90 protein-coding genes, 1 tRNA gene and 2 pseudogenes (1 of these 93 running past the window's edge) are annotated in these 99774 nt (G+C 67.6%); 55 read left to right on the forward strand and 38 right to left on the reverse strand.

All coding sequences use genetic code 11. The annotated features are described in order from the left end of the window. Both phaZ and HWX62_RS21930 read right to left on the reverse strand, forming a co-directional pair. Positions 1-126: the 5' portion of a polyhydroxyalkanoate depolymerase gene (gene phaZ, locus HWX62_RS21925; RefSeq protein ID WP_175930599.1), read on the reverse strand. 1365 nt of this gene lie to the left of the window's left edge; the window shows 126 of its 1491 coding nt (coding positions 1-126); the start codon lies at positions 124-126; its stop codon lies beyond the left edge, outside the window. A 212-nt stretch (positions 127-338) separates the two neighbouring features. Further along, entirely contained in the window at positions 339-2168 is a 1830-nt protein-coding gene (locus HWX62_RS21930) for a glycoside hydrolase family 15 protein (protein ID WP_175930600.1), read from the reverse strand. Positions 2169-2406: 238 nt separating this feature from the next. On the opposite strand from HWX62_RS21930, the pseudogene HWX62_RS21935 reads away from it, so the two are divergent. Beyond that, positions 2407-3578, forward strand: a pseudogene (locus HWX62_RS21935) (lactonase family protein). 93 nt (positions 3579-3671) lie between these two features. Here HWX62_RS21935 and HWX62_RS33130 read toward each other — a convergent pair. Next, positions 3672-7901: a DNA translocase FtsK gene (locus HWX62_RS33130; protein WP_244136078.1), complete on the reverse strand. Its 4230-nt coding sequence runs from the start codon at positions 7899-7901 to the stop codon at positions 3672-3674. Positions 7902-8077: 176 nt separating this feature from the next. Then, positions 8078-8623, reverse strand: coding sequence for an META domain-containing protein (locus HWX62_RS21945; RefSeq protein ID WP_175930602.1), 546 nt, complete (start codon positions 8621-8623; stop codon positions 8078-8080). A 216-nt stretch (positions 8624-8839) separates the two neighbouring features. On the opposite strand from HWX62_RS21945, the gene purT reads away from it, so the two are divergent. The 4 genes from purT to HWX62_RS21965 all read left to right on the forward strand — a co-directional run bounded on the left by purT (position 8840) and on the right by HWX62_RS21965 (position 12662). Next, positions 8840-10054, forward strand: a complete 1215-nt coding sequence (purT, locus tag HWX62_RS21950) for a formate-dependent phosphoribosylglycinamide formyltransferase (protein ID WP_175930603.1) — start codon at positions 8840-8842, stop codon at positions 10052-10054. Between the two features lie 18 nt (positions 10055-10072). Further along, positions 10073-10258 carry a DUF6726 family protein gene (locus HWX62_RS21955; RefSeq protein WP_175930604.1) on the forward strand — a complete coding sequence of 62 codons (186 nt, stop codon included), beginning with the start codon at positions 10073-10075 and terminating at the stop codon, positions 10256-10258. Positions 10259-10351: 93 nt separating this feature from the next. Continuing rightward, positions 10352-10732 carry an MliC family protein gene (locus HWX62_RS21960; RefSeq protein ID WP_175930605.1) on the forward strand — a complete coding sequence of 127 codons (381 nt, stop codon included), beginning with the start codon at positions 10352-10354 and terminating at the stop codon, positions 10730-10732. A gap of 382 nt (positions 10733-11114) precedes the next feature. After that, complete coding sequence (locus HWX62_RS21965; RefSeq protein ID WP_175930606.1) at positions 11115-12662, forward strand: DEAD/DEAH box helicase; 1548 nt, start codon at positions 11115-11117, stop codon at positions 12660-12662. A 222-nt stretch (positions 12663-12884) separates the two neighbouring features. Here HWX62_RS21965 and gluQRS read toward each other — a convergent pair whose 3' ends face one another. Continuing rightward, on the reverse strand, positions 12885-13781 hold the full coding sequence (gene gluQRS / locus HWX62_RS21970; protein ID WP_175930607.1) for a tRNA glutamyl-Q(34) synthetase GluQRS: 897 nt from the start codon (positions 13779-13781) through the stop codon (positions 12885-12887). Positions 13782-13806: 25 nt separating this feature from the next. Then, entirely contained in the window at positions 13807-14661 is an 855-nt protein-coding gene (locus HWX62_RS21975; RefSeq protein WP_175930608.1) for a sulfurtransferase, read from the reverse strand. A 216-nt stretch (positions 14662-14877) separates the two neighbouring features. Between HWX62_RS21975 and dnaE the strand changes: the two genes are divergently transcribed. The 3 genes from dnaE to HWX62_RS21990 all read left to right on the forward strand — a co-directional run bounded on the left by dnaE (position 14878) and on the right by HWX62_RS21990 (position 21140). Beyond that, a complete protein-coding gene (dnaE, locus tag HWX62_RS21980; RefSeq protein WP_175930609.1) occupies positions 14878-18411 on the forward strand; it encodes a DNA polymerase III subunit alpha in 3534 nt (1177 codons plus the stop codon). A 307-nt stretch (positions 18412-18718) separates the two neighbouring features. Then, positions 18719-19810 (forward strand): glycosyltransferase family 9 protein, encoded by a 1092-nt coding sequence (locus tag HWX62_RS21985; protein ID WP_175930610.1) that lies wholly within the window; start codon positions 18719-18721, stop codon positions 19808-19810. A gap of 151 nt (positions 19811-19961) precedes the next feature. After that, entirely contained in the window at positions 19962-21140 is a 1179-nt protein-coding gene (locus HWX62_RS21990) for a glycosyltransferase family 9 protein (RefSeq protein ID WP_175930611.1), read from the forward strand. 127 nt (positions 21141-21267) lie between these two features. Here the strand turns inward: HWX62_RS21990 and HWX62_RS21995 are convergent, their stop codons facing one another. The 3 genes from HWX62_RS21995 to HWX62_RS22005 form a co-directional block, all read right to left on the reverse strand. After that, positions 21268-22548, reverse strand: coding sequence for an O-antigen ligase family protein (locus HWX62_RS21995; RefSeq protein ID WP_175930612.1), 1281 nt, complete (start codon positions 22546-22548; stop codon positions 21268-21270). 131 nt (positions 22549-22679) lie between these two features. Continuing rightward, the gene (locus tag HWX62_RS22000) at positions 22680-23522 is read right to left on the reverse strand and encodes a glycosyltransferase (protein ID WP_175930613.1); all 843 of its coding nucleotides are present in this window, start codon (positions 23520-23522) and stop codon (positions 22680-22682) included. Positions 23523-23661: 139 nt separating this feature from the next. Then, positions 23662-24414, reverse strand: coding sequence for a glycosyltransferase family 2 protein (locus tag HWX62_RS22005; RefSeq protein WP_175930614.1), 753 nt, complete (start codon positions 24412-24414; stop codon positions 23662-23664). Positions 24415-24637: 223 nt separating this feature from the next. On the opposite strand from HWX62_RS22005, the gene msbA reads away from it, so the two are divergent. Together msbA and HWX62_RS22015 are read left to right on the forward strand one after the other, a co-directional pair. After that, positions 24638-26389 (forward strand): lipid A export permease/ATP-binding protein MsbA, encoded by a 1752-nt coding sequence (gene msbA, locus HWX62_RS22010; protein ID WP_244136079.1) that lies wholly within the window; start codon positions 24638-24640, stop codon positions 26387-26389. 92 nt (positions 26390-26481) lie between these two features. Then, entirely contained in the window at positions 26482-26871 is a 390-nt protein-coding gene (locus HWX62_RS22015) for an RcnB family protein (protein ID WP_175930616.1), read from the forward strand. A 58-nt stretch (positions 26872-26929) separates the two neighbouring features. Here HWX62_RS22015 and HWX62_RS22020 read toward each other — a convergent pair whose 3' ends face one another. The 4 genes from HWX62_RS22020 to HWX62_RS22035 form a co-directional block, all read right to left on the reverse strand. Next, a complete protein-coding gene (locus HWX62_RS22020) occupies positions 26930-27496 on the reverse strand; it encodes an FUSC family protein (protein WP_175930617.1) in 567 nt (188 codons plus the stop codon). Between the two features lie 41 nt (positions 27497-27537). Beyond that, a complete protein-coding gene (locus tag HWX62_RS22025; RefSeq protein WP_175930618.1) occupies positions 27538-28797 on the reverse strand; it encodes an MFS transporter in 1260 nt (419 codons plus the stop codon). Then, a complete protein-coding gene (locus HWX62_RS22030; RefSeq protein ID WP_175930619.1) occupies positions 28794-29759 on the reverse strand; it encodes a PRC-barrel domain-containing protein in 966 nt (321 codons plus the stop codon). Before HWX62_RS22030 ends, HWX62_RS22025 begins: the two co-directional genes overlap by 4 nt. 377 nt (positions 29760-30136) lie before the next feature. After that, positions 30137-30472 carry a 50S ribosome-binding protein YggL gene (locus HWX62_RS22035; RefSeq protein WP_175930620.1) on the reverse strand — a complete coding sequence of 112 codons (336 nt, stop codon included), beginning with the start codon at positions 30470-30472 and terminating at the stop codon, positions 30137-30139. Positions 30473-30809: 337 nt separating this feature from the next. On the opposite strand from HWX62_RS22035, the pseudogene HWX62_RS22040 reads away from it, so the two are divergent. Together HWX62_RS22040 and HWX62_RS22045 are read left to right on the forward strand one after the other, a co-directional pair. Continuing rightward, positions 30810-30956: pseudogene (locus HWX62_RS22040) on the forward strand (STM2901 family protein); the annotation flags it as partial. Between the two features lie 2 nt (positions 30957-30958). After that, positions 30959-31339, forward strand: coding sequence for a DUF1493 family protein (locus HWX62_RS22045; RefSeq protein WP_175930621.1), 381 nt, complete (start codon positions 30959-30961; stop codon positions 31337-31339). Between the two features lie 80 nt (positions 31340-31419). Here HWX62_RS22045 and rng read toward each other — a convergent pair whose 3' ends face one another. The 9 genes from rng to upp form a co-directional block, all read right to left on the reverse strand. Next, on the reverse strand, positions 31420-32889 hold the full coding sequence (rng, locus tag HWX62_RS22050; protein ID WP_175930622.1) for a ribonuclease G: 1470 nt from the start codon (positions 32887-32889) through the stop codon (positions 31420-31422). A gap of 8 nt (positions 32890-32897) precedes the next feature. After that, entirely contained in the window at positions 32898-33545 is a 648-nt protein-coding gene (locus HWX62_RS22055; RefSeq protein ID WP_175930623.1) for a Maf family protein, read from the reverse strand. Positions 33546-33596: 51 nt separating this feature from the next. Then, complete coding sequence (gene rlmH / locus HWX62_RS22060) at positions 33597-34067, reverse strand: 23S rRNA (pseudouridine(1915)-N(3))-methyltransferase RlmH (RefSeq protein ID WP_175930624.1); 471 nt, start codon at positions 34065-34067, stop codon at positions 33597-33599. A 19-nt stretch (positions 34068-34086) separates the two neighbouring features. Beyond that, positions 34087-34530: a ribosome silencing factor gene (gene rsfS, locus HWX62_RS22065; RefSeq protein ID WP_006484266.1), complete on the reverse strand. Its 444-nt coding sequence runs from the start codon at positions 34528-34530 to the stop codon at positions 34087-34089. Positions 34531-34534: 4 nt separating this feature from the next. Next, entirely contained in the window at positions 34535-35260 is a 726-nt protein-coding gene (locus tag HWX62_RS22070) for a nicotinate-nucleotide adenylyltransferase (RefSeq protein WP_175930674.1), read from the reverse strand. Positions 35261-35274: 14 nt separating this feature from the next. After that, on the reverse strand, positions 35275-36198 hold the full coding sequence (gene hemF, locus HWX62_RS22075; RefSeq protein ID WP_175930625.1) for an oxygen-dependent coproporphyrinogen oxidase: 924 nt from the start codon (positions 36196-36198) through the stop codon (positions 35275-35277). Positions 36199-36316: 118 nt separating this feature from the next. Further along, on the reverse strand, positions 36317-37597 hold the full coding sequence (gene purD / locus HWX62_RS22080) for a phosphoribosylamine--glycine ligase (RefSeq protein WP_175930626.1): 1281 nt from the start codon (positions 37595-37597) through the stop codon (positions 36317-36319). Between the two features lie 105 nt (positions 37598-37702). After that, the gene (locus HWX62_RS22085; protein ID WP_175930627.1) at positions 37703-38431 is read right to left on the reverse strand and encodes a YebC/PmpR family DNA-binding transcriptional regulator; all 729 of its coding nucleotides are present in this window, start codon (positions 38429-38431) and stop codon (positions 37703-37705) included. Positions 38432-38627: 196 nt separating this feature from the next. Next, positions 38628-39278: a uracil phosphoribosyltransferase gene (gene upp, locus HWX62_RS22090; protein WP_006478229.1), complete on the reverse strand. Its 651-nt coding sequence runs from the start codon at positions 39276-39278 to the stop codon at positions 38628-38630. A gap of 208 nt (positions 39279-39486) precedes the next feature. On the opposite strand from upp, the gene HWX62_RS22095 reads away from it, so the two are divergent. Continuing rightward, positions 39487-40266 carry an SDR family oxidoreductase gene (locus HWX62_RS22095; RefSeq protein ID WP_175930628.1) on the forward strand — a complete coding sequence of 260 codons (780 nt, stop codon included), beginning with the start codon at positions 39487-39489 and terminating at the stop codon, positions 40264-40266. Between the two features lie 65 nt (positions 40267-40331). Further along, positions 40332-40724: a methylglyoxal synthase gene (locus HWX62_RS22100; RefSeq protein ID WP_006478230.1), complete on the forward strand. Its 393-nt coding sequence runs from the start codon at positions 40332-40334 to the stop codon at positions 40722-40724. A gap of 119 nt (positions 40725-40843) precedes the next feature. On the opposite strand, the gene HWX62_RS22105 is transcribed toward HWX62_RS22100, so the two are convergent. Continuing rightward, positions 40844-41311: a T6SS effector amidase Tae4 family protein gene (locus HWX62_RS22105; protein ID WP_175930629.1), complete on the reverse strand. Its 468-nt coding sequence runs from the start codon at positions 41309-41311 to the stop codon at positions 40844-40846. A 14-nt stretch (positions 41312-41325) separates the two neighbouring features. Further along, a complete protein-coding gene (locus HWX62_RS22110) occupies positions 41326-41679 on the reverse strand; it encodes a Rap1a/Tai family immunity protein (RefSeq protein WP_175930630.1) in 354 nt (117 codons plus the stop codon). Positions 41680-42198: 519 nt separating this feature from the next. Between HWX62_RS22110 and HWX62_RS22115 the strand changes: the two genes are divergently transcribed. The 14 genes from HWX62_RS22115 (at position 42199) to HWX62_RS22180 (ending at position 58061) form a co-directional block, all read left to right on the forward strand. Further along, on the forward strand, positions 42199-43173 hold the full coding sequence (locus HWX62_RS22115; protein WP_175930631.1) for a quinone oxidoreductase: 975 nt from the start codon (positions 42199-42201) through the stop codon (positions 43171-43173). A gap of 306 nt (positions 43174-43479) precedes the next feature. Further along, a complete protein-coding gene (gene kdpF, locus HWX62_RS22120; RefSeq protein ID WP_006752209.1) occupies positions 43480-43572 on the forward strand; it encodes a K(+)-transporting ATPase subunit F in 93 nt (30 codons plus the stop codon). Further along, entirely contained in the window at positions 43569-45374 is a 1806-nt protein-coding gene (kdpA, locus tag HWX62_RS22125; RefSeq protein ID WP_175930632.1) for a potassium-transporting ATPase subunit KdpA, read from the forward strand. Before kdpF ends, kdpA begins: the two co-directional genes overlap by 4 nt. 52 nt (positions 45375-45426) lie before the next feature. Next, positions 45427-47511: a potassium-transporting ATPase subunit KdpB gene (gene kdpB, locus HWX62_RS22130; RefSeq protein WP_175930633.1), complete on the forward strand. Its 2085-nt coding sequence runs from the start codon at positions 45427-45429 to the stop codon at positions 47509-47511. A 25-nt stretch (positions 47512-47536) separates the two neighbouring features. Continuing rightward, the gene (gene kdpC / locus HWX62_RS22135) at positions 47537-48118 is read left to right on the forward strand and encodes a potassium-transporting ATPase subunit KdpC (RefSeq protein WP_175930634.1); all 582 of its coding nucleotides are present in this window, start codon (positions 47537-47539) and stop codon (positions 48116-48118) included. 150 nt (positions 48119-48268) lie between these two features. Beyond that, positions 48269-51112: a sensor histidine kinase KdpD gene (locus HWX62_RS22140; RefSeq protein ID WP_175930635.1), complete on the forward strand. Its 2844-nt coding sequence runs from the start codon at positions 48269-48271 to the stop codon at positions 51110-51112. Then, entirely contained in the window at positions 51105-51803 is a 699-nt protein-coding gene (gene kdpE / locus HWX62_RS22145) for a two-component system response regulator KdpE (RefSeq protein WP_175930636.1), read from the forward strand. Before HWX62_RS22140 ends, kdpE begins: the two co-directional genes overlap by 8 nt. Before the next feature lie 152 nt (positions 51804-51955). Further along, positions 51956-52237 carry a DUF333 domain-containing protein gene (locus HWX62_RS22150; protein ID WP_175930637.1) on the forward strand — a complete coding sequence of 94 codons (282 nt, stop codon included), beginning with the start codon at positions 51956-51958 and terminating at the stop codon, positions 52235-52237. Between the two features lie 152 nt (positions 52238-52389). Beyond that, complete coding sequence (gene sugE / locus HWX62_RS22155) at positions 52390-52710, forward strand: quaternary ammonium compound efflux SMR transporter SugE (protein WP_175930638.1); 321 nt, start codon at positions 52390-52392, stop codon at positions 52708-52710. Positions 52711-52928: 218 nt separating this feature from the next. Then, the gene (locus HWX62_RS22160) at positions 52929-53546 is read left to right on the forward strand and encodes a DUF4126 domain-containing protein (protein WP_175930639.1); all 618 of its coding nucleotides are present in this window, start codon (positions 52929-52931) and stop codon (positions 53544-53546) included. Continuing rightward, positions 53543-56158, forward strand: a complete 2616-nt coding sequence (locus HWX62_RS22165; RefSeq protein ID WP_175930640.1) for an FtsX-like permease family protein — start codon at positions 53543-53545, stop codon at positions 56156-56158. The genes HWX62_RS22160 and HWX62_RS22165 overlap by 4 nt, the downstream gene beginning before the upstream one ends. 43 nt (positions 56159-56201) lie before the next feature. Then, on the forward strand, positions 56202-56612 hold the full coding sequence (locus tag HWX62_RS22170; protein WP_175930641.1) for a group II truncated hemoglobin: 411 nt from the start codon (positions 56202-56204) through the stop codon (positions 56610-56612). Positions 56613-56715: 103 nt separating this feature from the next. Beyond that, complete coding sequence (locus tag HWX62_RS22175) at positions 56716-57447, forward strand: alanyl-tRNA editing protein (RefSeq protein ID WP_175930642.1); 732 nt, start codon at positions 56716-56718, stop codon at positions 57445-57447. Beyond that, positions 57444-58061, forward strand: a complete 618-nt coding sequence (locus HWX62_RS22180) for a DUF924 family protein (RefSeq protein ID WP_175930643.1) — start codon at positions 57444-57446, stop codon at positions 58059-58061. Before HWX62_RS22175 ends, HWX62_RS22180 begins: the two co-directional genes overlap by 4 nt. 172 nt (positions 58062-58233) lie before the next feature. Here HWX62_RS22180 and HWX62_RS22185 read toward each other — a convergent pair whose 3' ends face one another. From HWX62_RS22185 to HWX62_RS22235, 11 genes are all read right to left on the reverse strand, one after another. Further along, positions 58234-60126, reverse strand: a complete 1893-nt coding sequence (locus tag HWX62_RS22185) for a glycosyl transferase (RefSeq protein ID WP_175930644.1) — start codon at positions 60124-60126, stop codon at positions 58234-58236. A 230-nt stretch (positions 60127-60356) separates the two neighbouring features. Then, the gene (locus HWX62_RS22190; protein ID WP_175930645.1) at positions 60357-61118 is read right to left on the reverse strand and encodes an SDR family oxidoreductase; all 762 of its coding nucleotides are present in this window, start codon (positions 61116-61118) and stop codon (positions 60357-60359) included. Positions 61119-61140: 22 nt separating this feature from the next. Further along, positions 61141-61722, reverse strand: coding sequence for a TIGR00730 family Rossman fold protein (locus HWX62_RS22195; RefSeq protein WP_175930646.1), 582 nt, complete (start codon positions 61720-61722; stop codon positions 61141-61143). Next, positions 61719-62477 (reverse strand): TetR/AcrR family transcriptional regulator, encoded by a 759-nt coding sequence (locus HWX62_RS22200; protein WP_175930647.1) that lies wholly within the window; start codon positions 62475-62477, stop codon positions 61719-61721. Before HWX62_RS22200 ends, HWX62_RS22195 begins: the two co-directional genes overlap by 4 nt. A 190-nt stretch (positions 62478-62667) precedes the next feature. Beyond that, positions 62668-63201 (reverse strand): diacylglycerol kinase, encoded by a 534-nt coding sequence (locus tag HWX62_RS22205; protein ID WP_175930648.1) that lies wholly within the window; start codon positions 63199-63201, stop codon positions 62668-62670. Continuing rightward, entirely contained in the window at positions 63198-64232 is a 1035-nt protein-coding gene (locus HWX62_RS22210) for a glycosyltransferase family 1 protein (protein WP_175930649.1), read from the reverse strand. Before HWX62_RS22210 ends, HWX62_RS22205 begins: the two co-directional genes overlap by 4 nt. 31 nt (positions 64233-64263) lie before the next feature. After that, entirely contained in the window at positions 64264-65202 is a 939-nt protein-coding gene (locus HWX62_RS22215) for a UDP-2,3-diacylglucosamine diphosphatase (protein WP_175930650.1), read from the reverse strand. Between the two features lie 225 nt (positions 65203-65427). Next, positions 65428-65934, reverse strand: a complete 507-nt coding sequence (locus HWX62_RS22220) for an RDD family protein (RefSeq protein ID WP_175930651.1) — start codon at positions 65932-65934, stop codon at positions 65428-65430. 6 nt (positions 65935-65940) lie between these two features. Next, the gene (locus HWX62_RS22225; protein WP_175930652.1) at positions 65941-66708 is read right to left on the reverse strand and encodes a DUF3106 domain-containing protein; all 768 of its coding nucleotides are present in this window, start codon (positions 66706-66708) and stop codon (positions 65941-65943) included. A 26-nt stretch (positions 66709-66734) separates the two neighbouring features. Then, a complete protein-coding gene (locus HWX62_RS22230) occupies positions 66735-67154 on the reverse strand; it encodes a DUF3619 family protein (RefSeq protein WP_175930653.1) in 420 nt (139 codons plus the stop codon). Next, the gene (locus HWX62_RS22235) at positions 67151-67714 is read right to left on the reverse strand and encodes an RNA polymerase sigma factor (RefSeq protein WP_175930654.1); all 564 of its coding nucleotides are present in this window, start codon (positions 67712-67714) and stop codon (positions 67151-67153) included. Before HWX62_RS22235 ends, HWX62_RS22230 begins: the two co-directional genes overlap by 4 nt. A gap of 355 nt (positions 67715-68069) precedes the next feature. Between HWX62_RS22235 and HWX62_RS22240 the strand changes: the two genes are divergently transcribed. From HWX62_RS22240 to HWX62_RS22265, 6 genes are all read left to right on the forward strand, one after another. Continuing rightward, on the forward strand, positions 68070-69833 hold the full coding sequence (locus tag HWX62_RS22240; RefSeq protein ID WP_175930655.1) for an acetolactate synthase 3 catalytic subunit: 1764 nt from the start codon (positions 68070-68072) through the stop codon (positions 69831-69833). A 111-nt stretch (positions 69834-69944) separates the two neighbouring features. Next, positions 69945-70436, forward strand: a complete 492-nt coding sequence (gene ilvN, locus HWX62_RS22245; RefSeq protein ID WP_006398781.1) for an acetolactate synthase small subunit — start codon at positions 69945-69947, stop codon at positions 70434-70436. A 105-nt stretch (positions 70437-70541) separates the two neighbouring features. Beyond that, entirely contained in the window at positions 70542-71558 is a 1017-nt protein-coding gene (ilvC, locus tag HWX62_RS22250; protein WP_006478252.1) for a ketol-acid reductoisomerase, read from the forward strand. Positions 71559-71685: 127 nt separating this feature from the next. Then, positions 71686-72330 carry a phosphatidylserine decarboxylase gene (locus tag HWX62_RS22255; RefSeq protein WP_006491035.1) on the forward strand — a complete coding sequence of 215 codons (645 nt, stop codon included), beginning with the start codon at positions 71686-71688 and terminating at the stop codon, positions 72328-72330. Positions 72331-72345: 15 nt separating this feature from the next. Beyond that, positions 72346-73218: a CDP-diacylglycerol--serine O-phosphatidyltransferase gene (gene pssA / locus HWX62_RS22260; RefSeq protein WP_175930656.1), complete on the forward strand. Its 873-nt coding sequence runs from the start codon at positions 72346-72348 to the stop codon at positions 73216-73218. Between the two features lie 320 nt (positions 73219-73538). Continuing rightward, positions 73539-75083 carry a 2-isopropylmalate synthase gene (locus HWX62_RS22265; RefSeq protein WP_175930657.1) on the forward strand — a complete coding sequence of 515 codons (1545 nt, stop codon included), beginning with the start codon at positions 73539-73541 and terminating at the stop codon, positions 75081-75083. A 68-nt stretch (positions 75084-75151) separates the two neighbouring features. On the opposite strand, the gene HWX62_RS22270 is transcribed toward HWX62_RS22265, so the two are convergent. From HWX62_RS22270 to HWX62_RS22280, 3 genes are all read right to left on the reverse strand, one after another. Continuing rightward, positions 75152-76702: a SulP family inorganic anion transporter gene (locus HWX62_RS22270; protein WP_175930658.1), complete on the reverse strand. Its 1551-nt coding sequence runs from the start codon at positions 76700-76702 to the stop codon at positions 75152-75154. Positions 76703-76748: 46 nt separating this feature from the next. Next, on the reverse strand, positions 76749-77396 hold the full coding sequence (locus HWX62_RS22275; protein ID WP_175930659.1) for a carbonic anhydrase: 648 nt from the start codon (positions 77394-77396) through the stop codon (positions 76749-76751). A gap of 383 nt (positions 77397-77779) precedes the next feature. Beyond that, positions 77780-78292: a hypothetical protein gene (locus HWX62_RS22280; protein ID WP_175930660.1), complete on the reverse strand. Its 513-nt coding sequence runs from the start codon at positions 78290-78292 to the stop codon at positions 77780-77782. Positions 78293-78458: 166 nt separating this feature from the next. On the opposite strand from HWX62_RS22280, the gene HWX62_RS22285 reads away from it, so the two are divergent. The 21 genes from HWX62_RS22285 to HWX62_RS22385 form a co-directional block, all read left to right on the forward strand. Next, positions 78459-79718: a branched-chain amino acid ABC transporter substrate-binding protein gene (locus HWX62_RS22285; protein WP_175930661.1), complete on the forward strand. Its 1260-nt coding sequence runs from the start codon at positions 78459-78461 to the stop codon at positions 79716-79718. A gap of 107 nt (positions 79719-79825) precedes the next feature. Next, positions 79826-80095: a 30S ribosomal protein S15 gene (gene rpsO, locus HWX62_RS22290; RefSeq protein ID WP_006398792.1), complete on the forward strand. Its 270-nt coding sequence runs from the start codon at positions 79826-79828 to the stop codon at positions 80093-80095. A gap of 291 nt (positions 80096-80386) precedes the next feature. Continuing rightward, entirely contained in the window at positions 80387-82534 is a 2148-nt protein-coding gene (pnp, locus tag HWX62_RS22295; protein WP_175930662.1) for a polyribonucleotide nucleotidyltransferase, read from the forward strand. A 148-nt stretch (positions 82535-82682) separates the two neighbouring features. Next, entirely contained in the window at positions 82683-83702 is a 1020-nt protein-coding gene (locus HWX62_RS22300) for an NAD(P)H-quinone oxidoreductase (RefSeq protein ID WP_175930663.1), read from the forward strand. 142 nt (positions 83703-83844) lie between these two features. Further along, the gene (gene tpiA / locus HWX62_RS22305; RefSeq protein ID WP_175930664.1) at positions 83845-84600 is read left to right on the forward strand and encodes a triose-phosphate isomerase; all 756 of its coding nucleotides are present in this window, start codon (positions 83845-83847) and stop codon (positions 84598-84600) included. 72 nt (positions 84601-84672) lie between these two features. Beyond that, the gene (gene secG / locus HWX62_RS22310; protein WP_034201508.1) at positions 84673-85050 is read left to right on the forward strand and encodes a preprotein translocase subunit SecG; all 378 of its coding nucleotides are present in this window, start codon (positions 84673-84675) and stop codon (positions 85048-85050) included. Between the two features lie 111 nt (positions 85051-85161). Beyond that, positions 85162-85246: transfer RNA gene (locus HWX62_RS22315), tRNA-Leu, on the forward strand. A 153-nt stretch (positions 85247-85399) separates the two neighbouring features. Then, positions 85400-85759, forward strand: a complete 360-nt coding sequence (locus tag HWX62_RS22320; RefSeq protein ID WP_006398798.1) for an NADH-quinone oxidoreductase subunit A — start codon at positions 85400-85402, stop codon at positions 85757-85759. A 62-nt stretch (positions 85760-85821) separates the two neighbouring features. After that, entirely contained in the window at positions 85822-86301 is a 480-nt protein-coding gene (locus tag HWX62_RS22325; RefSeq protein WP_006398799.1) for an NADH-quinone oxidoreductase subunit B, read from the forward strand. A gap of 21 nt (positions 86302-86322) precedes the next feature. After that, positions 86323-86925 (forward strand): NADH-quinone oxidoreductase subunit C, encoded by a 603-nt coding sequence (locus tag HWX62_RS22330; protein WP_006478264.1) that lies wholly within the window; start codon positions 86323-86325, stop codon positions 86923-86925. Between the two features lie 9 nt (positions 86926-86934). Continuing rightward, positions 86935-88188: an NADH-quinone oxidoreductase subunit D gene (locus tag HWX62_RS22335; RefSeq protein ID WP_175930665.1), complete on the forward strand. Its 1254-nt coding sequence runs from the start codon at positions 86935-86937 to the stop codon at positions 88186-88188. A 186-nt stretch (positions 88189-88374) separates the two neighbouring features. Then, complete coding sequence (gene nuoE, locus HWX62_RS22340) at positions 88375-88860, forward strand: NADH-quinone oxidoreductase subunit NuoE (RefSeq protein WP_027784983.1); 486 nt, start codon at positions 88375-88377, stop codon at positions 88858-88860. Next, positions 88857-90179 carry an NADH-quinone oxidoreductase subunit NuoF gene (gene nuoF / locus HWX62_RS22345; RefSeq protein WP_124512299.1) on the forward strand — a complete coding sequence of 441 codons (1323 nt, stop codon included), beginning with the start codon at positions 88857-88859 and terminating at the stop codon, positions 90177-90179. The genes nuoE and nuoF overlap by 4 nt, the downstream gene beginning before the upstream one ends. Before the next feature lie 85 nt (positions 90180-90264). Next, positions 90265-92595 (forward strand): NADH-quinone oxidoreductase subunit NuoG, encoded by a 2331-nt coding sequence (gene nuoG / locus HWX62_RS22350; protein WP_175930666.1) that lies wholly within the window; start codon positions 90265-90267, stop codon positions 92593-92595. Then, positions 92596-93663 (forward strand): NADH-quinone oxidoreductase subunit NuoH, encoded by a 1068-nt coding sequence (gene nuoH / locus HWX62_RS22355; RefSeq protein ID WP_175930667.1) that lies wholly within the window; start codon positions 92596-92598, stop codon positions 93661-93663. It begins immediately after the preceding gene. A gap of 15 nt (positions 93664-93678) precedes the next feature. Next, positions 93679-94167, forward strand: a complete 489-nt coding sequence (nuoI, locus tag HWX62_RS22360) for an NADH-quinone oxidoreductase subunit NuoI (protein ID WP_006478270.1) — start codon at positions 93679-93681, stop codon at positions 94165-94167. Between the two features lie 111 nt (positions 94168-94278). Further along, positions 94279-94929 (forward strand): NADH-quinone oxidoreductase subunit J, encoded by a 651-nt coding sequence (locus HWX62_RS22365; protein ID WP_175930668.1) that lies wholly within the window; start codon positions 94279-94281, stop codon positions 94927-94929. A gap of 18 nt (positions 94930-94947) precedes the next feature. Beyond that, positions 94948-95253 carry an NADH-quinone oxidoreductase subunit NuoK gene (gene nuoK / locus HWX62_RS22370; protein WP_006478272.1) on the forward strand — a complete coding sequence of 102 codons (306 nt, stop codon included), beginning with the start codon at positions 94948-94950 and terminating at the stop codon, positions 95251-95253. Positions 95254-95270: 17 nt separating this feature from the next. After that, a complete protein-coding gene (gene nuoL / locus HWX62_RS22375; RefSeq protein WP_175930669.1) occupies positions 95271-97325 on the forward strand; it encodes an NADH-quinone oxidoreductase subunit L in 2055 nt (684 codons plus the stop codon). A 16-nt stretch (positions 97326-97341) separates the two neighbouring features. Beyond that, positions 97342-98832, forward strand: coding sequence for an NADH-quinone oxidoreductase subunit M (locus tag HWX62_RS22380; protein ID WP_175930670.1), 1491 nt, complete (start codon positions 97342-97344; stop codon positions 98830-98832). A gap of 36 nt (positions 98833-98868) precedes the next feature. After that, on the forward strand, positions 98869-99774 hold a 906-nt coding region (locus HWX62_RS22385), incomplete at its 3' end, for an NADH-quinone oxidoreductase subunit N (protein WP_175985236.1).

Below are 99774 nucleotides of genomic sequence, written 5' to 3' on the forward strand. Positions count from 1 at the left end.
CCGCGGGGCGCCGGGTATCAGCGAGAACGGGCTGGACGGATTCGCGAACGACTTGGAGGCGGCCTGGGCCCAGGCCGTCAGCGGGCTCAGCATGGCTCGCTGGAATTCGTGCAGTTGGTAAAGCATGCAGGCTACTCCCGCGTGGGGGACGGTGCGCAAGGGCGGCGTGGGGCGTCGCGGCGTGCCGTGTGGGTCAGCGACCGGCCATGTTGCATTGCAGCCGGACAATCTCGTCGATCATATCGGACAACGATCGGTGGTGCAATGCAACATTTCCCCGGGTTTTCATCAAAGTGTTGCGATTTGACGTTCTCTGAACAAGGCCGCCGCGCGCCCGTTCAACGGCCGGTGGCGACGGCCGGCGCGGGCTGGCCGGCCGCGCGCGCCATCGCGTCTTCGTGGTGCATCAGGTTCATCGCGGTGTGCACGAGCGCCACGTGCGAGAACGCCTGCGGGAAGTTGCCGACGAGCCGCCCGGCGACCGGGTCGTATTCCTCCGCGAGCAGCCCGAGGTCGTTCGACAGCGCGAGCAGCCGGCTGAAGAGCCGATGCGCGTCGTCGATCCGGCCGAGCAGCGCATAGCTGTCGACCAGCCAGAAGCTGCACGCGAGAAACGTGCCTTCGCCCGGCGGCAGGCCGTCGTCGTATTCGGTCGTGCGGTAGCGCAGCACGAGCCCGTCGTGCAGCAATTCGCGTTCGATCGCGTCGACCGTGCCGACGATGCGCGGGTCTTCCGGCGGCAGGAAGCCGAGCTGCGGCAGCAGCAGCACGCTCGCGTCGAGCTCGTCGCTGCCGTAGCTCTGCGCGAACGCCTGCTTGCCTTCGTGCCACGCGTTCGCGCAGACGTCCGCATGGATCCGCTCGCGCAGCGCGCGCCAGCGGTCGAGCGAGCCGGGCAGCCGGAACATTTCCGCCGACTTGATCGCGCGGTCGAACGCGACCCACGCCATCACCTTCGAGAACGTGAAATGGCGGCGGCCGCCGCGCGTTTCCCAGATGCCTTCGTCGGGTTCCTGCCAGATCTTCTCGAGATGGTCGAGCAGCGCGCACTGCACGGACCAGACCGTGTCGTCGGCCTGCAGGCCGCCCACGCGCGCGAGGTGCAGCGCGGCCATCACCTCGCCGAACACGTCGAGCTGGAGCTGGTTCGCGGCGCCGTTGCCGACGCGTACCGGCAGCGAGTCCTGGTAGCCCGGCAGCCAGTCGAGTTCCATCTCCGGCAGCCGGCGCTCGCCGGCGATCCCGTACATGATCTGGATCTGCTCGGGCGAGCCGGCCATCACGCGGCCGAGCCACGTGCGCCAGGCGCGCGCCTCGTCGTAGTAGCCGCCGCGCATCAGCGCGAGCAGCGTGATCGTCGCGTCGCGCAGCCAGCAGTAGCGGTAGTCCCAGTTACGGTTGCCGCCGATCTTCTCGGGCAGCGACGTGGTCGGCGCGGCGACGATGCCGCCGGTCGGCTCGTACGCGAGCGCCTTCAGCGTGATCAGCGAGCGGCGCACGGCAGCCGCGTAGCGGCCCTGCACCTGGCAGCGGCCCGACCATTCGAGCCAGTAGTTCTCGGTGCGCGCGAGCATCGACAGCGGGTCGCGCGCGGGCGGCAGCCGCATGTGCGACGCCGCGTAGCCGAGCGAGAACGGCACGCGCTCGTCGGCGCTGACCGTGAATTCCGCGAGCGTATGGAGGTTCTTGCCGGTGAGCGGCACCGGCGTGCGCAGCACGACGGTATCGGGCCCCGCGATGGCCTTCATGCCGTCCTCGCGGGTCAGTTGCGTGACCCACGGAATCGAGAAACCGTAGTCGAAGCGCAGCACGAGCTCCATGCGCATCTTCATCGTGCCGTGGCGGCCGACGACGATCCGCACCAGTTCGGACCAGCCGTTGCCGGGCGGCATGAAGTCGATCACGGTGACGGCGCCGTCGGCGCTTTCGTAATCGGTTTCGAGAATCAGCGTGTCGCCGCGATAGCGGCGTGTCGTATGCGTGATCGCGGCGTCGGCGGCCGGAGCCAGCAGCCAGCGGCCGTGCTCCGGCGTGCCGAGCAGCGCCGCGAAGCAGGCGCCCGAATCGAAGCGGGGCCAGCACAGCCAGTCGACGGAGCCGTCTTTTGCGATCAGCGCGGCCGTGTGGCCGTCGCCGACGAGGGCGTAGTCTTCGATCAGGGCGGGCATGGGCAGGCGATCCTTGGGTATTCGAGTTCACAATCCGGACGTCGGCGGCCTGGACTTCACGCCCGGGCGCCGCGCCCCGTATACTCGGCCGGGCGGCGGAGCGCATGAACGGCCGGCGTTTCGTCCTATCTCAACACTTGAAGCGACTCGATGCAAGGAGGATTCAATGCCCAACCGTTTACGCGAGCGTGACGCACGCGCTTCGACACGAGGGTTCCCGCTTAGGTTCGCTCACTGGATGAAAGGTTTCGCGATCGTGCTTTCCCTGTCCGCGACCCACGCATTCGCGCAGCAATCGTCCGCCCCGGCCGACGGCGTCTACAACCTGCTCGTCGGCACCTATACGGGCGGCGGCAGCGACGGGATCTACGTTTACCGCTTCGATACCAAGACCGGCAGCGTCGCGCCCGTGTCGTCGGCGAAGACCGAGAATCCGTCGTATCTGTTGCCGAGCCGCGACGGTCGCACCGTCTACGCGGTCAACGAGCTGCCCGGCGACAATGGGCCCGCGACGCAGCGCGGCGGCGTGAGCGCGTTCCGCTTCGATGCGAAGACGGGCGCGCTGAGCTTCATCGACCGCGTATCGTCGGAAGGGAACGATCCTTGCTATCTCGCGCTGTCGCCGGACGGCAAGTACCTCGTGACGGCCAACTACTCGGTCGCGGCCGATCCGGGCGGCAGCTTCGCGGTGTTTCCGCTGCGCGACGACGGCGCGGTGGGCCAGGCCGTGTGAGCGTCCACCACGAAGGCACCGGGCCCGTGAAGGGCCGCCAGGACGGCGCGCACGTGCATTCGACGGTGTTTTCGCCGGACGGCCGCTACCTGTTCGTGCAGGATCTCGGCGCGGACAAGATCTACGGCTACCGCTACACGGTGGACGGCAGCCGCGGGCTGATCAGCCCGACCGACACGCGCTACACGCCGGTGAAGGCCGGCTCGGGCCCGCGTCACCTGGTGTTCAGCGCCGACGGCCGGTTCGCGTACGTGACGAGCGAGCTCAACGCGTCGGTCGAGGTGTTCGGCTATCACGACGGCAAGCTGACGCCGATCGAGACGGTGCCGATGACGGCGCCGGGCTTCAAGGGCAAGGTGGGCGGCGGCGCGATCCACCTGTCGCCGGACGGCCGCTTCCTGTACGTGAGCAACCGCGGCGACGCGAACGACCTGGTGATCTACGCGGTGAACCGTGCCGATGGCCGCTTGAAGCACGTCGGCCGCCAGTCGAGCCTCGGCAAGACGCCGCGCGAGTTCCTGATCGATCCGACCGGCAAGTGGCTGATCGTCGGCAACCAGGACAGCGACACGTTCTACGTGTTCAGTCGCGATGTCGAAACGGGGCAGCTCGGCGCGAATCCGCAGAAGGTCGCGGTCGGCAAGCCGGTCGACTTCAAGCTGGTGCCGGTGCAGTAAACGGAAAAGGCGCTGCCGATGCAGCGCCTTTTTTGCGGGCGCCGGTTTCACGACGCGCCCGTTTCGGCGAATCGCGGCCGGCGGCCGCCGGCGTCAGTCGGCCGCGGCCGGCACGAGCACCTCGCGACTGCCGTTGATGCCCATCGCCGACACGAGGCCGGCCGCTTCCATCTGCTCGACGAGCCGCGCCGCGCGGTTGTAGCCGATGCGCAACTGCCGCTGCACCGACGAGATCGACGCGCGCCGCGTGCGCACGACGAACGCGACGGCTTCGTCGTACAGCGGATCGGCTTCCGCGTCCGGCGCGTCGCCGAACAGGTCCTGCGTCGCGCCGTCGGCGGCCGGGCCGTCGAGGATGCCTTCCTCGTACTGCGGCTCGCCGAACTGCTTCAGGTACTCGACGATCCGGTGCACTTCCTCGTCAGCGACGAACGCGCCGTGCACGCGCTGCGGATACCCGGTGCCCGGCGGCAGGAACAGCATGTCGCCCATCCCGAGCAGCGACTCGGCGCCCATCTGGTCGAGAATCGTGCGCGAGTCGATCTTCGACGACACCTGGAACGCGACGCGCGTCGGGATGTTCGCCTTGATGAGGCCCGTGATCACGTCGACGGACGGCCGCTGGGTCGCGAGGATCAGGTGGATGCCGGCCGCGCGCGCCTTCTGCGCGAGGCGGGCGATCAGTTCCTCGATCTTCTTGCCCGCGACCATCATCAGGTCGGCCAGCTCGTCGATCACGACGACGATCAGCGGCAGCGTCGACAGCGGCTCCGGATCGTCGGGCGTCAGCGAGAACGGGTTGCCGATCTTCTTTTCCTTCGCTTGCGCGTCGCGGATCTTCTGGTTGAAGCCCGCGAGGTTGCGCACGCCGACGGCCGACATCAGCCGGTAGCGCTTCTCCATTTCGCCGACGCACCAGTTCAGCGCGTTCGCGGCGAGCTTCATGTCGGTGACGACCGGCGCGAGCAGGTGCGGGATGCCTTCGTAGACCGACAGCTCCAGCATCTTCGGGTCGATCATGATGAGCCGCACGTCTTCCGGCGTCGCCTTGTACAGCAGCGACAGGATCATCGCGTTGATCGCGACCGACTTGCCCGAACCCGTCGTGCCGGCCACGAGCATGTGCGGCGCCTTCGCGAGATCGGTGACGACCGGATGGCCGGTGATGTCCTTGCCCATCGCGATCGTCAGCTGCGACGGCGAGTGCTGGTACTGGCGCGATTCGAGGATCTCCGACAGGCGGATCATCTGGCGCTTCGCGTTCGGCAACTCGAGGCCCATGCAGGTCTTGCCGGGGATCGTCTCGACGACGCGGATCGACGTGAGGCCGAGGCCGCGCGACAGGTCCTTCATCAGGCCGACGATCTGGCTGCCGCGCACGCCGAGCGCCGGTTCGATCTCGAAGCGCGTGATCACGGGGCCGGCCGACGCGCCGACCACCGTCACCGGCACCTTGAATTCCTGCAAGCGCTGTTCGATCACCTGCGCGGTTTGCGCGAGGTGTTCGTCGGTGATCGTTTCGACGTCGCCGGAGGCGGGCTCGAGCAGGTCGAGCGTCGGCAATTCGACGCTGAACGACGCGGGCGCGTGGAATTCGAACGCGTTCGGGCGCGGCTGACGGACGGGGGCGTCGGCCGGCGCCGGCTCGGTGGCCGCGGTTGCATGGGCGGCCGGTGCGCCGATCGGCGCGATAACCGGCGGTGTCGGCGCGGAAACGGCGGCGGCCGGCGTGGGCGGCGGGTTCGCGCCGGGGAGGGCCGTTGCCGGCGGTGCCGTGATCGGCGTTGCGCTCACGTCATGCGACATGATCCAGCCCGACGACGAGACGGCGGGGGCGGCCGGTGTCGTGAACGTCTGGGTGGCGACTCCGGCTGGGACGGACGCGATCGACGGCGCCTGCGTCGCGGCGGTCGCACCGATCGACGTCAGCGATCCGGCCGCAGCGGCAGGCGAGCCTGCGATCGGGTGCGCCGGCGCGGCGGTGGCCGTGGTCGTCGGCGCGATCGTGCTGAAGGATGTCGACGTCGTGGCGGACGCCGTCGGCGACACGGGCAGGCCGACGGCCGGCTGCGGGGGGACTGCGCCGGATGAGCCGGATGGAGCGAACGTCGTCGCACCGGTCGGCGCGGTCGACGCGGTCGTCGTGTCGGCCGGATGTGTCGATGCCGGCGCGGGAGACGGTGCAACGGCCGGCGCGGACGTGAAAGTCGCGGGCATCGCGGAAGCGGGTGCCGCATGCGCGGTCGAACCGGACGTCGAAGCCGATGCGCCGGTCGTCGACGGCGTCGCCGCGGGCGGCATCGTCGGTGCTGTCCAATGCGTGGCGGCGAGCGTCGTGCCTCGAGCAACGGCCGGCAGCGGAGCTGCGGATGCCGCGTCGACCGGCTTGCCGGTGTCCGGTGCCGGCTGCGATACGGCCGGTGCGGACGTTGCCGCAACCGGCGTGGTCTCGGCAAGTGCGCGCGCCGACGTTCCGACGATCGACGACGGGGGCAGGGCAGCGAACGGAACGTTGCGGTCGGCGGACTTCACGTCGGCGTGCGCCTCGGCCGCCCGTTGAGGCGCGTGGGCTGGCGCAGCGCGATCGATCGCGGGCGCCGGTTGCGCGTCGTCCGTGTCGTCGATATCGACGGACCCTGCCGGCTGGCTGGTGCCGAGGTCGCGAACCGCTGCATCGCTTGCTTGCGCGAAGGCTGGATCGGCGGATTCCGAGCCTGTCGTGTCCGCCCGCGAGTCGGCGCTCGGAGTCCCGGTCGACACGTTGGGCGCGGAAGCGCGCGGTTTGACAGCGTCTTCCCAAGGGGCGAAATCGATGGGGGCGCCGAACGACGGCGCGGCCGCGGTCCCGAATGCCGGTGCGGCGGGCGCTGCGTCGACGTGACGGATTTCATCGGCGGCGTGATGCGACAACGCGCGATCGTCGATGCCGGTATCCGGCAGCGCGTGCGATGTAGCGTCATCGAGGGCAGTGGTGGGCGAATCGCCAACCGGAGCGGGCGTGACGCTCGATTTTGCCGGCATGAAGGCGTCGAGCACGATCGGTGCGCCGTCGTCGCGAGCCGGCGCGGCATCGGGTTCGGCCGGAACATTGGCGTCCTGGGTCGCGATGCCGTGCGTCGTGGAGACGAACGCGTTCGACACGGCTGCCGGTGCCGATGTCGATGTCGATGCGGCGGCGCTGCCTGCTGCCGCGGCTACACCGGCCACGGCAGCGGCCGTGGTCGCCGCGTGCTGCGCATCGGTCGACTGTGCGCCGCCCAGCGCCGCCCATTGCGCGGTACTGGCCTCGATCGAGCGCAGCGTGTCGTGAACGCTCGGCGCCGGCGTAATCGGCGTGGCTGGTTTTTCCGTCCACGCATAGAGCGGCGCGCGTGCCGGCGTGGGCGGCGCCGGGCGGCGTCGTGCCGCATCCGGCGACAGGCCGGTGGCCGCCGTGCCCGCAACCGGGCGTATCGGCTGCGGTTGGGTGACGGCCGGTCGCGGCGCGACCGTGGCGCGCGGCGCCGTCTGCGTCAGCGCAGCCGTGGCCGGCCGCGCGGCGGTCGGACGCGGCCGGACCGGTTCGAATCCGGCCGGAAGCGGGGCGGGCGCGGGGCGCGGCACTTGCGCGTTCGCGGCGGCGCGCGCGAGGCTGGCGGTGCTGCCGGTGGTCGGCGGCGGCATCGCGCCGGCCGGGAGCGGCGCGGGCGGTGCCGGCGTGCGCTGCGGCGCGGCCGGTTTCAGCCAGCCCGACGGCGCGACGGGTTCCGCAAGGGGGCGCGGCGGCGTCTTCGCGCGCGGCTTCGGCCGTGCGTGCGGATCGGGTTTCCATACTGTCGGGCGTGCATACCGGCCGTTCTGGCGCGGCGCCATCGCGTTGACGGTGTGCGCGGTGGTCGGCTGCACGACGTCGTCGTCGCGATGCAGCGCGCTGCGCGGCAGGTCGGCGATTCCGCGCGCGTCGTCGTCGCCGCCGTCGCGCGACAGCTTGACGCCGAACGACGTGTCGACCCACGCCGCGAACTGCCGCCAGCCGATGCCGGTCAGCCACGGCAAGCCGGCGAAGAACAGCACGACCATCGCGACCGGCGTGCCGATCGCGCCGAGCACGTGGCCGAAGCCGGCCGAGAACGCATGGCCGAGCGCGTTCGTGTCGGGGCCCGACAGCGGGCTCGTCAGCGTGCAGCTTGCGACGAATACCGCGGCGAAGCCGAGCCACAGGCGGATCGAACCGCGGCCGGCGAGCCCGCCGCCGCCGGGCAGCATCGCCTGCACGAGACGCCAGAAGAGAAGGAGGAACCAGACGGCGGAAATGCCGAACCAGCCGAAGACAACCGTGTGCATGCTTTGAAACAGGAGTGGGGCGGGGCGCGCCGGGCGCGACCCGCCGAGTTTAACCGGCCGGCGAACAAGACTCTAACGCGGCGTGCTTGCGTTCACGCCGCGCGACGCACGTGGGTCGCACATGCGGGGGGCGCGCCACGCGAAGGCGGTCGGTCGGCCTTCGCGCGCGCCGTACATCATGGGCTCCGGTGCGTGAACGTCAGCGTTGCGCCGGCCTGGGTCACGATCTGCAATTGCTGCGGCGCGCGCATCTGCACGCCGGTCTTCTCGATGTGGGCGAGCGCGTCGAGGTAGGCGGATTCGAGCTGGCCGCCGAGCGTGTTCGGGCAGGCCATCCGCGTGCCGGCGAGCGGGCCGAAGCTCAGCAGGCCGTTCTTGATCGCGTAGGTGCCCATGTAACGGTTGCAGCCCGAGAACCCGCTCGCGCGCCGGATGCCCGAATCGGTCGACAGCGCGAGCTTGATCGGCTCGCCGTTGTCGCCGTGCGGAATCGCGCGTGGCGTGCCGTCGGCGTTCACCCAGCTGGTGAGTTCCCAGCTCGTGTCGTCGAGCAGCTGGACGGCGGCCGGGTTGTACGGGTCGGGCGCGGGGGCGGCGGAATCGGGATGGGTCGGCATCGCGCAGGCGGCGAGAAGCGTGGCAAGCGTCAACGCGCAGAGCGGCGCGCGCAACGGGCGAAGCAGGCCGGTGCGTGCGCGTGCGGCCGCGGACAGGTGGGACATGAGCCTCGTTCCTCTTCGGATTCTGATCAAGGCGTAAGAGTAACGCACCCGCCCCGCGGCAGGCGAGCCGACACTTCGCGCGCGAAAACGTTCGCGGCCCGCCCGCGGGCTTCGCGCGCCACGGTGCGAGGGCGGCCAAACCGCCCAAACCGGCCCGAACGCCCGTGTTAACATCGAAGCCGTTTTCGTCCTCCAACAGAACCAGCGGGAATTCACATGCAGATCGGTCAGCGGCTCGGTACGCCGCTTTCACCCTCGGCCACGCGCGTCATGCTGCTCGGCGCGGGCGAACTCGGCAAGGAAGTCATCATCGCGTTGCAGCGTCTCGGCGTCGAAGTCGTCGCGGTCGATCGTTATCGGGACGCGCCGGGCCACCAGGTCGCGCATCGCGCGCACGTGATCGACATGACGGACCCGGCCGCGCTGCGGGCGATCGTCGAGGCCGAGCGCCCGCACCTGATCGTCCCCGAGATCGAGGCGATCGCCACCGACGCGCTCGCGGCGATCGAGGCGGCCGGGCTCGCCGAGGTGATCCCGACCGCGCGCGCGACGCAGCTCACGATGAATCGCGAAGGGATCTGCCGGCTCGCGGCCGAGGCGCTCGGCCTGCCGACGTCGCCGTATGCGTTCGCGGATTCGTTCGAGGCCTTCAGCGCGGCCGTCGCGAAGATCGGCATGCCGTGCGTCGTGAAGCCCGTGATGTCGTCGTCGGGCAAGGGGCAGTCGGTCGTGAAGACCGACGCCGACGTGAAGCCCGCGTGGGACTACGCGATGGCGGGCGGGCGCGTGAACCATGGCCGCGTGATCGTCGAGGGCTTCGTCGATTTCGACTACGAGATCACGCAACTGACCGTGCGCGCGATCGACCCCGCCACGCTCGGCACGCGGACCTATTTCTGCGAGCCGGTCGGCCACGTGCAAGTGGCGGGCGACTATGTCGAATCGTGGCAGCCGCAGCCGATGAGCACGACGGCGCTCGAGAAATCGCGCGAGATCGCGCACAAGGTGACCGAGGCGCTCGGCGGGCGCGGCCTGTTCGGCGTCGAGCTGTTCGTGCGCGGCGACGACGTATGGTTCTCCGAGGTGAGCCCGCGGCCGCACGATACGGGCCTCGTCACGCTAGCCTCGCAGCGTCAGTCGGAATTCGAGCTGCACGCGCGGGCGATTCTCGGGCTGCCGGTCGACCCGGCGCTTGGCACGCCGGCCGCATCGGCGGTGATCTACGGCGGGCTCGACGAGCGCGGGATCGCGTTCGAAGGCGTGCGCGACGCGCTGGCGGTGCCGGGCGCGGATCTTCGCCTGTTCGGCAAGCCGGAAAGTTTTGCGAAGCGGCGCATGGGCGTCGCGCTCGCGACCGGCGCGAGCGTCGACGAAGCCCGCGAACGTGCGAAGCGCGCGGCCGCCGCCGTCCGGCCCGTGTCGGCGCGCTGACGGAACGAGGAGAGGACGATGGCGTCGAGAGGGTTGCGTATCGCAAGGCTGGGCGTCGCGCTGGCGCTCGTCGCGAGTCTCGCGGGCTGCGGCCTGGCGGCGGCGCCGTGCCGCGTGGCATCGGCCGGGCTCAAGATCGTGCCGCTCGTCGGCCACGTCGCCGCGGCGCCGACCGATGCGTGCGCGGACGTGATCGATCCCTGATTCCGGCAAGCGGCGCGATTCCCCGCTCACCGTATAAACAATGACCGCGCGCTCGGAGAGGCGCGCTTCCACCCGTCTCGTGAGAGGACCTGCATGATTCGCCAAACCCTCGCCGCGCTTGCGCTCGCCGGCACCGCCGTTTCCGTCGCGCATGCCGCGCAACTGACCGTCGAGGAGATCGACGCCGACGCGCGCCAGCAAACCGTCTACCAGTGCGCGAACCAGAAGCAGCCCGTGCGTGTGTCGTACTGGCTCGCCGGCAACGGCCAGAGCTTCGCGCTCGTGCCGGTCGACGGCAAGCGGATGCTGTTCGTCGACACGGTGTCGGCATCGGGCGCGCGCTACCAGGCCGGCCGCTATACGTGGTGGACGAAGGGCAAGGAAGCGACGTTGCGCGACGAAATCGCCGACCCGAAGGCGCCGCCGCTGCTGGGCGACTGCGTGCAGGTCGAGAAGAAAAAGAAGAAGGGCTGAGCGGCGGGTGCGATCGCGGCGCCTGTTCGCCCGTGTTGACCGGCGCTCGGGCTGAAGGGCTCGGTGCGCCCGGTGGCGGCATGCGGGCGGGAAATTTCACGATCGAACCCTAATAATTTCCATCGGCCGATACGGATACTCCGATCGGTCGACCGCTCGCCCGCACCGGCCCGGGAAGGGCGCTTCGCGAACCGCCGTCGCAGCCGTTCGCGGCGTTGTCACGGACAGATGCCCGCACGGTGCTACAATACGGCCCTTTCCGCCGGCATTCGCGCCGAACGGAGTTCGCACGGCCTGGCGTCCAGCGTTCGCATTGAACCGGTCCCAAGCGCCAGAGCGGCGCCGCGCGGCGCGCCGCGGCTCCGTCTATTTCCGAATTGTGATGAGCGCAGGCCCGGCCGGCCTGACGCACGATGTCCCCGCCGCGCCTTTTGAGCGAAACGCCACCATGTCCGATTCTGTCGCCAAGCCCGTCGACGCAACCTTCGATCAATTCGGCCTTGCCGCCGATATCCTGAAAGCCATTGCGGAGCAGGGTTATACGACGCCGACGCCGATCCAGGCGCAGGCCATTCCGGTCGTGCTCGCCGGCCGCGACGTCATGGGCGCCGCGCAAACGGGCACCGGCAAGACCGCGAGCTTCTCGCTGCCGATCATCCAGCGCCTGCTGCCGCAGGCGAACACGAGCGCATCACCGGCGCGCCACCCCGTGCGCGCGCTGATCCTCACGCCGACCCGCGAGCTCGCCGACCAGGTCGCCGCGAACGTGCACGCGTATGCGAAGCACACGCCGCTGCGCAGCGCGGTGGTGTTCGGCGGCGTCGACATGAACCCGCAATCGGCCGAACTGCGCCGCGGCGTCGAGATCCTGATCGCGACGCCGGGCCGCCTGCTCGATCACGTGCAGCAGAAGACGGCGAACCTCGGCCAGGTGCAGATCCTCGTGCTCGACGAAGCCGACCGGATGCTCGACATGGGCTTTTTGCCCGATCTGCAGCGCATCCTGAACCTGCTGCCGAAGGAACGTCAGACGCTGCTGTTCTCCGCCACCTTCTCGGGCGAAATCAAGAAGCTCGCATCGACCTACCTGCGCAACCCGCAGACCATCGAGGTCGCGCGCAGCAACTCGACGAACGCGAACGTCACGCAGATCGTCTACGACGTCGCCGAAGGCGACAAGCAGGCGGCGGTCGTGCAACTGCTGCGCGATCGTGGTCTCAAGCAGGTGATCGTGTTCTGCAACAGCAAGATCGGCGCGAGCCGCCTCGCGCGCAATCTCGAGCGCGACGGCGTGGTCGCGTCGGCGATTCACGGCGACAAGACGCAGATCGAGCGGATGCAGGCGCTCGATGCGTTCAAGCGCGGCGAGATCGAGGCGCTGGTCGCGACCGACGTGGCCGCGCGCGGCCTCGACATCGCCGAGCTGCCGGCCGTGATCAACTTCGACCTGCCGTTCAGCGCGGAAGACTACGTGCACCGGATCGGCCGTACCGGCCGCGCGGGTGCGACGGGCGACGCGCTGTCGCTGTGCAGCCCGAACGAGCGTAAGCAGCTCGCCGACATCGAGAAGCTGATCAAGCGTCCGCTCGAGATGCAGACACTCAAGCTCGACAAGCCGGCGCGTCATCGTCACGACGAGCGCGGTGGCGAGCGTGGCGGCGAGCGCGGGGGTGAACGCGGCGGCCGGCGCGATCGCGACGAGCATCGCGGTGCATCGGCTCGCCGGTCGGGCAGCGCCGAGCGCGGCGGCCATCATCGCCGCCACGAAGCGCCGGTCGACGATTTTTTCCTGAAGCCGTACGAGCCGTCGGCACCGGCGAAGCAGCCGGACGACGCGCAGCCAGCGCAGCAGCCCGAGAAGAAAGGGCCGAAGCGCCAGGTCGCCGCGTTGCTCGGCGGGTTCGGGATGCCGCGCAAGCCGTCGGCGTAAGCCCGGTGTAGCGGCAGGGCGGCGCGCGAGCGCTGCCGGACAAGCGGGTACATGCGACGGCGCATGTGCCCGTTTTTCATTGGACGACGCGATCGGGACGGGGCGGGGCGCGAGGAGAGGCTATCGCTTGCCGCGCGGGCTTCCGTCACGCTTCATGCGAGCGGGTTCGTCGCAGACGGTGCGGGAAGCGCGATCGGCACGGATCGGCGTCCTGCAAGCGATTCAACCGGTGCGTGGCCCGAAGCGACGTGCCCACGCTTGCGTTGCTGCCGCATGGAAGGCGTCGATCGTCTGGCCCGGGAGATCGCCGTCGTCGGCCAGGCCGAGATGCGCGGCCGCGGCCCGCAGCGCGGGTAGCGGATCGCTGCGTTCGAGCGCCGTCGCGCCCGTCTGCTTGCTGAGCTTTTCGCCGTTCGCATCGACGACGACCGGCACGTGCAGGTACGAGGGAGTCGGCACGCCGAGGCAGCGTTGCAGGTAGATCTGGCGCGCGGTCGAATCGAGCAGGTCGGCGCCGCGCACGACGTGCGTGATGCCGGCGTCGGCATCGTCGACGACGACCGCGAGCTGATACGCCCATTGGCCGTCCGCGCGCTTGAGCACGAAATCCCCGACGTCGGTCGCGAGGTTCTGCGATTGCGTGTGCTGCCAGCGGTCGTCGAACGCGACGAGCGCGTCGTCGCCGTCCGGTACGCGCAGCCGCCAGGCGCGCGCGGGCTTGCCGTGCAGGCCGGTGCGGCAGGTGCCCGGATACGCGAGCGTCGTGTGGCGTTCGTGGGCGGCGCGCAGCGAATCGGCGATTTCCTTGCGCGTGCAGCCGCACGGATAGACGAGCCCTGCCGCGGCGAGCCGCGCGAGCGCGGCCGCGTAGGCCGCGTCGCGCGTGCTCTGCCGGACGGGCGGCGCGTCGGGCGTCATGCCGAAATGCGCGAGCGTCGCGAGGATGTCGTCGGCCGCGCCGGGGACGGTGCGCGGGCCGTCGAGATCCTCGATGCGCACGAGCCAGGTGCCGCCGTGCGCGCGCGCGTCGAGCCAGCTCGCGAGCGCGCCGACCAGCGAGCCGAAGTGCAGCGGGCCGGTAGGCGACGGCGCGAAGCGGCCGCGATAGCCGTGAATCATCGGCGGAGCGCGATGCGACGCGCCGTTACGCGGCGCTGGCCGCCTGCGCGCACGCCGGGCACGACTTGCCGGGCACGTAGCTCGGCGATTGTTGCGCTTCCGGCGTGACGACCGCGCGGCACGCGAAGCACGTGACGTTCGCGGTGGGCTGGAGCTGCGGGTTCAGCGCGGTGCGGTAGTCGAACACGAAGCAGTCGCCGTGATAGTGCGCGCCGCCGACTTCCTCGAAGTACTTCAGGATCCCGCCTTCGAGCTGGTACACGTTGTCGATGCCGATTTCCTTCATGTGGATCGCGGCCTTCTCGCAGCGGATGCCGCCGGTGCAGAACGACACGACCGTCTTGCCCTCGAGGTCGGCGCGGTTCGCGTCGATCACGTCCGGGAATTCGCTGAACTTGTCGATCCGGTAGTCGAGCGCGTTGTCGAACGTGCCGACGTCGACCTCGAACGCGTTGCGCGTGTCGAGCATCACGACCGGGCGGCCCGCATCGTCGTGGCCGCGGTCGAGCCACGTCTTCAGCGTGCGCGCGTCGACGAACGGCGCGCGGCCGAGTTCCGGCTTGATCGCGGGCTTCTTCATCGTGATGATCTCGCGCTTCAGGCGCACGAGCATGCGGCGGAACGGCTGCGAGTCGGACAGGCTTTCCTTGAACTGCAGCGTCGCGAACTTGCCTTCGAACAGCGGATCGTGGCGGATGTACGCGATGAACGCGTCGGTGGCTTCGCGGGTGCCGGCGATGAACAGGTTGATGCCTTCCGGCGCGAGCAGGATCGTGCCGCGCAGGCCGAGTTCGTTGCAGCGGGCGGTGACGAGCGGGCGCCATTGCTCGTTCGCGTCGAGCGATACGAAGTGGTAGGCGGCGAGGTTGACGATGGTCATGATGGTCCGACGGGGAAACGGCCGCACGGCGGCCCGCAAAAAAGGGTGCGAAGCCGGGGCGTTGATTCGAAAAACCGTATTATCCCGCAAACGGCGCGGGCATCGGTACCCGGCCGGTCGGCCAACCGCCCGACGCGTCGCCGCGTGCATCGGCCGAACGGCCAAAGCGGGCATTTTTTGGGCAGCCCGTGCGGCGGGGCGGCTACAATAGCGCCCATGTCAGATCCTCGCTTCGTCCATCTTCGCGTTCACTCCGAATTCTCGATTGCCGACGGCATCGTGCGCCTTGACGACATCGTCAAGGCGGCGGCCGCGGACGGTCAGGGCGCGCTCGCGCTCACCGATCTCGGCAACGCATTCGGCCTCGTCCGTTTCTACCAGGAAGCCCGCGGCAAGGGCATCAAGCCGATCGCCGGCTGCGACGTCTGGATCGCCAATCCGGACGACCGCGACAAGCCGTCGCGGCTGCTGCTGCTGGTCAAGGACAAGGTCGGTTACCTGAATCTCTGCGAGCTGCTGTCGAAGGCGTGGCTCACGAACCAGTACCGCGGCCGTGCGGAACTCGACGCGAGCTGGCTCGACGGCGAGCTCGCGCAGGGGCTGCTCGCGCTGTCGGGCGCGCAACAGGGCGATATCGGGCTCGCGCTGGCCGCGGGCAACGAGGAAGCCGCGCGCCGTCACGCCGAGCGCTGGGCGAGGGTGTTCCCCGGCGGCTTCTACATCGAGCTCCAGCGTTACGGCCAGCCGGGCGCCGAGGCGTACATCCAGCAGGCCGCGACGCTCGCCGCGTCGCTGAAGCTGCCGGTCGTCGCGACGCACCCGACGCAGTTCATGACCGGCGACGATTTCACCGCGCACGAGGCGCGCGTGTGCATCTCGGAAGGCGACATCCTCGCGAACCCGCGGCGCCAGAAGCGTTTCACGACCGACCAGTATTTCCGCACGCAGGACGAGATGGTCGCGCTGTTCGCCGACCTGCCGTCGGCGATCGCGAACACGGTCGAGATCGCCAAGCGCTGCAACCTGAAGCTCGAGCTCGGCAAGCCGAAACTGCCGCTGTTCCCGACGCCGGACGGCATGTCGCTCGACGACTACCTGGTCCAGTTGTCGAAGGAAGGGCTCGAGACCCGGCTCGCGCAGTTGTATCCGGTCGAAGCCGAGCGCGACGCGCAGCGCGACACGTACTACAAGCGCCTCGAATTCGAGTGCGGGACCATCACGAAGATGGGCTTTCCCGGCTACTTCCTGATCGTCGCGGACTTCATCAACTGGGCGAAGAACAACGGCGTGCCGGTCGGCCCGGGCCGCGGCTCCGGTGCCGGTTCGCTGGTCGCGTACGCGCTCGGCATCACCGACCTCGATCCGCTGCGCTACAACCTGCTGTTCGAGCGCTTCCTGAACCCGGAACGCGTGTCGATGCCCGACTTCGACATCGACTTCTGCCAGCACGGCCGCGATCGCGTGATCCAGTACGTGAAGGAGAAATACGGCGCGGACGCCGTGTCGCAGATCGCCACGTTCGGCACGATGGCCGCGAAGGCGGCCGTGCGCGACATCGGCCGCGTGCTCGACCTCGGCTACATGTTCACCGACGGCGTCGCGAAGCTGATCCCGTTCAAGCCCGGCAAGCACGTGACGATTGCCGACGCGATGAAGGAAGAGCCGCAGCTGCAGGAGCGCTACGACCACGAGGATGAAGTCCACCAGCTGCTCGATCTCGCGCAGCGCGTCGAGGGCCTCACGCGTAACGTCGGGATGCACGCGGGCGGCGTGCTGATCGCGCCGGGCAAGCTGACCGATTTCTGCCCGCTGTACACGCAGGGCGACGACGGCGGCGTGGTCAGCCAGTACGACAAGGACGACGTCGAAGCCGTCGGCCTCGTGAAGTTCGACTTTCTGGGGCTCACGACGCTGACGATCCTCGACTGGGCCGAGCGCTACATCCGCCGTCTCGATCCGTCGAAGGCCGACTGGTCGCTCGCGCAGGTGCCGCTCGACGATCCGGCATCGTTCCAGATCCTGAAGAAGGCCAACACGGTCGCGGTGTTCCAGCTGGAAAGCCGCGGGATGCAGGGCATGCTGAAGGATGCGCAGCCCGACCGCTTCGAGGACATCATCGCGCTCGTGTCGCTGTACCGTCCGGGCCCGATGGATCTGATCCCGAGCTTCTGCGCGCGCAAGCACGGCCGCGAGAAGGTCGAATACCCGGATCCGCGCGTCGAACCCGTCCTGAAAGAGACCTACGGCATCATGGTCTATCAGGAGCAGGTGATGCAGATGGCGCAGATCATCGGCGGCTACTCGCTCGGCGGCGCGGACTTGCTGCGTCGCGCGATGGGCAAGAAGAAGCCCGAGGAGATGGTCAAGCATCGCGAGATCTTCGCGGAGGGCGCGGCGAAGAACGGCCTCACGCGCGAGAAGTCCGACGAGATCTTCGACTTGATGGAGAAGTTCGCCGGCTACGGCTTCAACAAGTCGCACGCGGCCGCGTATGCGCTGCTCGCGTATTACACCGCGTGGCTGAAAGCGCACCATCCGGCCGAATTCATGGCGGCCAACATGACGCTCGCGATGGACGACACCGACAAGGTGAAGATCCTGTTCGACGACTGCGTGATGAACAATCTCGTCGTGCTGCCGCCGGACATCAACCAGTCGCATTACCGGTTCGAGCCGGTCGCCGAAGCCGACGGCAAGCGCTCGCGCACGATCCGCTACGGCCTCGGCGCGGTGAAGGGCAGCGGCCAGAACGCGATCGAGGAAATCCTGCGTGCGCGCGAGGAAAAGGCGTTCACCGACCTGTTCGACTTCTGTGAGCGGATCGACCGGCGCGTCGTGAACCGCCGCACGATCGAGGCGCTGATCCGCGCCGGCGCGTTCGATTCGCTGAATCCGAACCGCGCGCAGTTGATCGCGTCGGTGCCGCTCGCGATGGAAGCGGCCGACCAGGCCGAAGCGAACGCGATGCAGGCCGGCCTGTTCGACATGGGCGCCGAGTCGCCGCATGCGCACGCGCTCGTCGACGAACCCGCGTGGGACGACAAGCGCCGTCTGCAGGAAGAAAAGGCCGCGCTCGGCTTCTACCTGTCCGGCCATCTGTTCGACGCGTATCGCGACGAAGTGCGTCGGTTCGTGCGGCAGAAGGTCGGCGACCTGAAGGAAGGGCGCGACAAGCTCGTCGCCGGCATCATCGCGTCGCTGCGCACGCAGATGACCCAGCGCGGCAAGATGCTGATCGCGCTGCTCGACGACGGCTCGGGCCAGTGCGAGATCACGATCTTCAACGAACAGTTCGAGGCGAACAAGGCGCTGTTCAAGGAGGACGAGCTGCTGATCGTGCAGGGGCAGGCGCGCAACGACGCGTTCACCGGCGGCATTCGCTTCACGGCCGATACCGTGATGGATCTCGAACGCGCGCGCAGCCGCTACGCGCAGGCCGTGCGGCTGACGATGAACGGCAACGCCGATGCGCTCGCGCTGCGCCGGGTGCTCGAGCCTCACGTATCGAAGGACGATCCGGCCGCCGCGAACGCGGTCGAAGCGCCCGCGCCGCGCGGCGGCGGGCGCGATGGCGGCCGCCGCCCGCAGGCGCCGCTGCCGAACGGGCTGGCGGTCCAGATCCACTACAGCAATGCACGCGCGCAAGGCGAGATGCGTCTGGGCGACGCGTGGCGCGTGAAGCCGAGCGACGCGTTGCTGGCGGAGCTGCGTTCGGCGTTCGACGGCAGCGTCGTCGAAATCACGTACTGATCGCTACCCGCTTCGAGCGCTGTCGTGTACAGGCGGCCCGTCGCATCGCCATCATGTGCGGCGGCGGGCCGTTTTTACGTGCGCGGGCAACAGGGCCTTCGATTGTCCATCCGGACGCTATACAATCCCGCGCTGACCGTACCAACCCGGCGCTTGCCGCAGGTTTGAACGGGGAGTAGAGCCGGCAGCATGCACGCAAACGGGGACGGATTCATGCGGCATGCGGCAATGCGCGACAGGGCCACGCTGGAGCAGGGGGCCGTGGAGCGGCTCGTCGCGACGATAAAAACGGATTGTTTACACGACCATGGCCAATGGGAAGCCGACGCAGCGGATCCTCGTGATCCGGATAGATTTTCTGGGCGACATGCTGTGCACGACTGCGTTTCTCGGCGCGCTGAAGGCGCGCTGGCCCGACGCGGAATTGCATGTGGTCGCGAACCGCTACAACGCGGCCGCGCTGGCCGGCAACCCGAACGTGCACACGATCCATACCTACGTGTATAGCCGTCAGTGCGAGCGCAACGACCGTCCCGGACGGATGCGCGCGTTCTTCGACCGGCTGCGGCTCGTGCGCCGTCTGCGTCGCTTGCGGTTCGACCTGGTGATCGTGCCGAACGGCGGCATGCATCGCAGCAGCGTGCAGTTCGCGCGCCAGCTTCGCGCGAAGGATTGCCGCTGGCACGATGCCGAGACCGAGTTCGACGATCGCAAGCCCGAGCATGTCTCGCGGCGTCCGATGTGCCACGAGGCATTGTCGGGTTTTCGCCTGGTGCCCGAACTCGGCTGCGCCGATCTCGACCGTCTCGAACTGTCGGTTCATCCCGATCGCGCGCTGCAGGAAGTGTGGCATCGCCTGCTCGGCGCGCGCACGAAGCCGCGCGTCGGGCTGTTCGTGTCGAACAAGGCGGTCGAACGGCGCTGGCCCGCCGATCGCTGGCGCGACCTCGGCGAGCGGCTCGCGCCGGTCGCCGACGTGATCGTGTTTCGCGATCCGGCCATCGGCGGTCACGCGACCGCGGACGATGGATGGCGCGACGTGAATGCGCGGCATGTCGCGCCGTCGTCGGTCGCCGAGCTGATGGCGGCTGCGAGCCTGCTCGATGCAATCGTCTCGGCCGACAGCGCGCCCGTCCATCTTGCGTCGGCGCTCGGCGTACCGGTGGCCGCGCTGTTCGAGGACCGTCCCGAGAAATACCTGCGCTGGCATCCGCTTGGCGTGCCGCACGTGATCCTGCGTGCGGGTCCGACTGTCGATGCGATCGGTGTCGATGCCGTCGAGCGCGCGGTGCGCCATCTGCTTTCGCACGCCGACCATCGCGACGAAGCGCCGGCCGGCACGACGCTCGCGCAACGGGCCGCCGCCACGGCGCCCGCGATCGAGACAATCGCTTCGTAGCGCCGGGCGGGCCGGCTGGCCGCGTACCGCACGACGCCCGCGCTGGCGGGCCCGGCTCGCGGCAGTCTGCGCGGCGCGGTGCGCGATGCCGCGCCGGCTGCCGCAAAATCCTGTACATTGCCAGCCTTGTTCAGCCAGCTCGACGATCGCCGTGGCCCTGTTTTCTTCCGCCCGTCCGCCCAGAACCATTCTCGTTGCCGCGCCGCGCCGGATCGGCGACGTGCTGCTCACGACGCCGCTCGTACGGTCGCTGAAGGCCCGCTGGCCGCACGCGCAGATCGACATGCTGGTGTTTCGCGGCACCGAGGGCGTGCTCGAGCACAATCCGGACGTACGCCGCGTGATCGTCGTCGCGCAGCGCGCGGGATTTCGCGAGCGGCTGCGCGACGCGTTGTCGATGTGGCGCCGCTACGATCTCGCGTGCGCGGCGCTGAGTTCCGACCGGCCGCGTTTCTACAGCTGGTTCGCCGGCCGCAAGCGGGTCGGCCTCGTCGATCCGAACCGCGTCACGTGGCTCACGCGGATGATGCTGAACGGGATCGCGATCAATCACCATGAATCTGCGCATACGGTCGTCAGTACGCTGGCGCTCGCGCCGGTGATCGGTATCGAGCCGGTGTCCGAGGTCGTCGCGCCCGGCATCGGCGACGATCCCGCGCGGCGCGCGCGTTTCGACGCGTGGCTCGCCGAGTCGCCGGCGATTCGCGCCGGCAAGCCGCTGGTCGTGCTGCACCCGTATCCGATGTTCCGTTACAAGCAGTGGCGGCTCGACGGCTGGGTCGAAATGATCGGCTGGCTGCGCGAGCAGGGCTTTGCGGTCGCGCTGTCGGGCGGCCCGGCCGACAGCGAGCGCCAATATGCGGAGCAGGTCGCGGCCGAGGCGGGCGGCGATGTGCTGAACCTGGTCGGTCGCCTGACGTTCGGCGAGAGCGCGGAGCTCGTACGGCGCGCGCGACTCTTCATCGGGCCCGACACCGGTGCGACGCACGTCGCGGCCGCGACGGGCACCGACACGATCGCACTGTTCGGTCCGTCCGACCCCGTGCGCTGGGGGCCGTGGCCGCAGCACTGGCCCGCGACCGAGAATCCGTGGTCGCTGCGCGGCTCGGGCCGGCACGGGAACGTGTGGTTGTTGCAGGGGGAAGGCGATTGCGTGCCGTGCCGGCACGAAGGCTGCGAGCGTCACGTCGACAGCCGCAGCGACTGCCTCGTCCATCTGGGGGCGCAGCGAGTGAAGGCCGCGGCGGCCGAGATGCTCGGGCTGAATCCGCCGGGCCAGGCCGATGTCATCGTCGACACGTCGCGGCTGCACCGCGCCGGATCCGACTGACGCGCGCGTTTCTTCGTTCGAGGGCGGCGTGTTTCGCGGGCAGCCACGCGGCTTGCCCGTATCGACGACGGATGTGCACTGCGGCCGAACCGGGCCGGCACGACAGCGGAACGTATGCCGGCGTGCGTTACACGCTGCGCCGGATTGCCGACGTCTCGCGCGGCAGCGCTTCGCTGCGTTCGCCGCAGCCGAGCAGGATGCCGGCCAGCAGCACGATCAGGTGCCCTTCGGCGAAATCCAGCAGCAGCGAATTCGCGAGACTGCCGATCGTGAAGATCGCGAGCCACGCGAGCAGCAGGTGCCGCGAGCGCGGATCGAGCGCACGGCTGCCGCGCGCGATCTGCACGATCAGGTTGACGAACAGCAGCACGCCGAGCGTGCCGAGCTGCACGGCCATCAGCAGGTATTCGTTGTGCGGATTCGACGTGAGCTGGCCTTCGGCAGCCGTCTTGCCTGCCGTGAGCTTTTCGAATTCGGATTCGAGGCCGCCCGCACCGTAGCCGATCACCGGCCGCTGACGGTACAGTTCGAGCCCCTTCTTGTACCACTCGAGGCGCAGTCCGGTCGACGTGGCCGCATCGCTCTGCCGGTATTGCTGCACTTCCGTCACGACCTTCGTCAACCGGCCGTTGTGAACCGTGCAGGCGGCAACCACGAGCGCGGCGCCCGTGAGGATCAACACGCCGGCGGCGAGCCCTGCGCGCAACGCAGACTGCCGGCGCAGCAACAGCACGAAACGCACGGCGACGACGAGGATCAGCAGCAGCGCGATGATCTGTCCCGTGCGTCCCTGCAGCATGACGAATACGTTGACGAGCGACCACGCGGCGATGCCCGCATACGCGACGCGAGGCAGCCGCGTGCGGGCCGCCAGCGCGAGATCGGCTGCCTGGTAGAAGAGCAGCGCGCCGAACATGCCGGCCGCGATGTGGTTCTTGAACACCCACGCGCGCGACAGCGGCAATTGGGTCGCATAGGCCGGCCCGACCGCGGTCAGCCCGAGGTAGTTGGTCGTCGACAGCAGCAGAATCACGCACAGCGTGCCGAACCAGCAGCGCCGCACGATCGGCGCCCAGTTCGAATGACGGAACGCGAGCACGGCGAAGGGCAGCAGCAGCAGCTTGTCGTACTTCGCGACCCAGTTCCACGCCTTGTTGTGCGGCGCGACCGTATAGGCGACGCTCACGGCCAGCGCGGCCAGGATCAACAGCGCCGCGAGCGAGGCCGGGTCGGTGACGAACGAGCGCAAGTCGCGCCAGAATTCGGGGGAGATCACGAGCGCGACCGCGAACAGCCCGCAAAACACGTTGGTCAGCGCGGTCGAGACGGGCACCATGCAGAGCGCGGCGACGGCGAAGGCACGGGCGGCGGTCAGGCGCCGCGTGGCGGGAGTGGAAAACGAAAGCATCGGAACCTGTCGTATGGACGAATACGGCGCGCGCCGCGTGCATTGCGCCGCGCATCCCGGCGAGAGATCCGGGACGAACGGCGCAGTATACGCGAAGCCGAACAGGTTTCCGTGCGGTTTTCGGGGCGGGATCAGCTGAGCGCGCGCTTGATCCGCGAGCGCAACAGCGCACGCTTGAGGCGGCCCTCCACAACCGGCGTATCGAGCGCGATCTGCGTGCCGACCGGCTCGCCGCGATGCAGGTAGTAGCGGTCGAACGTCGCCTGGGTCATGCCCCATTTATTCAGGAACTGGCGGCGGCCGTCGTTCTTGACGATCTTGCCGGTGCTCTTCTGCTGGAAGTGGTACACGAGGCTGTCGCCGACGCCGACGAAGATCCGGCAGCCGGCATCCCAGAATTTCATCGAGAAGTCGTTGTCGCTGCTCATGCCGGGTGACAGCTCGCTGCTGTAGCCGCCGATGCGGTTCCACCAGTCCCGGTGCACGAGCGTCGGCGGCCAGGTCGAGCCGAGCCAGTCGGCGCGCGCCAGCTTCGGGGTCGCGGCGACGAGGCCCGCCGCGTCGAACTGCTCGGCGTCGCGGCCGAAATCGCTGACGACGACGCACGGGTTGCGCGTGTCGACCGGCTCGATCATCGTGCCCGACAGCATGAAAAGGTCGGTCGGCATCCGCTCGATGCGGCGCACGAGCGCCGTGTCCCAGCCGGGGCAGCAGAACATGTCGTCGTTCATGTAGACGACGTAGTCGCGCGTGGTGCGCGCCGCGGCCAGGTTGACCGCATGGCAGATGCCGATGTTGGTCGGCGACGCGGTGTGTTCGATCCCTTCGTTGCGTACCCAGTCGAGCGTGCCGTCCGAGCCGTCGTTTACGTGCACGACGATCTGGTGGTCGTATGCGGAGTGCCGGCGCAGGCTGTCGACGACTAGCTTGAGGTACGGCAGGTTGTTCCAGGTCGGGATGATGATGGAGAACATGGCGGTCGGATTCGGTGGTCGTCGTGGCGCGCGGCGCAGCCGCCCGGGCGGATACGCGCGGTGCGCGCAGCCCGGCATTGTAACGCCGGGCCGGCCGCGCGCCGGGCGGGCGCAAGCCCGTTATCAGCGCGAGCAGGCCCTAGCGGGCCGGTTCGTGACCGAGCTTCAGGAAGCGGTAGTACACGGTTTCCGCGTTGAACACCGCGATCATGAAGCCCGCGCGGCCGTCGAGGAACCCGCGCCGCAGCACGTAGGTGCGCACGAACGCCCACGCGCCGCGGCCGAGCGCCTTGCCGAAGCCGCCGCGCTGGCCGGCCGCGCGGCGCTGGCGCGCGCCGGCCGTCGAATACGCGTCGAGCTTGCGCACGACCGTTTCGAAATCCTCGTACGAGTAGTGCATCAGCTTGCCGGGCAGGCGCTGCGCGGCGGCATCGAACACGAGGCGCTCATGCACGAGATCGTCCGAGAACCGCGCGGCGCCGCGCCGGAACAGCCGCGGCACCCAGTCCGGATACCAGCCGCTGTGATGGATCCACCGGCCGCAGAAGCTCGACAGCCGGTCGAGCGCATACACCTGAGCGGTCGGCGCGCGGATCGCATCGCGGATCGACTGCGCGAGCTCCGGCGTGACGACTTCGTCGGTATCGAGCGACAGGATCCAGTCGGTGTCGAGCGCGTCGAGCGCGCGGTTCTTCTGCGGGCCGAAGCCCGGCCAGTCGCGCTCGACGATCACGCGCGCGCCGTGCGCCTGCGCGATCGCGACGGTATCGTCGGTGCTGCCGCCGTCGATGACGACGATATCGTCGGCGAACGACAGCGCATCGAGACACTGCGCGAGCCGCGCGGATGCGTTGAGGGCGATGAGGGCGACGCCGAGGGAGGGTTCAGCCATGAAATCGTCGGAAAGGCGGAGAAAACGGTGAGCGGCAGTATACCTTCGGGCCGGCCGCGGGCCGCATCGGCGACGACCGTGCCGGCGGGGCGGTGCAGCTATAATGTTGAGCCCTTTTCGGCACCCGCCCGACTGGGCGCACACCCGGGCGGCCACGCGCCGGGCGCCGCATCGCGGCTCAAGAAGGATTGCCTTGGAAACCCAGAACACTCTTCGCAAACCGATGGACGGCACCGGTACCTCGCCGGTGACGGTTCTCAAGCGCCTGTGGCCGTATATCCGGCCGCTCGTCGGCATCGTGGTGCTCGCCGTGGTGACGATGGGCGTCGTCGCGGCCACCGAGGCCGGTATTCCGGCGCTGCTCAAGCCGCTGCTCGACCACGGCTTCGGCTCGCACGGCAGCGACCGCGCGAAGTGGTACGTGCCGATCGCGGTGATCGGCCTCGCGCTCGTGCGCGGCGTATCGCAGTACGCATCGAATTACCTGCTCAACTACGTATCGAACCGTATCCTGCTGCAACTGCGGCTCGAGATGTTCCAGCGGATGATCCATACCGGCGCGTCGTTCTTCCAGCGCGAAACCGCGAGCACGGTAATCAACGCGATCGTGTTCGAGGTCAACCAGATCCTGTCGGTGCTGACGGGCGTGATGGTCACGCTCGTGCGCGACTCGCTGACGGTGATCTTCCTGCTCGGCTACCTGTTCTACCTGAACTGGCGGCTCACGCTGATCGTCGCGGTGATCCTGCCGGGCATCGGCTGGCTCGTCAGCAAGATCAACCGCCGGCTGCGCCGCCTGAACCGCGAGCACCAGACGCTGACCAACGAGCTGTCGTACATCGTCGAGGAGACGGTCGGCGGCTACAAGGTCGTCAAGGTGCACAACGGCGAAGCGTACGAGATCGACCGCTTCACGACGATGAGCAAGCGCCTGCGCGGCTACGCGATGCGCATGACGATCTCGGGCGGCCTCGCGCAGCCGCTCACGCAGTTCCTCGCGTCGATCGCGCTCGCGGTCGTGATCACGATCGCGGTCGTGCAGTCGTCGAACGATCAGACGACGGTCGGCGGCTTCGTCGCGTTCGTCACGTCGATGCTGCTGGTGATCTCGCCGCTCAAGCACCTGATCGACGTCAACCAGCCGCTGCAGCGCGGGATGACGGCCGCCGAGCTGATCTTCGGGCTGATCGACGAGCCGGCCGAGCCGCAGGGCGGCGGGCGGCCGCTGTCGCAGGCGCGCGGCGAGATCGAGTTCCGCACCGTGTCGTTCGACTACGGTGCGGCCGAACGGCCGACGCTCGACCGCATCTCGTTCAAGGTCGCGCCCGGCGAAATGATCGCGCTGGCCGGCCCGTCCGGGAGCGGCAAGACCACGCTCGTGAACCTGTTGCCGCGCTTCTTCGACCCGACGGGCGGTACGATCCTCGTCGACGGCGTGCCGGTGTCCGACTACGATCTCCACGCGCTGCGCAGCCAGATGGCGATGGTCAGCCAGGACGTCGTGCTGTTCAACGACACGATCGCCGCGAACGTCGCGTACGGGCAGACGCCCGACCGCGCGCGCGTGCAGGCCGCGCTCGAGGCCGCGAACCTCGCCGAGGCGGTCGCCGCGATGCCCGACGGGCTCGATACGCTGGTCGGCGGCAACGGGATGCGGCTGTCCGGCGGCCAGCGCCAGCGGCTCGCGATCGCGCGCGCGATCTACAAGGACGCGCCGATCCTGATCCTCGACGAAGCGACGTCGGCGCTCGATTCGGAGTCGGAGCGCCACGTGCAGGCCGCGCTCGAGCGGCTGATGGAAGGCCGGACGACGCTGGTGATCGCGCACCGGCTGTCGACGATCGAGCGCGCGGACCGCATCCTCGTGCTCGAGGCCGGCAAGATCGTCGAAGAGGGCAGCCACGACGAACTGCTGCGCCACGGCGGCCTGTACGCGCACCTGCACCGGATCCAGTACCAGCAGCAGGCGGCGTGACGCGCGGTCATGCGGCTGCGATGCCGTGTGCTAGTCTTCATCGGGCAGTCCCGGTCGTTTCTCGTTCGACGTGACACCACGGAGGAAAGACAATGAAGAGGATGCACGGCATGATGCTGGCCGCACTGATCGCGGCGGGCTGCGCCGCCACGGCGGCGACGGCGCAGGATCACGGCAACCACGACAATCGCGATGACCGCGGCGGCCACGGCATGCAGCGCGGCCATGGCCCGAAACATATGCCGCCCGGCCAGGCGATGCATCGCGACGACATACCGCCGCGCTGGGCCGACCAGCCGCGCCGCGAGTGGCACAAGGGCGACCGGCTGCCGGACGAGTTCCGCGATCGCCAGTACGTGGTCGACGACTGGCGCGGCTACCACCTGAGTGCGCCGCCGCGCGGCTACCACTGGGTCGGCGTCGGCGGCGACTACCTGCTCGTGCAGATCGGCTCGGGCATCGTGCTGCGGGTCGGTCCGTAACCGTCGCGCCGCGTTCCGATCGTTCATCCCGGTGCCGGGCGCGTTGCCCGGTACCGCGTCACTTCGCCGCCGCGCGGCGGAACCAGCGCCGTTCGATCCTCGACATCAGCCAGCACACGCCCAGCGCACACACCGTACCGAGCGTCACTTCGCCGAGCCGGATCAGCGGAACGTCCCACAACGGGCCGTTGCCCGGGAACAGCAGCACGATCGTCGCGGTCACGCCGCCGAGCCGCGCCGCGCTGCCGACGTTCAGGCACCAGCAGCAGACGATCGCCACCGCGACGGTGATCGCATACGCGACGAGGCGATCGCCGCCCAACGCCGCACCGGCGAAGCCGAGTACGCCGCCGACCATCGCGCCGATGAACTGGTCGCGCGACAGCGACATCGTGTCCGAGTAGTTGTGCTGCGTGACGGCGATCGCGGTGATCGCCGCCCACACGGCCTGCTCGGTATGCATCGCGCGGCCGATCGCGTACGCGAGGCACGCGCCGCAGACGGCTTGCAGCGCCATCAGCCCGCCTTGCGCGAGCCGCTCGCTGAATGACAGCCCCTTGAACAGATCGAAGATCGACTGCTGGATCTGCTGGCGGGCTTCGTTGAGTGTCCTGATCGTATCCATCGTGCGTCGGCCAAGAAGCGGGTAGCGGCGCCGCGCCGCCGTCAATGCGCCTGTTCGGGCGACGCGGCCGCCGGTTCGTCGGCCGTCGCATCGCCGTTCTCGACGCGGGTTTCGGGCATCGCGAACCAGACCAGCAGCACCGCGAGCGCGCCGGCGGCCGCGAGCCCGAAGAAGCTGACCGCGTTGCCGAAGTGATCGGCGACGTAGCCGGCCACGGCCGTGCTGAGCGTCGCGCCGATCCCGGCCGCGAGCCCGAACAGCCCGATACACAGGTTGTAGCGGCCCTTGCCGCCCGCGACGTCGGCCGCGATCAGCGGCAGCATCACGCCGAACACGGCCGCGCTGATGCCGTCGAGCATCTGCACCGGCACGAGCAGGTACGGGCTGCCGACGCCGGCGAACAGCAGCGCGCGCACCGGCAGCGCGGAGAAGCCGAGCAGCAGGATCGGCCGGCGCCCCCAGCGCTGCGCGGAGCGGCCGACCCACGGCGACAGCATCGCGACGATCGCCTGCGGCACGATGATGCACGCGGCGATCACGAGCTGCACGTTCTCGCCCATCCCGGCCGTCACTTCGCCGGCCGCGAGGTTCAGCATCGCGGCGTTCGACAGGTGGAACAGCACGACGCAGGCCGCGAAGATCAGCATCCGGCGGTCGCGCAACAGTTCGAGCAGCGTTTCGCGCTCGCCGGCCTCGTCGAGATCGTCAGGCTTCGACGACTGCGGAATCACCTGGTGCGTCGGCTGGATCATCGCGAGCGCGAACAGCGCGGGCAGCGCCAGCACGGCGGTCAGCCAGAACACCGCGCGCGCGGAGAAGTATTCGCCGGTGAGCCCCATCAGGCCCGCCGCGACCGCGCTGCCGATCGACGCCCAGCGCGCGTTGCGGCCGAGCCGGTCGCCGAGGTCGGCGCGGCCGACGAGCGAGAACGAAATCGCGGCCATCGCCGGCACGAGCATGCAGCTCGCGAAGCCGTGGAACACCTCGGCGGCGATCACCGGCACGATCGTCGGGCTCGACGCGAGCAGCACCGCGGACAGGATGATGGCCGCGATCGCCCATGCGGCCGCGCCTTTCTTGTTCTTCAGCGCATCGACGGCCGCGCCGCCCGGCACCTGGCTGACCATCGCGCTGATCGTGCCGATCGACAGCACCATGCCGATCTCGCCCTGCGTCCACTTGTGCGACGCGAGGTAGGACGCGATGAACGGACCGAACCCGGTTTGAACGTTTGCAACGAAAAAGTTGAGCCAGTCGAGGGCCCGCAGACTGCGAACGCTGACGGAATGCTTGATCGTCATCGGGTGGCACTCGCAGACGAAGCCGGCACGGCCGGGGCAACGGGCGGGAACACCGCGACGATCGGCTTGTCGGCCGCGTACGGCGGCGCTGCCTTGATCTGGGCGTCGTTCAGGTCGAGCTGTGGGCGCAGCGCCTTGTCGCGCGTGACGAAGCGCAGCGCGCCCCAGCTCGCGGCGATCGAGCGGCGGTCGGGATTGACGAGCCCGCCGAGGTCGAGCACGACGGCCTGCGGCTGTGCGCCGCGGTCGATCAGTACGTCGACGATGCGGCCGATCTTCGTGCCGTTCGGGCGCTCGACGTCGCTGTCGAGCATCGGCAGTCGCGTCGCGGGCGACGCCGCGGCTGACCCCGACAGCGGCACGGCCTTCGGCCGCGCGGCCGGCGGCAGGTCGCCGGACGGCACGTCGAGCACGATCGGCTCCTGCTTGCCGCCCGGCGTGAAGCGGAACACGTTCCACGGGAAGATGACCTTGCGGTCGCCGATGCCCATGAAGCCTTGCAGGTTGACGATCATCTCGCGCGGCTTGCCGCTCGCGTCGACCACCATGTCGACCGCGCGGCCGACCACCTTGCCGTTGCGGCGCGCGACCTCGCTGTCGAGCAGCGCGTGGATCTGCGTGCGGTCGAGCGGGCGCGTCGCGACGAGCGGCGGGGGCGGAGGCGGTGGAGGCGTCGGCGATTCCGGGCGCTGCACGGGCTTCGGCCGCGCCACCTCGCGGTGCGGCTTCTTCGGCGCTTCCGGTTCTTCCGGTTGCGTCGGCGCGGGCACCGGCGGCATCGTCAGCGGCTCGCCGGCGGTTTCCTCGACCGGCTCGACGAGCGCCTCGCTGATCGGCGCGGGCGGGTTCTGGACCGGCAGCAGCCCGCAGCCGGACAGCAGCGCGGCGGCGGCGAGAATCAGGAAGACCGTCGACGACGGCAACGACTTGCAGGATGCGGGAAACGGGAGTCCGCCGCTCATTGACACTCACTCCATGGGTCGGGGGCGGCCCGAGGGCACGCGCTGGCGATGGATGGCGGGTGCGGGCGGCGCACCACGCGAGGTGAGAGTTTAACGTGTCTTGCTTTCAGGACCGGTTTCGAAGGCCTGTTGCAGGCGGACCGTGGGGGAAAGGAAGGAATCGGAGGCCGGTTGGAGGAGGTCCGGCTGCGTTGCCCGGTCGACGACGATGCGGGCCCCGGCTCCCCGGCTTCCCGGCTCAACGCGCCGGGCGGCCGCCTGCGGACAGCGGCAATCGCGCCGCAATCATGGCCATTCGCAGGACGCAACGCCCGCCTGGCCCGCCGTGATGGCGGGCAGGCGCGGGCGCCGTCCGAAGCAGCGTGAAAACCGGGAGATCAGGCGTCCGGATACCACGCGTCGGTGAATTCGCTGACCTTGACGTCCTTCAGTTCCGGACGGGCGGCCAGCCACCCGCGCACGAGTTCGCGGTCGGCATCGGTCGTCGTGCCGCGCGGCGCACCGGAGATCACGTACGCGCCGATACCTTCGTCCGCGGACGCGACGGTCAGCAGCCCGTTCGCTTCGACGAAGTCGATGAACGCATCGATCAACTGGCCGCGCTCGAGGTCGGTCATGTCGTTGCGGTAATGCGCGGTGGCGTTGAACGCGAGTTCCTGGAATTCGCCGATGTGGAGTTTCTTGCGCTGGCGGCGGTTGTGGCCTTGGCTCATGGTGTGTGGTGATGAACGAGAGGTGAGAAAGGATAGCGCGGCGGATGGCGCGGGCGCCCGGTCGACATGCGGCATGGGCGAGGCCGGCGGCGAAGGCGGGCGTATCGCGGGACCGTTCCCGAAACGGTTCTTAAACAATTGCGCGATGCGCCTTTCGCCGTGTGGCCTGGTCAAGCGGTCTATTGCACGCCTGACCGAATGATACAGGGATGGCGAGCGTGGTCCGCTTTGCTAAGGTCTGCGGTCATTCGAACAACAACGAGGGCCGTATGTCGGACAATCGCTATGCGTACGAGGGGCGCGAGGATCTCACGCCGGGGGATTTGTTTTTTTGGATGCGTCCACGAAGAATCTCGGCGCATGGGTCGGCAGGACCATTCCGGTGATCGGGGAGGTTTTTCTGGCCGCAGATGCGGCCGTCATCATGTTCAACACGGTGCGCCGGTACAACGCCGTCGCCAAACCAGAAGACAGGGTGTTCTGATCATGCCGACCGATACGTGGGAAAAGCTGGCCTTATTTGCGCGTGAAGAGCTTGGTCGACCGTTGTTCGGCGGTCAGCTGAGGATCGAACCATTGTCGCGCCTCGAAGAGGATCTGGGTGTGACGGGCATCGACGCAGTCGAGTTCATCGACAAATGGGCAGAAACATTCGGTGTGCATGTCGCCGAGTTTCCTTACGACCGCTACTTCGGTCCCGAGGGGCAAGACATGGTGACGACATTTCTCGCGCTGTTTTCGGAGCGTTACCGCAAGCCGCCGCGCATACCGCTCACACTCGGCATGCTGGAAGAAGCGATGCGCCTCGGCCGATGGGATACCGAAGCGATCGAGCGTTTCTCACGGGAGGCGACCCGCGACGAATAGCCGTTCCCCCACGCATGCAGGTTGCACGAAATCCGTGCGTCGCCGTGGCACGTTTCGCGCAACCGCACACGAGCACGGCGTCACATCAGCACGATATCGTACTGCTCCTGGCTCAGATTCGACTCGACCTGCAGCGACACCGGCTTGCCGATGAAGTCGATCAGCATCGCCAGATGCTGCGACTCCTCGTCGAGGAACAGGTCGATCACCTGCTGCGCGGCGATCACGCGAAACTCGCGCGGGTTGAACTGCCGCGACTCGCGCAGGATCTCGCGCAGGATGTCGTAGCACACGGTGCGCGACGTCTTCACCTGGCCCTTGCCCTGGCAGGTCGGGCACGGTTCGCACAGCACGTGCGCAAGCGATTCGCGCGTGCGCTTGCGCGTCATCTCGACGAGCCCGAGCTGCGAGAAGCCGTTGACCGTCACGCGCGTGCGGTCGCGCGACAGCGCCTTCTTCAGCTCGGACAGCACCGCGTCGCGATGCTCGGCGTTCTCCATGTCGATGAAGTCGATGATGATGATCCCGCCGAGGTTGCGCAGCCGCAGTTGCCGCGCGATCGTGTGCGCGGCCTCGAGGTTGGTCTTGAAGATCGTGTCGTCGAAGTTGCGTGCGCCGACGTAGCCGCCGGTGTTCACGTCGATCGTCGTCATCGCCTCGGTCTGGTCGATCATCAGGTAACCGCCCGATTTCAGGTCGACGCGGCGCGACAGCGCGCGCTGGATTTCCGTCTCGATGTTGTACAGGTCGAACAGCGGCCGTTCGCCCGTGTAGTGATGCAGCTTCGGGCTCACGGCCGGCGTGAACTCGCCCGCGAATTCCGCGAGGCGCGTGTACGTTTCGCGCGAATCGACCTGGATGCGCGTCGTGTCGTCGTTCGCGAAATCGCGCAGCACGCGCTGCGCGAGATCGAGATCCTGGTACAGCAGGCTCGTCGCCGGCAGCCGCTGCGCTTGCGCCACGATCGTCGCCCACGTCTTGCGCAGGTACGCGACGTCGCCGGCCAGCTCGTCGGAAGTGGCGTCCTCGGCGATCGTGCGCACGATGTAGCCGCCTTTCTCGTCCGGCGGGATCACGGCCGTCAGGCGTGCGCGCACGGCCTCGCGTTCGGCTTCGCTCTCGATCTTCTGCGAGATGCCGATGTGCGGCTCCTGCGGCAGGTAGACGAGCGTGCGGCCCGCGATACTGACCTGCGTCGACAGCCGCGCGCCCTTCGTGCCGATCGGATCCTTGATCACCTGGACCATGAGCGTCTGGCCCTCGAACACGATCTTCTCGATCGGCTGGTGCGGCGCGCCCGACTGCGGCTCGCCCGCGAGGCGCGGATGCCAGATGTCGGCGACGTGCAGGAACGCCGCGCGCTCGAGGCCGATGTCGATGAACGCCGACTGCATGCCGGGCAGCACGCGCACGACCTTGCCGAGATAGATGTTGCCGACCCGTCCGCGCGACAGCGTGCGCTCGACGTGAAGCTCCTGCACCGCGCCTTGCTGCACGAGTGCGACCCGCGTTTCCTGCGGCGTGAGGTTGATCAGGATTTCTTCGTTCATGGTGCGGTTCAGAAGGCGACGCGTGCGGTACGCAGCAGCGCGGCAGTCTCAAAAAGGGGCAGACCCATGATACCTGAATGGGAACCGTCGATTCGCTCGATGAATTCGGCCGCGCGGCCCTGGATCGCATACGCGCCGGCCTTGCCGAACGGCTCGCCGGTTCCGACGTAGCGCTCGAACGCGTCGCGCGGTGCAGCAGAAAAGCGTACCGACGAGCGCGACAGCGCGGGCGGCAGCAGTTCGCCGTCGGCGCCGATCACCGCGACGGCGGTCAATACCTCGTGCTCGCGGCCGGCGAGGCGCGTGAGCATCGCAAGCGCGTCGTCGGCGTCGGCCGGCTTGCCGAGGATCGCGCCGTCGATCGTCACGGTCGTATCGGCCACCAGCACCGGCGCGGCCGGCTTGCCGCTCGCGACGAGGCGCGCACGCGCGGCCTCGGCCTTCGCGACGGTCACGCGCCGCACGTACGTGTCGGCGGCTTCGCCGGGCAGTTCGGCCTCGAGCGCCTCGGCATCCTCGTCGGGGCGCGGCAGCAGCAGCTCGAAGCGTACGCCGATCTGCTGCAGCAGCTCCTGGCGGCGCGGGCTTTGCGAAGCGAGGTAAAGCGTCTGGAAAAGCGGGGTCGGAAAAGATGCGGGGGGCGTGCTGGACGGCATGGTGTCGTTATCTCGTTGAGCGCGCGCGGCGCGCGTCTCGAGGACGACGCGTCAGGCGCGGTGGTAGGGGTGATTCTGCGTGATGCTCCACGCCCGGTAAAGCTGTTCGGCGAGCAGCACGCGCACCATGCCGTGCGGCAGCGTCATGCTCGAGATGCGCAGCAGCACGTCGGCGCGTGCTTTCAGTTCCGGATCGAGCCCGTCGGCGCCGCCGATCACGAACGCGACGTCGCGGCCGTCCTGCTGCCAGCCGGGCAGCGCCTGCGCGAGCTGCATCGTGGTCCAGTCGCGGCCGCGTTCGTCGAGCGCGACGAGGCGCGCGCCCTTCGGCAGCGCGGCCTCGATCTTCTGCCGCTCGGCCGCCATCACGCTTTCGGCGCTGCGGCCGCCCGAACGCAGTTCAGGCTTGATTTCGCGCAACTCGATGCGCAGCTCGGGCGGCATCCGCTTCGTGTATTCGTCGAAGCCGGATGCGATCCAGCCCGGCATCTTGTGGCCGACCGCGAGGATGTAAAGCTTCATCGGGGAGACGCGCCGCGACTCAGCGGCGGCGGGCGGCCGTCTTGCGCGCCGGGCGTGCGGGCGCTTCTTCCTCTTCCTCGTCGTCTTCGCTCGCCGTGGCGAAGCCGTTGCCCTTGCCGCCGCCGAGCTTCATCCGCACGGGCTTGTCGCCCCAGATTTCCTCGAGGTTGTAGTACTGGCGCAGCGCCGGCTGCAGGATGTGCACGACCGCGTCGCCGCAGTCGACCAGCACCCATTCGCCGGTGTCCTCGCCCTCGGAGCTGACGACGTCGCCGCCGGCTTCCTTGACCTTGTCGCGCACGTTCGACGCGAGGGCCTTGGTCTGGCGGTTGGAGGTGCCCGAGGCGACGACCACGCGGTCGAACAGTTCGGTCAGGTGGCTGGTGTTGAACACCTTGATGTCTTGCGCCTTGACGTCTTCGAGGGCGTCGACGATCACGCGCTGCAGTTTGCGAATATCCATGGATTCAGGAATGGTAGAGGCGATGTTGAAGAATATAGGCCCATACGGCGGCCGGCACATGTTCGGCCGACGCGTCGGGCATTTGCGCATGGCGTGCGATGCATTCGCGCAGGTGCGCGCGGATGTCGGTCGCGGCGATGTCGAACGAAAGGGCCGTATCGATCAGCAGGCGGCCTGCCGGCGCGGCCTTGAGCACGTCCGCATCGGCCTGCCGCGCGGCGATTTCCCGCGCGACGTCCGGCGGCGCCGCGCCGAGCTCGAAGCCCGGGCGCGTCGATACGCCGATGTGCGCGTAGTCGAACAGCGCACGCCAGTCGCGCCACGTATCGAGGCGCACGAGCTGGTCGGCGCCGATCAGCAGCGACAGCGACGCATCCGGGCCGATCCGCTCGCGCCAGCGCGCGAGCGTCTCGACCGTGTAGGTCGGGCCGGTGTGCTCGATCTCGTCGGTGGCGACGGTCACGGCGACACCCGGCATCGACAGCGTGCCGGCGGCCGCGCGCGTCATCGCGAGCCGGTGCTCGGCGGCCGACACGTCGCGCTTCTGGTATGGCTGCCCGGCGGGCAGCAACACGAGTTCGGTCAGGTCGAGCAGCTCGGCGAACCGGCGCGCGAGCGCGAGATGGCCGTCGTGGATCGGGTCGAAGGTGCCGCCCAGCAAGCCGATACGGCGCGGCAGCGGGGCGGGGCGGGCGGTGGTGTTCAGAAACGCGTCCTTTCGTTGGGGCAGCGGTGCGCGCGGGCTCAGACCCAGTCGCGCGGCACGAGGAAGTCGCTGTACAGGCGCGCTTCGGGCGAACCCGGCTCGGGTTGCCAGTTGTAGCGCCAGTTCGCGACCGGCGGCATCGACATCAGGATCGACTCGGTCCGGCCGCCGCTTTGCAGGCCGAACAGCGTGCCTCGGTCGAACACGAGGTTGAATTCGACGTAGCGGCCGCGGCGGTATGCCTGGAAGTCGCGCTCGCGCTCGCCGTACGGCAGCCCGGCGCGGCGCTCGACGATCGGCAGGTACGCGTACAGGAACGCGTCGCCGACGCTTTGCATCAGGTCAAACGAGCGTTCGAAACCGGGCTCCGAGAAATCGTCGAAGAAGATCCCGCCGATGCCGCGCGTCTCGTTGCGGTGCTTCAGGAAGAAATATTCGTCGCACCATTGCTTGAAGCGCGGGTAGAGCTCGGCGCCGAACGGGTCGAGCGCCTCCTTGCAGGTCTGGTGGAAATGCCGCGCGTCGTCCTCGAACCCGTAAACCGGTGTCAGATCCATGCCGCCGCCGAACCAGAACACGGGCGCCTCGCCCGGTTTCGTCGCGATCAGCATCCGCACGTTCATGTGCACGGTCGGGCAGTACGGATTGCGCGGGTGCAGCACGAGCGACACGCCGAGCGCCTCGAAGCCGCGGCCCGCGAGCTGCGGGCGCGCCGCGCTCGCAGACGGCGGCAGCGCGTCGCCCGCGACGTCGGAAAAACCGATTCCCGCGCGTTCGAACACGCGGCCGCCTTCGAGAATCCGCGTGCAGCCGCCGCCGCGCAGGCGCTCGGCCGGCCCGCGCTGCCACGTGTCGGTCGCGAGCGGCGTGCCGTCGAGCGCGCCGAGTGCATCGGCGATCCGTGTCTGCAGGCCCTGAAGGTACGTGCGCACACGCGCCACGTCGTAGGTCGAATCGGTCATGTCTGGACTGGCTGCCCCCGCCTGACGCGGGGGCCGTAAAAAAAGCGTCTGCCGGGCATTCTATCGAACCCCGGCAGAGGGGCCGCCGCCGCAAGGGCGCGGGGCGGCGATGGCGACGTCACGCGCTCTTGCGGTTGAGCGCGCGAAAGCCGATGTCGCGGCGGTACTGCATGCCTTCGAAATTGATCTGGTTGATCGTGTCGTACGCATGCTGCTGCGCTTCGCGCACCGAATCGGCGAGGCCGACCACGCACAGCACGCGGCCGCCCGAGGTAACCAGCTTGTCGCCGTCGGCGAGCGTCGTGCCCGCATGGAACGTCACGGCCTGCTCGGTTTCGGCCGGGATGCCGTTGATGCGGTCGCCCTTGCGCGGCGCGTCCGGGTAACCGTGCGCGGCGAGCACGACGCCCAGCGCGGTGCGGCGATCCCAGTCGAGCTCGACCGTATCGAGCGTGCCCGCGATCGCCTGCTCGACGACCTTCGAGAAATCGCTCTTCAGGCGCGCCATGATCGGCTGCGTTTCCGGGTCGCCCATCCGGCAGTTGAACTCGAGCGTACGCGGATTGCCGTCCTTGTCGATCATCAGGCCCGCGTACAGGAAGCCCGTGAAGCGGATGCCGTCCTTCTCCATCCCGCGCACGGTCGGCATGATGATTTCGCGCATCACGCGTGCATGCATCTGCGGCGTGACGATCGGCGCGGGCGAATACGCACCCATACCGCCGGTGTTCGGGCCGCGATCCTCGTCGAGCAGACGCTTGTGGTCCTGGCTGGAGGCCAGCGCCAGCGCGTGCTTGCCGTCGACCATCACGATGAAGCTGGCTTCCTCGCCGTCGAGGAATGCCTCGATCACGACGCGCGCGCCGGCGTCGCCGAGCTTGTTGCCCGACAGCATCATGTCGACGGCCGCATGCGCTTCCTCGAGCGTCATCGCGACGACGACACCCTTGCCGGCCGCAAGGCCGTCGGCCTTCACGACGATCGGCGCACCCTTTGCGTCGATGTACGCGTGGGCGGCCGCCGCATCCGAGAAGGTTTCGTAGTCGGCGGTCGGGATGCCGTGGCGTTTCATGAACGCCTTCGCGAAATCCTTCGAGCTTTCGAGCTGCGCGGCTTCGCGGGTCGGGCCGAAGATCTTCAGGCCGCGTGCGCGGAACAGGTTGACGATGCCGGCCGCGAGCGGCGCTTCCGGCCCGACGAGCGTGAACGCGACGCCTTCGCGTTCCGCGAAATCGGCGAGTGCGTCGAGCGACGTGATGTCGACGTTCTTCAGACGCTCGTCCTGCGCCGTGCCGCCATTGCCGGGCGCGACGTAGACCATCTGGACGCGCGGCGACTGCGCGAGCTTCCACGCCAGTGCATGTTCGCGGCCGCCGGAACCGACGACGAGTAGTTTCATGGGATTCCCCGCAGACTAGAAAACAGGGCGGCCGGCACGCTCAGCGCGCGCCGGCCGCGGAATCGGTCGGGCCGCCGCCGCGACAGGTGCGCGGCGGCCGGCATCTCATTCCTCGACGATGACGGCGTTCGTGTACACGTCCTGCACGTCGTCGAGGTTCTCGAGCGCGTCCAGCAGCTTCTGCATCTTCGCCGCGTCGTCGCCGGTGAATTCGACTTCGTTCTGCGGCTTCATCGTCACTTCGGCGAGCTCGGCCTTGAAGCCGGCGGCTTCGAGCGCGTCCTTCACCGCCGAGAACGCCTGCCAGTCGCACAGCACTTCGATCGAGCCGTCGTCGTTCGTGTTCACGTCGTTCGCGCCGGCTTCGAGCGCGGCTTCCATCAGCGCGTCTTCCGACGTGCCGGGCGCGAACAGGAACTGGCCGACATGATCGAACATGAACGCGACCGAGCCGTCGGTGCCCATGTTGCCGCCGAACTTCGAGAACGCGTGACGCACTTCCGCGACCGTGCGCGTGCGGTTGTCGGTCAGCGTGTCGACGATGACCGCCGCGCCGCCGATGCCGTAGCCTTCGTAACGGATTTCTTCGTAGTTCGCGCCGTCCGCGCCGCCGACGCCGCGGTCGATCGCGCGCTTGACGTTGTCCTTCGGCATGTTCGCGTCGGCTGCCTTGTCGACCGCGAGACGCAGGCGCGGGTTCGAGTTGACGTCGCCGCCGCCGAGGCGCGCCGCCACCTGGATTTCCTTGATCAGGCGCGTCCAGATCTTGCCGCGCTTCGCGTCGGCCGCAGCCTTCTTATGCTTGATGTTGGCCCATTTCGAATGACCAGCCATACCTTTCTCCGTGCCCGGGCGCGCGGCGCGGGCGATTGTTTCAGTGTGTCGTTGAATCGGCGGCCGTGTCGGCGGGCATGAAGCCGCGGGGCCGCGCGTGTCGAGTGGATCGTGATTTTATCACGCGGCGACCGCCGGTTCGGGGCCGCCGCGGCTGGCCGAACGGCCGGGGCGGCCGTCGCGGCGCGCCGGCGCGTCAGTTCTTGGTGCCGAACAGACGGTCGCCGGCGTCGCCCAGGCCCGGCACGATGTACGCGTGCTCGTTCAGGTGCGAGTCGAGCGACGCGACGAACAGCTTCACGTCGGGGTGCGCGTCCTGGAACACCTGCACGCCCTCGGGCGCGGCGACCAGCGCGACGAACATGATGTTCGCGGCCGGCACGTTGCGGCGCTTGAGCACGTCGACCGCATGCACGGCCGAATAGCCGGTCGCGACCATCGGGTCGCACAGGATGAAGATGCGGTCTTCCAGGTCCGGCAGGCGCACCAGGTATTCGACCGGGCGATGGTCCTCGGCGCGATACACGCCGATGTGGCCGACGCGCGCGGACGGCACCAGGTCGAGCAGGCCGTCCGACATCCCGATGCCCGCGCGCAGCACGGGCACGATCGCGAGCTTCTTGCCCGCGATCACCGGCGCGTCGACCGCCACCAGCGGGGTTTCGACCCGCTTGGTCGTGATCGGCAGGTTGCGGGTGATCTCATAACCCATCAACAGCGTGATCTCGCGCAGCAGTTCGCGGAACGTGCGCGTGGACGTGTCCTTGTCGCGCATGTGCGTGAGCTTGTGCTGGATCAGCGGGTGATCGGTGATGAAGAGGTTCGGGAAACGGCTGTCCTGTTTCATGACGGGGTGCCTTGGCGGCAAAAGGGGATCGGGGCGGCGGCGGGCACGGGCCGGCCGTCGCTTATGGCCGCAATTTTACCAAGGCGCGCGGCGCGATCCGGATATTATCGACGTCTCACGACAATCCGCGTGCCGCGCACGCCCGTTCGCCCGCCCGCCGGCGGCCGCGCGGGGCCGGGCCGGCACGCGCGCCACCAGGGAAGCGACGATGGATCTCGGCATCGAAGGAAAGACCGCGCTCGTGTGCGCGGCAAGCAAGGGCCTCGGGCGCGGCTGCGCGGAAGCGCTGGCCGCGGAAGGCGTGAACCTCGTGATCGTCGCGCGCACGCGCGACACGCTGGAGGAAACCGCGGAGGAAATCCGCGCCGGCGCGAACGTGTCGGTCACCGCGGTCGCTTGCGACATCACGACGCCGGAAGGCCGCGCGGCCGCGCTCGCCGCGTGCCCGCAGCCGGACATGCTCGTGACGAATGCCGGCGGCCCGCCGCCCGGCGACTTCCGCGATTTCTCGCACGACGACTGGATCCGCGCGCTCGAGGCGAACATGCTGACGCCGATCGAGCTGATCCGCGCGACCGTCGACGGGATGATCGCGCGCGGCTTCGGCCGGATCGTCAACATCACGAGTTCGGCCGTGAAGGCGCCGATCGACGTGCTGGCGCTGTCGAACGGCGCGCGCTCGGGGCTGACCGGCTTCGTCGCGGGGCTGTCGCGCAAGGTCGCGGGGCAGGGCGTGACGATCAACAACCTGCTGCCGGGGCTGTTCGACACCGACCGGATCGCGACGACGCTCGCCGCGTCGGCGAAGGCGCAGGGCGTGACGGTCGACGAGATGCGCGCGCGTCGCACCAGGGACATCCCGGCCGGGCGCCTCGGCACGCGCGCCGAATTCGGCGCGGCCTGCGCGTTCCTGTGCAGCGTGCATGCGGGCTACATCACCGGGCAGAACTGGCTGCTCGACGGCGGCGCGTATCCGGGTACGTTCTGACCGGCGCTTTTCGATTCACGACGACAACACAACCACCGAACAACCGAACGACGAAGGAACCGGAGATGAGCAAACCCCGCATCGCACTGATTGCGCACGACGCGAAGAAGGACGAGATCGTCGCGCTCGCGGGCCAGTATCGCGAGACGCTCGCGCAATGCCGGCTGGTCGCGACCGGCACGACGGGCGGCCGCATCGCGGCCGCGCACGGGCTCGAGGTCGAGCGCAAGCTGTCGGGGCCGCTCGGCGGCGACCTGCAGATCGGCGCCGAGCTGGCCGACGGCCGCGTCGACATCGTCGTGTTCCTGCGCGACCCGATGACCGCGCAGCCGCACGACCCCGACATCACCGCGCTGGTGCGCGCGTGCGACGTGCACGACGTGCCGGTCGCGACCAACGTCGCGACCGCGCGGATGCTGCTCGACGATCTGGCGCGGAACATGCAGGACGTTTGCTAGGCGCGGGCCGGCGCGATGGTCCGGGTTTGGCGTCGCCATGTCGCTGCTGCCGCATGGCGACGCTGCGCGGCGAGAATGGCGGCATCGGCATGGGTGACGCGGAATCGGGATATCGCCGATTACCGTAAGGGCCAGACCCACACTTCGGATGCCGTCCAGTAGCAGTCCGAGCTACAGAGGGCGCGTGCACCGTCGATCAGGTCGATATGCCCGCCCCGACCATTCATGTATCCCGGGATGTTCCAGAAGGCCACGATGCCCTTTCTGGCGGCGATGCCCGTCATGGCGTCATCGCGCCGAAACACTTCGGCTTTGCCGAAAGACGCCGGCTCCGCCAGCATCTTGGCCAGCCTGGCTTGCCCCGCCTCGATGCGGCGCCCACGATGCACTCCTTTCTGGATGACCAGTCCGCCGCGCAGCGTTATTCCGCTTTTGACGAGTGCCACGCTGATCCGAATGGCGCACGTATTCGCATACGAAGGATTCTGGATCAGGTCTTGCCAGCCCAATTCCTGGTAAAGCGCTTCCCTCGAGACGGTCTTGTTGCTTGGATAGCGACTGCTCAGTATGGAGAACGGCGGTTTCAAGCGAGCTTCCTCGATTAACGGCAAGGGAATTTTTCTCGTAAGACGCGGGCGACCAATTTCGCCGCGCTCGCATTCAGTGCGCCTCTTGGCAGTTTGCGGAGCGCGCCGAGCACTTCCGAATCGATTTCTCCCGGTTTGACGCGCCCGTTGTCGCACCAGTCCTTACCCTCGGTCGCATCGGCTACCCCGGCCAGATACCCGGCCATCGTGTGGCGCTCGGCATCGGTGTACGGGCGATTGTCGGAACGGCTCACGCTATCGAGCAAGCGCGCACCGTCGACGCGCGGTACCGGCTCTGCGATTGCGCTGCCGAGACTTGCCGACAACGACGCGATAACAAACATGTTCCGGATAAGTGGGCGGTTCATTGGGTGTGCTTGGCGAATTGAGCAACAGGCAAAATAGCACGGTCGTCATCTCGTAAATGAGTACAGCGAGGACCTGCGTTGCCGAACCAACCGGCATCGACGTCGGCCGGCGGTGGGCCCAGTGCGCCAACGCGGCACGGGAGATGCCCTGCGCACCGGGCGCGACGCGAAAGTTCGCGGGGCGGCCCCGCTCGGCCATCGTGGACGGAACGCCGCCCAACCGGGAGGCCATGATCGAACGTGACGAAGTGTCACGGGTGTCGTTGATTGCGCAAGCGGCAGGACTCACCGGGAGCCATTCTTCCGGTCCTGCCGGTCCCGCGGCCTACATGGACATGCAATCCGCTTCCGGCGAAAACCCTACCGAGGTGAAGGGATTATGACGACGCGCTGCGTGACCGCGCACGACGCGCGAGAATCCTCCGCTACGACCCGTGTTCACACGCATCGCCGCAGCGGCAATGTCGATGCATTCGCCGAACCGGATTTCCAGATTCCAGACAGAAGAGGAGCACAACGATGCCGAAAGCAATCCGATACGAGCAGCCGGGCGGCCCGGACGTGATGAAGTGGGTCGATGTCGAGGTCGGCGCGCCGAAGGCGGGCGAAGTCCGCATCCGCCAACACGCGGTCGGCCTCAACTACATCGACGTGTATTTCCGCACGGGCCTGTATCCGCAGCCGCTGCCCGGCGGCCTCGGGATGGAGGCGGCGGGCGAGGTGACGGCCGTCGGCGACGGCGTGACCGCGTTCAAGGCCGGCGACCGCGTCGCCTATGTCGGGCAGCCGCCCGGCGCGTATGCGCAGGAGCGCGTGATGTCGGCCGAGCGCGTCGTGAAGCTGCCGGACGGCATCGGCTACGACGATGCGGCGTCGGTGATGCTGCAGGGCCTGACCGCGCATTACCTGCTGCGCCGCACGTACCCGGTGAAGGCCGGCGACACGATCCTGATCCATGCGGCCGCGGGCGGCGTCGGCCTGCTCGTGTGCCAGTGGGCGAAGGCGCTCGGCGCGACCGTGATCGGCACGGTCGGCTCCGATGAAAAGGCCGAACTCGCGAAGGCGCACGGCTGCGATCATCCGATCGTCTATACACGCGAGAACTTCACGCAGCGCGTGAAGGCGATCACGAACGGCGCGGGCGTGCCGGTCGTCTACGATTCGATCGGCAAGGACACCTACATCGGCTCGCTCGACTGCCTCGCGCCGCTCGGCTATTTCGTCAGCTTCGGCAACGCGTCGGGCCCGCTGCCGCCGATCGACTCGAAGGAATTCTCGTCGCGCGGCTCGCTGTTCTTCACGCGGCCGACGCTGTTCTCGTACATCGCGAAGCGCGCCGACCTCGAAGCCGCGGCCGCCGAGCTGTTCGACGTGATCCTGTCGGGCAAGGTGAAGACGAGCATCAACCAGCGCTATCCGCTCGCGGAAGTCGGTCGCGCGCATGCCGATCTCGAGGCGCGCAAGACCACCGGCTCGACGATCCTCGTTCCCTGACCCATCCCTGCGTGCCGGCGCCGTGCCTGCACGCGCCTGTTGCGGACGGCGCCGCGGCGCCGTCCGTCCCGCGTCGATTCGCTCCCGTTCCGCCCCGCGCGTTTACGCGTTTTTTATACCCGCCCCGATAGCTTTGACCCGCCCTTTACGCACATTCCCATAAGGTTCTAGTCGTCCGATTTCGACGACGGAGAACACAAAAATGGATGGGGTTTTCATCGGCGCACTGGTGGTCTTCACCGCGCTGATCCTCGGTTTGCTTGCCGGTTGCGACAAGCTCGTGCAATACGGTCGCGGGGGGCGCGCATGACCTGGATGCTTTGGCTGGCGGGCGCCTCGACGGCCCTGCTGTTCGCGTATCTCGTCTTTGCGCTGCTGCGCGCGGAGGATATCGAATGAACGCGAACAACCTGTTGCAGACGCTGCTGTTCCTCGTCGTGCTGCTCGCGGCGGCCGTGCCGGTCGCGCGCTACCTGAGCGCGGTGATGGACGGCAGCTCGCGCGTCGTGCGCGTGTTCGGGCCGCTCGAACGCGCGCTGTACCGCATCGCGGGCGTCGATGCGGGCACCGAAATGAACTGGAAGCAGTACACGGTCGCGACGATCGCGTTCAATGCGCTCGGCGTGCTGTTCCTTTACGCGCTGCTGCGCCTGCAGGGCTTCCTGCCCGGCAACCCGCAGCAGTTCGGCGCGATGACGCCCGACGGCGCGTTCAACACGGCCGTCAGCTTCGTCGCCAACACGAACTGGCAGGACTACACGCCCGAGCAGACCGTCAGTTATCTGTCGCAGATGCTCGGCCTGACGGTGCAGAACTTCCTGTCGGCCGCGACCGGCATCGTCGTCGTGATCGCGCTGATCCGCGGCTTCGCGCGCCACACCGCGCAGACGATCGGCAACTTCTGGGTCGACCTCACGCGCGTGACGCTGTACGTGCTCGTGCCGATGTCGGTGGTGGTCGCCGCGCTGCTGATGAGCCAGGGCGTGCTGCAGAACATGAAGGCGTATCAGGACGTGCCGGTGCTGCAGGCGAGCACCTATGCGGCGCCGAAGCTCGATGCGCAGGGCAACCCGGTGAAGGACGACAAGGGCAATGCGGTCACGGTGCCGACCCCGCTCACGAAGCAGACGCTCGCGATGGGGCCGGTCGCGTCGCAGGAAGCGATCAAGATGCTCGGCACCAACGGCGGCGGCTTCTTCAACGCGAACTCCGCGCATCCGTACGAGAATCCGACGCCGTTCGCGAACTTCATCGAGATCTTCGCGATCCTGATCATTCCGGCCGCGCTGTGCCTGGTGTTCGGCCGCATGATCGGCGATCGCCGGCAGGGCATCGCGGTGCTCGCGGCGATGACGGTTGCATTCGCGGTCGCGACCGGCGTCGAGGTGAGCGCCGAGCAGGCCGGCAACCCGACGCTCGCGGCGCTGCACGTCGACCAGGCGGCGGGCGCGCTGCAGCCGGGCGGCAACATGGAAGGCAAGGAAACGCGCTTCGGGATCGCACAGACCGGCATCTTCACGGTCGCGACGACGGCCGCGTCGTGCGGCGCGGTCGACGCGATGCACGATTCGCTGACGCCGCTCGGCGGCCTCGTGCCGATGCTGCTGATGCAGCTCGGCGAGGTGGTCTACGGCGGAGTCGGCTCCGGCCTCTACGGGATGCTCGTGTTCGCGCTGCTCGCGGTGTTCGTCGCGGGCCTGATGATCGGCCGCACGCCGGAATACGTCGGCAAGAAGATCGAGTCGTACGAGATGAAGATGGTGTCGATCGTCGTGCTGCTCACGCCGCTGCTCGTGCTGGTCGGCACGTCGATCGCGGTATTGGCGGACGCGGGCAAGGCCGGCATCGCGAACCCGGGCCCGCACGGCTTCTCGGAAATCCTCTATGCGTTCAGCTCGGCCGCGAACAACAACGGCAGCGCGTTCGCGGGCCTGACGGTCGGCACGCCGTTCTACAACTGGATGACCGCGATCGCGATGTGGTTCGGCCGCTTCGGCACGATCGTGCCGGTGCTGGCGATCGCAGGTTCCCTCGCCGCGAAAAAGCGCATCGCGGCGACGAGCGGCACGCTGCCGACCCACGGCCCGCTGTTCGTCGTGCTGCTGCTCGGCACCGTGCTGCTGGTGGGCGCGCTGACCTACGTGCCGGCGCTCGCGCTCGGCCCGGGCGTCGAGCACCTGATGATGTGGCTCGGCGCGTGATGCGCCCGCATGGCGACACATTGAAAAGACTGAAGAGCTTGAAGAGATCGCAATGACTCAACATTCCGCAACACGGTCCATGTTCGATCCGGCGCTGCTGCGCCCGGCGATCGTGGATTCGTTCAAGAAACTCACGCCGCGCACGCAGTTCCGCAACCCGGTGATGTTCTGCGTGTACGTCGGCAGCATCCTGACCACGATCCTGTGGATCGCGGCGCTGTCCGGCCAGGCCGAGGCGCCGGCCGGCTTCATCCTCGCGATCGCGCTGTGGCTGTGGTTCACGGTGCTGTTCGCGAACTTCGCCGAGGCGCTCGCCGAAGGGCGCTCGAAGGCGCAGGCCGCGTCGCTGCGCAGCGCGAAGAAGGACGTGATGGCGAAGAAGCTCAACGAGCCGCACCCGAAGTCGCCGATCCGCATCACGACCGCGTCCGACCTGCGCAAAGGCGACGTCGTGCTGGTCGAGGCCGGCGACGTGATCCCGGCCGACGGCGAAGTCGTCGACGGCGTCGCGTCGGTCGACGAATCGGCGATCACCGGCGAATCCGCGCCGGTGATCCGCGAATCGGGCGGCGACTTCTCGTCGGTGACGGGCGGCACGCGCGTGCTGTCCGACTGGATCGTCGTGAAGGTCACCGCGAACCCCGGCGAGGCGTTCCTCGACCGGATGATCGCGATGGTCGAAGGCGCGAAGCGCAAGAAAACGCCGAACGAGGTCGCGCTGACGATCCTGCTCGTCGCGCTGACGATCGTGATGCTGCTCGCGACCGCGACGCTGCTGCCGTTCTCGATGTTCTCGGTCGACGCGATGAAGGCCGGCCACGTGGTGACGATCACCGCGCTCGTCGCGCTGCTCGTGTGCCTGATCCCGACGACGATCGGCGGGTTGCTGTCCGCGATCGGCGTGGCCGGGATGAGCCGGATGATGCAGGCGAACGTGATCGCGACGTCGGGCCGCGCGGTGGAAGCGGCCGGCGACGTCGACGTGCTGCTGCTCGACAAGACCGGCACGATCACGCTCGGCAACCGCCAGGCGTCGATGTTCGTGCCCGCGCCGGGCGTGACCGAGGAAGCGCTGGCCGATGCCGCGCAACTGTCGTCGCTCGCCGACGAAACGCCGGAAGGCCGCAGCATCGTCGTGCTCGCGAAGGAGCGCTTCAACATCCGCCAGCGCGACATGGCGCAACTGCACGCGACGTTCCTGGGCTTTTCCGCGCAGACGCGGATGAGCGGCGTCGATCTCCCGGGCCGCGAGATCCGCAAGGGCGCGGCCGACGCGATCCGCCGCTACGTCGAAACCCACGGCAGCCGCTTCCCGGAAGACGTGCGCCGCGCGGTGGACGACGTCGCGCGCCGCGGCAGCACGCCGCTCGTCGTGGCCGACCTGCAGGACGGGGCGGCGCGCGTGCTGGGCGTGATCGAGCTGAAGGACATCGTGAAGGGCGGCATCAAGGAGCGCTTCGCGGAACTGCGCAAGATGGGCATCAAGACCGTGATGGTGACGGGCGACAACCGGCTGACGGCCGCGGCGATCGCGGCGGAAGCAGGCGTCGACGATTTCCTCGCGGAAGCGACGCCGGAAGCCAAGCTCGCGACGATTCGCGAGCATCAGGCGGCCGGGCGCCTCGTCGCGATGACGGGCGACGGCACCAACGACGCGCCGGCGCTCGCGCAGGCCGACGTCGCCGTGGCGATGAACACCGGCACGCAGGCGGCGAAGGAAGCCGGCAACATGGTCGACCTCGACTCGAATCCGACGAAGCTGATCGAGATCGTCGAGATCGGCAAGCAGATGCTGATGACGCGCGGGTCGCTGACCACGTTCTCGATCGCGAACGACATCGCGAAGTACTTCGCGATCATCCCGGCCGCGTTCGTGACGACCTACCCGCAACTGCGCGTGCTCGACATCATGCATCTGACGTCGCCGGCGTCCGCGATCCTGTCCGCGGTGATCTTCAACGCGCTGATCATCGTCGCGCTGATCCCGCTTGCGCTGAAGGGCGTGACCTACCGGCCGCTCGGGGCCGCGTCGCTGCTGCGCCGCAACCTGCTGGTGTACGGCCTCGGCGGCGTGCTGCTGCCGTTCCCGTTCATCAAGCTGATCGACATGACGCTCGCCGCGCTCGGCTGGGCCTGAGCCGGCCGCACTCGAAGGAACCATCATGAAATCGTTGATTCGCCCGCTCGTCGTGATCTTTGTCGTCCTGACCGCCGTGACGGGCCTTGCTTACCCGGCCGTGATGACCGTGTTCGGCCAGGCCGTGTTTCCGTCGCAGGCCAACGGCAGCCTGATCGAGCAGAACGGCAAGGTCGTCGGCTCCGCGCTGATCGGCCAGCCGTTCGACGCGCCGAAGTATTTCTGGGGCCGGCTGTCGGCCACCGCGCCGATGCCGTACAACGCGGCCGGCTCCGGCGGCTCGAACCTCGGCCCGCTGAACCCGTCGCTCGCCGACCAGGTGAAGGCGCGCATCGCCGCGCTGCGCGATGCGGGCACCGACCTGTCGAAGCCGGTGCCGGTCGATCTCGTGACGGCGTCCGCCAGCGGCCTCGATCCGGAGATCACGCCGGCCGCCGCCGCGTACCAGGTCGAGCGCGTCGCGAAGGCGCGTAACCTGGCGCCGGATGCGGTCGCGCAGCTCGTCGCCGCGAATACGACGGGCCGCCAGTTCGGCGTGCTCGGCGAGCCGCGCGTGAACGTGCTGAAGCTGAACCTCGCGCTCGACGCCGCGCAGGCCGCGCACTGAGCGCGCGCGCCAACCGGCATATCCGGCGCGGGCTGAGCCGCGCCGGATGCGCTTTTCCCGACGGCGCTCGCGCCGTCTTTGCCTTTTGCGGCGATTTGGAACCACAATGCTCGTACTCGCGCGCATCCGGGCGCTCCGCTTTCCTCACGCATGAACCGTCCCGATCCTGACCAACTCCTCGACAAGCTGCAGCGCGATGAAGAAAAGCAGCGGCGCGGCCAGCTGAAGATTTTCTTCGGCGCGTCCGCCGGCGTCGGCAAGACCTATGCGATGCTGCAGGCCGCGCGCCAGCGCCGGCAGGAAGGCGTCGACGTCGTCGTCGGCATCGTCGAGACCCACGGCCGCGGCGAGACCGCCGCGCTGCTCGACGGCCTCGACGTGCTGCCGCCCGCCCGCATCGACTATCGCGGCCGCACGCTCGCCGAATTCGATCTGGACGGCGCGCTCGCGCGGGCGCCGCAACTGATCCTCGTCGACGAGCTCGCGCATTCGAACGTGCAGGGCGCACGGCACCTGAAGCGCTGGCAGGACGTCTACGAGCTGCTCGACGCGGGCATCGACGTGTATACGACCGTCAACGTCCAGCACCTCGAAAGCCTGAACGACGTGGTCGGCGCGATCACCGGCATCCGCGTGTGGGAAACCGTGCCCGACCGCGTGTTCGACGCGGCCGACGAAGTCACGCTGGTCGACCTGCCGGCCGAGGAACTGCTCGAGCGGATGCGCGACGGCAAGGTCTATCTCGCGCAGCAGGCCGAGCGCGCGGTGCGCAACTTCTTCCGCAAGGGCAACCTGATCGCGCTGCGCGAGCTGGCGCTGCGGCGCACGGCCGATCGCGTCGACGCGCAGATGCGCGAGTACCGCGCCGACCGTTCGATCCAGCGTATCTGGCAGGCGCGCGAGCGGCTGCTCGTGTGCGTCGGCCCCGGCCCCGAGGCGCCGACGCTCGTGCGTGCGGCGGCGCGCCTCGCCGCGAGCCTGAAGGCCGACTGGATCGCCGTGTACGTCGAGACGCCGCGCCTGCAGCGGCTGCCCGACGCGCGCCGGCAGCGCACGCTCGACGCGCTGAAGCTCGCGGCCGAGCTCGGCGCGGAGACGGCCACGCTCGCCGGCGCCGACGCGGTCGCCGCGCTGATCGGCTATGCGAAGGTGCGCAACGTGTCGAAGCTCGTCGCGGGCGGCTCGTCGAAGGTCGGGCTCGCGCGCCGCTTCGCGCGGCCGTTCGGCGATCAGCTGGCGGAACGCGCGGGCGACGTCGACCTGATGCTGATTCGCGCGTCCGCGAGCGACGAGGCGCGCGCAGCGCCGCTCGACGCGCGGGCGCGCGACTGGCGCGATGCGTTCGCGCAGTTCGGCACGCACCGCTCGCCGCCGCGCCACTACGTGTATGCGGCCGCGATCTGCGCGGCGATCACGGTCGTCGCGAGCGTCGTGTCCGGGCGGCTCGATCTCACGAACCTCGTGATGCTGTACCTGCTCGGCGTGGTGTTCTCGGCGGTGCGCCTCGGGCGCGGCCCGGGCGTGCTGCAGTCGTTCCTGTCGGTGGCCGCGTTCGATTTCTTCTTCGTGCCGCCGCGCATGTCGTTCTCGGTCAGCGATACGCAATACCTGCTGACTTTCTTCGGGATGCTGCTGACGTCGCTCGTGATCAGCCACCTGACGTCGACGCTGACGCGCCAGGCGAGCATCGCGCAGCGCCGCGAGCGCCGCACCGGCGCGATCTACGCGATGGCGCGCGAGCTCGGCGCGGCGCTGACGACCGAGCAGATCGTCGAGATCGGCAGCCGCCACGTGGGCGAGGTGTTTCGCGCGCGCGTCGCGTTCCTGCTGCCCGACAGCGCGGACCAGGTGCGGCAGAAGATCGAGGAACCCGACGCGGCCGTCACGCTGACGGGCGCGGAGCTCGACAGCGACGTCGGCCAGTGGGTGTACGACCAGCAGAAGCCGGCCGGGCGCGGCACCGATACGCTGCCGGCGACGGCCGCGCTGTACCTGCCGCTGAAGGCGCCGATGCGCACGCGCGGCGTGCTGGCGGTCGCGTCGCGCGAGCCGCGCGAACTCGAGGTGCCCGAGCAGCAGCGGATGCTCGACGCATTCGCCGCGCAGATCGCGCTCGCGCTCGAACGCGTGCACTACGTCGAGATCGCGCGCGACGCACTCGTCAACATGGAATCCGAGCGGCTGCGCAACTCGCTGCTGTCGGCGATCTCGCACGACCTGCGCACGCCGCTCACGACGATCGTCGGCTTCTCGTCGATGCTCGCGAACGGGCGCGCGGCCGCGCAGGCCGGCGACGCCGCGGCGGCCGGGCGGCTCGCGCAGCGCGAGGGCGAACTCGTCGACGCGATTCACGACGAGGCGCTGCGGATGACGGGCATCGTCACGAACCTGCTCGACATGGCGCGGCTGCAGGCCGGCAGCCTGCAGCTCAAGCGTCAGTGGTCGCTGCTCGAGGAAACCGTCGGCGCCGCGCTCGCCGCCTGCCGGCGCGTGCTCGCGCGCCATTCCGCGCGCGTCGCGCTGCCGGCCGACCTGCCGCTGCTGCAGATGGACGCGGTGCTGATGGAGCGTCTGTTCACGAACCTGTTCGAGAACGCGGCGAAGTACACGCCGCCCGACACGTCGATCGACATCGGCGCGGAGCGCGTGACCGAGGACGGGCTGCCATTCGTGCGCGTGCACGTCGACGATCACGGCCCGGGCCTGCCGGCCGGCATGGAAGCGCGGATCTTCGACAAGTTCACGCGCGGCGAGAAGGAGTCGGCGACGCCGGGCATCGGGCTCGGCCTCGCGATCTGCCGCGCGATCGTCGAGGCGCACGGCGGTAAAATCGGCGCGCTCAACCGCACCGCGCCCGACGGCCACGTGACGGGCGCGCGCTTCTGGTTCACGCTGCCGGTCGACACGCCGCCGGCGGCGCCCGCCGTGCCCGACGACGAACCCGATCTGCCGGGCGCATCGCCCCCATCCGAGTCATTGCCAGACCATGAGTGAACCCAGCCTGACCGTCGTCCTGATCGAGGACGAAAAGCAGATCCGCCGCTTCGTGCGCGCCGCGCTCGAAGAGGAGGACATCGCGGTGTTCGAGGCCGAGACGGGCAAGCAGGGGCTGATCGACGCGGCGACGCGCAAGCCCGACCTCGTGATCGTCGACCTCGGGCTGCCCGATACCGACGGCCTCGACGTGATCCGCGAGCTGCGCGGCTGGTCCGAGGTGCCGGTGATCGTGCTGTCCGCCCGCACGCAGGAGGAGGAAAAGGTCGCAGCGCTCGACGCGGGCGCCGACGACTACCTGACCAAGCCGTTCGGCGTGTCCGAGCTGCGTGCGCGGATTCGCGCGCAACTGCGCCGGCGCAACCAGGGCGGCGCGAACGCGTCGCCGAAGGTGACCTTCGGCACCGTGACCGTCGATCTCGCGCTGCGCCAGGTGTGGCGCGACGACGCGATCGTACACCTGACGCCGCTCGAATACCGGCTGCTCGCGACGCTCGTGCGTCACGCGGGGCGCGTGCTCACGCACCGCCAGCTGCTGCGCGACGTGTGGGGGCCGTCGCACGTCGAGAGCCATCACTATCTGCGCATCTATATGGCGCACCTGCGCCAGAAGCTCGAGGCCGATCCCGCGCAGCCCGAGCACATCGTCACCGAGACGGGCGTCGGCTACCGGCTCGTCGGCGCCGTGTGACGGGCGGTGCGCGGCGGCGCCCGCGGTCGCGGCGCCGCGCACCGGCAGGGCTGCGCCGGCGCGACGGTCGCGCGAGCGCCACCGGCCCTTGCACGTCCGTCGCGCATTCCCGCTATCCTGACCGTTGCGCGAACGAAAACGAGGAGCGTGCAATGTCCGTCCGTCTGGTCGTCATCGGTGCGCTGGCGCTGCTTGCGCCCGGCGCGTTCGCCCAGCCGCTGCCGCCGGGACAGCAGCCGTCCGCGCAGGCGGCGCTGGCCAATCCCGCGTCGGTCAACTGCGAAAAGCTCGGCGGTCGCCATGTGGTCCGCAGCCTGCCGCGCGGGCAGGTCGGCATGTGCGTGTTCAAGGATGGCCGCGTGTGCGAGGAGTGGGCGCTGTACCGCGACGATCGTTGCGTCGGCGGTGTCGTGCCGAAGCGCGTGGTGAACTGACCGCGTCCGGCCGGTCGCGCCCCGGATCGGCCCCCGGCGTACCCGGCCGCGGCAGGCATGTAAGCCTCTTGTTATACTCGGCGCCGCCCGGGGACGGCCCCGGGCCATTCGCCTCAACGGGGACGGCCCCATCCGATACGGAGTACGTCGAGATGGCGTGGGTATGGTTGTTGATCGCCGGTTTGCTGGAAGTGGCCTGGGCGGCCGGCTTGAAATCGTCGGACGGCTTCACGAAGCTCGGTCCGTCGGTGTTGACGATCGTGACGGCGCTGGCCAGCTTCGGGCTGCTCGCGGTCGCGATGCGCCAGTTGCCGCTCGGCACCGCATACGCGGTGTGGACGGGCATCGGCGCGGTCGGTGCGTTCGTGTTCGGCATCGTGATGATGGGCGAGGCGCTGACCGTCGCGCGCGTCGCGAGCGCGGCGCTGATCGTCGCGGGGCTGGTCGGCCTGAAGCTGTCGTCGGCCACCTGACGACGGCAGCGCGGGCACCCATGCGCCCGCGCGCCGCCCCGCACGGCGGAATTGCGCCGGTCCCCCGCCCAGCCTGTCTATAATGGAACGGTATTCGGGCCTGAATACCGTCGTGCTTCTCGCGGCACGCGGTGCCGGTCGCCACGCGCCGCGCGGCCGGTCTGTCTGACCCGATCCGGTCAATCGGCAAAACGCACGGAAAGTGCAAGGAGAGGGCCATGATCGAAGCCATTTCGCTCGGCGCGGGGCTCGCGTGGGCGAGCGGCCTGCGCCTGTACCTGACGGTGCTGATCGCCGGCGTGCTGGCACGGTTCGGCTGGCTCCATCTGCCCGACACGCTGGCGGTGCTGATGTCGCCGTGGGTCATCGGCGCCGCGGCCGTGCTCACCGTGACCGAATTCCTTGCAGACAAGATCCCCGCGTTCGACTCGCTGTGGGATGCCGTGCACACCTTCATCCGCATTCCGGCCGGCGCCGTGCTCGCGGCCGGCGCGCTCGGCCATGCCGATCCGACCATGCTGGCGGTCGCGGGGCTCGCCGGCGGCTCGCTCGCCGGCGCCGCGCACGTGGCGAAGGCCGGCACGCGCGCGCTGATCAACCTGTCTCCCGAACCGATTTCGAACTGGGTCGCGTCGTCGACCGAGGACGGTCTCGTGGTGGGCGGGCTCGCGCTCGCGTTCTTCGTTCCGCTCGCGTTCCTCGTGTTGCTCGCCGCGTTCATCGCGGCGTCGGCGTGGGCGCTGCCGCGCCTGTGGCGCGGCGTGTCGGGCGGTTTTCGCGGGATGGCGAACCACATGGTGTCGCGGCTCAATTCGATCGGAGGAAAACGCGATTGAAGGGGCCGCAACACGCGGCGCTGCCGCCGGCCGGGCTGCCCGGCCATGACGGGCGCGCGCATGCCGGTCGCTTCGGCCTGCGCGACCTGATCCACCAGGCTGCCCGGATGACCGCGCGCGACTGGCGCGCGGGCGAACTGACGCTGCTCGTCCTCGCGCTGGTGCTCGCGGTCGCGGCGCTGACGAGCGTCGGTTTTCTCGCCGACCGCCTGCGCCAGGGGCTCGAGCGCGACGCGCGCCAGATGCTCGGCGCCGATTTCGTCGTGCGCGCCGATCGTCCCGTCGATCCGTCGTTCGACCGGCAGGCCCGCACGCTCGGTCTGCGCACCGCGACGACCGCGATTTTCCCGAGCATGATCGCGCCCGCCGCGGGCCGGCAGGCCGCCGAAGCAGCGCCGTCGCGCCTCGCGGCCGTGAAGGCCGTGTCGCCGGGCTATCCGCTGCGCGGCGCGGTCGAGATCCTGCCGGCCGGCGCGACCGTCGCGCAGAAGGCGGGCGCGATTCCCGCGCCCGGCACCGTATGGGCCGACCCGGCGCTGCTCGATGCGCTGCACCTGAAGACGGGCGATACGGTGCGCGTCGGGCTGCGCACGTTCACGGTCGCCGCGGCGATCGCCCGCGAACTCGATCGCGGCTTTTCGTTCGTCAATTTTTCGCCGCGGCTGATGATGCGCGCGGACGAACTCGCCGCGACGGGGCTCACGGGCTACGGCAGCCGCGTCACGTACCGGCTGCTGGTCGCCGGCGACGCACCGGCCGTCGCGCGCTTCGAAGCGTACGCGCACGCGCGCGTCGATGGCGGGAAACTGCGCGGCGTCGGGCTCGAGTCGTTGCAGGAGGGGCAGCCGCAGGTGCGGCAGACGCTGGATCGCGCACGCCACTTCCTGACGCTCGTCGCGTTGCTGACCGCGCTGCTCGCGGCGGTCGCGATCGCGATGGCCGCGCAGCGCTACATGTGGCGTCATCTCGACGGCTGCGCGACGATGCGCTGCCTCGGCGTGAGCCGCCGCACGCTCGGCGCGCTGTTCGCGCTCGAATTCGCCGGCGTCGGCATCGTGTCGGGCGCCGCGGGCGCGGTGCTGGGCTACGGCGGTCACTGGGCATTGCTGGCCGCGCTCGGCAGCCTGATCGACGTCGTGCTGCCGCCGCCGACGGCGTGGCCGGCGCTGATCGGCATGGGCGCCGCGCTCGTGCTGCTGCTCGGTTTCGCGCTGCCGCCGCTCGTGCCGCTCACGCGCGTGCCGCCGGTACGTGTGCTGCGGCGCGAGTGGGGCGACGCGTCGCGCATTGCGTGGGCCGCGTATGCGCTCGGCGTCGTGCTGTTCGCGGGGCTGCTGATCGTGGCCGCCGGCAACCTGAAGCTCGGCCTGATCGTCGCGGGCGGCTTTGCCGGCGCGCTGGTCGGGTTCGCGCTGATTGCCCGGCTCGTGCTGTTCGCCGCCGCGCGCGCGGTGCGCAATGCGCGCGTGGCCGCGGGCGTCGGCTGGCGTTACGCGCTGGCGTCGCTGCACCGGCGCGGCACGGCCAGCGCGCTGCAGATCACCGCGCTCGCGCTCGGCCTGATGTGCCTGCTGCTGATCGCGATCACGCGCAACGATCTCGTGGCGGGCTGGCGGCAGTCGACGCCGCCCGATGCGCCGAACCAGTTCCTGATCGACATCCAGCCCGACCAGCGCGCCGATGTCGCGGCCTATCTGGCCGCGCATGGCGTGCGCGACGCGGTACCCGCGCCGATGGTGCGCGGCCGCCTCGTCGCGATCAACGGCAAACCGGTGAATCCGGATGCGTACCCGTCCGAGGAGGCGCGCCGGCTCGTCGATCGCGAGTTCAACCTGTCGTATACGACCGCGCTGCCGTCCGACAACCGGATCGTCGAAGGCGACTGGTTCGGCACCGCGGCCACGCCGCAAATCTCGATCGAAGCCGGCCTCGCGAAGACGCTGAACGTGAAACCGGGCGACACGCTGCGCTTCGACGTGACGGGGCTGACGGTCGACGCGCCCATCACGAGCGTGCGCAAGCTCGACTGGGGCTCGTTCCGCGTCAACTTCTTCGTGCTGATGCCGCCGCCGGTGCTGAAGGATTTCCCGGCCGTCTACCTGACGAGCTTCCATCTGCCCGCCTCGAATGCCGCGCTGCTCGATCCGTTGATCGCGCGCTACCCGAACCTGACCGCGATCGACGTCGCGCCGATCCTCGCGCAGTTGCAGCGGATGATGCTGCAGGTGGTCGGGGCGGTGCAGTTCCTGTTCGCGTTCACGCTCGCGGCCGGCGTGCTCGTGCTGTACACAGCGCTCGCCGGCTCGCGCGACGAGCGCGTGCGCGAGGCCGCGCTGCTGCGCGCGCTCGGCGCGTCCCGCGCGCAAGTCAACGCGGTGCAGCGCGCGGAATTCGTCGTGGTCGGCGCGCTGGCCGGCGCGCTCGCATCGGCGGGCGCGATCGCGGTCGGCTGGGTGCTTGCGTCGCGCGTGTTCGACTTCCAGCTCGCCGTCGATCCGTGGCTCGTGCCGGCCGGCATCGCGGCCGGTGTCGTCTGCGCCGGTGCGGCCGGCTGGCTGAGCCTGCATAATGTGTTGCGGCGCCCGGCGCTGCAGTCGCTGCGCGACGCCTGAGCATCGCGCGCGGCCCCGAAGATCCCGTTTTCCGACTATCCGTATGACCGATGTGAATGACGATGCGCCGTCGCAGCCGACGGCGTTCGAGCTCGTGGGCGGCGAAGCCCGCGTGCGCGAAATGGTGGACCGCTTCTACGACCTGATGGACCTCGAGCCCGAGTTCGCGCAGATTCGCGCGCTGCACCCGCAGTCCCTCGGCGGTTCGCGCGACAAGCTGTTCTGGTTCCTGTGCGGCTGGCTCGGCGGCCCGGACCACTACATCAGCCGGTTCGGCCATCCAAGGCTGCGCGCGCGGCACCTGCCGTTCCCGATCGCGTCGGTCGAACGCGACCAGTGGCTGCGCTGCATGGCGTGGGCGATGGAGGATGTCGGATTGCCGGAGCCGCTGCGCGAGCGGCTCATGCATTCGTTCTACGACACGGCCGACTGGATGCGCAACCGGCCCGGTTGATCGACCGGTACGCCGCTGCCCGGACGCGGGACGATCTGCGCTGGGCGCACGTGCAACGCGGCGCGACACTGACCGTTTTCCCCATCGATACGAGGCTCGCCCGATGACGACACAAGCGTTGTTTCGCGAAGACGCGTACCTCACGCAATGCGACGCGACCGTTCTGGCCGTCGGCGACGACGGCATCCGGCTCGACCGCACGGTGTTCTATCCGCTCGGCGGCGGTCAGGCCGGCGACACCGGCACGCTGACGCTGCCCGACGGCCGCACGATCGCGATTGCCGATACACGCAAGGCGAAGTTCGACGGCGCGACGCCCGACGACGCCGTGCACGTGCCCGCGCCGGGCCAGGACGCGAGCGTCGCGACGCTCGCCCCCGGCACGCGCGTGGTCGCGCAGATCGACTGGCTGCGCCGCTATCGGCACATGCGCCTGCATACGGCCGCGCACCTGATGTGCGCGGTGCTGCCGTACGCGGTCGACGGCTGCAGCGTGACGGCCGACTACGTGCGACTCGATTTCGCGACGTCCGACGCGATCGACCGCGACGACGTCGAGCGGCGCCTCGCGGGCTTCGTCGTCGGCGCGCACCCGGTCACGACCGAATGGATCACCGACGACGAGATGGCCGAGCGGCCCGAACTCGTGCGCACGATGAGCGTGAAGCCGCCGATGGGCCTCGGCCGCGTGCGGCTGCTGCGCATCGAAAACGTCGACCTGCAGCCGTGCGGCGGCACGCACGTGCGCAACACGTCCGAAATCGGCGGGCTGCGGATCGCGAAACTGGAAAAGAAGAGTGCGCGCACACGGCGCCTCGTCCTGGAGTTTGCATGACGATCGATACCGGGAAAGCAGGCGCGGCGGCGCTCGATCCGCAGGCGCGGGAGATTCTCGATTTCTGGTTCGGCGAGCCGGGCTCGGCCGAATTCGGGCAGAACCGCAAGGTCTGGTTCAACGGCGGTGCGGCGTTCGACGACGTGCTGCGCACGCGCTATGGCGCGCTGCTCGACGCTGCGTGCGACGGCGCGTGCGATCACTGGGCCGATTCGCCGTCGGGCGCGCTGGCGTTGATCGTCGTGCTCGACCAGTTCTCGCGCAACATCCATCGCGGCACGCCGCGCGCGTTCGCCGCCGATCGGAAGGCGCTCGCGCTCGCGCGCCGCGTCGTCGCGGCAGGCTGGGACGCGCGGTTGCCGAGCGGACATCACCGTGCGTTCGCGTATCTGCCGTTCGAGCACGACGAATCGGTCGAGAGCCAGCGCGAGGCCGTGCGCCTGTGCGCGGGCATCCGTGACGAGGCCGGGTGCGAAAGCTATCACCGCTTCGCGTTGCTGCATGCGGCGGTCGTCGAGCGCTTCGGCCGCTTTCCGCACCGCAACGCGATTCTCGGTCGCGCGTCGACCGACGAGGAAGCGGCGTTTCTGCGGGAGCCCGGCTCGTCGTTCTGACGACCCGAATGCGGGCGTGACGAGGGCAGGAGGGGCGAACCGCGGGACGCTGGCCGGCTCGTGCCGGCACCGGTATCGCGTCAAGGCCGCGCACCGGTCGGACGGATGCGCGCGGCCTGAGCCGAGGACGAAAGCGAAGGCGGGGCGGGACGGCGCGTTGCGCCGCCCTGTGTCACTGCAGGTGCTGTTCGGGCGTGCGCACGTAGACGCGCAGCAGTTCCTCGTTGTCGCCCGGGCGGGCGCCCGTCCAGAACAGTTGCCATTCGCTGCCGGGCGCCGGATCGACGGCCCGCACGCCTTGCACGATCATCCATGTGCAGCGCGTCGTTTTCGCGTCGTCGATCGGCGTGTGCTGGATGCCGGAGAAGTAGTACAGCATCGGCGCTTCCGATTCGCCGAGCCCGTGCAGGCTCGCCATGCAGTCGCCGTCGTTCCATTCGAGCGCGAGATGCGCGTTCAGGTCGTCGAACACCGAGCGGTAGCTTTTCGCGGCATCGAGCCACGGCAGCAGCAGCGTATAGACGAGCCCCCACGCGACGAGCGCGCCGGCGCCCCACGACAGCGCGCCGCGCCACCGGCCCGTCGTGCGCAGCTTCGGCAGCAGCGTCAGCCAGCCGATCGTCAGCGCGAGCGCGCCGGTCACGAGCGCGGGCTGGATCGGCATCGTCCAGTCGAGCGGCAGCCAGCGGCCGAGCAGCGCGAGATCGGCGCGCGACGCGGCCGGATCGGTCATCACCGACCAGATGCCCCACGCGAGTACGACGACCGTGCCGAACAGGATGCGGCTCAGGTAATCCCACGCGAGATGCAGCCGGCGCGGCAGGCGGTCGATCGCCTGCGCGGCAACCAGCGCGAGCGGGGCGAAGAACGGCAGGATGTAGAGCTGGCGCGACGTCGCGGATACCTGCAGCACCACGAGCCCGATGCCGGCGAACAGCACGGGCAGCGCGATGCGCGGGGTGCGCCAGTCGCGCCATGCGCCGCGGGCGAGCGCGGCGATCGCAAGCGGCGCGACCGGGAAGCCGACGGCGAGGAACGCGCGCAGGATGAAGAGCGGCTTGTCGTTTTCCGCGCCCAGTTCGGGGACGGAGAAGCCGAAGAAGCGGCCGACGTTGTTGTCCCAGAACCACTTCATGAACAGCGTTTCCGAGCGCAGGAACAGCGCGGTCGGCCAGATCAGCGCGAACGGCGCGAACACGAGTGCGGCGACGCCGAGCGCGCGTGCGAACGAGCGGGTGCGGCACGCCGGATAGAGCGCCAGCGTGCACACGAGCGTGGCCGCGAACACGAGCGGCACGAACAACCCCTTCGCCATCAGCGCGATGCCGACGCCCGCGCCGAAGAGCGGCGCGGCCCAGCGGTTCGCCGGATGCGCGGGCAGCCCGTGCCGCATCTGCTGCGCCCGTGCGACGTGCTGCATCACGAGCTCGAGCAGCCCGCAGAACCCCATCGCCGTCCCGGCAAACAGGGCGACGTCGGTCATCATGTCGTGCACGTGCTTGATGACGACGAGCGTGCCGGCGCTCAGCACGACCGGGCCGAGCACGCGCAGGTCGAACCAGTTGTCCGCCCGGCTGGCCACGCGGGCCGCGCGCGCGATGAAGCCGAACGCGAGCGCGGCGAACAGGGCGCTCGCCAGGCGCGCGGCGTCGTGCAGTGGCATCACGCGCTGCAGCAGCCACGCGAGGCTGGTGGCAACCCACGCGTAAAGCGGCGGCTTTTCCATGAACGGCAGGCCGGCATTGGTCGGCACGACGAAGTCGCCCGTTTCCAGCATGTGCTGGATGATGCCGAACGTGTAGGTTTCGTCCTGTTTCCACGGATCGTGGCCGAGCACGCCGGGCAGCGTGTACGCGCACACCAGTGCGGCGACGAACAGCCACGCGCGCCAGCCGAGCGGCAGTGCGCGGTCGCGCGGCGTGCTGAGAGCGGCGCTCGAGGCGGGGGCGGGCGTGCCGGCGACGTCCAGCGTCGCGACGACGTCGGTATCGGCGGGCGAACGGGCGTATGTGGCCGAGGCGGGCACGGTCGTGCGTCGCCGACGGGGCGCTGCGGTTCCAGGCATGGAAAAGATCTCGGGTCGAGTCGAGCCGGTCCGGCGACATGGGCCGGGACCATTAACGGCCGCATCGAGGCGGCAAAGAACAGACGATTAGGGCGCCTGTCTGATTGCTCGCTAGTAGAGCACGGAATTGTTACGGATGTTTACTGAAACTGTCACGGAATTGTGGAGATTTGTGGTGCCGTGACTACGGTGCGCTTTCGAGCGCGTGTCTTGTTGCGCCGCGCGTCAGCTTAGCGGCCGCCGCCGACATCGAGCAGGGCGCCCGTCGTGTAGGACGCTGCGTCGCTCAGCAGCCAGACGATCGCCTCGGCGATCTCCTGCGCTTCGCCCGCGCGGCCGAGCGGCGTTTGTGCGCCGAGGCGGGCCGCCCGGTCCGGCTGGCCGCCGCTCGCATGAATGTCGGTCTCGATCAGGCCGGGGCGCACCGCGTTGACGCGCACGCCGTGCGGGCCGAGTTCCCTGGCGAGGCCGATCGTCAGCGAATCGACCGCGCCTTTCGAGCCCGCGTAGTCGACATATTCGTTCGGCGAGCCGAGCCGCGACGCGATCGACGACACGTTGACGATCGCGCCGCCGCGGCCGCCGCGGTCGGTGGACAGCCGGCGCGCGGCTTCGCGCGCGCACAGGTAGGCGCCGAGCACGTTGGTATCGAACATCCGCCGCAGCCGGTCGAGCGGCATGTCGGCGAGCGGCATCGATGGCGCGACGATGCCGGCATTGTTGACGAGCGCGTCGAGGCGCCCGAACTCGGCCGCGACGGTATCGAACATCGCGACGACGTCCGCCTCGTTCGCGACATCGCCCGCGACGATGCACGCGCGGCCGCCCGCGTCGCGCACGGCCTGCGCGGTCAGTTCGGCCGCCGCCGCGTCGCGTGCGTAGTTGATGCCGACGTCCCAGCCGCGTTCGGCGGCGAGCACGGCGCTCGCGCGGCCGATGCCGCGGCTCGCGCCGGTGATGAGGACGGCCTTGCGCTCGGACGGTGCGGTCATCGCATGCGGTTTCCGGTGAAGGTTACTTCGCTGCGTCGGGCGCCCACTTGTCGCGGACGGGCGGCTGGTAGCGGCGCAGCCGCTCGATCAGCGCGACGGGTTCCGATTCGACGCACAGCGCGTCGAAATAGGCCGGCCGCATGAAGCCTTCATCGACCGTGTGGCGCAACAGCGCGATCAGCGGATCGTAGAATGAATCGATGTTGTAGAGCGCGACGGGCTTGCGGTGATAGCCGAGCTGCGCCCACGTGTAGACCTCGAAGAGCTCCTCGAGCGTGCCGGCGCCGCCGGGCATCGCGACGAACGCGTCGGACAGGTCGGCCATCATTTTCTTGCGGTGGTGCATGTCGGGCACGACGTGCAGCTCCGACAGCCCCGTATGGCCGACTTCCTTGTCGACGAGCAACTCGGGGATCACGCCGACCGCACGGCCGCCGGCCGCCATCACTTCGTCGGCGATCACGCCCATCAGGCCGACGCGGCCGCCGCCGTATACGAGCGTGAGGCCCGCGTCGACGAGCGCGCGGCCGAATGCACGCGCGGCATCGGCATAGACGGGCCGCACGCCGGACGACGACCCGCAGTAAACGCAGACGGCCTTCATTGCTTCGTGTCCTTGGCAGGGGCTTGCCCACCCGCGACGGGGCTCCCGGCCGGACGCGGCGAACCGTCGCGTGGCGGCAGGTAATCGGTGAACTGGCGCTTGGGCAGCTTGCCGGAGACGAGATCGTCGAACAACTGGCGCGAACGGCCGCGCAGGTACGGGGCCATGATCGAGATCACGTGCATGCTCACCTGGTGCAGCTCTTCGCGGATCGCATCCTGGTCGTTGTATTTGCGCGGATGCATCACGTACTGATACGACAGCCAGTACGTCGAGATCACCGCCATGTTGGTGGCGATGACTTCGATCTCGGCGGGCGTCGCGACCATTTCGGCGTCGGAGACGAGCAGCTCGCACATGTCGTGCGCGAAGCGCACCTTGTGGCTGATGATCTGCTTGAAGTGCGTCTCGAGCGTGCGGTTGCGTGCGAGCAGGTCGTTGAGGTCGCGATACAGGAACCGGTAGGTCCACATGAAATCGGCCATGTACTGCAGGTACGACCAGGTTTCGTCGATCGTCGGACGGTGATCCTCGGGGAAGCGCAGCCGCCGTTCGATCTGCTGCTCGAACTGCGCGAAGATGCTGTTGATGATGTCGTCCTTGTTGCGGAAATGGTAGTACAGGTTGCCTGGACTGATTTCCATTTCCTCGGCGATCGTCGTGGTGGTGACGTTCGGCTCGCCGATCTCGTTGAAGAGTTTCAACGACAACTCGAGAATCCGTTCGCGGGTGCGGCGGGGAGGTTTCGCTTCCATGTCGTCCGGCCCTGTGTGTGCCGGACTGGCGGGCGCTGCAATCGATGCTGCGTGATTCGTCCGGCGCGGGTTGCTGTTCTATGTCTAGCGGACGATTATAAACCGGGGTTTCGAGACATCGGGGCATTTCGTGATCGCGGCCCCGCGCGGCGCATGGTGCGGCGCCGCACGCGGGCGGCGTGAGCGGGCGCTAGAAGCCGAGCCAGCGTGCGACGACCGGCCCGAGCACGAAGCCCCACGTCGTCACGCACGCGAACAGTGCGACCGTCACGGCCGCGCTGCCGAGGTCCTTCGCGCGCTTCGAGAGCTCGTGGCGCTCGAGCGAGATGCGGTCGATCGCGGCTTCGACGCTCGAGTTCAGCAGCTCGACGATCAGCACCAGCAGCACCGAGGCGATCAGCAGCGCGCGCGACGCGGCCGGCACCGGCGCGAATGCGCCGATCGGCAGCATCAGCGCGGCGAGCGTGAGCTCCTGGCGAAACGCGCTTTCCTCGCGGATCGCGACGCGAAAGCCGTTCAGCGAATGCTTGAGGGCGAACCACGCGCGGGTGATGCCGCGGTGGCGCTTGTACGGGTTCGGCGGCAACGGCGCCAGCCGGTCGTCGGGGCCGAGCGGTTCGTGCGGGTGCACGTCCGCGTCGGCATGCGGCTCTTCCTCGTCGAACGGGCGGTGCCGTGGCGTCGCGGCGGCGGGCGGGATCTTGTCGTTCAGGTCTCGTTTCAAACGGCGGCACCTTCGGCTGGCGAGTACGCGGTCTTCGGCAGCGGCTTCAGATGCGACGCGAACTGCTCGGATGCCGCGCGCCACGAGAAGCGTTCCGCCCACGCGCGCGCGGTCGTGCGTTCGATCTTCAGCGCCTCGAGGCAGGCTTCCTGCAGGTCCTCGTGCATCGCGCCGGCATGGCCGTCGCCGAGCACGTCGATCGGGCCCGTGACGGGATACGCGGCCACCGGCGTGCCGCAGGCGAGGGCTTCGAGCAGCACGAGGCCGAACGTGTCGGTGCGACTCGGGAATACGAACACGTCGGCCGCAGCATACACCTTCGCGAGCTCGGCCTGTGACAGTACGCCGAGATAGTTCGCCTCCGGGTAGCGCGACTTCAGTTCCGCGAGCGCGGGACCTTCGCCCGCGACCCACTTCGAGCCGGGCAGGTCGAGGCGCAGGAACGCCTCGACGTTCTTCTCGATCGCGACGCGCCCCACGTACAGGAAGATCGGCCGTGCGGTGTTGAGCACCTTCGACTCCATCGGCCGGAAGATGTCCAGATCGACACCGCGGGTCCACAGCACCACGTTCGTGAAGCCGAACTTTTCAAGGTCCTGCTTGACGACCGGCGTCGGCGCCATCACGGCGAGCGACGGGCCGTGGAACCAGTGCAGGAAGCGATAGGTCGCGGCGAGCGGAATGCCGAAGCGCGCCTGCACGTATTCCGGAAAGCGCGTGTGGTACGCGGTCGTGTACGGCAGCTTGCGGGCGCGCGCGTAGCGGCGTGCGGCGAGGCCGAGCGGGCCTTCGGTCGCGATGTGCAGCGCATCGGGGGCGAACGCATCGATCCGTGCGCGCAGCTTGCGGTACGGCAGGATCGACAGGCGGATCTCGGGGTAGGTCGGGCAGGGCACCGTGCGGAATTCCAGCGGCGTCAGCAGTTCGACGCGGTGGCCGAGCGCCGTGAGCTCGCGCGACGTGCTCTTCAGCGTGCGCACGACGCCGTTGACCTGCGGTTCCCACGCGTCGGTGACGATCATGATCTTCATCGCGGCATGTCCTGTAAGTAGAGTCGTGGTGTCAGGCGGTGGCCTTGGCCTTGCGCGACGGGGCGGCGGACGGTGCGGTGCGCATCACCGTCCAGTAGACGATCTTCAGTTCGCCTTCCATCGTCTCGACGAGCGCGGACAGGCTTTCGACCCAGTCGCCGTCGTTGCAGTACAGCACGCCGTCGATGTCGCGGATCTCGGCCTTGTGGATGTGGCCGCACACGACGCCGTCGCAGCCGCGACGGCGCGCCTCGTCGGTCATCACGGTCTCGAACTGCGAGATGAAATTGACCGCGTTCTTGACCTGGTGCTTCAGGTACTGCGACAGCGACCAGTACTGGAAGCCGAGCCGGCTGCGGATCCGGTTGAACCAGCGGTTCAGCACGAGGATCAGCGTGTAGAGCGTGTCGCCGAGGTACGCGAGCCATTTCGCGTGCTGGATCACGCCGTCGAACAGGTCGCCGTGCACGATCCACAAACGTTTGCCTGCGAGCGTCGTGTGGAATGCCTCGCCGCGCACCTGGATGTCGCCGAACGCGAGATCGCAGAACTGCCGCGCGCCTTCGTCGTGGTTGCCGGGAATGTAGACGACCTGCGTGCCCTTGCGCGCCTTGCGCAGGATCTTCTGCACGACGTCGTTGTGCGCCTGCGGCCAGTACCAGCCTTTTTTCAGCTGCCAGCCGTCGATGATGTCGCCGACGAGGTACAGGTATTCCGAATCGTTGTGACGCAGGAAATCCAGCAGGTAGGGCGCCTGACAGCCGCTCGAGCCGAGGTGGATGTCGGACAGCCAGATGGTGCGGTAGCGATGAGCGGGCGGTTCGGGGTCCTCGTGCTGCGTGATGTGCGCGACGGGCGGCTTTTGCGACACCACGCCGTCGGTCGCCCCCGAGCCGGACAGGAACGCAGTGGCGGCGCGAGCGCCGATGGGGTGACGAAACAGTGGGGTCGCGGACGTTTTCTGGCCCATGCATGACTCGCGCCGGTTGACATTACCGGCATTCCGCCATGCGGGCGTGACTGTGCCATGACAGTCACGAGACGTTCTTATTACGACCGTTGCAGCGTGTTTAGCAGTGAATCGACGCGCGTTGCGTAACCTGCCGCACTGAACGGTCGATGCTTGTGGGGCGGGGCCGTCCGGCCGGGGAAAGGACCGGCGGGCGAGCGCCTTTCGTCCGGAGAATGCAGGGCGTCAGCGCGGTATCGCGACGACGCGGGTGCGCGCGATGCGGTCGTGCGGGAACTGGCGGCCGGCGTGCAACCGGGCGGCGCCGGCCCACACGACGATCCATGCGGCGGTGAGCGCCAGCGTGACGGGCACCGACAGGCCAAGGAGCGGGTGCAGCGCGAGCGGCGGCAGGAACCACAGCCAGCCGAGCACGTAGCGGACGAGCGCGTGGCCGGCGCTCAGCGGCCGGCCGCTCGCCGATTCGAGCCGCAGCCGCCAGGTTTTCATCGGCAGCGTCTGGCCGCCGTGCGTCCAGAACCACACGAAGTACGCGCCGACGACGAACGCGATCCACGCGGCAAGCAGGTTGTGATGGACGAGGCCGTTGCGTTGCTGCATCGCGAGGCTGAACGCGAGCCCGGCGAAGAACACGACGCCGAACAGCAGCACGCCTTCGTAGAGCAGCGCGGCGAGGCGCCGCCGCACGGACGGTGCGGCGGCCGGGATGTCGGGCACGCGGGCGTTCGCCACGGCCGCTCAGGAGCCCTTGAACAGCGAAGGCGCGTCGGCAGGCGACACCGGCGCCGCGGCGGCCGGTGCGGATGCGGTGCCGGATGTCGACGACGCGGGCACCGACTGCGCGGCGGCGCCGGTCGACGCGGGTGCCGGGGCCGCGGCCGCGCCGCTCGCCGGGTGTTCGTGCGCGTTGACGAGGCGGCGGACGTCACGGTCGGCGACGGTTGGCGGCGCGCTGACGACACTCGGCTTGCGGCGGCGCTCGGCGGCGGCCAGCCGTTCCTTCTGTTCTTCCGGGAGTTGCTGGTAGGCTTTCCACGCGCGCTCGCGCGCCTGTGCGGACAACTCCTTCGCGCTCTGATAGTTTTCGCGCGCGACGCGGCGTTGCTCGGGCGTCATCTTCGCCCATTCGGTCATCCGCTCCTGCAGGCGCTTCTGGTCATCGGGCGACAACTTCGCGAAACGCGATGCGATCTTCAGCCATTTACGCTTGCGGGCGTCGCTGAAGCCGTCCCACTGGTCGGCGAACGGCGCAAGGGCCGCATGCTGCGCCGGTGTGAGGCGCGCCCACGACAGCGGGCCGGCGGCGGCCGGCAGCGGTAGCGGAAGGGGCAGCGGGGAGAGTTCGGTGGTCAGCCCGGTCGCGGCCGACGCCGGCGCGGCAGGGCTGGTGGTCGCGACGGGCGCCGTCGCAGGGGCCGGGTGGAATCGGGGATACGTGGCGACGTAGCAAACGGCGATCGCGATCACGCATCCGAAAAATACGGCCAGGCCGCGCTTCTGACTCACCCGTGCGATCCCCTCGTTGTTGTCTGTTAGTGAGCGCGCGACAGATACGCGTTGAACCCGTGGTCGAGATACGCGTTGAGCGGCAGGTCGTCGCTGAGCATCGCCGCATCGATGTCGGCGAGTTCGGCGGTGCGCTGCATGTCTTCCCAGTACGCGATGCCGACGAGCCCCGCGAGCAGCAGTGCGAGCGGCCACGCGCGCAGCAGGCGGCGCGCGAACGACGTCTGCGGGCGGCTGGCGGGCGTCGGGCCGTAGGCGCCGGCCGCACCGGCAAAGGCCGGCACGAACACCGGCGCGCTCGCGGGCTCGGGCTTCTTGCGCGCGAGCGCGGCCCGGCGGGCGACGGCCAGCCGCTCGGCGGTCGGGGCGGGCAGCGCGGCCGCGCGCTCGTCCAGCGCGCGACGTACCTTCAGCGCGAATTCGTGTTCTCGGTTTGCGGAGCTCATAGCGTGATTCCTTTGGCCTTGAGCGCTTGCGCCAGGGTGTGGGTGGCTCGCGAGCAGTGCGTCTTGACGCTGCCCTCGGAGCACCCCATTGCGGCGGCAGTCTCGGCGACATCCATATCTTCCCAGTAACGCATCAGGAACGCTTCCCGTTGACGCGCGGGGAGTTTCTGGATTTCTTCGTCGATCAGGGCCAGAACCTGCTCTCGTTCGAGGCGGTGCTCGCTGCTCTCGACGCCCGCGTTGTCGTCCGCGGATTCGAGCGTTTCGAGCGGGTCGAAGTCCTCGTCGTCGGTGTTGTTCAGCGACGAGAAGAGCGTCACCCACGTGTTGCGGACCTTCTGCCGGCGAAACCAGTCGTGGATCGCGTTCTGCAGGATCCGCTGAAAAAGCAGCGGCAGCTCGGCCGCCGGCCGGTCGCCGTACTTTTCCGCGAGCTTGATCATCGCGTCCTGCACGATGTCGAGCGACGCATCGTCGTCACGCACGGCGTACGCAGCCTGCTTGAACGCGCGCCTTTCGACGCCCGCCAGAAAGTCGGCGAGTTCCTTGTCTGATGCCATTCCGTGAAGGTATGCGCTGCGCCCGCTGCGTGGTGTAAAAGGTCGAAAAATTTCGTAAAACCCGCGGATGCTATCAAATTTTCGCGCGGCTTGGCACCCGGGGCGGGCGCAGCACGTTGCGCGCGAGCCGCGCCGGCGGGGCGCGGGGCGGCGCGCATGATGCGCTGCGGGATATTTTGCTTGACGGCCCCATCGCGACCCGCTATCGTCAGCGATTCGCAACATGAAGTGATGGTCTCATTTGAGGCTGGCCCAAGAAGCCCGCCCTTCAAACTGGACGCGCCGCTTGAACCCGAGCCACAAGCCCGGCAGAGAGCACCCGATCAATTTTTTGCCGAAAATTCGAAAGGTCAAAATGAACATGCCCAGCGCGGAATTCTCCACGTCGGAACCCCTTTCCTCTCCCGATAGCGACTCCATCGGCGGCACCGTGCTCATGAAGGCGCTGGCCGACGAAAACGTCGAATTCATCTGGGGCTACCCCGGCGGCTCGGTTCTCTACATCTACGACGAGCTGTACAAGCAGGACAAGATTCAGCACGTGCTGGTGCGCCACGAACAGGCGGCCGTGCACGCAGCCGATGCGTATGCGCGCTCCACCGGCAACGTCGGCGTCTGCCTCGTGACGTCCGGCCCCGGTGTCACCAACGCGGTGACCGGCATCGCAACGGCCTACATGGATTCGATCCCGATGGTCGTGATCAGCGGCCAGGTGCCGACGGCCGCGATCGGTCAGGACGCGTTCCAGGAATGCGACACCGTCGGCATCACGCGTCCGTGCGTGAAGCACAACTTCCTCGTGAAGGACGTGCGCGACCTCGCCGCAACCGTCAAGAAGGCGTTCTACATCGCCCGCACCGGCCGTCCGGGCCCGGTGCTGATCGACATCCCGAAGGACATCTCGAAGACGCCGTGCCAGTACGAGCCGATCAAGAGCGTGTCGCTGCGTTCGTACAACCCCGTCACGAAGGGCCATTCGGGCCAGATCCGCAAGGCCGTGTCGCTGCTGCTGACCGCGAAGCGCCCGTACATCTACACGGGGGGCGGCATCATCCTCGCCGACGCGTCGCGTGAGCTGAACCAGTTCGCGGATCTCCTCGGCTATCCGGTCACGAACACGCTGATGGGCCTCGGCGGCTATCGTGCGTCGGACAAGAAATTCCTCGGCATGCTCGGCATGCACGGCACCTACGAAGCGAACATGGCGATGCAGCACTGCGACGTGCTGATCGCGATCGGCGCCCGCTTCGACGACCGCGTGATCGGCGACCCGGCGCACTTCGCGTCGCGCCCGCGCAAGATCATTCACATCGACATCGACCCGTCGTCGATCTCGAAGCGCGTGAAGGTCGACATCCCGATCGTCGGCGACGTGAAGGAAGTGCTGAAGGAGCTGATCGAGCAACTGCAGACGGCCGAGCATGGCCCCGACACCGAGGCGCTCGCGCAATGGTGGAAGGACATCGAAGGCTGGCGCGCGAAGGACTGCCTGAAGTACGACCGCGAAAGCGAGATCATCAAGCCGCAGTACGTGGTCGAGAAGGCGTGGGAGCTGACGGACGGCAACGCGTTCGTGTGCTCGGACGTCGGCCAGCACCAGATGTGGGCCGCGCAGTTCTACCGTTTCAACAAGCCGCGTCGCTGGATCAACTCCGGCGGCCTCGGCACGATGGGCTTCGGCCTGCCGGCGGCGATGGGCGTGAAGATGGCCCACCCGGACGACGACGTGCTGTGCATCACGGGCGAAGGCTCGATCCAGATGTGCATCCAGGAACTGTCGACCTGCCTGCAGTACGACACGCCCGTGAAGATCATTTCGCTGAACAACCGCTACCTCGGCATGGTCCGCCAGTGGCAGCAGATCGAATACAGCAAGCGCTATTCGCATTCGTACATGGATGCGCTGCCCGATTTCGTGAAGCTCGCCGAAGCGTACGGCCATGTCGGCATGCGGATCGAAAAGACTTCGGATGTGGAGCCGGCGCTGAAGGAAGCGCTGCGCCTGAAGGACCGCACCGTGTTTCTCGACTTCCAGACCGATCCGACCGAAAACGTCTGGCCGATGGTCCAGGCCGGCAAGGGCATCACCGAGATGCTGCTCGGATCGGAAGATCTGTAACGGCGCGACGCGCGTCCGGCCCGATGCGGCCGCCTTCACGAAGGGCGGTGCGGCACGCGGCGGCGCGCGGCGCGAGTGAATCGACACGGACACATTCTGGAAGAAGCGAACATGAGACACATCATTTCCGTCCTGCTGGAGAACGAACCGGGCGCGCTGTCGCGCGTGGTCGGCCTGTTTTCCGCACGCGGCTACAACATCGAAACCTTGACGGTGGCGCCGACCGAAGACCAATCGCTGTCGCGGCTCACCATCGTTTCCATTGGCTCCGACGACGTGATCGAACAGATCACGAAGCATCTGAACCGCCTGATCGAGGTGGTGAAAGTGGTGGACCTGACCGACGGTGCACACATCGAACGCGAGCTGATGCTGATCAAGGTCCGTGCAGTGGGCAAGGAGCGCGAAGAAATGAAGCGGATGTCGGACATTTTCCGCGGCCGCATCATCGACGTGACCGAGAAGACCTACACGATCGAATTGACGGGCGCGAGCGACAAGCTCGACGCATTCATCCAGGGGCTGGACGCGGGCGCGATCCTCGAGACCGTGCGCACCGGCAGCTCCGGCATCGGACGCGGCGAGCGCATCCTGAAGGTGTGATGCCGACATAGCCAAAAAGGCACGCCGGGTGCGCCGTCATGTCCCGGCCCGCAGTACTCCATCCGAACGAATTATCGAATTTTTTGAATTAGCGAAGGAACCATCATGAACGTTTTCTACGACAAAGACGCCGACCTCTCCCTCATCAAGGGCAAGCAAGTCACGATCATCGGCTACGGCTCGCAAGGCCATGCGCACGCGCTGAACCTGAAGGACAGCGGCGTCAACGTGACGGTCGGCCTGCGCAAGGGCGGCGCGTCGTGGAGCAAGGCCGAAAACGCCGGCCTGTCGGTCAAGGAAGTCGCCGAAGCGGTGAAGGGCGCGGACGTCGTCATGATGCTGCTGCCGGACGAGCAGATCGCCGACGTGTACGCGAAGGAAGTCCACGCGAACATCAAGCAGGGCGCGGCGCTCGCGTTCGCGCACGGCTTCAACGTCCACTACGGCCAGGTGATCCCGCGCGCCGACCTCGACGTGATCATGATCGCGCCGAAGGCACCGGGCCACACCGTGCGCGGCACGTACTCGCAAGGTGGCGGCGTGCCGCACCTGATCGCCGTGGCGCAGAACAAGTCGGGCGCGGCACGCGACATCGCGCTGTCGTACGCGGCAGCGAACGGCGGCGGCCGTGCCGGCATCATCGAGACGAACTTCCGTGAAGAAACCGAAACCGACCTGTTCGGCGAGCAGGCCGTGCTGTGCGGCGGTACCGTCGAGCTGATCAAGGCGGGTTTCGAGACGCTGGTCGAAGCCGGCTACGCGCCGGAAATGGCGTACTTCGAGTGCCTGCACGAGCTGAAGCTGATCGTCGACCTGATCTACGAAGGCGGCATCGCGAACATGAACTACTCGATCTCGAACAACGCCGAGTACGGCGAGTACGTGACCGGCCCGCGCGTCGTCACGGAAGAGACGAAGAAGGCGATGAAGCAGTGCCTGACCGACATCCAGACGGGCGAGTACGCGAAGAGCTTCATTCTCGAGAACAAGGCAGGCGCACCGACGCTGCAGTCGCGCCGCCGCCTGACGGCCGAGCACCAGATCGAGCAGGTCGGCGCGAAGCTGCGCGCGATGATGCCGTGGATCGCGAAGAACAAGCTCGTCGACCAGACGAAGAACTAAGCACCCGGTGCCGTTCCGGCCCTTCGAGCGAAGGGCCGGCATCAAAAAGCCGTCCGAAGGCAGCAGTGCCCCGGGCGGCTTTTGTTATGCTACGGGCTTTGCAATTCACCGAACACAGAACGAATCCATGAACTATCCTCATCCGATCATCGCGCGCGAAGGCTGGCCGTTCATCGCGATTGCAGCCGTCATCGCGCTGTTGATCCATGCCGTCGGGGGCTTCGGCTTCGCGTGGCCGTTCTGGCTGCTGCTCGTCTTCGTCGTCCAGTTCTTCCGCGACCCGCAGCGCCCGATTCCGGCGCAGCCGAACGCGGTACTGTGCCCGGCGGACGGTCGCATCGTCGCGGTCGAGACCGCGCAGGATCCGTACGCGAACCGCGAAGCACTGAAGATCAGCGTGTTCATGAATGTCTTCAACGTCCATTCGCAGCGTTCGCCGGTCGATGGCGCGATCAGCAAGGTCGAGTACTTTCCGGGCGCGTTCCTGAACGCGGCGATCGACAAGGCATCGACCGAGAACGAGCGCAACGCGGTCGTGATCCAGACGGCGAGCGGCAAGACGGTTACCTCGGTGCAGATCGCCGGCCTGATCGCGCGCCGGATCCTCTGCTACGTGCGCGCCGGCGAGCCGCTGTCGCGCGGCCAGCGTTACGGTTTCATCCGCTTCGGTTCGCGCGTCGACGTGTACCTGCCGCTCGGCAGCCGCGCGAAGGTGTCGATCGGCGAGAAGGTCTACGCGTCGTCGACGATCCTCGCCGAGCTCGAACAGTAAGCGGCGGGGCGCACGATGGCCGCATTCAAACCGCGTCGGCCGCGCAACGGTTCCGGCCAGACGCCACGCCCGTTCCGCCGCAACAAGGTGATGGCGCCCGATCCGGCGCCGCTCGAAAGCCGCCGCGCCGCGCGCCAGCGGTTCCTGAAGACGCGCGGTATCTATCTGCTGCCGAACGCATTCACGACCGCCGCGCTGTTCTGCGGCTTCTTCGCGGTCGTGCAGGCGATGAACGTGCGCTTCGAGATCGCCGCGATCGCGATTTTCGTCGCGATGGTGCTCGACGGGATGGACGGGCGCGTCGCGCGCATGACCCATACGCAGAGCGCGTTCGGCGAGCAGTTCGACAGCCTGTCGGACATGGTGTCGTTCGGCGTCGCGCCCGCGCTCGTGATGTACGAGTGGGTGCTGAAGGATCTCGGCCGCTGGGGCTGGCTCGCCGCGTTCGTCTATTGCTCGGGCGCCGCGCTGCGCCTCGCGCGCTTCAATACCAACATCGGCGTCGTCGACAAGCGCTTCTTCCAGGGGCTGCCGAGCCCGGCCGCCGCCGCGCTGATCGCCGGCTTCGTGTGGCTCGCGACCGACAACCGCGTGCCGATGAAGCTCGGCTGGCTGCCGTGGGTCGCGTTCGTGCTGACGATCTACGCGGGCGTGACGATGGTGTCGAACGCGCCGTTCTACAGCGGCAAGGCGCTCGACGTGCGGCATCGCGTGCCGTTCGCGGCGATCCTGCTGGTCGTCGTCGCGTTCGTGCTCGTGTCGTCCGATCCGCCGTTGATGCTGTTCTGCCTGTTCGTGCTGTACGGGCTGTCCGGCTACGTGTTCTGGGCCTACATGGCCGTCCGCGGGCGTGCGAATCCGGCGCGCTCGTCGCAGCGCGATCACTGACGCCGACGCAGGATCCACCCGGAAACGGCGGCCTCGGGCCGCCGTTTCCATTTGTCCCTGTTTCAGGTCGAGCCGCTTCGATCCCGGGTGCCGTCCGATTGCGCGGCCAACGGAATGTCGCTATAGTCTGCGGCATGACTGCATTTCCCCGCTTCTCCCTCCTTCTAGCCGGTGCGCCGCTACGCGCGCTAGCTTCGGCGCGCCTGCCGCGCTGACCGTTCTCGCCCTCCGTCTCAAGCCTCGTCTGTTGTTGAGCGTCGCCAGCGGTGGCGCGATCTCGTTACGTTTGACTTCCGTATAAAAGAGCCCTGGAGCCCCCCATGACAGACAAGCTGATCATTTTCGATACGACGTTGCGTGACGGCGAGCAATCGCCCGGCGCGTCGATGACGAAGGAAGAGAAAATCCGCATCGCGAAGCACCTCGAGCGGATGAAGGTGGACGTGATCGAGGCCGGCTTCGCCGCCAGCTCGAACGGCGATTTCGACGCGATTCACACGATCGCCGGCCTCGTGAAGGACAGCACGATCTGCTCGCTGGCGCGGGCCAACGACAAGGACATCCAGCGCGCGGCCGACGCGCTGAAGCCGGCCAACAGCTTCCGGATCCACACGTTCATCGCGACGTCGCCGCTGCACATGGAGAAGAAGCTGCGGATGACGCCCGATCAGGTGTTCGAGCAGGCGCGCCTCGCGGTGCGTTTCGCCCGCAAGTTCACCGACAACGTCGAGTTCTCGCCGGAGGACGGCAGCCGTTCCGACATGGATTTCCTGTGCCGCGTGCTGGAAGCCGTGATCGCCGAAGGTGCGACGACGATCAACATCGCCGACACGGTCGGCTACGGCGTGCCGGAGCTCTACGGCAACCTCGTGAAGACGCTGCGCGAGCGCATCCCGAACTCGGACAAGGCGATCTTCTCGGTGCACTGCCACAACGACCTCGGGATGGCGGTGGCGAACTCGCTCGCCGGCGTGAAGATCGGCGGCGCGCGTCAGGTCGAGTGCACGATCAACGGTCTGGGCGAGCGCGCGGGCAATACGTCGCTCGAGGAAATCGTGATGGCCGTGAAGACCCGCAAGGACTATTTCGGCCTCGACGTCGGCATCGACACGACGCAGATCGTGCCGACGTCGAAGCTCGTGTCGCAGATCACCGGTTTCGTCGTGCAGCCGAACAAGGCGGTGGTCGGCGCGAACGCATTCGCGCACGCGTCGGGCATTCACCAGGACGGCGTGCTGAAGGCGCGCGACACCTACGAGATCATGCGCGCGGAAGACGTGGGCTGGACCGCGAACAAGATCGTGCTCGGCAAGCTGTCGGGCCGCAACGCGTTCAAGCAGCGCCTGCAGGAGCTCGGCGTGTCGCTCGACAGCGAAGCCGAATTGAATGCCGCGTTCATGCGCTTCAAGGATCTGGCCGACCGCAAGGCGGAGATCTTCGACGAGGACATCATCGCGATCGTGTCGGAGGAATCGGCGCTCGCGCAGGAGCAGGAGCACTTCAAGTTCGTGTCGCTGTCGCAGCGCTCGGAAACGGGCGAGCAGCCGCAGGCGAAGGTCGTGTTCGCGGTCGAAGGCAAGGAAGTGACCGGCGAGGCGCGCGGCAATGGCCCGGTCGACGCGACGTTCAATGCGATCGAGGGTGAAGTCGGCAGCGGGTCCGAGCTCCTGCTGTATTCGGTGAACGCGATCACGACCGGCACGCAGGCGCAGGGCGAAGTGACCGTCCGGCTGTCGAAGAGCGGGCGGATCGTCAACGGCGTCGGCACCGATCCGGATATCGTGGCCGCGTCCGCGAAGGCGTACATTTCCGCGCTGAACAAGCTGCACTCGAAGGACGACAAGCTGAACCCGCAGCGCTCGTAAGCGCTGCGCGGCGCAACCCGAAACGCCCCGGACGGCCCTGCGCCGCCGGGGCGTTTTTTATGTGCCGCTCATTCGGCGGCCGGCGCGCGGAACAGCCAGCGGCGCGCGGCCGCGCGCGGTGCCGGCGCGCGCCGGCGGAACTCGACCGCGATCCCGCGCCGCGGCGCATCGGCGACGAACGCATCGAGCAGTTCGAGCACGTCGTGATCGATGTAGTCGGCGCGCGTCGCGTCGATGATCACCGCTGCCCGGTCCGGAATGTGCCGCAGATGGTGCTTGACCTGCACCTTGCCGAGAAACGACACGTCCTTGCGGAACGACAGCAGGAAGTGGTCGTCGTGTTGCGCGAGCGTGACGGGGCTCTTCAGGTTCGCGACGGCGACGGCCAGCACGCTGCATGCGAGGCCGAGCGCGATGCCGAACAGCAGGTCGACCGCGAGCACGCCCACGATCGTCGCCGCGAACGGCGCGAACGCGGCCGGGCCTTGCTTCATGACCGAGCGGAACAGCGCCGGTTTCGCGAGCTTCAGGCCGGTGTGGATGAGGATCGCGGCCAGGCTCGCGAGCGGGATCAGGTTGATCAGGCCGGTGAGCGCAAACACGCTCGCGAGCAGCAGGATCCCGTGCACGATCGCGGACATCCGGCTTTGCGCGCCGGCGTTGACGTTGGCCGAACTGCGCACGATCACCGACGTGATCGGCAGGCCGCCGACGGCGCCCGCGACGAGGTTGCCGACGCCCTGTGCCTTCAGCTCGCGATCGGGTTGCGTCGGCCGCCGCTTCGGATCGATCTGTTCGACGGCTTCGAGGCACAGCAGCGTTTCGAGGCTCGCGACCACCGCAAGCGTGATCGCCACGCGCCATACGTCCGGATTGACCAGTTGCGCGAAGTTCGGGCCGAGCTCCGCATGCTTGAGCGACGCCGCGAGCGCCGCGAACGAGTCGAATTCGGGCAGCGTGACGCGATGCGCGGCGCCCGGCGCGGCTGCCGGCGCGACCGCGCCGAGCACGAGCGTCGCGCCGATGCCGAGCACGACGACCGCGAGCGGGGCGGGAACCGAGCGCACCCATGCGAAGCGCTTGAGCGCCGGCATGTCCCACGCGATCAGCAGCGCCAGTGACACGAGCGCGATCGCCGTGGCGGCCCATGCGGTCGGCAGGCTCGGCCAGTTCGCAAACGATTGCGCGGCCTGGCCGCCGATGCCGAATGCGAACGGCATCTGCTTCACGATCAGCAGCAGGCCGATCGCGGCGAGCATGCCCTTGATGACGGGCGACGGCACGTAGGCGGCGAAGCGGCCGGCGCGCAGCATGCCGAAGCCGAACTGCAGCACGCCGGACAGCAGCACCGCGAGCAGGAACGCGGAGAAGCTGCCGAGTTGCGCGATCCCTTCGACAACGATCACGACGAGGCCGGCGGCCGGCCCGCTGACGGACAGCGACGAGCCGCTCAGCAGCGCGACGACGATGCCGCCGACGATGCCCGACACGAGCCCGGCGAACGGCTCGACGCCGGACGCGTTGGCGATGCCGAGACAGAGCGGTAGCGCGACGAGAAAAACGACGATGCCGGCGACGATGTCGCGCGGCAGGGTGGACAGGCGCTCGTTCAGTTTCATGGTTGGGGTGGTTTCGTTGACGTGGAGGGGCGGGGCGGGGCGCGGGTCAACCGAGCGCGGCCGCGGTCGCGGCAGGCTCGGGCTCGAGCTCGGCTTCGGCCGGCGGTGCCGCATAGCCGGAATCGAGTTCCTTCAGGCGGCCGTCGGCGAGCGAAAAGATCCAGCCGTGCACGAGCGGCGGCCGTTCGCGGCCGCGCACGATCGGCGATGCGCGCAGCAGCCGCACCTGTTCGAGCACGTTCAGCTCGGCGAGGCGGTCGGCGGCGGCCATGTCGTCGAGCCCGTCGAGCGTGTCGCGATGGCGCCGCGCGAGCGCGCAGAGCGGCGCGATGCGGCGCGCGACGTGCGGCAGGTCGGCGGGCGGCGGCAGCAGCGACGCACGCACCCCGCCGCACCCGTAGTGGCCGCACACGATCACGTGGTCGACCTTCAGCACCCGTACCGCGTACTCGAGCACGCTGGCGGAATTGTCGTCGTCGGGGTGGAACAGGTTCGCGATGTTGCGGTGGACGAACAGCTCGCCGGGCGCGCAGTGCGTGATGGTTTCGGCCGGTACGCGGCTGTCGGCGCAACCGATCCACAGGACGCGCGGGTTCTGGCCGCGTGCGAGCGCGTCGAAGAAGCCGGGCGTGTGCTCGCGCGTCTCGCGGGCCCAGGCAATGTTGGCAACCAGCATGCTCTTGGGGCGGTTCATGAGGACTCCTTCAAGATAAAGGCGGATAAATATCGATCGAAATGGCGCAGCCGTATTCTTTCTAAATTGAAAGGTTGGATTTCGACTGATATTAGGGGTATGCCCTAGCACTCAGGTTGGGTTGAAACAAACTGTTTCAAATTGATTGGGCGTAGTGCATCGCATGCACCAGTGCGACGCATGACATGCGCCGCGCATGCCGGTTTGCGCGCAACGGCCCGCATGACGGGGCGTTCAGCGTATTGCCATCGCAATGTCATCGATCGGAAAAGTTTTCCGTTTCGTTCATTGAATTAATCAACGCAGCGGAAAAAATGAAATGGCCATTCACGCAATCATTCGTGAATGGCCATTGCGACAATTGCGCGTAAATGCGCAATCGGTCAGAACAGGTTGCGGCGATCGGGATCGTGCAGCGGGTCCGGCGTTTTCTGCGTGGTGCGCAGGATGCCCTGCGGATCGAAGTAGAAGCTGTACATCATGTACCAGACGTTGTCCTCGAGATACCGGTACGTCCACACCTCGCGCTTCATCAGCGGGAAGTACGACGTCTCGACCGGGCGTCCGAAATTGACGAGGACGTCGGTCTTCGTCCACTTGCCGATCTCCGCCCGATAGAACTCGCTCGGCTGCAGGACCTGGCGCACGTTGACGATCCGGTGGGCTGCGTCGACGTCGGCCGCGACCGTGATTTCGCCCATCGGCTGGGTCGGCCACATCAGGCGCTTGCCGCCGCCCGGCAGGTCGTAGATCTCGCGGGGCGGGCCCATGCGCGCGACGATCGCCGACTCGTCCTGGCCGGCCTGGTATTGCTGCCACGGTTGCGCGCAACCGGCCAGCAGCGCCGCGGCGCAGGCGGCCAGCACCGGCAGGCGCACGGGAATGCGAATGCGCATCGGATTCTCCAGAACACGGAAACAAGCCCCGTTTTATCACGGACGGCGCGCGGCGGCGCATCGTGCGGAAAAAATCGGTGCGGATCGCCCGCTGTCGCGCTTGCCGGCGGCGGGCGCACCGGCCTATGATCCGCGCTTCTTGGGCAGATTGAAGGGCAGGTGGCCGATGCAGGGGTGGAAGCGGTGCGCGCTCGCGTGGGGCGCGGGGTGGATGCTGGTGTCGTCCGCGTTCGCCGGCGGCGAGCCGGTGCGGATCGCGCTGATCGAAGGGATGTCGGGCCCGTTCGCGAACGCGGGCGCGGCGGTGGAGCGCAACCTGCGCTTCGGCATCGAGCAGGTCAATGCGGCGGGCGGCGTGAAGCTGCGCGACGGCGCGCACCCGCTCGAACTCGTCGTGCTCGACAGCAAGGGCAGCCCGGAGGAGGCGCTCGTGCAGTTGCGCGCGGCCGCCGACCGGCATATCGGCTTCGTCGCGCAGGGCAACAGCTCGGCCGTCGCGGCCGCGCTCGTCGCGGCGCTGGACAAGCTGAACGCGCGCGATCCGGACAACCGGATGCTGTTGCTGAACTATTCGGCCGACGATCCGGCGCTGACCGGCGCCCGCTGCAGTTTCTGGCATTTCCGCTTCGATGCGCACGCCGGCATGCGGATGGCCGCGCTCGCGGACGTGATGGCGCGCGATCGCGCGGTGCGCAAGGTCTATCTGTTGAACCAGGACTACAGCTTCGGCCATGACGTCAGCAGCCTCGCGCGACAGGCGCTGGCCGCGCGGCGCCCGGACGTGACGATCGCGGGCGACGAATTCCACCCGATCGGCCGGATCAAGGATTTCTCGCCGTATGTCGCGAAGATCCGCGCCAGCGGCGCGGACGCCGTCGTGACCGGCAACTGGGGCAACGACCTCACGCTGCTCGTGAAGGCGGCGCGCGAACAGGGACTCGACGCGAAGTTCTATACGTTCTACGGCAACAGCCTCGGCGCGCCGGCGGCGCTCGGCGACGCGGGTGTCGGTCGCGTGGTGGCGGTGGCCGACTGGCACCCGAACGCGGGCGGCGCCCGATCCGATGCGTTCTATCGCGCGTTCCGGACCCGTTTCCCGGCCGCGCAGGACGATTACCCGGTGCGGCGGATGAGCCAGATGATCGAGATGCTGGGCGCCGCGATGACCCGCGCGGGTTCGGCCGACCCGGTCGCGGTCGCCCGCGCGCTCGAGGGCCTGTCGTTTGACGACGGCTTTCACGCGTCGCGGATGCGCGCGCAGGACCACCAGCTGATCCAGCCCCTTTACGTGATGGAAATGGACAAGGTCGGGAGGCCGGGCGTGCGCTTCGACAACGAAGGGTCGGGCTACGGCTTCCGGACGGTGCTCGCGGTGCCCGCGCAACGCACGGAGATGCCGTCGACGTGCTCGATGACGCGCCCGTGACAGGAGACGGTAAGAACGGCACCGAGTTGTGCTACAATGCGCGCCGGTTGTAAATCACGGCACGGCCATTCTTCCGTGTCCGCCTGTTCAGTTAGAAAGGAAATCACATGTCTGTTGCAGATATCAAGAAGTCGGAAGTCGTTGCTCAGTTCGCCCGCGGTACCAACGACACGGGGTCGCCCGAAGTCCAGGTCGCACTGCTGACCGCACGTATCGTCGAACTGACGGGTCACTTCAAGACCCACGCGAAGGATCACCACAGCCGCCGCGGCCTGCTGCGCATGGTGAGCCGCCGCCGCAAGCTGCTCGACTACCTCAAGGGCAAGGATGCCGATCGTTACCGCGCACTGATCGAGAAGCTGGGTCTGCGTAAGTAATCGAGGCGATTGCCGCCAGCAAGATGCCTGTGTCAGTCCGCTGATACAGGCATTTTGTTTTTGCGCGGTGCGTAGCGTCACACGCATCGCAGGCTGTCCGGCACGCTCGTGCCGGCCTGCCGCAGCGATCGATACCGGGGCGGGATTTGTGTCATTCCAGCGCGTCGCTAGCATGAGCGCCGCGCTGGAATGGCATAAAAAACACACCTTGCTCCGGGTGATTCGGTCGGGACGCCGCCGCGCGGGATCGCCGGCGCGGCGAACGAAATGCATGAATACAAAGGAGCAACCATGTCCATGTTCAACAAGGTCGTGAAGGAATTCCAGTGGGGCCAGCACAAGGTGCGCCTCGAAACCGGTGAAATCGCCCGCCAGGCGAGCGGTGCCGTGATCGTCGACGTCGAAGACACCGTCGTGCTGGCAACCGTCGTCGGCGCGAAGTCGGCGAAGCCGGGCCAGGATTTCTTCCCGCTGACCGTCGACTACCTCGAGAAGACCTACTCGGCCGGCAAGATCCCGGGCGGCTTCTTCCGCCGCGAAGGCCGTCCGTCCGAGCACGAGACGCTGACGTCGCGCCTGATCGACCGCCCGCTGCGCCCGCTGTTCCCGGAAGGTTTCTACAACGAAGTCCAGGTCGTGATCCACGTGCTGTCCGTGAACCCGGAAATCCCGGCGGACATCCCCGCGCTGATCGGCGCATCGGCCGCGCTCGCCGTGTCGGGCCTGCCGTTCAACGGCCCGGTCGGTGCCGCGCGTGTCGCGTACATCGACAACGCGTACGTGCTGAACCCGACGCGTGACCAGATCAAGGCATCGAGCCTCGACCTCGTCGTCGCGGGGACGGAGCGCGCCGTGCTGATGGTCGAATCGGAAGCCGACCAACTGTCGGAAGAGGTGATGCTGGGCGCCGTGGTGTTCGGCCACGAGCAGATGCAGGTCGCGATCGACGCGATCCACGAGCTGGTGCGCGACGGCGGCAAGCCCGAGTGGGACTGGCAGCCGGCGCCGAAGAACGAGGCGCTGATCGCACGCGTGACCGAGCTCGCGCAGAACGATCTGCTCGCCGCCTACCAGTTGCGCGACAAGCAGGCGCGTTCGGCGAAGCTGAAGGAAGTCTACGCGGCGACCTCGGCGAAGCTCGAGGAAGAAGCGCTGGCGGCCGGCACGGTCGCGGCCGACAAGGCCACCGTCGGCAATATCCTGTTCGACATCGAAGCGAAGATCGTCCGCTCGCAGATCCTGAACGGCGAGCCGCGCATCGACGGCCGCGACACGCGCACCGTGCGCCCGATCGAAATCCGTACCGGCGTGCTGCCGCGTACCCACGGCTCGGCGCTGTTCACGCGCGGCGAGACGCAGGCGCTGGTCGTCGCGACGCTCGGCACGAAGGGTGACGAGCAGATCATCGATGCGCTCGAAGGCGAATACCGCGAGCGCTTCATGCTCCACTACAACATGCCCCCGTTCGCGACCGGCGAAACGGGCCGCGTCGGCTCGCCGAAGCGCCGCGAAATCGGCCACGGCCGCCTCGCGAAGCGCGCGCTGGTCAAGTGCCTGCCGAGCGCCGACGAATTCGGCTACTCGATCCGCGTCGTGTCGGAAATCACCGAGTCGAACGGTTCGTCGTCGATGGCATCGGTGTGCGGCGGCTGCCTCGCGCTGATGGACGCCGGCGTGCCGATGAAGGCGCACGTCGCGGGTATCGCGATGGGCCTGATCCTCGAAGGCAACAAGTTCGCGGTGCTGACCGACATCCTCGGCGACGAAGACCACCTCGGCGACATGGACTTCAAGGTGGCCGGCACCGAGCAAGGCGTGACGGCGCTGCAGATGGACATCAAGATCCAGGGCATCACGAAGGAAATCATGCAGGTCGCGCTCGCGCAGGCGAAGGAAGGCCGCATGCACATCCTCGGCAAGATGACGTCGGCGGTGTCGGGTGCGAACACGCAACTGTCGGAATTCGCGCCGCGCATGATCACGATCAAGATCAACCCGGAAAAGATCCGCGACGTGATCGGCAAGGGTGGCTCGGTGATCCGCGCGCTGACGGAAGAAACAGGCACGACCATCGACATCTCGGATGACGGCGTCGTGACGATCGCGAGCACGAGCAGCGAAGGCATGGCCGAAGCGAAGAAGCGCATCGAGCAGATCACGGCCGAGATCGAAGTCGGCCAGGTGTATGAAGGCACGGTGCTCAAGCTGCTCGATTTCGGCGCGATCGTGAACCTGCTGCCGGGCAAGGACGGCCTGCTGCACATCTCGGAAATCGTCAACGAGCGCGTGAAGGACATCAACGACTACCTGAAGGAAGGTCAGCAGGTGAAGGTCAAGGTGATCCAGACGGACGAGAAGGGTCGCGTGCGTCTGTCGGCCAAGGCGCTGCTGAATGAAGCAGCGGCCGCGGCGCAGTCGGATACGCCGCCGCAGCAGTAAGCGGACGGGCGGATCAACGGCCGGCAGTGCGAAAGCGCGCCGGCCGTTTTTTCTGTAGCATCGTTGTGCGGCGCAGCAGCGCCGGCGAGGCGTCCGCGCCGTGCGCGCGGGCGCGCCATCCGATTCCGATCCTGGAGCGATTTTCACCATGAAAGCCATCGAAATCACCGAATTCGGCGCCCCCGACGTGCTGAAGCTCGCGGAGCGTCCGCGCCCCGAACCGAAGCGCGGCGAGGTGCTGATCAAGGTGGCGGCTTCCGGCGTGAACCGGCCCGACGTGTTCCAGCGCAAGGGCGCCTATGCGCCGCCGCCGGGTGCGTCGGATCTGCCGGGCCTCGAGGTCGCGGGCGAGATCGTCGGCGGCGATTTGTCCGATGCGGCGCTGAATCCGTTCGGCCTGAAGCTCGGCGACCGCGTATGCGCGCTGCTCGCGGGCGGCGGCTATGCCGAATATGCGGTCGCGCCGCTGCTGCAATGCCTGCCGGTGCCCGACGGCCTCACCGATATCGAGGCCGCCTCGCTGCCCGAAACGTTTTTCACCGTGTGGAGCAACGTGTTCGACCGCGCGCAGCTTGGCGCGGGCGAGGGCGGCGAGCACGAGACGCTGCTCGTGCAGGGCGGCTCGAGCGGCATCGGCGTGACGGCGATCCAGATCGCGCATGCGCTCGGCTTTCGCGTGTTCGCGACGGCCGGCACCGCCGACAAGTGCCGCGCTTGCGAGGCGCTCGGCGCCGAGCGCGCGATCAACTACAAGACCGAAGATTTCGTCGAAGTCGTGAAGTCGCTGACGCACGATCGCGGCGTCGACGTGATCCTCGACATGGTGGCGGGTTCGTACGTGCCGCGCGAGCTGTCCGCGCTCGCGGATGGCGGTCGTCTCGTGCTGATCGCGCTGCTCGGCGGCGCGAAGGCCGACGTCAATCTGAGCGAGATCCTGCGCCGCCGGCTGACGATCACCGGTTCGACGCTGCGGCCGCGCCCGGTCGAATTCAAGGCGCGCATCGCCGCGCAACTGAAGGCGCGCGTGTGGCCGCTGCTCGCCGACGGCCGCATCAAGCCGGTGATCTATCGCGTGCTGCCCGCGGCCGACGCCGCGCAGGCGCATGCGCTGATGGAAAGCAGCGAGCATACCGGCAAGATCGTGCTCGATTGGGGTATGAACGCCTGACGGCCGGTGAGGCACGTACTTGACATGCGCGGTTTGACCGGTTCAAGCCGCGCGCAGTAAAATCGCGGGTTTGCTTCGCCAGATCCAACCTGACGGCCGGGTTCCGGCACGTTAATGACAAGATAGTGACGAGACAGACACGATGTCGAAACAACGAACAAAGCGAGTGATCGGCAACTGGAAGATGCACGGCCGGCTGGCCGGCAACCAGGCGCTGCTGAACGAAGTGGTGCAGGGTGCGGGCGCGGTGGCGGCTGAAACGTCGATCGGCGTGTGCGTGCCGTTCCCGTATCTCGCACAGGTTCAGGCGCAGCTCGGTGCGGGCCGTGTCGCGTTCGGTGCGCAGGACGTGTCCGCGCACGAGCAAGGTGCGTTCACCGGTGAGGTGGCGGCTGCGATGGTGGCGGAGTTCGGCGCGCAGTATGCGATCGTCGGCCACTCGGAGCGTCGCGCGTATCACGGCGAAAGCAACGAGACGGTCGCGGCGAAGACGCGGCGCGCGCTCGCGGCGGGGCTCACGCCGGTCGTGTGCGTCGGCGAGACGCTCGACGAGCGCGAGTCGGGCGCGACCGAGCAGGTCGTCGGCGCGCAGCTCGACGCAGTGCTGGCCGTGCTGACGGCTGACGAGGCCGCACGCATCGTCGTCGCGTACGAGCCGGTCTGGGCGATCGGCACGGGCAAGAGCGCGACGTCGGCGCAGGCGCAGGACGTGCACGCGTTCCTGCGTGCGCGTCTCGCGGCAAAGGGGGCGGCGGACGTGTCCGTGCTGTACGGCGGCAGCGTGAAGCCGGACAACGCGGAGGAGCTGTTCGCGCAGCCGGACATCGACGGCGGCCTGATCGGCGGCGCGTCGCTGAAGGCGGAAGATTTCCTGGCGATCTGCCGGGCCGCGCGTTGAGCGGTCCGAGATCGAATTGAACCATGACGGCGGCCGGTCGGTCCGGTCGCCCGATCCAATCGGGTGGGTGTGATGCTGTTATTCAAGACGCTGATTATTGTCGTGCAGGTGCTGTCTGCACTGGGTGTGATCGGGCTCGTGCTGCTGCAGCACGGCAAGGGTGCCGACATGGGTGCCGCATTCGGCAGCGGCGCGTCGGGCAGCCTGTTCGGTGCGACGGGCTCGGCGAACTTCCTGTCGCGCACGACGGGCATTCTCGCGACGATCTTCTTCGTGGCGACGCTCGCGCTGACGTACCTCGGTTCGTACAAGTCGACGCCGTCGGCGGGCGTGCTCGGCACGGCGGTGACCGCGCCGGCATCGGCGCCTGCGGCATCGGCGCCGGCTGTCGCGGCGTCCGCTGCGGCCGGTTCGGCCGCGAGCGCGCCGGGCCAGGATGTCCCGAAATAAAAAGTTAATTTTTTTGCGGTTGTGCGTTGAACAAATCTGGAACTCGGGTTAGAATTTAATTCTTGAAGCGATTCGCGGGAAACAAGCAGTACGACCCGAGTTGCATGCAGTGCCGACGTGGTGAAATTGGTAGACACGCTATCTTGAGGGGGTAGTGGCGAAAGCTGTGCGAGTTCGAGTCTCGCCGTCGGCACCAAAGTTACTCAATGCCAGCCGCTTCCAGTGGCTGGCATTTTTCATTTGTGGGGTGGGCTTGCGGTTGTCTTGCGATCGCCTGTACTCCGAAATGATTCCTTCCGCCGGAAGTGGTATTCTCCGGACGCTCAGAACCAACCGATAGAGGATTGCCTTGAACCTCGCAGCCTATTACCCCGTCTTGTTGTTCCTCCTCGTGGGCACTGGTTTAGGTATAGCGCTGGTCAGCATCGGCAAGCTCCTTGGTCCCAACAAGCCGGACGTCGAGAAGAACGCACCGTACGAGTGCGGTTTCGAAGCCTTTGAAGACGCCCGGATGAAATTCGACGTCCGGTACTACCTCGTCGCCATCCTGTTCATCATCTTCGATCTCGAAACCGCATTCCTGTTCCCGTGGGGCGTCGCGCTCCGGGACATCGGCTGGCCGGGTTTCATCGCAATGATGATTTTTCTGCTCGAATTCCTGCTGGGCTTTGCCTATATCTGGAAGAAAGGCGGCCTCGACTGGGAGTGATGGGTTAATCGCCGGTTTGCATGGGCGGCCGCGCTCGGTCGCTCGTCTGGAGTGGAAAGCAAATGAGTATCGAAGGGGTCTTGAAGGAAGGGTTTGTCACCACGACGGCTGACAAGCTGATCAACTGGACGCGTACCGGCTCGCTGTGGCCGATGACGTTCGGGCTCGCGTGTTGCGCCGTCGAGATGATGCATGCGGGTGCGGCCCGCTACGACCTGGACCGGTTCGGCGTCGTGTTCCGTCCGAGTCCGCGTCAGTCGGACGTGATGATCGTCGCCGGCACGCTGTGCAACAAGATGGCGCCCGCGCTGCGCCGCGTGTACGACCAGATGGCCGAGCCGCGCTGGGTGATCTCGATGGGGTCGTGCGCGAACGGTGGTGGTTACTACCACTACTCATACTCGGTGGTCCGCGGCTGCGACCGGATCGTGCCGGTCGACGTCTACGTGCCGGGCTGTCCGCCCACGGCCGAGGCGCTGGTCTACGGCGTGATCCAGCTTCAGGCGAAGATCCGTCGCACCAATACCATCGCCCGTCAATAAAGCCCCGAGCGTCCCCTCAATATGGCAAGCAAAATCGAGACCCTCAAGGCCAACCTCGAAGCCGCGCTCGGCGCGCGCGTGGTGAGCCTCACCGAAGCGATCGGTGAACTGACGCTCGTCGTGAAGGCGAGCGATTACCTCGAAGTCGCAAAGACGCTGCGCGACGATCCGAAGCTCCGTTTCGAGCAGCTGATCGACCTCTGCGGCGTCGACTACCAGACCTTCGGCGACGGCGCCTATGACGGCCCGCGCTTCGCGGCCGTGTCGCACCTGCTGTCGGTCACGAACAACTGGCGCCTGCGCCTGCGCGCATTCGCGCCGGACGACGATCTGCCGATCGTGGCGTCGCTGGTCGACATCTGGACCTCGGCGAACTGGTACGAGCGCGAAGCGTTCGACCTGTACGGCATCGTGTTCGAAGGCCACCCCGACCTGCGCCGCATCCTCACCGACTACGGCTTCATCGGTCACCCGTTCCGCAAGGACTTCCCGGTGTCCGGCTACGTCGAAATGCGTTACGACCCGGAAGAGAAGCGGGTCGTGTACCAGCCGGTGACGATCGAGCCGCGCGAAATCACGCCGCGCGTGATCCGCGAGGATCGCTATGGCGGTCTGAAACATTAAGGGGGCGTCATGGCAGAAATCAAGAACTACACGCTCAACTTCGGCCCGCAGCACCCGGCAGCGCACGGCGTGCTGCGCCTCGTGCTCGAGCTCGACGGCGAAGTCATCCAGCGTGCCGATCCGCACATCGGCCTGCTGCACCGCGCGACGGAAAAGCTCGCGGAATCCAAGACGTTCATCCAGTCCGTGCCGTACATGGACCGTCTCGACTACGTGTCGATGATGGTCAACGAGCACGGTTACGTGCTCGCGATCGAAAAGCTGCTCGGCATCGACGTGCCGGAGCGCGCGCAGTACATCCGCGTGCTGTTCGACGAAATCACGCGCGTGCTGAACCACCTGATGTGGATCGGCGCGCACGCGCTCGACGTCGGCGCGATGGCCGTGTTCCTGTACGCGTTCCGCGAACGCGAAGACCTGATGGACGTGTACGAAGCGGTGTCCGGCGCCCGGATGCACGCGGCCTACTATCGTCCGGGCGGCGTCTATCGCGACCTGCCTGACGCAATGCCGCAATACAAGGCGTCGAAGATTCGCAACGAGAAGGCGCTCGCGAAGATGAACGAAGCGCGCAGCGGCTCGGTGCTCGACTTCATCGACGATTTCTTCACGCGCTTCCCGAAGTGCGTCGACGAATACGAAACGCTGCTGACCGACAACCGGATCTGGAAACAGCGTCTGGTCGGGATCGGCGTGGTGAGCCCGGAACGTGCGCTGCAGATGGGCCTGACGGGCCCGATGCTGCGCGGCTCGGGCATCGCATGGGACCTGCGCAAGAAGCAGCCCTACGAAGTGTACGATCGCCTCGATTTCGACGTGCCGGTCGGCGTGAACGGCGATTGCTACGACCGCTATCTGGTGCGCGTCGAGGAAATGCGCCAGTCGGTCCGCATCGCGAAACAGTGTATTGAGTGGCTCCGCAAGAATCCGGGCCCGGTGATGACGGACAATCACAAGGTTGCCCCGCCGTCGCGCGTCGGCATGAAGACCAACATGGAAGACTTGATCCACCATTTCAAGCTCTTCACCGAAGGTTTCCATGTGCCGGAAGGCGAAGCGTACGCGGCGGTCGAGCATCCGAAGGGCGAGTTCGGCATCTACCTCGTGTCGGACGGCGCCAACAAGCCGTATCGCCTCAAGATTCGCGCGCCGGGTTTCGCGCACCTGGCGTCGCTCGACGAAATGGCGCGCGGTCACATGATCGCCGACGCCGTCACGATCATCGGTACGCAGGACATCGTGTTCGGCGAAATCGATCGCTAAATGGTTGCGCCGCCCGCGAGCGCGGGCGGCGAGCAGTCCGTCACACGCGAAGTGACATGCGGTATGCGCCGAACCGGCGCGGCTTCGCAAGCTGTCAACAGAGTGAGCGCCAGGTCTGCCGTCCATGCACCCCCAGTGTGCGGCAGGTTGTTCGTTCGGTAGGAATTGAAAGAGTCGTGTCTGAAAATGATCTCAGCTGAAGGCCTGAAGGAAATCGATCGAGCGTTGACGAAGTATCCCGCCGATCAGAAACAGTCCGCCGTGATGTCGGCGTTGGCCGTGGCTCAAGAAGAGCATGGCTGGCTGTCGCCCGAACTGATGCAGTTCGTTGCGGACTATCTCGGCATGCCGGCCGTCGCCGTGCAGGAAGTCGCGACGTTCTACACGATGTACGAGCTCAAACCGGTCGGCAAGCACAAGATCACGCTCTGCACGAACCTGCCGTGCCAGCTCGGCCCGCACGGCGGCGCGGAAGCGGCTGCCGACTACCTGAAACAGAAGCTGGGCATCGGCTTCGGCGAGACCACGCCCGACGGCAAGTTCACGCTGAAGGAAGGCGAATGCATGGGCTCGTGCGGCGATGCGCCGGTGCTGCTGGTGAACAATCACAGAATGTGCAGCTTCATGAGCCGCGAGAAGATCGACCAGCTGCTTGAGGAGCTCTCGAAATGACGTCCCTCCACGACCGTCACATCAAACCGCTGATCCTCGCTGGTCTGAACGGCGAGAACTGGCACCTCGAAGACTACGTTGCGCGCGGCGGCTACAAGCAGCTGCGCCGCATTCTCGAAGAAAAGATTCCGCCCGAGCAGGTGATTGCCGACGTGAAGGCGTCGGGCCTGCGCGGCCGCGGCGGTGCGGGCTTCCCGACCGGCCTGAAGTGGAGCTTCATGCCGCGCCAGTTCCCGGGGCAGAAGTACCTCGTCTGCAACTCGGACGAAGGCGAGCCGGGCACGTTCAAGGATCGCGACATCCTGCGCTGGAACCCGCACGCGCTGATCGAGGGCATGGCCATCGGCGCGTACGCGATGGGCATCACCGTCGGCTACAACTACATCCACGGCGAAATCTTCGAAGTGTATCGACGCTTCGAAGCCGCGCTCGACGAAGCGCGCGCGGCCGGGTTCCTCGGCGACAACATCATGGGCTCGGAATTCTCGTTCCAGCTGCACGCGCACCACGGTTACGGCGCGTACATCTGCGGCGAGGAAACGGCGCTGCTCGAGTCGCTCGAAGGCAAGAAGGGCCAGCCGCGCTTCAAGCCGCCGTTCCCGGCGAGCTTCGGCGTGTACGGCAAGCCGACCACGATCAACAACACCGAGACGTTCGCCGCGGTGCCGTTCCTGCTGGCCATCGGGCCGCAGAATTACCTCGAGATCGGCAAGCCGAACAACGGCGGCACGAAGATCTTCTCGGTGTCGGGCGACGTCGAGCGTCCGGGCAACTACGAAGTGCCGCTCGGCACGCCGTTCGCGACGCTGATGGAGCTCGCCGGCGGGATGCGCGGCGGCAAGAAGATCAAGGCGGTGATTCCGGGCGGCTCGTCCGCGCCGGTGATCCCGGGCGACATCATGATGCAGACGGATCTCGACTACGATTCGATCGCGAAGGCGGGCTCGATGCTCGGTTCCGGCGCGGTGATCGTGATGGACGAGACGCGCTGCATGGTGCGCTCGCTGCTGCGCCTGTCGTACTTCTACTACGAGGAGTCGTGCGGCCAGTGCACGCCGTGCCGTGAAGGCACCGGCTGGCTGTATCGCGTCGTGAACCGTATCGAACACGGCGAAGGGCGCCAGGAAGATCTGGACCTGCTGAACTCGGTGGCCGAGAACATCATGGGCCGCACGATCTGTGCGCTCGGCGATGCGGCGGCGATGCCGGTGCGCGGGATGCTCAAGCACTACTGGGACGAATTCGCGTACCACGTCGAGCACAAGCACTGCATGGTCGGCGGCCACGCGCCGCATGTGGCTTCGGCTGCGGCGGCCTGAAGCGAAACACCCGGTTGCGGAATTTGAGCGCACGGTCGGGCCAAGGCGCGAACGGGCGGAAATAGGTTAAGGACCATTCACCATCATGGTTGAACTTGAAATAGACGGCAAGAAGGTCGAGGTGCCCGAAGGCAGCATGGTGATCCAGGCTGCGCACAAGGCGGATACGTACATTCCTCACTTCTGCTATCACAAGAAACTGTCGGTCGCGGCCAACTGCCGGATGTGTCTCGTCGAAGTCGAGAAGATGCCGAAGGCCGTGCCTGCCTGCGCGACGCCCGTGTCGGCCGGCATGATCGTGCGCACGCAGTCCGACAAGGCTGTGAAGGCGCAGCAGTCGGTGATGGAATTCCTCCTCATCAATCACCCGCTCGATTGCCCGATCTGCGATCAGGGCGGCGAATGTCAGCTGCAGGATCTGGCGGTCGGCTACGGCAAGTCGTCGTCGCGCTACTCCGAAGAAAAGCGCGTGGTGTTCCACAAGAACGTGGGCCCGCTGATCTCGATGGAAGAAATGTCGCGCTGCATCCACTGCACGCGCTGCGTCCGCTTCGGCCAGGAAATCGCCGGCGTGATGGAGTTCGGCATGCTGGGCCGCGGCGAGCATTCGGAAATCACGACGTTCGTCGGCAAGACGGTCGATTCCGAAATGTCCGGCAACATGATCGACCTGTGCCCGGTCGGCGCGCTGACCAGCAAGCCGTTCCGCTACAGCGCCCGTACGTGGGAGCTGTCGCGCCGCAAGTCGGTGAGCCCGCACGATTCCGTCGGCGCGAACCTCGTCGTGCAGGTGAAGAACAACCGCGTGATGCGCGTGCTGCCGTTCGAGAACGAAGCGATCAACGAATGCTGGATCTCGGACAAGGACCGCTTCTCGTATGAAGGCCTCAACAGCGACGAGCGCCTGACGAAGCCGATGCTCAAGCAGGGCGGCCAGTGGATCGAGACCGACTGGCAGACCGCGCTCGAATACGTCGCGAAGGGCCTGAAGGGCATCGCCGCGGATCACGGGGCGAACGCGCTGGCGATGCTCGCGAGCGCGCACAGCACGGCCGAAGAGCTGTTCCTCGTGAAGCAGCTCGCCAACGAACTGAAGACGCCGAACGTCGACTTCCGTCTGCGTCAGCAGGATTTCTCGGCGCCGGTCCAGGGCGCACCGTGGCTCGGCATGCCGATCGCCGATCTGTCGAACGTGGATGCCGCATTCGTCGTCGGCTCGTTCCTGCGCCGCGACCATCCGCTGTTCGCGTCGCGCCTGCGTCAGGCTGCGAAGAACGGCGCGAAGCTGCACTTCCTGCACGCGACCGCCGACGATTCGCTGATCCCGACCGCGCAACGCATCGTCGCCGCGCCGTCCGCATGGCTCGACGAGCTGGCCGGCATCGCCGCGGCCGTCGCGCAGTTGCGCGGCGTCGCGCTGCCCGACGCGCTCGCCGGCGTCACCGCATCGCCGGCCGCCCAGGCCGTCGCGCAGTCGCTCGCGAACGGCGAACGCCGCGCGGTGCTGCTCGGCAACGCCGCGGTCCAGCATCCGGTGTTCGCGAAGCTGCACGCCGTCGCCAAGTGGATCGCCGACACCACCGGCGCCACGTTCGGCTTCCTGACGGAAGCGGCGAACACGGTCGGCGCGCACGTCGTCGGCGCACTGCCGGGCGAAGGCGGCCTGAACGCACGCGAAGCATTCGCGCAGCCGCGCAAGGGCTACGTGCTGCTGAACGTCGAACCGGAATTCGACACCGCCGATCCGGCGCAGGCACTGGCCGCGCTGAACCAGGCGGAAATGGTCGTCGTGATGTCGCCGTTCAAGCACGGCCTCGACTACGCCGACGTGCTGCTGCCGGTTGCGCCGTTCACGGAAACGGCCGGCACGTTCGTCAACGCGGAAGGCACCGTGCAGAGCTTCAACGGCGTTGTGCGCCCGCTCGGCGACACGCGCCCGGCCTGGAAGGTGCTGCGCGTGCTCGGCAGCCTGCTCGGCCTGCCGAACTTCGAATACGAGACCGCGGAAGAAGTGCGTCTCGCCGCGCTCGGCGATGCCGGCGTCGCGGGCCGCCTGTCGAACCAGACGTCGGTCGCGCCGGCGCGCGCCGCGGCGAACGCCGCGAACGGCGGCCTCGAGCGTCTGGCCGATGTGCCGATCTATCACGCCGACGCGCTCGTGCGCCGCGCGGGTGCGCTGCACCTGACGGCCGCCGCGAAGGCGGCGAATGCCGCGGCCCTGCCGGCTGCGCTGTTCGACAAGCTGGGCTTGAAGGAAGGCGACGCGGTGCGCGTGCGCCAGGGCGAGCGTGCGGTGCAGTTGCCGGCCGTGCGCGACGCGAATCTTGCGGAGACGGTCGTTCGCGTGTCGGCGGCGACGCCTGCCGGCGCAGCGCTCGGCAGCCTGTCCGGTGAACTGGTGGTGGAGAAGGCGTAAATGAGCTTGTTCGATACGATCAACGCGGGCGGGGCCGAGCTTCTCGGCTTCGCGTGGCCGACGGTGTGGGCAGTCGTGCGCATCCTCGTCGTCTCCGTCGTCATCCTGCTGTGCGTCGCATACCTGATTCTGTGGGAACGCAAGCTGATCGGCTGGATGCACGTGCGTCTCGGCCCGAACCGCGTCGGCCCCGGCGGCCTGCTGCAGCCGATCGCCGACGTGCTGAAGCTGCTGCTGAAGGAAGTGATCCAGCCGACCGCCGCCAGCCGCTGGCTGTACCTGATCGCGCCGATCATGACCGTCGTGCCGGCGTTCGCCGTGTGGGCCGTGATCCCGTTCCAGGCCGAAGCCGTGCTCGCGAACGTGAACGCGGGCCTGCTGTACGCGATGGCGATCTCGTCGATCGGCGTGTACGCGGTGATTCTCGCCGGCTGGGCGTCGAACTCGAAGTACGCATTCCTCGGCGCGATGCGCGCCGCGGCCCAGATGGTGTCGTACGAAATCTCGATGGGCTTCGCGCTGGTGCTCGTGCTGATGACGGCCGGCAGCCTGAACCTGTCGGAAATCGTCGGCTCGCAACAGCACGGCTTCTTCGCCGGCCACGGCGTGAACTTCCTGTCATGGAACTGGCTGCCGCTCCTGCCGGCGTTCGTCGTCTACTTCATCTCGGGCATTGCGGAAACGAACCGTCACCCGTTCGACGTGGTGGAAGGGGAGTCGGAGATCGTCGCGGGTCACATGATCGATTACTCGGGCATGGCGTTCGCGCTGTTCTTCCTCGCCGAGTACATCAACATGATCGTGATCTCGGCGCTCGCCTCGACGCTGTTCCTCGGCGGCTGGGACGCACCGTTCGAATTCCTGTCGTTCATCCCGGGCATCTTCTGGCTGGTGCTGAAGGTCTTCGCGCTGCTGTCGGTGTTCATCTGGGTCCGCGCGACGTTCCCGCGCTTCCGTTACGACCAGATCATGCGTCTGGGCTGGAAGGTGTTCCTGCCCGTCACGGTGATCTGGGTGGTCGTGGTCGGCTGCTGGATGATGTCGCCGCTGAACATCTGGGTGAAGTAAAGATCGGACGAAATCATGACGGCTATCCAACACTTCTTTAAGACTTTCTTCCTGACCGAGCTGCTGAAGGGGCTCGCGCTGACCGGTCGCTACACGTTCAAGCGCAAGTTCACCGTGCAGTTCCCGGAAGAGAAGACCCCGATTTCGCCGCGTTTCCGCGGGCTGCACGCACTGCGCCGCTACGAGAACGGCGAAGAGCGCTGCATCGCGTGCAAGCTGTGCGAGGCCGTGTGCCCCGCGCTGGCGATCACGATCGAATCGGAAACGCGCGCCGACAATACGCGCCGCACGACGCGCTACGACATCGACCTGACGAAGTGCATCTTCTGCGGTTTCTGCGAAGAAAGCTGCCCGGTCGATTCGATCGTCGAGACGCAGATTCTCGAGTACCACGGCGAGAAGCGCGGCGACCTGTATTTCACGAAGGAAATGCTGCTCGCGGTGGGCGATCGCTACGAGAAGGACATCGCCGCGGCGAAGGCTGCCGACGCGCCGTATCGTTGATTGTGTTTGCAGTGCCGGCCCGGCATGAACGATGACGGGCCGAGCCGCCGCGACGGGTGCGGGCGTTCCGCAAGCCGCGCCTGACTATGGCCTAACGATGAACCGGTAATCATGGAATTCACGACCGTACTGTTCTACATCTTCGCGCTGCTCCTGGTGGTATCAGGGCTGAAGGTGATCACTTCGCGCAACCCGGTGGCGTCTGCGCTTTTCCTTGTGCTGGCGTTCTTCAACGCGGCCGCGATCTGGATGCTGCTGGAGGCGGAATTCCTCGCGATCCTGCTGGTTCTGGTCTATGTCGGCGCGGTGATGGTGCTGTTCCTGTTCGTCGTGATGATGCTGGACATCAACATCGACTACCTGCGCCGCGACTTCAAGCGCTTCGTGCCGATGGCGACCGTGGTCGGCGCGATCATCGTGATCGAAACCGCGCTGATCCTGTGGCGCGGCTACGGCGACACGCACACCGTGCATGCGATGGCGACGGGCGAGATGGCCAACTGGTCGAATACGCGCCTGATCGGCAAGGTGATCTACACCGACTACATCTTCGCGTTCGAAATCGCCGGCCTCGTGCTGCTGGTCGCGATCATCGCCGCGATCGGGCTGACCGAGCGCAAGGGCAAGGACAGCAAGCGCCAGCGCGTGTCGGATCAGGTCAAGGTGCGCCGCAACGACCGCGTGCGCCTCGTGAAGATGGAAGCGGACAAGCCGCAGCCGGAAACGGTGCAAAGCGAAGCCGGTTCGGGCACCAACGGCTAAGCGGAGGAAAAGAAAACCATGCTGACTCTTGCTCACTACCTTGTGCTCGGCGCGATCCTGTTTGCGATCGCGATCGTCGGGATTTTCCTGAACCGCCGCAACGTCATCATCATCCTGATGTCGATCGAACTGATGCTGCTGGCGGTGAACACCAACTTCGTCGCGTTCTCGCACTACCTCGGCGACGTGCACGGCCAGATCTTCGTGTTCTTCGTGCTGACCGTCGCCGCAGCGGAAGCCGCGATCGGTCTCGCGATTCTGGTGACCCTGTTCCGTAAGCTCGACACGATCAATGTCGAGGATCTCGATCAGCTCAAAGGTTAATTTCAGGCAACGCTGTTATGTCAACGACACTCAATGAAAACCTGCTGCTGGCGATTCCGCTCGCTCCGCTGGCCGGCTCGCTGATTGCGGGGCTGTTCGGGAACGCAGTCGGGCGCAAGGGCGCACACCGGATCACGATCCTCGGCGTATTGATCGCGTTCCTCCTGTCGGCGAAAGTCTTCCTCGACGTGATGGGCGGCGCGAGCTTCAACGCGACCGTCTACGAATGGATGAACGTCGGCTCGCTGAAGCTCGAAGTCGGCTTCCTCGTCGATTCGCTGACCGCGATGATGATGGTCGTCGTGACCTTCGTGTCGCTGATGGTGCACGTGTACACGATCGGCTACATGGCGGAAGAAGACGGCTACCAGCGCTTCTTCTCGTACATCTCGCTGTTCACGTTCTCGATGCTGATGCTCGTGATGAGCAACAACTTCCTGCAGCTGTTCTTCGGCTGGGAAGCGGTGGGTCTGGTGTCGTACCTGCTGATCGGCTTCTACTTCACGCGTGAGAGCGCGATCTACGCGAACATGAAGGCGTTCCTCGTGAACCGCGTGGGCGACTTCGGCTTCCTGCTCGGTATCGGCCTGCTGCTCGCGTTCGCCGGCTCGATGAACTACGGCGAAGTGTTCGCGAAGCGCGCGGAGCTCGCGAGCCTGCACTTCCCGGGCACCGACTGGGGCCTGCTGACCGTCGCCTGTATCTGCCTGTTCATCGGCGCGATGGGTAAATCGGCGCAGTTCCCGCTGCACGTGTGGCTGCCGGACTCGATGGAAGGCCCGACCCCGATCTCGGCGCTGATTCACGCGGCGACGATGGTGACGGCTGGCATCTTCATGGTGTCGCGCATGTCGCCGCTGTTCGAGCTGTCGGATACCGCGCTGTCGTTCATCACGGTGATCGGTGCGATCACGGCGCTCTTCATGGGCTTCCTCGGCATCGTCCAGAACGACATCAAGCGCGTGGTCGCGTACTCGACGCTGTCGCAGCTCGGCTACATGACCGTCGCGCTCGGCGTGTCCGCTTACCCGGTCGCCGTGTTCCACCTGATGACGCACGCGTTCTTCAAGGCGCTGCTGTTCCTCGGCGCCGGCTCGGTGATCATGGGCATGCACCACGACCAGGACATGCGCAACATGGGCGGCCTGCGCAAGTACATGCCGATCACGTGGATCACGTCGCTCGTCGGCTCGCTCGCGCTGATCGGTACGCCGTTCTTCTCGGGTTTCTACTCGAAGGATTCGATCATCGACGCGGTGAAGCTGTCGCACCTGCCGGGTTCGGGCTTCGCGTACTTCGCGGTCGTCGCGAGCGTGTTCGTCACGGCGCTGTACTCGTTCCGCATGTACTTCCTGGTGTTCCACGGCGAAGAGCGCTTCCGCCATCCGAAGCATCCGGAATCGCCGATGGGCATGGCGGCCGCGCACGGCCACGACGATCACGGCCATGGCCACGGTCATGACGACCACGCGCACGAACCGCACGAGACCCCGTGGGTCGTGTGGGTGCCGCTGGTCCTGCTGGCGATTCCGTCGGTGATCATCGGCGCGATCGCGATCAGCCCGATGCTGTTCGGCGATTTCTTCCAGCACGGCGTCGCGTTCGACAAGGTGATCTTCATCGGCGAAAACCATCCGGCGCTGGCCGAGATGGCCGAAGAGTTCCACGGCTGGGTCGGCATGGGCCTGCACTCGGTGTCGGGCCTGCCGGTGTGGCTGGCGCTCGCCGGTGTCGTCGTCGCGTGGTTCCTGTACCTGAAGCGTCCGGAGCTGCCGGCGTCGATCCGCCGCGCGTTCGGCCCGATCTACACGCTGCTGGACAACAAGTACTACATGGACAAGATCAACGAAGTGGTGTTCGCCCGCGGTTCGGTGGCGATCGGCCGCGGCCTGTGGAAGGAGGGCGACGTCGTGGTGATCGACGGCCTCGTCAACGGCAGCGCCCGGTTCATCGGCTGGTTCGCCGGCGTGATCCGCTTCCTCCAATCCGGTTACATCTATCACTACGCGTTCGCCATGATCATCGGCATGCTGGGGCTCCTGACCCTGTTTGTAACGCTCGGCGGCAAATAAGGCGGGGGGACAACTAATGCACGCTTTTCCGATTCTCAGTACCGCGATCTGGCTGCCGATCGTTTTCGGCCTCCTCGTGCTTGCGGTCGGTAACGACAAAAATCCGGGGACGGCCCGCTGGGTTGCGCTGATCGGTGCGCTGCTCGGCCTCGCGGTCACGATCCCGCTGATCACCGGCTTCGACTCGAGCACGGCTGCGCTGCAGTTCGTCGAACAGTCGACCTGGATCGAGCGCTTCAAGATTTCGTATCACCTCGGCGTCGACGGCATCTCGATGTGGTTCGTCGTGCTCACCGCACTGATCACGGTGATCGTCGTGATCGCCGCGTGGGAAGTGATCACCGAGAACGTCGCGCAGTACCTCGCGGCGTTCCTGATCCTGTCCGGGATCATGATCGGCGTGTTCTCGGCGGCCGACGGCCTGCTGTTCTACGTATTCTTCGAGGCGACCCTGATCCCGATGTACATCATCATCGGCGTGTGGGGCGGCCCGAACCGCGTGTATGCGGCATTCAAGTTCTTCCTGTACACGCTGGCCGGCTCGCTGCTGATGCTGGTCGCGCTGATCTACCTGTACACCGAAACGCATTCGTTCGACCTCGCGACGTGGCAGAACGCGAAGATCGCGATGACGCCGCAGATCCTGCTGTTCATTGCCTTCTTCCTCGCGTTCGCGGTGAAGGTGCCGATGTGGCCGGTGCACACGTGGCTGCCGGACGCGCACGTGGAAGCGCCGACGGGCGGCTCGGTCGTGCTGGCCGCGATCATGCTGAAGCTCGGTGCATACGGTTTCCTGCGCTTCTCGCTGCCGATCACGCCGGACGCGAGCCACTTCCTGGCGCCCGTCGTGATCACGCTGTCGCTGATCGCCGTGATCTACATCGGCCTCGTCGCGATGGTGCAGGCCGACATGAAGAAGCTGGTCGCGTATTCGTCGATCGCGCACATGGGTTTCGTCACGCTCGGCTTCTTCATCTTCAACCAGCTCGGCGTCGAAGGCGCGATCGTCCAGATGATCTCGCACGGCTTCGTGTCGGGCGCGATGTTCCTCTGCATCGGCGTGCTGTACGACCGCGTGCACTCGCGCCAGATCGCCGACTACGGCGGCGTCGTCAACGTGATGCCGAAGTTCGCGGCATTCGCGATGCTGTTCTCGATGGCCAACTGCGGCCTGCCGGGTACGTCCGGTTTCGTCGGCGAGTTCATGGTGATTCTCGCGGCCGTCCAGTACAACTTCTGGATCGCATTCGGCGCGGCATTCACGCTGATCCTCGGCGCGGCCTACACGCTGTGGATGTACAAGCGCGTGTACTTCGGCGCGGTGGCGAACGATCACGTTGCCAAGCTGACGGACATCGGCCGTCGCGAATTCGTGATGCTGGCCGTGCTCGCCGCATTCACGCTGCTGATGGGCCTGTATCCGAAGCCTTTCACCGACGTGATGCACGTTTCCGTGGAAAACCTCCTCTCCCACGTCGCGCAGTCGAAGCTGCCGCTGGCCCAGTAATCGCGAGCGGAGGAAATCAAGATCATGAACGCTCCTATGAATGTCCTGTTGCCTGACGCGCTGGTGATGGCCGCCATCGTCGTCGCATGGCTGAACGACACCTTTACCGGTGCTTCCGGCCGCCGCCTGACCTATCTGATCGCGGTCGTCTCGTCGGTCGTCGCCGGCGTGTGGTTCGCGGTCCAGGCGCTCGATCCGCAGCAGTACTACTTCTTCTCGAGGATGGTCGTCGTCGACTCGTTCGCGAGCATGATGAAGGCCGTCGTGTCGTTCGGTTTCGCGGTCTCGCTCGTCTATTCGCGCAAGTACCTCGAAGAGCGCGACATGTTCCGCGGCGACGTGTTCCTGCTCGGCATGTTCTCGCTGCTCGGCCAGCTGGTCATGGTGTCGGGCAACAACTTCCTGACGCTGTACCTCGGTCTCGAACTGATGTCGCTGTCGCTGTACGCGGTCATCGCGCTGCGTCGCGACGCGGCGCAGTCGAGCGAAGCCGCGATGAAGTACTACGTGCTGGGCGCGCTCGCGTCGGGCTTCGTGCTGTACGGCATCTCGATGCTCTACGGCGCGACCGGCTCGCTCGAGCTGGGCGAGGTGTACAAGGCGGTCGGCGGCAACACCGACGCGGCCGTGCTGATGTTCGGCGTGATCTTCATCGTCGCCGGTATCGCGTTCAAGCTCGGCGCCGTGCCGTTCCACATGTGGGTGCCGGACGTCTACCAGGGCGCACCGACCGCGATGACGCTGTTCGTCGGCGGCGGCCCGAAGGTGGCCGCGTTCGCGTGGGGCCTGCGCTTCCTGGTGATGGGCCTGCTGCCGCTCGCCCAGAACTGGCAGACCGCGCTCGTGATCCTGGCCGCGCTGTCGCTGATCGTCGGCAACATCACCGGTATCGTCCAGCGCAACATCAAGCGGATGCTCGCGTACTCGGCGATCTCGAACATG

The sequence above is a fragment of the Burkholderia sp. BCC0506 genome (assembly GCF_902833145.1).
GTDB lineage: Bacteria > Pseudomonadota > Gammaproteobacteria > Burkholderiales > Burkholderiaceae > Burkholderia.

Coding starts and splice junctions, on each gene's coding strand:
- HWX62_RS21930 (WP_175930600.1), bottom strand. CDS start 2,168: ATGCCCGCCCTGATCGAAGACTACGCCCTCGTCGGCGACGGCCACACG.
- HWX62_RS33130 (WP_244136078.1), bottom strand. CDS start 7,901: ATGCACACGGTTGTCTTCGGCTGGTTCGGCATTTCCGCCGTCTGGTTC.
- HWX62_RS21945 (WP_175930602.1), bottom strand. CDS start 8,623: ATGTCCCACCTGTCCGCGGCCGCACGCGCACGCACCGGCCTGCTTCGC.
- purT (WP_175930603.1), top strand. CDS start 8,840: ATGCAGATCGGTCAGCGGCTCGGTACGCCGCTTTCACCCTCGGCCACG.
- HWX62_RS21955 (WP_175930604.1), top strand. CDS start 10,073: ATGGCGTCGAGAGGGTTGCGTATCGCAAGGCTGGGCGTCGCGCTGGCG.
- HWX62_RS21960 (WP_175930605.1), top strand. CDS start 10,352: ATGATTCGCCAAACCCTCGCCGCGCTTGCGCTCGCCGGCACCGCCGTT.
- HWX62_RS21965 (WP_175930606.1), top strand. CDS start 11,115: ATGAGCGCAGGCCCGGCCGGCCTGACGCACGATGTCCCCGCCGCGCCT.
- gluQRS (WP_175930607.1), bottom strand. CDS start 13,781: ATGATTCACGGCTATCGCGGCCGCTTCGCGCCGTCGCCTACCGGCCCG.
- HWX62_RS21975 (WP_175930608.1), bottom strand. CDS start 14,661: ATGACCATCGTCAACCTCGCCGCCTACCACTTCGTATCGCTCGACGCG.
- dnaE (WP_175930609.1), top strand. CDS start 14,878: ATGTCAGATCCTCGCTTCGTCCATCTTCGCGTTCACTCCGAATTCTCG.
- HWX62_RS21985 (WP_175930610.1), top strand. CDS start 18,719: ATGGCCAATGGGAAGCCGACGCAGCGGATCCTCGTGATCCGGATAGAT.
- HWX62_RS21995 (WP_175930612.1), bottom strand. CDS start 22,548: ATGCTTTCGTTTTCCACTCCCGCCACGCGGCGCCTGACCGCCGCCCGT.
- HWX62_RS22000 (WP_175930613.1), bottom strand. CDS start 23,522: ATGTTCTCCATCATCATCCCGACCTGGAACAACCTGCCGTACCTCAAG.
- HWX62_RS22005 (WP_175930614.1), bottom strand. CDS start 24,414: ATGGCTGAACCCTCCCTCGGCGTCGCCCTCATCGCCCTCAACGCATCC.
- msbA (WP_244136079.1), top strand. CDS start 24,638: ATGGACGGCACCGGTACCTCGCCGGTGACGGTTCTCAAGCGCCTGTGG.
- HWX62_RS22015 (WP_175930616.1), top strand. CDS start 26,482: ATGAAGAGGATGCACGGCATGATGCTGGCCGCACTGATCGCGGCGGGC.
- HWX62_RS22020 (WP_175930617.1), bottom strand. CDS start 27,496: ATGGATACGATCAGGACACTCAACGAAGCCCGCCAGCAGATCCAGCAG.
- HWX62_RS22025 (WP_175930618.1), bottom strand. CDS start 28,797: ATGACGATCAAGCATTCCGTCAGCGTTCGCAGTCTGCGGGCCCTCGAC.
- HWX62_RS22030 (WP_175930619.1), bottom strand. CDS start 29,759: ATGAGCGGCGGACTCCCGTTTCCCGCATCCTGCAAGTCGTTGCCGTCG.
- HWX62_RS22035 (WP_175930620.1), bottom strand. CDS start 30,472: ATGAGCCAAGGCCACAACCGCCGCCAGCGCAAGAAACTCCACATCGGC.
- HWX62_RS22045 (WP_175930621.1), top strand. CDS start 30,959: ATGCCGACCGATACGTGGGAAAAGCTGGCCTTATTTGCGCGTGAAGAG.
- rng (WP_175930622.1), bottom strand. CDS start 32,889: ATGAACGAAGAAATCCTGATCAACCTCACGCCGCAGGAAACGCGGGTC.
- HWX62_RS22055 (WP_175930623.1), bottom strand. CDS start 33,545: ATGCCGTCCAGCACGCCCCCCGCATCTTTTCCGACCCCGCTTTTCCAG.
- rlmH (WP_175930624.1), bottom strand. CDS start 34,067: ATGAAGCTTTACATCCTCGCGGTCGGCCACAAGATGCCGGGCTGGATC.
- rsfS (WP_006484266.1), bottom strand. CDS start 34,530: ATGGATATTCGCAAACTGCAGCGCGTGATCGTCGACGCCCTCGAAGAC.
- hemF (WP_175930625.1), bottom strand. CDS start 36,198: ATGACCGATTCGACCTACGACGTGGCGCGTGTGCGCACGTACCTTCAG.
- purD (WP_175930626.1), bottom strand. CDS start 37,597: ATGAAACTACTCGTCGTCGGTTCCGGCGGCCGCGAACATGCACTGGCG.
- HWX62_RS22085 (WP_175930627.1), bottom strand. CDS start 38,431: ATGGCTGGTCATTCGAAATGGGCCAACATCAAGCATAAGAAGGCTGCG.
- upp (WP_006478229.1), bottom strand. CDS start 39,278: ATGAAACAGGACAGCCGTTTCCCGAACCTCTTCATCACCGATCACCCG.
- HWX62_RS22095 (WP_175930628.1), top strand. CDS start 39,487: ATGGATCTCGGCATCGAAGGAAAGACCGCGCTCGTGTGCGCGGCAAGC.
- HWX62_RS22100 (WP_006478230.1), top strand. CDS start 40,332: ATGAGCAAACCCCGCATCGCACTGATTGCGCACGACGCGAAGAAGGAC.
- HWX62_RS22110 (WP_175930630.1), bottom strand. CDS start 41,679: ATGAACCGCCCACTTATCCGGAACATGTTTGTTATCGCGTCGTTGTCG.
- HWX62_RS22115 (WP_175930631.1), top strand. CDS start 42,199: ATGCCGAAAGCAATCCGATACGAGCAGCCGGGCGGCCCGGACGTGATG.
- kdpF (WP_006752209.1), top strand. CDS start 43,480: ATGACCTGGATGCTTTGGCTGGCGGGCGCCTCGACGGCCCTGCTGTTC.
- kdpA (WP_175930632.1), top strand. CDS start 43,569: ATGAACGCGAACAACCTGTTGCAGACGCTGCTGTTCCTCGTCGTGCTG.
- kdpB (WP_175930633.1), top strand. CDS start 45,427: ATGACTCAACATTCCGCAACACGGTCCATGTTCGATCCGGCGCTGCTG.
- kdpC (WP_175930634.1), top strand. CDS start 47,537: ATGAAATCGTTGATTCGCCCGCTCGTCGTGATCTTTGTCGTCCTGACC.
- HWX62_RS22140 (WP_175930635.1), top strand. CDS start 48,269: ATGAACCGTCCCGATCCTGACCAACTCCTCGACAAGCTGCAGCGCGAT.
- kdpE (WP_175930636.1), top strand. CDS start 51,105: ATGAGTGAACCCAGCCTGACCGTCGTCCTGATCGAGGACGAAAAGCAG.
- HWX62_RS22150 (WP_175930637.1), top strand. CDS start 51,956: ATGTCCGTCCGTCTGGTCGTCATCGGTGCGCTGGCGCTGCTTGCGCCC.
- sugE (WP_175930638.1), top strand. CDS start 52,390: ATGGCGTGGGTATGGTTGTTGATCGCCGGTTTGCTGGAAGTGGCCTGG.
- HWX62_RS22160 (WP_175930639.1), top strand. CDS start 52,929: ATGATCGAAGCCATTTCGCTCGGCGCGGGGCTCGCGTGGGCGAGCGGC.
- HWX62_RS22170 (WP_175930641.1), top strand. CDS start 56,202: ATGACCGATGTGAATGACGATGCGCCGTCGCAGCCGACGGCGTTCGAG.
- HWX62_RS22175 (WP_175930642.1), top strand. CDS start 56,716: ATGACGACACAAGCGTTGTTTCGCGAAGACGCGTACCTCACGCAATGC.
- HWX62_RS22180 (WP_175930643.1), top strand. CDS start 57,444: ATGACGATCGATACCGGGAAAGCAGGCGCGGCGGCGCTCGATCCGCAG.
- HWX62_RS22185 (WP_175930644.1), bottom strand. CDS start 60,126: ATGCCTGGAACCGCAGCGCCCCGTCGGCGACGCACGACCGTGCCCGCC.
- HWX62_RS22190 (WP_175930645.1), bottom strand. CDS start 61,118: ATGACCGCACCGTCCGAGCGCAAGGCCGTCCTCATCACCGGCGCGAGC.
- HWX62_RS22195 (WP_175930646.1), bottom strand. CDS start 61,722: ATGAAGGCCGTCTGCGTTTACTGCGGGTCGTCGTCCGGCGTGCGGCCC.
- HWX62_RS22200 (WP_175930647.1), bottom strand. CDS start 62,477: ATGGAAGCGAAACCTCCCCGCCGCACCCGCGAACGGATTCTCGAGTTG.
- HWX62_RS22210 (WP_175930649.1), bottom strand. CDS start 64,232: ATGAAGATCATGATCGTCACCGACGCGTGGGAACCGCAGGTCAACGGC.
- HWX62_RS22215 (WP_175930650.1), bottom strand. CDS start 65,202: ATGGGCCAGAAAACGTCCGCGACCCCACTGTTTCGTCACCCCATCGGC.
- HWX62_RS22230 (WP_175930653.1), bottom strand. CDS start 67,154: ATGAGCTCCGCAAACCGAGAACACGAATTCGCGCTGAAGGTACGTCGC.
- HWX62_RS22235 (WP_175930654.1), bottom strand. CDS start 67,714: ATGGCATCAGACAAGGAACTCGCCGACTTTCTGGCGGGCGTCGAAAGG.
- HWX62_RS22240 (WP_175930655.1), top strand. CDS start 68,070: ATGAACATGCCCAGCGCGGAATTCTCCACGTCGGAACCCCTTTCCTCT.
- ilvN (WP_006398781.1), top strand. CDS start 69,945: ATGAGACACATCATTTCCGTCCTGCTGGAGAACGAACCGGGCGCGCTG.
- ilvC (WP_006478252.1), top strand. CDS start 70,542: ATGAACGTTTTCTACGACAAAGACGCCGACCTCTCCCTCATCAAGGGC.
- HWX62_RS22255 (WP_006491035.1), top strand. CDS start 71,686: ATGAACTATCCTCATCCGATCATCGCGCGCGAAGGCTGGCCGTTCATC.
- pssA (WP_175930656.1), top strand. CDS start 72,346: ATGGCCGCATTCAAACCGCGTCGGCCGCGCAACGGTTCCGGCCAGACG.
- HWX62_RS22265 (WP_175930657.1), top strand. CDS start 73,539: ATGACAGACAAGCTGATCATTTTCGATACGACGTTGCGTGACGGCGAG.
- HWX62_RS22270 (WP_175930658.1), bottom strand. CDS start 76,702: ATGAAACTGAACGAGCGCCTGTCCACCCTGCCGCGCGACATCGTCGCC.
- HWX62_RS22275 (WP_175930659.1), bottom strand. CDS start 77,396: ATGAACCGCCCCAAGAGCATGCTGGTTGCCAACATTGCCTGGGCCCGC.
- HWX62_RS22280 (WP_175930660.1), bottom strand. CDS start 78,292: ATGCGCATTCGCATTCCCGTGCGCCTGCCGGTGCTGGCCGCCTGCGCC.
- HWX62_RS22285 (WP_175930661.1), top strand. CDS start 78,459: ATGCAGGGGTGGAAGCGGTGCGCGCTCGCGTGGGGCGCGGGGTGGATG.
- rpsO (WP_006398792.1), top strand. CDS start 79,826: ATGTCTGTTGCAGATATCAAGAAGTCGGAAGTCGTTGCTCAGTTCGCC.
- pnp (WP_175930662.1), top strand. CDS start 80,387: ATGTCCATGTTCAACAAGGTCGTGAAGGAATTCCAGTGGGGCCAGCAC.
- HWX62_RS22300 (WP_175930663.1), top strand. CDS start 82,683: ATGAAAGCCATCGAAATCACCGAATTCGGCGCCCCCGACGTGCTGAAG.
- tpiA (WP_175930664.1), top strand. CDS start 83,845: ATGTCGAAACAACGAACAAAGCGAGTGATCGGCAACTGGAAGATGCAC.
- secG (WP_034201508.1), top strand. CDS start 84,673: ATGCTGTTATTCAAGACGCTGATTATTGTCGTGCAGGTGCTGTCTGCA.
- HWX62_RS22325 (WP_006398799.1), top strand. CDS start 85,822: ATGAGTATCGAAGGGGTCTTGAAGGAAGGGTTTGTCACCACGACGGCT.
- HWX62_RS22330 (WP_006478264.1), top strand. CDS start 86,323: ATGGCAAGCAAAATCGAGACCCTCAAGGCCAACCTCGAAGCCGCGCTC.
- HWX62_RS22335 (WP_175930665.1), top strand. CDS start 86,935: ATGGCAGAAATCAAGAACTACACGCTCAACTTCGGCCCGCAGCACCCG.
- nuoE (WP_027784983.1), top strand. CDS start 88,375: ATGATCTCAGCTGAAGGCCTGAAGGAAATCGATCGAGCGTTGACGAAG.
- nuoF (WP_124512299.1), top strand. CDS start 88,857: ATGACGTCCCTCCACGACCGTCACATCAAACCGCTGATCCTCGCTGGT.
- nuoG (WP_175930666.1), top strand. CDS start 90,265: ATGGTTGAACTTGAAATAGACGGCAAGAAGGTCGAGGTGCCCGAAGGC.
- nuoH (WP_175930667.1), top strand. CDS start 92,596: ATGAGCTTGTTCGATACGATCAACGCGGGCGGGGCCGAGCTTCTCGGC.
- nuoI (WP_006478270.1), top strand. CDS start 93,679: ATGACGGCTATCCAACACTTCTTTAAGACTTTCTTCCTGACCGAGCTG.
- HWX62_RS22365 (WP_175930668.1), top strand. CDS start 94,279: ATGGAATTCACGACCGTACTGTTCTACATCTTCGCGCTGCTCCTGGTG.
- nuoK (WP_006478272.1), top strand. CDS start 94,948: ATGCTGACTCTTGCTCACTACCTTGTGCTCGGCGCGATCCTGTTTGCG.
- nuoL (WP_175930669.1), top strand. CDS start 95,271: ATGTCAACGACACTCAATGAAAACCTGCTGCTGGCGATTCCGCTCGCT.
- HWX62_RS22380 (WP_175930670.1), top strand. CDS start 97,342: ATGCACGCTTTTCCGATTCTCAGTACCGCGATCTGGCTGCCGATCGTT.